At 39.1% G+C, this 114,513-nt stretch carries 123 protein-coding genes, 1 pseudogene, 3 riboswitches and 1 other annotated feature (1 of these 128 only partly in view); of the genes and pseudogenes, 79 read left to right on the top strand and 45 right to left on the bottom strand.

Translation table 11 applies throughout. The features are described 5' to 3' along the window. Positions 1-394, top strand: partial view of a dihydrolipoyl dehydrogenase family protein gene (locus Q4550_RS12260; RefSeq protein ID WP_303533069.1) — the 3' end only. Its footprint begins 1,004 nt before the window's first position; only the last 394 of its 1,398 coding nucleotides appear in the window; its start codon lies beyond the left edge, outside the window; its stop codon occupies positions 392-394. Between the two features lie 298 nt (positions 395-692). Here the strand turns inward: Q4550_RS12260 and Q4550_RS12255 are convergent, their stop codons facing one another. Next, entirely contained in the window at positions 693-1,262 is a 570-nt protein-coding gene (locus tag Q4550_RS12255) for a helix-turn-helix domain-containing protein (protein ID WP_303533068.1), read from the bottom strand. A 113-nt stretch (positions 1,263-1,375) separates the two neighbouring features. Between Q4550_RS12255 and Q4550_RS12250 the strand changes: the two genes are divergently transcribed. The 8 genes from Q4550_RS12250 (at position 1,376) to Q4550_RS12215 (ending at position 6,629) form a co-directional block, all read left to right on the top strand. Beyond that, complete coding sequence (locus Q4550_RS12250) at positions 1,376-2,080, top strand: AzlC family ABC transporter permease (RefSeq protein ID WP_303533066.1); 705 nt, start codon at positions 1,376-1,378, stop codon at positions 2,078-2,080. Beyond that, positions 2,073-2,378 (top strand): AzlD domain-containing protein, encoded by a 306-nt coding sequence (locus Q4550_RS12245; RefSeq protein ID WP_194220230.1) that lies wholly within the window; start codon positions 2,073-2,075, stop codon positions 2,376-2,378. Before Q4550_RS12250 ends, Q4550_RS12245 begins: the two co-directional genes overlap by 8 nt. Positions 2,379-2,469: 91 nt before the next feature. Then, a complete protein-coding gene (locus Q4550_RS12240; RefSeq protein WP_303533063.1) occupies positions 2,470-2,592 on the top strand; it encodes a hypothetical protein in 123 nt (40 codons plus the stop codon). 204 nt (positions 2,593-2,796) lie between these two features. Further along, positions 2,797-3,669 carry a Cof-type HAD-IIB family hydrolase gene (locus Q4550_RS12235; RefSeq protein WP_303533061.1) on the top strand — a complete coding sequence of 291 codons (873 nt, stop codon included), beginning with the start codon at positions 2,797-2,799 and terminating at the stop codon, positions 3,667-3,669. A 133-nt stretch (positions 3,670-3,802) separates the two neighbouring features. Continuing rightward, positions 3,803-4,054, top strand: coding sequence for a hypothetical protein (locus tag Q4550_RS12230; RefSeq protein WP_303533058.1), 252 nt, complete (start codon positions 3,803-3,805; stop codon positions 4,052-4,054). A gap of 212 nt (positions 4,055-4,266) precedes the next feature. Continuing rightward, positions 4,267-5,535, top strand: coding sequence for a M48 family metallopeptidase (locus Q4550_RS12225; protein ID WP_303533055.1), 1,269 nt, complete (start codon positions 4,267-4,269; stop codon positions 5,533-5,535). A gap of 131 nt (positions 5,536-5,666) precedes the next feature. Continuing rightward, positions 5,667-6,089: a YueI family protein gene (locus Q4550_RS12220; protein ID WP_303533053.1), complete on the top strand. Its 423-nt coding sequence runs from the start codon at positions 5,667-5,669 to the stop codon at positions 6,087-6,089. Positions 6,090-6,092: 3 nt separating this feature from the next. Continuing rightward, positions 6,093-6,629: a redoxin domain-containing protein gene (locus Q4550_RS12215; RefSeq protein WP_303533050.1), complete on the top strand. Its 537-nt coding sequence runs from the start codon at positions 6,093-6,095 to the stop codon at positions 6,627-6,629. 56 nt (positions 6,630-6,685) lie between these two features. Here the strand turns inward: Q4550_RS12215 and Q4550_RS12210 are convergent, their stop codons facing one another. Further along, on the bottom strand, positions 6,686-8,023 hold the full coding sequence (locus Q4550_RS12210) for a DUF2254 domain-containing protein (protein WP_303533048.1): 1,338 nt from the start codon (positions 8,021-8,023) through the stop codon (positions 6,686-6,688). A gap of 158 nt (positions 8,024-8,181) precedes the next feature. On the opposite strand from Q4550_RS12210, the gene Q4550_RS12205 reads away from it, so the two are divergent. Further along, on the top strand, positions 8,182-8,355 hold the full coding sequence (locus Q4550_RS12205) for a hypothetical protein (RefSeq protein WP_303533045.1): 174 nt from the start codon (positions 8,182-8,184) through the stop codon (positions 8,353-8,355). A gap of 98 nt (positions 8,356-8,453) precedes the next feature. On the opposite strand, the gene Q4550_RS12200 is transcribed toward Q4550_RS12205, so the two are convergent. Both Q4550_RS12200 and Q4550_RS12195 read right to left on the bottom strand, forming a co-directional pair. Then, positions 8,454-8,675, bottom strand: coding sequence for a hypothetical protein (locus Q4550_RS12200; RefSeq protein ID WP_303533044.1), 222 nt, complete (start codon positions 8,673-8,675; stop codon positions 8,454-8,456). Continuing rightward, positions 8,675-9,235 (bottom strand): histidine phosphatase family protein, encoded by a 561-nt coding sequence (locus Q4550_RS12195; RefSeq protein WP_303533042.1) that lies wholly within the window; start codon positions 9,233-9,235, stop codon positions 8,675-8,677. Before Q4550_RS12195 ends, Q4550_RS12200 begins: the two co-directional genes overlap by 1 nt. A gap of 245 nt (positions 9,236-9,480) precedes the next feature. On the opposite strand from Q4550_RS12195, the gene Q4550_RS12190 reads away from it, so the two are divergent. Then, the gene (locus Q4550_RS12190; protein ID WP_303533040.1) at positions 9,481-10,041 is read left to right on the top strand and encodes a GNAT family N-acetyltransferase; all 561 of its coding nucleotides are present in this window, start codon (positions 9,481-9,483) and stop codon (positions 10,039-10,041) included. Positions 10,042-10,088: 47 nt separating this feature from the next. Here Q4550_RS12190 and cls read toward each other — a convergent pair whose 3' ends face one another. Both cls and Q4550_RS12180 read right to left on the bottom strand, forming a co-directional pair. Then, positions 10,089-11,588: a cardiolipin synthase gene (gene cls, locus Q4550_RS12185; RefSeq protein ID WP_303533038.1), complete on the bottom strand. Its 1,500-nt coding sequence runs from the start codon at positions 11,586-11,588 to the stop codon at positions 10,089-10,091. 51 nt (positions 11,589-11,639) lie between these two features. Next, entirely contained in the window at positions 11,640-12,047 is a 408-nt protein-coding gene (locus Q4550_RS12180; RefSeq protein ID WP_303533036.1) for a DUF948 domain-containing protein, read from the bottom strand. 217 nt (positions 12,048-12,264) lie between these two features. Between Q4550_RS12180 and Q4550_RS12175 the strand changes: the two genes are divergently transcribed. The 4 genes from Q4550_RS12175 to Q4550_RS12160 all read left to right on the top strand — a co-directional run bounded on the left by Q4550_RS12175 (position 12,265) and on the right by Q4550_RS12160 (position 14,821). After that, complete coding sequence (locus tag Q4550_RS12175; protein WP_283152995.1) at positions 12,265-12,963, top strand: AIM24 family protein; 699 nt, start codon at positions 12,265-12,267, stop codon at positions 12,961-12,963. Positions 12,964-12,966: 3 nt separating this feature from the next. After that, on the top strand, positions 12,967-13,737 hold the full coding sequence (locus tag Q4550_RS12170) for a GNAT family N-acetyltransferase (RefSeq protein WP_303533032.1): 771 nt from the start codon (positions 12,967-12,969) through the stop codon (positions 13,735-13,737). A gap of 91 nt (positions 13,738-13,828) precedes the next feature. Beyond that, on the top strand, positions 13,829-14,269 hold the full coding sequence (locus Q4550_RS12165; protein ID WP_194220215.1) for a macro domain-containing protein: 441 nt from the start codon (positions 13,829-13,831) through the stop codon (positions 14,267-14,269). A gap of 171 nt (positions 14,270-14,440) precedes the next feature. Continuing rightward, positions 14,441-14,821: a KGG domain-containing protein gene (locus tag Q4550_RS12160; protein ID WP_194220214.1), complete on the top strand. Its 381-nt coding sequence runs from the start codon at positions 14,441-14,443 to the stop codon at positions 14,819-14,821. Positions 14,822-14,928: 107 nt separating this feature from the next. On the opposite strand, the gene Q4550_RS12155 is transcribed toward Q4550_RS12160, so the two are convergent. Further along, positions 14,929-15,126: a DUF2188 domain-containing protein gene (locus Q4550_RS12155; protein WP_194220213.1), complete on the bottom strand. Its 198-nt coding sequence runs from the start codon at positions 15,124-15,126 to the stop codon at positions 14,929-14,931. Positions 15,127-15,435: 309 nt separating this feature from the next. Then, a complete protein-coding gene (locus tag Q4550_RS12150; RefSeq protein WP_303533028.1) occupies positions 15,436-15,798 on the bottom strand; it encodes a DUF4870 domain-containing protein in 363 nt (120 codons plus the stop codon). Positions 15,799-16,112: 314 nt separating this feature from the next. Here Q4550_RS12150 and mnmH point away from each other — a divergent pair, with 314 nt between their 5' ends. Beyond that, positions 16,113-17,174 (top strand): tRNA 2-selenouridine(34) synthase MnmH, encoded by a 1,062-nt coding sequence (gene mnmH, locus Q4550_RS12145; protein WP_303533025.1) that lies wholly within the window; start codon positions 16,113-16,115, stop codon positions 17,172-17,174. Here mnmH and Q4550_RS12140 read toward each other — a convergent pair. Next, positions 17,137-17,601 (bottom strand): hypothetical protein, encoded by a 465-nt coding sequence (locus Q4550_RS12140; protein WP_303533022.1) that lies wholly within the window; start codon positions 17,599-17,601, stop codon positions 17,137-17,139. The genes mnmH and Q4550_RS12140 overlap by 38 nt on opposite strands. A 355-nt stretch (positions 17,602-17,956) precedes the next feature. On the opposite strand from Q4550_RS12140, the gene Q4550_RS12135 reads away from it, so the two are divergent. The 5 genes from Q4550_RS12135 to Q4550_RS12115 all read left to right on the top strand — a co-directional run bounded on the left by Q4550_RS12135 (position 17,957) and on the right by Q4550_RS12115 (position 25,172). After that, positions 17,957-20,089, top strand: coding sequence for an ATP-dependent Clp protease ATP-binding subunit (locus Q4550_RS12135; RefSeq protein WP_303533020.1), 2,133 nt, complete (start codon positions 17,957-17,959; stop codon positions 20,087-20,089). Between the two features lie 359 nt (positions 20,090-20,448). Then, positions 20,449-21,717 carry an ATP-grasp domain-containing protein gene (locus Q4550_RS12130; protein ID WP_303533018.1) on the top strand — a complete coding sequence of 423 codons (1,269 nt, stop codon included), beginning with the start codon at positions 20,449-20,451 and terminating at the stop codon, positions 21,715-21,717. A 32-nt stretch (positions 21,718-21,749) separates the two neighbouring features. Further along, positions 21,750-23,720, top strand: coding sequence for a hypothetical protein (locus tag Q4550_RS12125; protein ID WP_303533016.1), 1,971 nt, complete (start codon positions 21,750-21,752; stop codon positions 23,718-23,720). A gap of 137 nt (positions 23,721-23,857) precedes the next feature. After that, a complete protein-coding gene (locus tag Q4550_RS12120) occupies positions 23,858-24,154 on the top strand; it encodes a Dabb family protein (protein ID WP_303533015.1) in 297 nt (98 codons plus the stop codon). Positions 24,155-24,176: 22 nt separating this feature from the next. Further along, on the top strand, positions 24,177-25,172 hold the full coding sequence (locus tag Q4550_RS12115) for a zinc-binding dehydrogenase (protein WP_303533012.1): 996 nt from the start codon (positions 24,177-24,179) through the stop codon (positions 25,170-25,172). Positions 25,173-25,225: 53 nt separating this feature from the next. Here Q4550_RS12115 and Q4550_RS12110 read toward each other — a convergent pair whose 3' ends face one another. Beyond that, positions 25,226-25,690: a hypothetical protein gene (locus Q4550_RS12110; protein WP_303533010.1), complete on the bottom strand. Its 465-nt coding sequence runs from the start codon at positions 25,688-25,690 to the stop codon at positions 25,226-25,228. A 167-nt stretch (positions 25,691-25,857) separates the two neighbouring features. Between Q4550_RS12110 and Q4550_RS12105 the strand changes: the two genes are divergently transcribed. After that, positions 25,858-26,526, top strand: coding sequence for a DUF1836 domain-containing protein (locus tag Q4550_RS12105; protein WP_194220203.1), 669 nt, complete (start codon positions 25,858-25,860; stop codon positions 26,524-26,526). Between the two features lie 64 nt (positions 26,527-26,590). Here Q4550_RS12105 and Q4550_RS12100 read toward each other — a convergent pair whose 3' ends face one another. Then, positions 26,591-26,992: a BsuPI-related putative proteinase inhibitor gene (locus tag Q4550_RS12100; RefSeq protein WP_303533008.1), complete on the bottom strand. Its 402-nt coding sequence runs from the start codon at positions 26,990-26,992 to the stop codon at positions 26,591-26,593. Positions 26,993-27,229: 237 nt separating this feature from the next. Here Q4550_RS12100 and Q4550_RS12095 point away from each other — a divergent pair, with 237 nt between their 5' ends. The 3 genes from Q4550_RS12095 to Q4550_RS12085 all read left to right on the top strand — a co-directional run bounded on the left by Q4550_RS12095 (position 27,230) and on the right by Q4550_RS12085 (position 28,768). Next, positions 27,230-27,856, top strand: coding sequence for an NUDIX hydrolase (locus Q4550_RS12095; RefSeq protein WP_303533006.1), 627 nt, complete (start codon positions 27,230-27,232; stop codon positions 27,854-27,856). Positions 27,857-28,092: 236 nt separating this feature from the next. Then, entirely contained in the window at positions 28,093-28,296 is a 204-nt protein-coding gene (locus Q4550_RS12090) for a hypothetical protein (protein ID WP_194220200.1), read from the top strand. Continuing rightward, a complete protein-coding gene (locus Q4550_RS12085) occupies positions 28,289-28,768 on the top strand; it encodes an endolytic transglycosylase MltG (RefSeq protein ID WP_303533002.1) in 480 nt (159 codons plus the stop codon). Before Q4550_RS12090 ends, Q4550_RS12085 begins: the two co-directional genes overlap by 8 nt. 44 nt (positions 28,769-28,812) lie before the next feature. On the opposite strand, the gene Q4550_RS12080 is transcribed toward Q4550_RS12085, so the two are convergent. Together Q4550_RS12080 and Q4550_RS12075 are read right to left on the bottom strand one after the other, a co-directional pair. Then, entirely contained in the window at positions 28,813-30,033 is a 1,221-nt protein-coding gene (locus Q4550_RS12080; protein WP_303533000.1) for a GerMN domain-containing protein, read from the bottom strand. After that, positions 30,033-30,566 carry an RNA polymerase sigma factor SigX gene (locus Q4550_RS12075; RefSeq protein WP_303532998.1) on the bottom strand — a complete coding sequence of 178 codons (534 nt, stop codon included), beginning with the start codon at positions 30,564-30,566 and terminating at the stop codon, positions 30,033-30,035. Before Q4550_RS12075 ends, Q4550_RS12080 begins: the two co-directional genes overlap by 1 nt. A 206-nt stretch (positions 30,567-30,772) precedes the next feature. On the opposite strand from Q4550_RS12075, the gene Q4550_RS12070 reads away from it, so the two are divergent. Further along, positions 30,773-32,053 carry an MFS transporter gene (locus Q4550_RS12070; protein ID WP_303532996.1) on the top strand — a complete coding sequence of 427 codons (1,281 nt, stop codon included), beginning with the start codon at positions 30,773-30,775 and terminating at the stop codon, positions 32,051-32,053. Positions 32,054-32,142: 89 nt separating this feature from the next. Here Q4550_RS12070 and Q4550_RS12065 read toward each other — a convergent pair whose 3' ends face one another. The 3 genes from Q4550_RS12065 to Q4550_RS12055 all read right to left on the bottom strand — a co-directional run bounded on the left by Q4550_RS12065 (position 32,143) and on the right by Q4550_RS12055 (position 34,567). Next, positions 32,143-32,679, bottom strand: a complete 537-nt coding sequence (locus Q4550_RS12065) for a GNAT family N-acetyltransferase (RefSeq protein ID WP_303532994.1) — start codon at positions 32,677-32,679, stop codon at positions 32,143-32,145. 84 nt (positions 32,680-32,763) lie between these two features. Beyond that, a complete protein-coding gene (locus tag Q4550_RS12060; protein ID WP_303532993.1) occupies positions 32,764-33,645 on the bottom strand; it encodes a protein-glutamine gamma-glutamyltransferase in 882 nt (293 codons plus the stop codon). Then, the gene (locus Q4550_RS12055) at positions 33,626-34,567 is read right to left on the bottom strand and encodes a hypothetical protein (RefSeq protein ID WP_303532991.1); all 942 of its coding nucleotides are present in this window, start codon (positions 34,565-34,567) and stop codon (positions 33,626-33,628) included. The genes Q4550_RS12060 and Q4550_RS12055 overlap by 20 nt, the downstream gene beginning before the upstream one ends. Positions 34,568-34,772: 205 nt before the next feature. On the opposite strand from Q4550_RS12055, the gene Q4550_RS12050 reads away from it, so the two are divergent. Both Q4550_RS12050 and Q4550_RS12045 read left to right on the top strand, forming a co-directional pair. Beyond that, positions 34,773-35,630: an ABC transporter permease subunit gene (locus tag Q4550_RS12050; RefSeq protein WP_303532990.1), complete on the top strand. Its 858-nt coding sequence runs from the start codon at positions 34,773-34,775 to the stop codon at positions 35,628-35,630. 24 nt (positions 35,631-35,654) lie between these two features. Beyond that, positions 35,655-36,698 (top strand): ABC transporter permease, encoded by a 1,044-nt coding sequence (locus Q4550_RS12045; RefSeq protein WP_303532989.1) that lies wholly within the window; start codon positions 35,655-35,657, stop codon positions 36,696-36,698. 96 nt (positions 36,699-36,794) lie between these two features. Here Q4550_RS12045 and Q4550_RS12040 read toward each other — a convergent pair whose 3' ends face one another. Continuing rightward, positions 36,795-37,421, bottom strand: coding sequence for a hypothetical protein (locus Q4550_RS12040; RefSeq protein ID WP_303532987.1), 627 nt, complete (start codon positions 37,419-37,421; stop codon positions 36,795-36,797). 7 nt (positions 37,422-37,428) lie between these two features. Beyond that, positions 37,429-37,992, bottom strand: coding sequence for a sigma-70 family RNA polymerase sigma factor (locus Q4550_RS12035; protein ID WP_303532986.1), 564 nt, complete (start codon positions 37,990-37,992; stop codon positions 37,429-37,431). A gap of 219 nt (positions 37,993-38,211) precedes the next feature. Between Q4550_RS12035 and Q4550_RS12030 the strand changes: the two genes are divergently transcribed. Beyond that, a complete protein-coding gene (locus tag Q4550_RS12030) occupies positions 38,212-38,862 on the top strand; it encodes an N-acetylmuramoyl-L-alanine amidase (RefSeq protein ID WP_303532985.1) in 651 nt (216 codons plus the stop codon). A gap of 60 nt (positions 38,863-38,922) precedes the next feature. On the opposite strand, the gene Q4550_RS12025 is transcribed toward Q4550_RS12030, so the two are convergent. Continuing rightward, positions 38,923-39,090 carry a YfhE family protein gene (locus Q4550_RS12025; RefSeq protein ID WP_084006653.1) on the bottom strand — a complete coding sequence of 56 codons (168 nt, stop codon included), beginning with the start codon at positions 39,088-39,090 and terminating at the stop codon, positions 38,923-38,925. Positions 39,091-39,227: 137 nt separating this feature from the next. Between Q4550_RS12025 and Q4550_RS12020 the strand changes: the two genes are divergently transcribed. Then, positions 39,228-39,542, top strand: coding sequence for a hypothetical protein (locus Q4550_RS12020; RefSeq protein WP_303532981.1), 315 nt, complete (start codon positions 39,228-39,230; stop codon positions 39,540-39,542). Between the two features lie 21 nt (positions 39,543-39,563). On the opposite strand, the gene Q4550_RS12015 is transcribed toward Q4550_RS12020, so the two are convergent. Genes Q4550_RS12015 through Q4550_RS12005 form a run of 3 tightly spaced genes read right to left on the bottom strand, consistent with a single transcriptional unit; the run spans position 39,564 to position 43,292 of the window. Beyond that, positions 39,564-40,697, bottom strand: a complete 1,134-nt coding sequence (locus Q4550_RS12015) for a Ger(x)C family spore germination protein (protein ID WP_303532979.1) — start codon at positions 40,695-40,697, stop codon at positions 39,564-39,566. Next, a complete protein-coding gene (locus tag Q4550_RS12010; protein WP_303532977.1) occupies positions 40,694-41,782 on the bottom strand; it encodes a GerAB/ArcD/ProY family transporter in 1,089 nt (362 codons plus the stop codon). Before Q4550_RS12010 ends, Q4550_RS12015 begins: the two co-directional genes overlap by 4 nt. Continuing rightward, positions 41,769-43,292: a spore germination protein gene (locus Q4550_RS12005; protein WP_303532975.1), complete on the bottom strand. Its 1,524-nt coding sequence runs from the start codon at positions 43,290-43,292 to the stop codon at positions 41,769-41,771. The genes Q4550_RS12010 and Q4550_RS12005 overlap by 14 nt, the downstream gene beginning before the upstream one ends. A 278-nt stretch (positions 43,293-43,570) precedes the next feature. On the opposite strand from Q4550_RS12005, the gene Q4550_RS12000 reads away from it, so the two are divergent. Then, positions 43,571-43,765 carry a hypothetical protein gene (locus Q4550_RS12000; RefSeq protein ID WP_303532973.1) on the top strand — a complete coding sequence of 65 codons (195 nt, stop codon included), beginning with the start codon at positions 43,571-43,573 and terminating at the stop codon, positions 43,763-43,765. Positions 43,766-43,809: 44 nt separating this feature from the next. Beyond that, positions 43,810-44,023 (top strand) — a binding site (T-box leader). Between the two features lie 54 nt (positions 44,024-44,077). Beyond that, positions 44,078-45,763: an arginine--tRNA ligase gene (argS, locus tag Q4550_RS11995; protein ID WP_303532971.1), complete on the top strand. Its 1,686-nt coding sequence runs from the start codon at positions 44,078-44,080 to the stop codon at positions 45,761-45,763. A gap of 30 nt (positions 45,764-45,793) precedes the next feature. On the opposite strand, the gene Q4550_RS11990 is transcribed toward argS, so the two are convergent. Next, complete coding sequence (locus tag Q4550_RS11990) at positions 45,794-46,525, bottom strand: TraR/DksA C4-type zinc finger protein (RefSeq protein ID WP_303532969.1); 732 nt, start codon at positions 46,523-46,525, stop codon at positions 45,794-45,796. Positions 46,526-46,675: 150 nt separating this feature from the next. On the opposite strand from Q4550_RS11990, the gene Q4550_RS11985 reads away from it, so the two are divergent. Next, positions 46,676-47,152: a hypothetical protein gene (locus tag Q4550_RS11985; RefSeq protein WP_303532967.1), complete on the top strand. Its 477-nt coding sequence runs from the start codon at positions 46,676-46,678 to the stop codon at positions 47,150-47,152. A gap of 659 nt (positions 47,153-47,811) precedes the next feature. Here the strand turns inward: Q4550_RS11985 and ctaG are convergent. After that, positions 47,812-48,717 (bottom strand): cytochrome c oxidase assembly factor CtaG, encoded by a 906-nt coding sequence (gene ctaG, locus Q4550_RS11980; protein ID WP_303532965.1) that lies wholly within the window; start codon positions 48,715-48,717, stop codon positions 47,812-47,814. Positions 48,718-49,006: 289 nt separating this feature from the next. On the opposite strand from ctaG, the gene Q4550_RS11975 reads away from it, so the two are divergent. From Q4550_RS11975 to Q4550_RS11930, 10 genes are all read left to right on the top strand, one after another. After that, positions 49,007-49,333: an ArsR/SmtB family transcription factor gene (locus Q4550_RS11975; RefSeq protein ID WP_303532963.1), complete on the top strand. Its 327-nt coding sequence runs from the start codon at positions 49,007-49,009 to the stop codon at positions 49,331-49,333. Positions 49,334-49,447: 114 nt separating this feature from the next. Beyond that, complete coding sequence (locus Q4550_RS11970) at positions 49,448-49,570, top strand: hypothetical protein (protein WP_255622948.1); 123 nt, start codon at positions 49,448-49,450, stop codon at positions 49,568-49,570. A 26-nt stretch (positions 49,571-49,596) separates the two neighbouring features. Further along, entirely contained in the window at positions 49,597-49,737 is a 141-nt protein-coding gene (locus Q4550_RS11965) for a hypothetical protein (protein ID WP_226616023.1), read from the top strand. A gap of 144 nt (positions 49,738-49,881) precedes the next feature. Further along, positions 49,882-50,331, top strand: a complete 450-nt coding sequence (locus tag Q4550_RS11960) for an NUDIX hydrolase (protein ID WP_303532954.1) — start codon at positions 49,882-49,884, stop codon at positions 50,329-50,331. 92 nt (positions 50,332-50,423) lie between these two features. Continuing rightward, the gene (locus tag Q4550_RS11955) at positions 50,424-50,741 is read left to right on the top strand and encodes an ArsR/SmtB family transcription factor (RefSeq protein ID WP_303532952.1); all 318 of its coding nucleotides are present in this window, start codon (positions 50,424-50,426) and stop codon (positions 50,739-50,741) included. A gap of 197 nt (positions 50,742-50,938) precedes the next feature. Continuing rightward, positions 50,939-51,511: an SCO family protein gene (locus Q4550_RS11950; protein WP_303532950.1), complete on the top strand. Its 573-nt coding sequence runs from the start codon at positions 50,939-50,941 to the stop codon at positions 51,509-51,511. Between the two features lie 267 nt (positions 51,512-51,778). After that, positions 51,779-53,221: an NADP-dependent isocitrate dehydrogenase gene (locus tag Q4550_RS11945; RefSeq protein WP_303532947.1), complete on the top strand. Its 1,443-nt coding sequence runs from the start codon at positions 51,779-51,781 to the stop codon at positions 53,219-53,221. Positions 53,222-53,351: 130 nt separating this feature from the next. Continuing rightward, entirely contained in the window at positions 53,352-54,842 is a 1,491-nt protein-coding gene (locus tag Q4550_RS11940) for a spore germination protein (protein ID WP_303532944.1), read from the top strand. 23 nt (positions 54,843-54,865) lie between these two features. Beyond that, complete coding sequence (locus tag Q4550_RS11935; protein WP_303532941.1) at positions 54,866-55,960, top strand: GerAB/ArcD/ProY family transporter; 1,095 nt, start codon at positions 54,866-54,868, stop codon at positions 55,958-55,960. Then, entirely contained in the window at positions 55,957-57,039 is a 1,083-nt protein-coding gene (locus Q4550_RS11930; protein WP_303532939.1) for a Ger(x)C family spore germination protein, read from the top strand. The genes Q4550_RS11935 and Q4550_RS11930 overlap by 4 nt, the downstream gene beginning before the upstream one ends. A 40-nt stretch (positions 57,040-57,079) precedes the next feature. On the opposite strand, the gene Q4550_RS11925 is transcribed toward Q4550_RS11930, so the two are convergent. From Q4550_RS11925 to Q4550_RS11915, 3 genes are all read right to left on the bottom strand, one after another. Next, positions 57,080-57,628, bottom strand: coding sequence for an NADPH-dependent FMN reductase (locus Q4550_RS11925; RefSeq protein WP_194220170.1), 549 nt, complete (start codon positions 57,626-57,628; stop codon positions 57,080-57,082). Positions 57,629-57,751: 123 nt separating this feature from the next. Continuing rightward, on the bottom strand, positions 57,752-58,411 hold the full coding sequence (locus tag Q4550_RS11920) for a response regulator (RefSeq protein WP_303532937.1): 660 nt from the start codon (positions 58,409-58,411) through the stop codon (positions 57,752-57,754). Between the two features lie 12 nt (positions 58,412-58,423). Further along, positions 58,424-60,016, bottom strand: coding sequence for a GAF domain-containing sensor histidine kinase (locus tag Q4550_RS11915; protein ID WP_303532935.1), 1,593 nt, complete (start codon positions 60,014-60,016; stop codon positions 58,424-58,426). A gap of 138 nt (positions 60,017-60,154) precedes the next feature. Between Q4550_RS11915 and Q4550_RS11910 the strand changes: the two genes are divergently transcribed. The 4 genes from Q4550_RS11910 (at position 60,155) to Q4550_RS11895 (ending at position 62,907) form a co-directional block, all read left to right on the top strand. Continuing rightward, on the top strand, positions 60,155-61,504 hold the full coding sequence (locus tag Q4550_RS11910; RefSeq protein ID WP_303532933.1) for a TrkH family potassium uptake protein: 1,350 nt from the start codon (positions 60,155-60,157) through the stop codon (positions 61,502-61,504). Between the two features lie 111 nt (positions 61,505-61,615). Then, positions 61,616-62,107: a universal stress protein gene (locus tag Q4550_RS11905; protein ID WP_303532932.1), complete on the top strand. Its 492-nt coding sequence runs from the start codon at positions 61,616-61,618 to the stop codon at positions 62,105-62,107. 126 nt (positions 62,108-62,233) lie between these two features. Then, positions 62,234-62,443 carry a helix-turn-helix transcriptional regulator gene (locus Q4550_RS11900; RefSeq protein ID WP_303532931.1) on the top strand — a complete coding sequence of 70 codons (210 nt, stop codon included), beginning with the start codon at positions 62,234-62,236 and terminating at the stop codon, positions 62,441-62,443. Continuing rightward, entirely contained in the window at positions 62,440-62,907 is a 468-nt protein-coding gene (locus Q4550_RS11895) for a hypothetical protein (RefSeq protein WP_303532929.1), read from the top strand. The genes Q4550_RS11900 and Q4550_RS11895 overlap by 4 nt, the downstream gene beginning before the upstream one ends. A gap of 3 nt (positions 62,908-62,910) precedes the next feature. Here the strand turns inward: Q4550_RS11895 and Q4550_RS11890 are convergent, their stop codons facing one another. Then, positions 62,911-63,273 carry a YuzC family spore coat inner layer protein gene (locus Q4550_RS11890; protein WP_303532927.1) on the bottom strand — a complete coding sequence of 121 codons (363 nt, stop codon included), beginning with the start codon at positions 63,271-63,273 and terminating at the stop codon, positions 62,911-62,913. Between the two features lie 136 nt (positions 63,274-63,409). Here Q4550_RS11890 and Q4550_RS11885 point away from each other — a divergent pair, with 136 nt between their 5' ends. The 11 genes and pseudogenes from Q4550_RS11885 to Q4550_RS11835 all read left to right on the top strand — a co-directional run bounded on the left by Q4550_RS11885 (position 63,410) and on the right by Q4550_RS11835 (position 72,977). Continuing rightward, positions 63,410-63,649, top strand: coding sequence for a hypothetical protein (locus tag Q4550_RS11885; RefSeq protein ID WP_194219929.1), 240 nt, complete (start codon positions 63,410-63,412; stop codon positions 63,647-63,649). 105 nt (positions 63,650-63,754) lie between these two features. Continuing rightward, positions 63,755-64,202 (top strand): annotated as a pseudogene (locus Q4550_RS11880) (GNAT family N-acetyltransferase). 307 nt (positions 64,203-64,509) lie between these two features. Further along, a complete protein-coding gene (locus Q4550_RS11875; RefSeq protein ID WP_371018793.1) occupies positions 64,510-65,874 on the top strand; it encodes a sigma-54 interaction domain-containing protein in 1,365 nt (454 codons plus the stop codon). Positions 65,875-66,111: 237 nt separating this feature from the next. After that, positions 66,112-66,813, top strand: a complete 702-nt coding sequence (locus Q4550_RS11870) for a CoA transferase subunit A (RefSeq protein ID WP_303532925.1) — start codon at positions 66,112-66,114, stop codon at positions 66,811-66,813. 2 nt (positions 66,814-66,815) lie between these two features. Further along, positions 66,816-67,484, top strand: a complete 669-nt coding sequence (locus Q4550_RS11865) for a CoA transferase subunit B (RefSeq protein WP_303532922.1) — start codon at positions 66,816-66,818, stop codon at positions 67,482-67,484. Positions 67,485-67,499: 15 nt separating this feature from the next. Beyond that, a complete protein-coding gene (locus Q4550_RS11860) occupies positions 67,500-68,819 on the top strand; it encodes a GntP family permease (protein WP_303532920.1) in 1,320 nt (439 codons plus the stop codon). 21 nt (positions 68,820-68,840) lie between these two features. After that, positions 68,841-69,620: a 3-hydroxybutyrate dehydrogenase gene (locus Q4550_RS11855; RefSeq protein WP_303532918.1), complete on the top strand. Its 780-nt coding sequence runs from the start codon at positions 68,841-68,843 to the stop codon at positions 69,618-69,620. A 100-nt stretch (positions 69,621-69,720) separates the two neighbouring features. Further along, positions 69,721-70,899 (top strand): acetyl-CoA C-acetyltransferase, encoded by a 1,179-nt coding sequence (locus tag Q4550_RS11850; protein ID WP_303532917.1) that lies wholly within the window; start codon positions 69,721-69,723, stop codon positions 70,897-70,899. Positions 70,900-71,265: 366 nt separating this feature from the next. Then, positions 71,266-72,264, top strand: coding sequence for a ribosome small subunit-dependent GTPase A (gene rsgA / locus Q4550_RS11845; protein WP_303533237.1), 999 nt, complete (start codon positions 71,266-71,268; stop codon positions 72,262-72,264). A 29-nt stretch (positions 72,265-72,293) separates the two neighbouring features. After that, on the top strand, positions 72,294-72,791 hold the full coding sequence (locus Q4550_RS11840) for a DinB family protein (protein WP_303532915.1): 498 nt from the start codon (positions 72,294-72,296) through the stop codon (positions 72,789-72,791). A gap of 63 nt (positions 72,792-72,854) precedes the next feature. After that, positions 72,855-72,977 (top strand): YuzL family protein, encoded by a 123-nt coding sequence (locus tag Q4550_RS11835; protein ID WP_194219936.1) that lies wholly within the window; start codon positions 72,855-72,857, stop codon positions 72,975-72,977. A 119-nt stretch (positions 72,978-73,096) separates the two neighbouring features. On the opposite strand, the gene Q4550_RS11830 is transcribed toward Q4550_RS11835, so the two are convergent. Continuing rightward, the gene (locus Q4550_RS11830; RefSeq protein WP_303532909.1) at positions 73,097-74,515 is read right to left on the bottom strand and encodes an aminotransferase-like domain-containing protein; all 1,419 of its coding nucleotides are present in this window, start codon (positions 74,513-74,515) and stop codon (positions 73,097-73,099) included. A gap of 394 nt (positions 74,516-74,909) precedes the next feature. Here Q4550_RS11830 and Q4550_RS11825 point away from each other — a divergent pair, with 394 nt between their 5' ends. Beyond that, positions 74,910-76,610, top strand: a complete 1,701-nt coding sequence (locus tag Q4550_RS11825) for a peptide ABC transporter substrate-binding protein (RefSeq protein ID WP_303532908.1) — start codon at positions 74,910-74,912, stop codon at positions 76,608-76,610. 86 nt (positions 76,611-76,696) lie between these two features. Here the strand turns inward: Q4550_RS11825 and Q4550_RS11820 are convergent, their stop codons facing one another. From Q4550_RS11820 to Q4550_RS11810, 3 genes are all read right to left on the bottom strand, one after another. Continuing rightward, a complete protein-coding gene (locus Q4550_RS11820) occupies positions 76,697-78,172 on the bottom strand; it encodes an amidase family protein (RefSeq protein ID WP_303532906.1) in 1,476 nt (491 codons plus the stop codon). Positions 78,173-78,314: 142 nt separating this feature from the next. Then, positions 78,315-78,896, bottom strand: a complete 582-nt coding sequence (locus Q4550_RS11815; protein WP_242057313.1) for an ECF transporter S component — start codon at positions 78,894-78,896, stop codon at positions 78,315-78,317. 144 nt (positions 78,897-79,040) lie between these two features. Then, a riboswitch (FMN riboswitch) is annotated at positions 79,041-79,178 on the bottom strand. A 171-nt stretch (positions 79,179-79,349) separates the two neighbouring features. Beyond that, complete coding sequence (locus tag Q4550_RS11810) at positions 79,350-79,676, bottom strand: c-type cytochrome (RefSeq protein ID WP_194219975.1); 327 nt, start codon at positions 79,674-79,676, stop codon at positions 79,350-79,352. A gap of 232 nt (positions 79,677-79,908) precedes the next feature. Here Q4550_RS11810 and spoIIP point away from each other — a divergent pair, with 232 nt between their 5' ends. Continuing rightward, the gene (gene spoIIP, locus Q4550_RS11805; protein ID WP_303532903.1) at positions 79,909-81,081 is read left to right on the top strand and encodes a stage II sporulation protein P; all 1,173 of its coding nucleotides are present in this window, start codon (positions 79,909-79,911) and stop codon (positions 81,079-81,081) included. 28 nt (positions 81,082-81,109) lie between these two features. Here the strand turns inward: spoIIP and Q4550_RS11800 are convergent, their stop codons facing one another. Beyond that, positions 81,110-81,682 carry a YitT family protein gene (locus Q4550_RS11800; RefSeq protein ID WP_303532901.1) on the bottom strand — a complete coding sequence of 191 codons (573 nt, stop codon included), beginning with the start codon at positions 81,680-81,682 and terminating at the stop codon, positions 81,110-81,112. Positions 81,683-81,843: 161 nt separating this feature from the next. On the opposite strand from Q4550_RS11800, the gene Q4550_RS11795 reads away from it, so the two are divergent. From Q4550_RS11795 to Q4550_RS11770, 6 genes are all read left to right on the top strand, one after another. After that, positions 81,844-84,255, top strand: a complete 2,412-nt coding sequence (locus Q4550_RS11795; protein WP_303532897.1) for an EAL domain-containing protein — start codon at positions 81,844-81,846, stop codon at positions 84,253-84,255. Positions 84,256-84,662: 407 nt separating this feature from the next. Further along, positions 84,663-86,297, top strand: a complete 1,635-nt coding sequence (locus tag Q4550_RS11790) for a M4 family metallopeptidase (RefSeq protein ID WP_303532894.1) — start codon at positions 84,663-84,665, stop codon at positions 86,295-86,297. Positions 86,298-86,556: 259 nt separating this feature from the next. Next, positions 86,557-88,161 carry a cation:proton antiporter gene (locus Q4550_RS11785; RefSeq protein ID WP_303532891.1) on the top strand — a complete coding sequence of 535 codons (1,605 nt, stop codon included), beginning with the start codon at positions 86,557-86,559 and terminating at the stop codon, positions 88,159-88,161. 202 nt (positions 88,162-88,363) lie between these two features. Next, a complete protein-coding gene (locus Q4550_RS11780) occupies positions 88,364-88,873 on the top strand; it encodes a GNAT family N-acetyltransferase (RefSeq protein WP_303532890.1) in 510 nt (169 codons plus the stop codon). A 181-nt stretch (positions 88,874-89,054) separates the two neighbouring features. Next, positions 89,055-90,362: an ATP-binding protein gene (locus tag Q4550_RS11775; RefSeq protein ID WP_303532889.1), complete on the top strand. Its 1,308-nt coding sequence runs from the start codon at positions 89,055-89,057 to the stop codon at positions 90,360-90,362. A 124-nt stretch (positions 90,363-90,486) separates the two neighbouring features. Then, positions 90,487-91,701, top strand: coding sequence for a S1C family serine protease (locus tag Q4550_RS11770; protein ID WP_303532888.1), 1,215 nt, complete (start codon positions 90,487-90,489; stop codon positions 91,699-91,701). A gap of 20 nt (positions 91,702-91,721) precedes the next feature. Here the strand turns inward: Q4550_RS11770 and Q4550_RS11765 are convergent, their stop codons facing one another. Both Q4550_RS11765 and queF read right to left on the bottom strand, forming a co-directional pair. Beyond that, positions 91,722-92,375: a queuosine precursor transporter gene (locus tag Q4550_RS11765; RefSeq protein WP_303532886.1), complete on the bottom strand. Its 654-nt coding sequence runs from the start codon at positions 92,373-92,375 to the stop codon at positions 91,722-91,724. 1 nt (position 92,376) lies between these two features. Next, on the bottom strand, positions 92,377-92,793 hold the full coding sequence (queF, locus tag Q4550_RS11760) for a preQ(1) synthase (RefSeq protein WP_226615987.1): 417 nt from the start codon (positions 92,791-92,793) through the stop codon (positions 92,377-92,379). A gap of 192 nt (positions 92,794-92,985) precedes the next feature. On the opposite strand from queF, the gene Q4550_RS11755 reads away from it, so the two are divergent. Then, positions 92,986-93,495, top strand: coding sequence for a YtxH domain-containing protein (locus tag Q4550_RS11755; protein WP_303532882.1), 510 nt, complete (start codon positions 92,986-92,988; stop codon positions 93,493-93,495). A 90-nt stretch (positions 93,496-93,585) separates the two neighbouring features. Here Q4550_RS11755 and Q4550_RS11750 read toward each other — a convergent pair whose 3' ends face one another. Beyond that, entirely contained in the window at positions 93,586-93,669 is an 84-nt protein-coding gene (locus Q4550_RS11750) for a YjcZ family sporulation protein (RefSeq protein WP_136948306.1), read from the bottom strand. A 96-nt stretch (positions 93,670-93,765) separates the two neighbouring features. Next, the gene (locus tag Q4550_RS11745; protein WP_303532879.1) at positions 93,766-94,491 is read right to left on the bottom strand and encodes a glycerophosphodiester phosphodiesterase; all 726 of its coding nucleotides are present in this window, start codon (positions 94,489-94,491) and stop codon (positions 93,766-93,768) included. Between the two features lie 190 nt (positions 94,492-94,681). Here Q4550_RS11745 and Q4550_RS11740 point away from each other — a divergent pair, with 190 nt between their 5' ends. Then, entirely contained in the window at positions 94,682-95,017 is a 336-nt protein-coding gene (locus tag Q4550_RS11740) for a YmaF family protein (RefSeq protein WP_303532878.1), read from the top strand. A gap of 96 nt (positions 95,018-95,113) precedes the next feature. Here the strand turns inward: Q4550_RS11740 and Q4550_RS11735 are convergent, their stop codons facing one another. The 6 genes from Q4550_RS11735 to Q4550_RS11710 form a co-directional block, all read right to left on the bottom strand. Then, a complete protein-coding gene (locus Q4550_RS11735) occupies positions 95,114-96,088 on the bottom strand; it encodes an ABC transporter permease (protein WP_303533234.1) in 975 nt (324 codons plus the stop codon). A gap of 55 nt (positions 96,089-96,143) precedes the next feature. Continuing rightward, positions 96,144-97,652, bottom strand: coding sequence for a sugar ABC transporter ATP-binding protein (locus Q4550_RS11730; RefSeq protein ID WP_303532877.1), 1,509 nt, complete (start codon positions 97,650-97,652; stop codon positions 96,144-96,146). Then, positions 97,649-98,782 (bottom strand): sugar ABC transporter substrate-binding protein, encoded by a 1,134-nt coding sequence (locus tag Q4550_RS11725; RefSeq protein WP_303532875.1) that lies wholly within the window; start codon positions 98,780-98,782, stop codon positions 97,649-97,651. Before Q4550_RS11725 ends, Q4550_RS11730 begins: the two co-directional genes overlap by 4 nt. Then, positions 98,779-99,843, bottom strand: a complete 1,065-nt coding sequence (gene mtnA, locus Q4550_RS11720) for an S-methyl-5-thioribose-1-phosphate isomerase (RefSeq protein ID WP_303532873.1) — start codon at positions 99,841-99,843, stop codon at positions 98,779-98,781. Before mtnA ends, Q4550_RS11725 begins: the two co-directional genes overlap by 4 nt. Next, positions 99,844-101,055 carry an S-methyl-5-thioribose kinase gene (gene mtnK / locus Q4550_RS11715; protein WP_303532872.1) on the bottom strand — a complete coding sequence of 404 codons (1,212 nt, stop codon included), beginning with the start codon at positions 101,053-101,055 and terminating at the stop codon, positions 99,844-99,846. Positions 101,056-101,169: 114 nt separating this feature from the next. After that, positions 101,170-101,304: riboswitch (SAM riboswitch) on the bottom strand. Between the two features lie 86 nt (positions 101,305-101,390). Then, the gene (locus tag Q4550_RS11710) at positions 101,391-102,173 is read right to left on the bottom strand and encodes a carbon-nitrogen family hydrolase (protein ID WP_303532871.1); all 783 of its coding nucleotides are present in this window, start codon (positions 102,171-102,173) and stop codon (positions 101,391-101,393) included. A 108-nt stretch (positions 102,174-102,281) separates the two neighbouring features. Between Q4550_RS11710 and Q4550_RS11705 the strand changes: the two genes are divergently transcribed. The 5 genes from Q4550_RS11705 (at position 102,282) to Q4550_RS11685 (ending at position 106,807) form a co-directional block, all read left to right on the top strand. Next, positions 102,282-103,454, top strand: coding sequence for a pyridoxal phosphate-dependent aminotransferase (locus Q4550_RS11705; RefSeq protein WP_303532870.1), 1,173 nt, complete (start codon positions 102,282-102,284; stop codon positions 103,452-103,454). 83 nt (positions 103,455-103,537) lie between these two features. Next, a riboswitch (SAM riboswitch) is annotated at positions 103,538-103,647 on the top strand. 94 nt (positions 103,648-103,741) lie between these two features. Next, entirely contained in the window at positions 103,742-104,941 is a 1,200-nt protein-coding gene (locus Q4550_RS11700; RefSeq protein ID WP_303532869.1) for a 2,3-diketo-5-methylthiopentyl-1-phosphate enolase, read from the top strand. Then, positions 104,938-105,636, top strand: a complete 699-nt coding sequence (locus Q4550_RS11695; RefSeq protein WP_303532867.1) for a 2-hydroxy-3-keto-5-methylthiopentenyl-1-phosphate phosphatase — start codon at positions 104,938-104,940, stop codon at positions 105,634-105,636. The genes Q4550_RS11700 and Q4550_RS11695 overlap by 4 nt, the downstream gene beginning before the upstream one ends. Continuing rightward, complete coding sequence (locus tag Q4550_RS11690; RefSeq protein WP_303532866.1) at positions 105,599-106,222, top strand: methylthioribulose 1-phosphate dehydratase; 624 nt, start codon at positions 105,599-105,601, stop codon at positions 106,220-106,222. Before Q4550_RS11695 ends, Q4550_RS11690 begins: the two co-directional genes overlap by 38 nt. Positions 106,223-106,273: 51 nt before the next feature. Beyond that, entirely contained in the window at positions 106,274-106,807 is a 534-nt protein-coding gene (locus Q4550_RS11685; protein WP_303532864.1) for an acireductone dioxygenase, read from the top strand. Between the two features lie 51 nt (positions 106,808-106,858). On the opposite strand, the gene Q4550_RS11680 is transcribed toward Q4550_RS11685, so the two are convergent. Further along, entirely contained in the window at positions 106,859-107,377 is a 519-nt protein-coding gene (locus Q4550_RS11680) for a GNAT family N-acetyltransferase (RefSeq protein ID WP_303532863.1), read from the bottom strand. Between the two features lie 111 nt (positions 107,378-107,488). Between Q4550_RS11680 and Q4550_RS11675 the strand changes: the two genes are divergently transcribed. Further along, a complete protein-coding gene (locus tag Q4550_RS11675; RefSeq protein ID WP_303532861.1) occupies positions 107,489-108,370 on the top strand; it encodes an alpha/beta fold hydrolase in 882 nt (293 codons plus the stop codon). Between the two features lie 8 nt (positions 108,371-108,378). On the opposite strand, the gene Q4550_RS11670 is transcribed toward Q4550_RS11675, so the two are convergent. Beyond that, the gene (locus Q4550_RS11670; protein WP_303532860.1) at positions 108,379-109,452 is read right to left on the bottom strand and encodes an ATP-binding protein; all 1,074 of its coding nucleotides are present in this window, start codon (positions 109,450-109,452) and stop codon (positions 108,379-108,381) included. A 261-nt stretch (positions 109,453-109,713) separates the two neighbouring features. On the opposite strand from Q4550_RS11670, the gene Q4550_RS11665 reads away from it, so the two are divergent. The 5 genes from Q4550_RS11665 to Q4550_RS11645 all read left to right on the top strand — a co-directional run bounded on the left by Q4550_RS11665 (position 109,714) and on the right by Q4550_RS11645 (position 114,137). Next, positions 109,714-110,886, top strand: coding sequence for an MFS transporter (locus Q4550_RS11665; RefSeq protein ID WP_303532858.1), 1,173 nt, complete (start codon positions 109,714-109,716; stop codon positions 110,884-110,886). Between the two features lie 161 nt (positions 110,887-111,047). Beyond that, entirely contained in the window at positions 111,048-111,551 is a 504-nt protein-coding gene (locus Q4550_RS11660) for a DoxX family protein (RefSeq protein ID WP_303532856.1), read from the top strand. A gap of 274 nt (positions 111,552-111,825) precedes the next feature. Further along, positions 111,826-112,131, top strand: a complete 306-nt coding sequence (locus tag Q4550_RS11655) for a hypothetical protein (RefSeq protein WP_303532854.1) — start codon at positions 111,826-111,828, stop codon at positions 112,129-112,131. A 74-nt stretch (positions 112,132-112,205) separates the two neighbouring features. Further along, positions 112,206-112,547 carry a CHY zinc finger protein gene (locus Q4550_RS11650; RefSeq protein WP_303532852.1) on the top strand — a complete coding sequence of 114 codons (342 nt, stop codon included), beginning with the start codon at positions 112,206-112,208 and terminating at the stop codon, positions 112,545-112,547. Positions 112,548-112,817: 270 nt separating this feature from the next. Continuing rightward, positions 112,818-114,137 carry a TrkH family potassium uptake protein gene (locus Q4550_RS11645; RefSeq protein ID WP_303532851.1) on the top strand — a complete coding sequence of 440 codons (1,320 nt, stop codon included), beginning with the start codon at positions 112,818-112,820 and terminating at the stop codon, positions 114,135-114,137. The last annotated feature ends 376 nt before the right edge of the window (positions 114,138-114,513 follow it).

Genomic DNA, 114,513 nt, shown 5'->3' with positions numbered 1-114,513 from the left:
AGCCGCTTTTACACTCGATTGTCTTCCGCAAGTCATCCAAACTCAAATTCCGGTAGCATCTGTAGGTTTAACGGAGAAAGAAGCGAAAGAAGCAGGGTATGAGTTTATGACGGCAAGTTCTTCTATGCAAGCAAATGGTTATGCAACAGTCATGGGCCATACAGAAGGTCGGATCAAAGTCATTCGAGATCGACAGAGTCATGTGCTTCTAGGATTTCATGCTGTGGGTGCTGGTGCTGTTGAACTGATCGAAAAAGCAACGCTAGCTCTTGAGATGGGGGCAAGGGACGAAGATTTTGTCTATCCTTATTCCCCGCATCCAGGATATGGTGAAGCCTGGACAGAAGCGGTTGAAATGACTGTTGAATCTGAAGTGAAAACAAAAGTTAGATGATAAAAGACCAGGCGAGCGAATATTTTCGCTCGCCTGGTCTTTTATATGGGGGAATTCAATGTTTTTTAATCCTAGCAGTTCGTATTCTTGTGAAAATAGCTAGTAAAAGTATAGCAATTAATCCGGTCATGTTAATGATTGTTTGTAGGGAACTGTTTTCGATAAAAAGGTTGATGGAAAAAGACGCTATTACAATCAGTAGAGTCACTATAAATAAAGCTTTCCTCATCACAAAGACCTCCTACAGAACTTCTTGAAATAAATGGGGAGAACTATATCTTCCGTATAACTCTCTGTCTTAACGTATAGAACTCGGATAGTGAATGATCATCATAGCTTTACATGATTCACTGTAAGGATTTCGATAATAATGTGGATAATTTGCAGTGAATCTTAAACTTTCTCCACTAGAAATGATGTATGACTGCGTATCGACCTCAAGGGTCATACTGCCTTCTTCAATAAATAAATATTCTTCAACACCATCAGGATGTGGATTAGAATGATAGTCACATCCTGGTTCAAGTTCAATATAAAACGTTTCAAACGATTTTCCTGGTTCCATCGGAAAGAGCGGGACGACCTTCATTTTTCCGCTTTCTTCAATTAATGGTTCGATTTCAGATCGATTGACTTTCTTGATAACCGGCTGTTCTGCATCGATGAATGCCGTGAAAGACACGCCAAGTCCATTTGCAATTTTCCATAGTGTATTAACGGTTGGGTTTGACACACCTCGTTCAATTTGAGCAAGCATTGGCTTGCTTACTGAGCATCGAGCGGATAGTTGATCGAGACTTAACTTATTTTCAAGACGAAGCTTTTTTAGTTTTTCGCCAATTTGTTTTGTTAGGGATTGGTTTTCCATGGAATACTCCTCTTTTAGCTGATACATATTTTTTCTTTATATTGAAAAAATGTTTAATATAACATACAATAAGTTTAATATAATAGACAGTTTAGAGCAATAGGAGGGATAAAATGGAGGCTATCGTAACAAAGAGTGATTCTGATTTTGTAGATGGATTAAAAGCAGGTGTAAGCATAGCTGTCGGATATATGCCGGTTGCTCTCACATTTGGCTTACTTGCAAGAACAACAGGACTAACGCTTTATGAAGCGGTCCTTATGAGTATTCTCGTCTTTGCAGGTGCTGCTCAATACATTACGCTTAGTTTAATTGCCATTGGGACAGGTGCCTTTGAGATTATTTTTACAATCTTTATTGTTAATATTCGCCACCTATTGATGAGTGCCTCTATAAATGAAAAAATAGAAGCAGATATTCCATGGAAAAAAGCTGTTTACGCCTTTGGAATTACTGATGAAACGTTTACCGTTTCCGCAACAAAAAAAGGTACTTTGACAACAGGTTATATGTTTGGATTATGTCTGATTTCCTACTCAAGTTGGGTCATCTTTACAGGGGGAGGATACATTGCTGGGGCAACTCTACCTGAAGTGATTCAGCAGGGTATGAGTGTTGCGCTTTATGCCATGTTTGTAGGGTTACTTATTCCTTCTGCTAAAAAAAGTCAGAAAGTGCTTTTTCTTGCAGCGTTAGCTGCAATATTTAATAGCATTCTTACGTTGGCTCAGTTTCCAACAGGTTGGGCTATCGTGATTGCCACTCTGCTTTCTTCCATAATTGTTGAATGGTTTGTAGGGAGGGGAACGAATGAGTAATTCTATGATTTGGCTTATTGTAGGACTTGCAGTTGTCACTTATATTCCAAGAATGATTCCACTCGTATTCTTTAATTCTGATAAAATACCGCCTGTTATTCAAAATGTACTAAAGAACGTTCCCTTCGCGATTTTGGGTGCGCTCATCTTTCCGGGTATTTTAACAATCAATGATGATATGATGTTTGGTGTTATTGGGGCAGTGGCAGCAATCGTTGCAGCATACCTTGGGGCGAATTTAATTGTTGTTGTTATGTTTGCTGTTGCAGTGCTCAGTACGTATGCCTATTTTATTTAGTAAATGTGAAATTAATTGATTTGAATTTTTTGATTTTTGTGATATAACTAGATCAAACAAAATATTGAGAGTTAAAGAGGAGGAATGAAACATGCATTTGTTTCGTATTTTGATGGTTGGGTTTTTCTCAATGACCGCCGTGTCACTCGTCTGGTTCCAATCTGTCGAAGTAATATCCTCATTCATTGACTTGTTCTTTCAAAATAAAAAGTAACGTGTTAGTTAAGAGCTTTCTTGAAAGCTCTTTTTTGTTTGTTTAGAGCTAGGTTCGATTTTTGGTTCATTCGATCGTTCGTCACAGGGGTTAAATGAGCCAAATATCAACAACGTTTATTTTTTTATACAAGCATTACTTTTGCTATACTATTTAAGAAGTTTGAAAGAAGGATTGGACCAAATAGAAAAGGATGTTGCCCTAATGAGATGTATCTCAATTGATATGGATGGAACACTTTTAACGAATGAACAAACAGTCAGCTTTGAGAATGTTAATGCGATTAGAGAGGCACAGAGTCAGGGGATAACGGTTGTACTTAACACTGGACGCGCCTATGATGGTGCGATGAAGCCACTTGAAGGAAGTGGATTGGAAGTTCCTGTTATTTGCTATAACGGCGCAGAGATTCGCTCTGTTGAAGGAGAGATCTTGCACGCCATTTACCTTGATCGTCAGCAAGTCCAATTGATTAAACAAATACTTGATAGTGAAGAGATTTATTATCAGCTATTTACAAATAAAGGTGTTTTCACTCACGATTATGATGGAACGATTGATTTAATTATGGATATGATGAAAAGTTCGAATCCGGCCCTAACTTCAGAGGAATTGAAGGTTGGAGCAAAGCGTCAGTTCGAAAGCTTATCACTTAAAGCCATTAATGATTTTGATGAACTACTAGAAGATGAAAGCCTTCATGTGTATAAATTCCTTAGTTTCTGTTTTGATGAAAATCGATTAGGGCGAGCGGCATCTGCAGCTGAAAATGTACAAAATACGGTGGTTACATCTTCAGGTAAAGAAAACTTGGAAATTAATCATGAAGATGCTCAGAAGGGACTTGCGCTTGAAACATTTGTAGCGCAAATGGGGCTGGATATGAAGCAAACCGCCGCAATTGGCGATAATTATAATGACGTTTCGATGTTCAATAAAGCCTCCTATCCTATTGCAATGGGAAATGCGGACGAACAAATAAAAAAACAGGCTTCATTTGTTACAAAAACCAATGAGCATGATGGCGTTGCTCATGCCATATATAAATTAATGGACGAAGATTTACTGTCTAATTAACATTGTGAAAGATGTTTGATTTTTTTCACAACGGGAACCCTCATTACAGGAAGGGATTCCCAGTTTTTTTGGAGGTTTTCCGGGCCCTTGTTTCTGCAGTCTTTGAATTACTCTGCTAAAGGAGCTGGAAAAAATGACATTAAAGCCAACCGAAATTGAAGAAAAAGCAACGTGTCGAATGTGTGAGACTGAGTATACGTGGTTTATTCCAATTGCCAAGGAACATGTATCTATGGAAGAACGGGTTGAGGCAACTGGAATTACGACGAAAAGTAGCCAGGCACCCATTGTTGAACTGCAAGTTCTTGCAGAGTGTCCCATTTGTGGAATTCTCAATCGATTTGATCACAGTTATGATCGAACGAACGCTTACGCGGAAAGTTAATAAAAGATTTTGGAAGCCGACAGATCGCTCTGTCGGCTTTCTATATGGAAAGAGCGAGGGAAAGATTTGGTTAGGCTTGAAAGAGAATGGCATGTTTTGTAGAAAACTACATAGAAGAGTAGTTAGTATTCGCAATCGTTAAGGGGAAAGGTTCTAAAAAGTTGTTTTGCTCGTACTATTGATAATGAGATCGTATCGGGAGGAGAATGAAGATGAAGAAACGCATAACCTGGCTCATTCTGGGATTCTCCATTTACGCCCTGATCCTGGGACTCTATTTATTTAATTGGGCGGACTTCGGGGTACCTGAAGCATACAAGGGGACAGCGGCAGATCCAGCAACATTTATGACAGACAGGCAGTTAGAATTATCGGAGGAATATTCACGCTATAGAAGCTTTCTCTCGTTTATTGCGATTCCATATGAGTGGCTCATCTATCTTGGCGTTCTCTGGTTTGGATTATCAAAGCTCTTTAAACAATTCGGTGAAGGTATTTCAAAAAAACGGATAGTCGTTGTTCCGTTGTATATCATTTTATTAACGGCTTTTACATGGTTACTAACATTTCCACTGCACTATTGGGCGAGGTCTTTATCCGTTAAATATGGGATTAACACGCAATCCTTTTCTGGTTGGATGAAAGATGAAATGATCTCATTCTGGATAGATATTTTACTTACTTCCCTTATTATCGGTGTTCTTTATGCGCTAATGAATCGTTTTAAGAAAAAGTGGTGGCTCATTGCGTGGGGATTAATGGTTCCGTACCTTGCTTTTATGATGTATATTCAGCCGGTCGTAATTGATCCTTTATACAACGACTTTACATCTTTAACAGACAAAGAATTAGAAGAAGAAATACTCAGTATGGCTGATACGGCTCATATTCCTGCAGACCGTGTTTTTGAAGTGAATATGTCAGAAAAAACGAATGCAATGAATGCTTATGTATCTGGTATTGGCGACAATTTACGAATTGTTCTTTGGGACACGACCTTAAATAAGCTTGAGGATGACGAAGTGCTTTTTATTATGGCTCACGAAATGGGTCATTATGTTATGAATCATCTATATGGAAATTTGGTTGGCGCTCTAGCAACAAGTTTTATAGGGTTATACCTGGCATATCGGCTTCTTGGGAAGATGACTCGAAAGTGGGGCGACTCATGGGGAGTTCACTCAGAATCAGATCTTGCATCTTTACCAGCATTATTGCTTCTTTTCTCGATCATGTCTTTTATTGCGAGTCCGGTAGAACTTGCGATTTCTCGGCATGCGGAGATGGAGGCAGATGAATATGCCATTGAAATGACCAGTGATGTGGATGCAGCGATTGGTTCCTTTCAAACACTGACGGTTAATAGTTTAAATGAAGTAAATCCACCTTTCATTGTGAAATATTTTAAATATGGTCATCCAACGATGATGGAACGGTTGATTATGTTGAATGACTATGAAGAAGATGCCCCCACGGAGTGATGGGGCATCTTTTTTCAGTGAATCATCTTTAGTTTGAGAGGGAATCCTGTTTCAAGATACATGCCTTCACTTTTAACAGAACCTTCACTTTAAGAATGAGCGGAGATAGTATAGGATGAAGGTAGAAGTCAATGAAGCAAAGCAATTTACATGATGAGGTGGCAAACGTGAACGAAGATATTAAGAGAGTACTTGATGCTGGGATCTATGGTGCGCCAGAATTAAAACCAGCAGAAAAAGCGTTGTTCTTATCAACTTTTCGAGAGCGTGTCTATGTGGCTCTTACAAAAAGACAGGTTGCACAAAACAACGTATATCAAGAAGTAGTTAATGAAATGAAACGTATTCGGAATGGCATTCTTTATTTAAATGGGGATTTATCTTACTCCATGCTTTCAAAATATATTAAAGAAGCGAGCAAAGCTTCTCTGTCATTTACGATTGTGAATGATAAAGAAACAGATACTCCACTTGGGCTTGTCTTAGCCTCAAAGCAGGATGCGATTGAACGAGAAGAGATCTTTGTTCATGATGATCGCTTTTCGTTGGACTAGAACATGAATAAAAAAGATCGTATGAAATTGATTAAGAAGTTTGTACTAATCGTTCTTGCTGTTGCTCTTCTATGGGGGATTTATAATACAGTTATCGCCGATCGAAGTGTAGGAACGGAAGTTGGCGATAAGGCAGCAGATTTTAACTTAGAAACCCTTGATGGGAAAGAAGTGAGTCTTTCAGATTATGAAGGGGAGCCCGTTTTTCTCAATTTCTGGGCGACATGGTGTCCACCCTGTGAAGAAGAAATGCCGGATATTCAAAAATTTGCTGATGTGCATGGTGAAGAAGTAACGGTTCTCTCCGTTAATTTCACTAAATACGAGCCAAAGAAAGAAGCGATTCCAAAATTTGTTGAATCACATGAGCTTCGTTTTCCAGTTCTTATGGATCGAGAAGGTAACGTCGGTGAGAATCTCTACCAGGTTATTTCTATGCCAACGTCGTTTATGATTGATGAAGAAGGAATTATTCGTGAGAAACGAGTGGGACCTCTTACGCTGAAAGATATGGAAACATGGCTTGACCAAGTAAAATAATATCAAAAAACGGTCTCTCTAGTGAGATCGTTTTTCTTATGGAGATTTATAACGCGCTATTCATGTGAGATCGGATGAAAAGCATCTTGAAAACCAGTTGCGTTCGCGAGTCGCTCAAGCTTTTCATTTATATAGCGATGATCGAACTTATCGAGCACTTTTGGATCAAATCCTCTAATTACAAATTGCCCGAATTCCCATATAGTTTCGTGCGTATCATGTTTATTACCGTCTGCTGCTAATTCTAAAGAATGAAGAATCGAGCCAAGAACGGATACATCTTCTTTGGCATAATGCCTAATTTGATAAAAGCTTTTATAGAGGTACGTATCATACGTAATAGGTTTTGTGATCACGCGTAAGTTTTTCTTTTCATCATGATACAGGGGGTGTGGGATGTGTTTTTGGCCAAGTCGTGATAAGACTCTCCCAAGTCGGTTGATGCAATTAATGGCTGTATTGGGATCATTAATTCCAGGTGAGATCGCTCTTAATGCAATTTCAACTAGTTTTTGGATGCCATATTCTATGTCTTGATCAGTTGTTCGTTCTGTTCCAAGAGATAACGTATTAAGAAGGATATGAGAGTCAGGAGAAGAATCCATTGATGCCCAATAAGAAAAAATAACCGTACCTTCATCAATATATTCTCCGATATCTCTCTCGAGGCGAATAATAAAATCTTTGTTAGTGGCAACCGAAATCAAATCAGGTAAATCAATATTTTGTAGGTACCCTGATTTAGTGGATCGAATGGCAATAGGTTTTTTCATTTTTATTTCATCCAATTCCCAAGAATCCCAAGAAGCGATATTACCATGATTGGCTTCTTCAAAATCTAAAAAGGTACGGTCGATTGTTGTTAAGGTATTAGTAGTGATATGTTGTATCAAATTTCCAACGAGAATCCAATTCGATACGTGATGGATAAAGAAAACGAAATAGGCGACACAGACAATGGCATAGATCACAGCGAAAAAAGGTGCAAGATAGACAACATCTTCTTGACTACTTTGTTCAATTAGGAGAAGAAGAATAATAAAGTAAATAATTCCTCCAACAAAAATTCCAAGCACTCTTTTCGTAATACGATCGGTAATAAAATTCTGCAATGTTCGTGGTGAGAAGTTCGATAAATACGTTGTTAAGACAACCATAATCGTCGAAAAAGTAATGGTAGTCATTGTTAACATGGAAGATACGAGCGTACTTAAAATAGTGACGCTTGTTTCATAGGAAGCAAAGAAAAAATAGGGAAGAACCATCGCGCTACCTTGGATGATCGTTCGGTCTATAATGAGTGTGATAATAGCTGCGAGAAAAGCGCCAACACCATAAAAAGTTGGAATAAACCAGAAGCTTGATCGGATTCGCTTGAATTTATTGTGCTCCATACCCCTTTTCCTCCAAAAAAGAATGATTTTGGATAGTATGTGAAGAAAGGGTAGTGTTTCATGCATCATCATCCTAAACGTGATAAAGGCAAAATAGGTAATTAGACATCATTAAATTAGGGTATAGACATAGAAAGGATAATAAGGAGGAAGAGCAGATGAAGATTGATCGGACGGGCATCGTTGAAAATTTCTCCGAAAAGAGATATGAATACTGGGTAGTTGAGAATGAAGAAGTTAAGATTATGGCTTCATGGATTAGCTGGGACCTTCCTCAAGAAAAAATAAATAAATGGATGGAAGAGATGCAGCTATCAGGTACATCTTTTTGAACGAATGATTCACATTGATGAGAATAGTGACTCGTTAGTTAAGGTAGTCTAGAAACCTCCTTTTTAGGGAGGCATTTTTTCTGCTTTTCTTAAGAACTTCACTCAGTTTTCTTAGAAGAAGGATCATCCACCTTCTCTAGTGCTTTCTCTTTCTCCATTTTTTTCTTAACAATTTCTTTCGGCTCCCAACAGTTAAACTGGTAGGTAGGCTTCGTTTCAAAGCCGAGTCTTGCGCATCGATAGCTTGTTTTTTCTGCTTTCACCACTTCAAAATGAATGCAAGTAGCGCAACAGTGGAAACGAGAATAGAGTTGAGACATTACAATGCTTCCCCCGATAACGTAACGTTTTCAATGGATTCGATCGTATTATTATGAAAAGTAAGGCAGAAGACGTCTGGATTCCGAAGTTTCTTCCATGTGTTGAACTGATAATCTGTATTATAATGATGCAGTATTAAGGTTAATAAATTCCCGTGTGTCATGATAAGACAATATTCTTTCGTATAGAGAAGGGCGTCATTTAAAACCGCAATACCCCTTGAAATGGCTTGCTGGCTTGATTCTCCGCCTTCAATGGTGTAAGACAGATCTACAAATGTTTGCTCTAGTTCTTCTAACCAGTTTTCAATAGGAACAGCAGATAACTTTCTCTCTTCTAGCCGATCATCAATAGTAATTGGCTTATCTAATTGAAGAGCGAGTGGCTCGATCGATTGAAGGGCACGTCTAAAAGGTGAACTATATAATTTATCAAATGGAATATTTCCAAGAGATTTTGCTAATTGAGTCGCTTGAGTGCGTCCTTCTGCCGTTAAGGAAGCAGTAAATTCTTGTCCTGAGGCGCGACAATGTCTGACCAAATATATTTTTTTATTCAATGTAATCACTCCTAGAATCGTTTGAGCGTGCTTATGATCTATTTTACCATTCAGATAGAGTGAAGAAAATTATTCATAGAATATTGAAACTTTTAATAGCGCTTATTCGTTATAAGATAGACCCCTTTTTTAAAAGATGTTTTACCCCCTGTATGCTTAAAGAATGCCAGCCATTCTTTAAGCATTTTTTTATACGAAGTGTTATGAAGTGCAAATAATTCAAACGAGAAATAGGAGTGGATGGAATGGAGATGGAGAGTTTTCCAGAACTAACTACAAATCGCTTAAGATTAAGAGAATTAAGAGAAGATGATGCTCCTGTGTTATTGTCGATATTTTCGAATCCTCACACGATGAAATATTACGGAAGTGAGCAAATGGGCGGTCTTGAAGAAGTAGAAGGAATGTTGATGAGCTTTAAGAAAGGATTTGAGCAAAGGCAGGCGATGCGATTTGGAATAGAGGTGAGAGAGAGGGGAGAATTGATTGGTACTTGTGGCTTTTATAATTGGGCTAAGCGAGTCAATCGCATTGAAATGGGTTATGAATTAAAACAAACTGAAGAAGGAAAGGGGTATATGACGGAAGCTTTATCAGCCATCATTCCCTTTGCCTTTCAGCAGTTAGATATGAATCGTATTGGTGCATTGATTCATCCAAATAATGCATCATCGAGGAAACTTATAACCAAACTGGGATTCCAACAAGAAGGACTATTGCGTGATTATGTTCTCGTTGGTGGAGAGTATATGAATCTGATCATGTATTCTTTATTAAAAAGGGAATGGGAATCTTCTCGTGCGTAATATCTGAATAAAATCATGCAGCTACATAGTAATCAAATATCTTCTCGTTATAATACTGGTGAAAACAGTCGGGCGAAAGATTCTTTTGTGCGGTGCTTAAGTCCACGCTTACTATAAGATTCTTTTGTCACGCTGACTGAATCATTCAAATCATTTTGATAAGCTGCTACAAGGTCATGAACCGTTTTTGATTGAAATAGAAACATATTCACTTCGAAATTTAAATTCAATGAACGCATATCCATATTTGCTGTGCCGATTGTGGCCAGATCATCATCAACAATCATAATTTTTTGATGGAGAAATCCTTTTCGATACATATAGATTTCTACCCCATAATCAAGAAGCTCTGAGAAGTAGGATCTTGTTCCGTATTGGGTAAGAAAGCCGTCACTTACTTCAGGAACAATAAGTCTCACTTCAATACCTCTCATAGAAGCCATGGCTAGAGCAGTACGGATGGCTTTGTTTGGAACAAAGTAAGGAGTAGCAATCCAAACTCTATTTTTTGCAGAAGTTATCAGACTGAAATATAGATCTGACATAGCGCCTCGTTTTGTATCTGGCCCACTAGCCACAAGCTGAGAACCACCATCACCTTCGACATCATATGTTTCGAGGTACTTGTCATTTAGGAGTTCCTCACCACACATATAGGACCAATCCATTAAGAAAACGCCATGGAGGGCAGAAAGCACTTCTCCTTTAACAAGTAGGTGAGAATCACGCCAGAACCCCATTTGATTCATATCTCCAGCATACTCGTCACCGATATTTAAGCCACCTACAAAACCGACTTTACCATCAATGACAATGATCTTTCGATGATTTCGAAAATTTATGGTTTGATTGACGAATCCATATTTAATTGGGAGAAATTGCTGTACACTTGCACCAGCTTCCCTTAGGGCTGTTTTAGAAGCTCTTGAAAGGTTATGGCTTCCGATTGAATCATAAAGAACCCTTACCTCCACGCCTTCTTTGGCTTTATTAACGAGTAGGTCGATGATCGAGAGTCCGAGTTCATCAGAACGAAATGTATAATATTCCATATGTATGTACGTTTCAGCTTTTTGAATTTCATGTTTAATCGCCGTAAACGTCTCTCTACCATTTAGCAAGAGGTCCGTTGTGGATCGCATACTAATAGGACTTGCAACCATCGTGGCAATAAGGTTTGAGAAATTTTGGTTTCGCTCACTTAGGTCATGCCATTTTTCAGAAGCTGGAAAGTTTACGTACTTCTTGAAAAATTCAAGGCCGTTCGTACGTTTTTCTTTAAATAAATGTCCTTTTACTTCCAGTTGACCAGAAAATAAGAAGAAAACATAACCTACAATGGGAAAGAAGATTAATACGTATATCCATAAAAGCGATTTGTATGGAGATCTACCTTCTAGTAAAAGTACGAATAAAATAGAAACTAGAATGGCTACATAAAGAATACCTGCAGCCCATTTCCATGTTGGTGATAGCGATGTGAACAAGATGATCGAAAGTGAAGTTGTCATTAGAAGAAAGAAAATGATTTGTCTTGCTTGTTTCATAATATAGCCCACCTCATTTGAATTTGACCAAAAAAAGTAAGGGCATAGCCCTTACTCCGCATGTTTTGATTTCCGTTTAAGACGATATCTTCCCCATAAGTCTACAAGTTGATCACCAATTTCAGTTAACTGTGAATCTCTTGCTTCACGCTGCGGATTTGGCGTGTTTTTAATTGATGAAACAAGGTCTTTAAAGGGTTCAGGTGTGCCTTTGGCAACTTGAATAACGCCTTGAACGGTTTCTTTTTTCGATTGGATGCCTTCAGAAATGGTTGTAGTGGTCGCTGTTAATTGATTTGTTTCCTCAGTGATTTTATCTACTTTTTCTTGAAACCTTGCTGCAGTCTCGGATAAATCATTTAAAGATTTTTTGGTTTCTTTGAAATTTTGAAGGGCTATGTATCCCAGGTAAATAAGTGAAAGAACTACGATTGCAATACTAATGTAAACGATAACCATATGATAACCTCCTACTCGCGATTATAGTTAATGTTACCTTACCCTTAACATGATATGTGCAAACAATTTGATGAAAAAGAGCTGAGTATAAGCAGAATTTATTTATTAAATACAAAAAAATGAGTTGTATGAGTTCGTATATAACTGAAAATTAAGTAGAAAGTTGAAACGTTTTGCAGTAGCTATTCGTAATAGTTAATTAGAAGGAGAGATGAAAATGAATCGATACTCAATAGAAGAATTTATTCAATCAACAGAACAAAAAGATAAAGGGGAAGGATTTTTCGAGTTAGAAACGCCAAGAATGTTAGAAGTTAATCTCGCTGGGCGTGTGTGGGCGAAATCTGGTGCTATGATTACTTACAACGGTCAGATTAAATTCGAGAGAGAGGGAATTCTTGAACACGGCCTCGGGAAGATGTTTAAAAAAGCCCTTACAGGTGAGGGAGCTTCATTAATGAAAGCTGAGGGAAATGGCAAGTTATATCTGGCGGATTCTGGGAAGAAGATTTCCATCCTACATTTACAACATGGTGAATCAATTAGCGTAAATGGAAACGATCTACTCGCATTTGAAGATGGTATCCAGTGGGATATCAAAATGATGAAACGAATTACTGGAATGATGGCAGGTGGATTATTTAATGTCACTTGTCAGGGTCCGGGAATGGTTGCGATTACAAGCCATTATGAACCACTTACAATCCGAGTAACTCCGGGAAAACCAGTCATTACAGATCCTAATGCAACGGTTGCCTGGTCAGGTCAATTGCAGCCGAATTTTCAAACGGATGTGTCGCTGAAATCCTTCTTTGGAAGAGGAAGTGGTGAATCGGTTCAAATGAGATTTGAAGGAGAAGGGTTTGTTGTCGTTCAACCATTTGAAGAAGTATATATGCAAAACAATCAGGGGTAACGTATGGTTTTCTCATTGAATGAACATGAAGAACAGTTAGGTGTCAAATTACTTGATGGAAGACCTTACTATCTTTCAATCGAAGGTGTAGAAAAACTCAAGCGTAGTCCTGAGTTTGATTTGTTACTTGATCGATTAAATGTTGCTCTAGATTCAAAAGAGGTTCATCACTGTACGGTAACGGTAGAAGCATCTTCCGAATTAAAAATACAGGTGCTAGAAAATAATTTTTTTGCTTTAAAGTCTGAGTCCATCGAGTACTATAAAAGTTTTCAAATGGAAAAAATGCATTTTAATCACAATAGTAGTATTACTTACAAGCTAGTTGATGAGAGGGATATCAAACTCTTTCTTGAAATGTGGCAAGCATGTTCAGAGGGATCACTTAATGCTCCTTCCGCTCACCCTATCGAAATGCAGTATGAAGCGATGAAGCAAGAAATTGGTGAGCAGTACAAATCTAGCTGCTATTCTGTGTATTGGAATAAAAACCTCTTAGGCGTAGTTATTCCAATTATTGAACCGGGCACGGAAGAAGAAGGTAGACTATTTTACATGGGTGTATTGCCCCAGCAGCGTGGGAAAGGATTCGGAAAGCAATTACATCAACTAGGTTTGTTTCTTTTGCAAGAAAAAGGCGCGACTTATTATATAGGTAGTACAGGTGTAGAAAACAAACCAATGCAGCAAATATTTCAATATAATGACTGTCATCCAATTTTTCATGCAGTTACGTATACAAAAGCGAGTTCAGAAGTGCGAAACTTATCATAATATGCTGAAGGAAGTAAAATATTCCTATTGAAATTAATAGAATTTTCATTATAATCATACAAAAGGGTTCTTTACGAAGGAGAGTGCATATATGATTCGTTTTGAAAAAGGCAACCTTCTTAAAAGTGACTGTACTGTAATTGCACATCAATGCGACTGTTTTAATGCAATGGATGTTGGCATTGCAAAATCGGTAAAAGAAACGTACCCTGAAGCCGCTAAAGCAGATGAAGACTTTCCGTTTTCTCCGAAGAAGAAGTTAGGTAAATGCTCATTTGCTTTAAGTCGAGATAATAAGCGTATTATTGCTAATCTGTATGGACAGTATAAGCCAGCTGGACTTCAAACCAATTATCCCGCCTGGTTGAAATCATTTGAACACATGATAAAAGAACTGAAACCATTTGAGGAAAAGGGATTTAAAATCAAAATCGGTTGTGGCATTGACAAAGACGATTTAATCAATGTCAAAAAGTCTCTTGAGAAACTTTCGAAGAAATATGAGAAACCGATCCATGTTTACTATTCTTAATTTAAACGCTCCCAATTTTGGGAGCGTTTTTTTGTTGGTTAAGAGCTAGTAATAGTAAGATAGAATCAAAAATGTAAAAAGAAACCATTTTCCCGTTTATCTATTAAGGGAGGTGGAATACAACAAGTGTAGCGCAAGATGTAAAAAAATTACTAGAGGAGGATTTTTTAAATGGCTAACAATAGTAATGACAAAATGAGCAGAGAAGAAGCGGGACGTAAAGGTGGCAAAAAAACATCAAGAGAACATAACAAAGAGTTTTATCAGGATATTGGAGAAAAAGGTGGAGAAAAAACAGCAAAAGAGCATGATCAAGAGTTCTATCAAGAGATAGGAGAAAAGGGCGGTAATAAAACGGCTCAAGAGCATGATAAGGAATTCTTCGAGGAAATTGGAGAAAAGGGTGGTAAGAAAACCGCTCGAGAACACGATAAAGAGTTTTATCAAGAAATTGGAGAAAAAGGTGGAAACCAAACATCCAAAAATCAAGATAAAGAATTCTATGAGGAAATTGGGAAAAAGGGTGGAAAAAAGAGCGGCGGAAACAAATAGAAACAGTAAAGAGCGAAGGGATTTCCCTTCGTTCTTTTTAATGAAATCCTATTTGAAATCTACATAAAGAAGCCCTCCGTAAGCTACGAAGGGCTTCTTTATGTAGATTAAAATGAGCGTTCTTCTTCAACTTCATGCTGTTCATTTAAAATCAATAAGCGACTTGGAGAATCTCCTTTAGCCATTTCCTCTGCTTTTTCAATAGCTGTTGAGCGCATATCGTAGAGGTCTGTTGGAGCGACGTCCTCAATTTTAACGTACCAACCTGTTACATCTTTATTTGGTGCTACTGTAAATTCCTTCATGAATAAATCCTCCTTTAAGCTGTGTATAAGGAACAATTCCCATCATATGTAGTGATAAAACCTGCTTTTAAGAGAATTAAAAAAAACCAGCGCATTGACGCTGGTTTTACTGTGGACGTGAAATTATGTAGAAACCAATAACAAAAGCAATTGGAACGATCCAAACCATAAAGGCAAGTGCCCATACAGTGAAACGGTTCCATTCTTTTTCCTTAACAGCCAAGAGCAGACCCTCCACATCATAAGTTTAGTTTCATTATAACATGGACATACCTAAATTATGTGTAAACGCTTGAAATTCTTGAAAAATCAAGATACAAATCGAATGGTTAAGGGGTAGCGATATAAAGTGCCCTGATTCGACTTGACCGATGCAATCACAATAAAGATAAGGTGCATGACAAGTAAAATAGGGAGAAGGATAAGCCCTATAAGGACTAGACTTAAGATCCCAGCAATGACTAGATAGAGTGTCATACTTATTTGGAAGTTAATGGACTCTTTTCCTTGATCATCGATAAACGGTTCATCTTCTCTTTTAATTGACCAGAGGATGATTGGAGCAATAATATGTCCCAGAGGGATTAAATAACCACTCAATGCAGAGAGATGAACATACATAGCCCATTGTCTTATTGTTTGATCAGGAACCGTTACGTCTTTATTGTCCATCTCAATACCTCCCTATATAGCTCATCTATGATCAGCATATTACTCATTATTTTGAGATATGCCTTTAATAGTGTAGGTAACAAAAAAAGGAACCACCTTTGGTTCCTTTAATTGGAATTGTAGTTGATGTGATAAGATGTCCGCTTACCCATTCAGTAAGCGTATTACGAACTTCTGTGAGCATAGTTGACGCATTGATTGGATCACTTTACTATCAAATTCCCCCATTTATATATTGGATAAACAGTACAAATGAACTTGGCAAAGAGATGATGATATACTTGTGCTATGTAAATATATAAAGGATGAGTGTCATGAAAACAATAACAATCGATGAAGTTTTGGAAAGAAAGATGCTCTTATTAGATGTTCGTACACCGGCAGAATATGAAAAGTTTCATATCCCAGGTGCTGTGAACCTACCTATTTTCTCTAATGAAGAAAGAGAAATTGTCGGAACAACATATAAGCAAAAAGGAACTGAAGCAGCGAAGGAATTAGGGATTTCTCTTGTTTCGCCTTTACTTCCTGAGTTTTATAAACGAGCGAAGGAAATAACAAAAGGTAAAGAATTTGCTATTTACTGCTGGCGAGGCGGAATGAGAAGTAAAAGTTTGACAGTTATTTTTGACATGATGGGACTGCCGTGCCGACAGCTAGAAGGAGGTATTCGTTCCTACAGACAAAAAGTGACGGCTGGTTTAGAATACTTTGCGAATCAGACGACACCCTATCTTGTTTTGGAAGGACTAACCGGTACATCTAAAACTGAAATACTTAATGATTTAGAAGAGAAGGGCTATCCTGTTCTTGATCTTGAGGGACTTGCAGCTCATCGAGGTTCTGTATTTGGAAGAGTTGATTTGCCTGAAAGAAGTCAAAAAGAATTTGAAGCCATGCTGTACCATAGATTAGGAGAAATTGGAGAAACGTCTTATTACATCATTGAATCTGAAAGTAAGCGACTTGGAAATATTATCATTCCAGAGTTTATTTTAGAAGGCAAACAAAAAGGGACGCGTATACAAGTCCACGCCCCGCTTTCTTATCGAATTCGTACGATCTTAAATACGTATCATCCTGAACATCATCACGAAGAAATCACAGGAGCTATTAACAAAATTGAGAAGCGATTTTCGAATGAAGACAAAGAAGTGATTGCCGATGCTCTTGCTGAGAATGACTATGCCTTGATTGTTGAACGGCTCCTGATTTATTATTATGATCCTCGTTATGAATACAAAGCATATGAGAACGAAGGTAACATTATTAACCTAACGTATGATTCACTTGAGGAAGGAACTAAACTTGTCCAGAATGAAGTAGATCGCTTCGAGATTAAGCTTCGATCAGAAGGCGAGAAAGTTTCGCTTTAATGGATTTTCTTTCTTCAGGAAGCTGTTCATTGTTATACCGTTCAATAAGGTCATCAATGCGTTTAAAATACAAGTGACTTACCCACGCGACATAGCTTCTGTAAACGGGCGACTTTAGAAAATGAATCAACATATTGTCGTCGGGGCCAAAGTAGTATGTTTTATCATCAAAGAAGGTGGAAAAGCGTCTGAAGGATAATTTGGTGAATGAGTTGTCCAATTCAAATCGAAATTTATTAAGGGCATCTGGAATCAAACGGATTGTGAACACATCATCACTATCAAACATTTCCTTAGGCGTGGGTAAGATTAAATAGGGATAGTCTCGATCATCAAGGGCAATGAAGAAATCCTCAGGCGTCTCGTGGCAGCTAGGCACTCGTTTGACGGTTGTTTCAACAATCAATTGATAGACTGAATCATTCATAAGATATCCTCCCTTTGTAATCTATCATCATTGTTACCGTACTAGTAAACTTGTATACCCCTTTGTCGAAAAGTAGTTATTACAATCTATTATCCAACCTCTAAAAAAATTCCTCTATTTCAAATATTACAAATATTTTTAAGAACCTTATATGAAGGATAATTTCCTGAGTCTTTAATCAGTTAGAAAAAAATAAAATTTGGATGAGCAAAAGACTTGAAAGTCAAAGATAGTCAAATTATAATATAGTTACAAGGTCAAAGATAGTCAAAGTCAAAGCGAGTATCTTTTACCTTTTACCTTTTATCTTAATTTCATAAAATGTACGTTATATATATTATAAGGAGGCCATCATATGCTTTGTGATCATTGTCAACAAAATCAAGCATCGGTTCAACTTAATGTCCAGATGAATCAGAATAAGAAACAAGTACACCTTTGTAGTACGTGTTACGCAAAAGTGATGAATGGTCAAACTGCATCATCACCAAAGGGTCAAATGGATGAGTTCTTTCAATCCTTTATGAACCAATCAGGTCAACATGGATTTAACGCACAGCAGGAGGGTCCGCAAACCGAGTTTGGAAATGGAAAAGGTGGTTTACTTGATGACTTGGGACGAAATCTTTCTGACGCCGCAAAAGCTGGATTAATTGATCCGGTTATCGGGAGAGAGAATGAAGTATCGAGAGTGATTGAGACGTTAAATCGCCGAAATAAAAACAACCCAGTCTTGATTGGGGAAGCTGGTGTCGGGAAGACAGCCATAGCGGAAGGCCTTGCTCTTCGGATAACAGAGGGCAATGTCCCTTCTAAGCTAAAAAACAAAGAAATTTATTTACTTGATGTAGCTTCACTCGTTTCAAACACAGGTGTGCGTGGTCAATTTGAAGAGCGGATGAAACAGTTAATTTCTGAGCTTCAAAGTAGAAAGAATGTTATTTTGTTCGTGGATGAACTACATCAAATCGTTGGAGCTGGATCTGCTGAAGGCTCAATGGATGCAGGTAACATTTTGAAACCAGCGTTAGCTAGAGGTGAACTTCAGTTAATTGGGGCAACCACTCTTAAAGAGTATCGCCAAATTGAGAAAGACGCAGCGCTTGAGCGTCGCTTCCAACCAGTTATGGTTAATGAGCCAACTGTAGATGAAGCCATTGAAATTCTGAAAGGTTTGCAGTCTAAGTATGAAGACTATCATGAAGTCAAGTACACAGATGAAGCCATTAAAGCATGTGTAACATTGTCTAATCGTTTCATTCAAGACCGCTTCTTACCAGATAAAGCAATCGACTTAATGGATGAAGCAGGAGCAAAATTGAACCTAACGTTTGCAGAGTCTAGCCACGATGAAATTCAGCAACGTCTAACAGAAATAGCTGCTGAAAAAAATAAAGCAGCCGAAGCAGAAGATTATGAGCGTGCTGCCAAGTTAAGAACTGAAGAATTACAGCTTGAGGAGCAGCTCGAGCAATCGCTGAAAAATAAATCAAGTGTGAATCATTTAGTGTCTCTTGAAGAGATTCAACACATTATAGAAGGAAAAACAGGTATTCCAGTACGGAAACTTCGCGAAGATGAACAAACGAAAATGAAAAATCTTGCGGATCGACTTAATGCGAAAGTAATTGGTCAGGAAGATGCCGTAAATAGAGTCGCTAAAGCAATTCGCAGAAGTCGTGCCGGATTGAAACGTCAAAATCGCCCAATAGGTTCCTTCTTATTCGTTGGCCCAACAGGAGTCGGTAAAACAGAGCTATCCCGATCACTTGCAGAAGAAATGTTTGGTGATCGTGAAGCCATGATCCGTCTTGATATGAGTGAGTATATGGAGAAACACTCTGTATCTAAGTTAATCGGCTCGCCTCCTGGTTATGTTGGTCATGAAGAGGCTGGGCAATTAACCGAGCGAGTAAGACGTAAGCCATATAGCATCATATTAATTGATGAAGTTGAAAAAGCTCATCCTGATGTCCAAAATATGTTCCTACAAATTCTTGATGATGGGCGTTTAACTGATAGTCAAGGTAGAACTGTTAGCTTTAAAGATACGGTTATTATTATGACAAGTAATGCTGGAACATCAGAGCGCAGAATTACAGTTGGTTTTGAATCAGCTGAAAGCTACACGGATGTGATGGAGAGTCTTGGTGGTTACTTTAGACCTGAGTTCTTGAATCGATTTGATGGAATTATTCCATTTAAATCACTCGAACAATCCAGTCTCGTTACAATCGTTGATTTAATGATTGAAGATTTGGATGAGAGTCTCGAGGAACAGAATATTTCTCTGACAATTAGCGATGAAGCGAAAGAGAAGTTAGCCTCACTTGGCTATAATCCGCAGTTTGGTGCGCGACCACTTCGCAGAGTGATCGAAGAACATGTTGAAGATGGTATTGCCGATATACTAGTGGATGAAGGAGAGCTTCAGTTAGTTACAGTTGAAGTTGTAGAAGATAAACTCGTCGTATCTAAAGAAAAATAAGTCGCATTCTTGAAAGTCGTTCCAATGGAGCGGCTTTCTTTTTTATTAGCTATAATAGCTTATATTGCTGAAATCTCGATTTTTGGTTCATTCGCGAGTGAATTCAAAAAAAGAGAAGAAAAAACTTTGTTTCTATGGATCTTTTTGTTACTTTTTTACAAAAAGAGGGAAGGTATAATTATGGTATCCTGACTGTACTTTTTCTATAGCGTTGTCGAATGGTAAAATATTGTGACTTGTTTTGTATTTATAGGTCGAAAAGTCAGAATATTAGTTAAAATTAGTCTTCAAATCTGCTACGTTAGATAAGGAAGGTCAGGAAAGACTTCTCTACTATTTCATAAAGGAGCGAGAACAAAATGGAACTGGATCAACTAGAAATGAACCAGACGTTACAAGAAAGTCAGCCAGAAGGAAAGACAATTCCATATTTAACAGCATTGATTGGATGGAGTCTTCCCGCAATTGAGGCCTGTGACAAGTTGAATCGGCCTTTTGTAGTGGTTGGTCCTCCTGATTTTAAGGATTATGCCGAGAAGCATGACATCACTTTCGTAGGTTGGGAGTTTGATAGATTGAATGAAGGATCAGACAAACTCTATAAGCAACTTAAAGCTTTAGGCGCAGAGGTTGCTGTCCCCCTTTATGAAGAGTGTGTGGAATGGGCAGGAGCTCTGAATTCTCGCTTTAGAGAAGAGCCTAGATTATTTAACCGTTCTCTATTGTTAAGAGATAAAGGAATGATGAAACGAAAGGCACAGATGGCTGGTATTAAAGTAGGTGTTTTCGAAGAAGCAAGAGATAAAGAAGATGTAAAGCGCTTTCTTAAAAGGGTCAACGATGCTCTTTTGAAAGTGGATGGAGATAAATACGAGCCGATTCATTGTAAGCCTTTAGATAAGGCTGGTTCAGTAGGACATCGAGCCATCGATGATCCTGCAGATATTGACGCATTAACAGATACTGATTTTCCTTTATTAATGGAAAGTCATTTGGACGGGCAGGAATTCTCATGTGAGGTTTTTGTACATGGTGGAAAAATTCAATTTCTTAATATAACAGAATACGTAAAACTTGGGTACTCAAATTTTGTTCCACCTTCTCCTTCTCTTGAAGAGAAGCGTCCCGTTATCCGCAAAGCGATTGAACAATTAATCGAAGCGTTCGAAGTGGAGAACGGCGTGATTCATCCTGAGTATTTCATTATGCCTGATGGCACACTTCACTTCGGAGAAGTAGCTGCTAGAGTACCAGGTGGCCATATTTTTGATCTAATTGAACGCGCTTACGGTTTTAGTGCTTATGAAGCTCAAATTCTATGTAGTGATCCAAATACGACTGAAGAAGAGTTAAGGAAATTCTTTCCCGGCGAAGATGAAGCTATGGGGTATGCGGGTTGTTTAATGGTACATCCACATGTGAATTACATTGAAGAGTTAAATATTCCTGAAGAGCTTGAGGAACATCAATTCTTTGAGAAGCATGACATGTTTACTCCTCCACAGGGGAAAGTAGCTGAGCGGGTCGGTTTCGGTAATCATTATGGGACTATTTTCTTCTTCGGAGATGACAGTGCGGAGATAACGCGGTTACTTGTAGACTACGAAAAATATGATTTCTATCTGTAGATAATTATTTTTACCATAAAGGAGAATTTAGCATGCCATCTGAAGTAACAGAAGGAAAGATTGCAAGGTTTTCCAGATCACTCACTCGTCTTGAAGAAGCACCATCCTATGCGAAATCTCGCTATCAGACAGACGTTTTCCAGGAAGCGAATCGGCTTTTGGAAACCGATGAAGGTCTTGAGTATCTATATCAATACGCGCAACGTTTTGATGAAGCGGGCGTATTCCAGGATGGACCGTGGGAAGATCCCTCTAAGCTCCAGCCGCCTCTTGTTGCAGGATCACTTCAAGCAAAGGGTCTTCCTTACGTGATCGAAATGCTTAGCGATCTGCGTATGCTTGCGATTGCGGAAGGGAAGGGAAGTCATCCAAAGGTCTCACAAGAAATGGCGATGGACTTCTTAAACGAAGTTATGGCGTTAAATCTAGATATCCTTTTCCCAAATGCTTCAGAAGCTTCCCGAATAGAGGAGAAGGAGAATACGATTGAAACACAGAGGCTGTTTCAATTTATATCACAGTATCTCTCTTCAAGTGCTCTATCAGAAACACTGATCTATGAGATTGAACGTTTAACAGCTCAACGACCAATTACGGTTAAAAGAACAGTTTCCATGATTAAAATGGCTAAGGAAATGTTGAGGTCAGAAACCAGTGAAGAGCAGCGGTCTACTCTTGAAGGATACGTGGCTTCGATTGAAGGGCCTTCTGAATTAAGTCACACTTATCAGTTGCCGAATGAATACCGTAAACAACTGATGGGACTATCAACAGAGGAGCTTCGAAGAGAAAGTGAGTTACTCGGTCTTTCTATGAGAAAAACCGGTCTTTGTTCTCCACACCATAGTGTGCTTGCTCGCTTCTTAAGTCGAAAATCACCTCACCTTCTACCTGTACTACTTCAATTAACTGGGAAGGGAAAGGCGAATCTTGAAGAACATGGGGAGCTTATTCATCAACTCATTAAAGTTGCGCTATTTCCATCTACTTGCCAATCCGTCTATGGATTAGCATTGTTATTAGAGAGAGGGGTGCTTTCGGCTTCTCCTGTTATGCCTGGATTAAGACGGATGATTGAGCTAGATATACGTCCAGAAGTTCGAAGCGCATTATTCAATACAGTTGGAGAAGGTGAAGGGTTAACGGCTAATAGCATTTTGCTTGCAGGTGTCATTAGCGTCCTTGGACAGCCGCTTGGTGTTGGTCAAGGACTTAATCCAACATGTCAAGCGGCAAGAGGAATAAGCTTATGGGCTCAGCATGCTCCTGGCTATCTACTTGAGATCATTCCAAGAGCTGCAAGAGATGGTGACATTGATATGGTGTTTGAAGGTGTTCAAATTCATTCGAAAGATCTTCACGGTGGTCTCGCTCCTGATCTTCACCCAGAGCTTGACCCGGTGTCGCTTGTGCTCGTTCCACATCTCGATCGAATATACAGTGAGATGATGAGCAGAGTAGCGCTAAGAGGAGAAGATGGACATCGCTGGGTCAACCCTGCTTTTTATGGAAATTGGGTTCAAAAAGGCTTTAGTACCGTTATCGAGCCGATTACTGGCAGCGTAACAGACTATCCTGGTTTCGTCAGATTGTTTTATGCGACGCATCATCCTGAATACAACGATGAATACGAATTAATATATCCGAATCCTGTTGGAATCTTCATTACGAATGTTCATGGAAAAATGCTTGGGTTCCATGCTGTTTCGATCCAAAGAATCGCAAAGAGTCCCGATGGAGAGTATCGCGTTTATTTTTATAATCCTAATAATGATGGTTCCCAGAATTGGGGGCAGGGAATTGAATCCACTGTTATGGGAAAAGGGGAGCTTTCAGGAGAAAGCTCGCTACCATTTGAAGAATTTACATCGCGTTTATATGCATTTCATTATAATCCTTATGAACAAGGAGATGCGTATGCGGTTGAAGCCGAGCACATCTCAATTGTGAAATCACTCGCGATAGATAGCTGGGGACACGAGTATACTTGGCTAAGTAAATAAGAGGTTATAAATAACGGTTTTTGGGGAAAATTATAAGCAGAGGTGCCAGGGATATCATTTGTTTCCTGGCGCTTTTTTTGATTAACTTAACTTGTCATATTGAATTGACAGGCTTGATATAAGAAGGAGGAAATAGAGTGATTGAACACGTTGTTTTATTTAAATTCAGTGAAGAAACGACCATGGATCAGAAAGAAGAGGGCATGAGAAGATTAATTCAAGTGAAGGAGAAAATTCCTGGAATCATTGATATTCAAGCAGGAAATAACTTCACTGATCGTAGTCAAGGCTTCGAAAGTGCTCTAACGGTTCGGTTTGAATCAAAAGAAGCGCTAGAAGCATATGGTCCACACCCGGCGCATCAAGAAGTAGTCGCATACTTGAAAGAGGTTGGAATGAGAGATGTCCTTGCACTAGATTTCGAATGTCTATAAATATGGAAAGGAGCTTTTACATATGAAAGGATTTGTTCACGGCAATGAAGCAGGTCAAAAAGGGCTATCGCTTAAAGATCATATTGTTGAGTCGGAGCCTCGCAAAGGTGAAGTGAAGATTAAACTAAAGGCAGCGGGGTTAAATCATAGAGATTTATTTATACCAGATCGTCACGATCCGAAAGATCCAGACGTTATTCTTGGTTCAGACGGTGCCGGTGTTGTTGTTGCAGTTGGTGAAGGCGTTGATGAGATTTATGAAGGTGATGAAGTGATCATTAACCCGGGTCTTGGTTGGGAAAAGAATTCTCCTGTTCCTCCAGCTGGATTTCAAATTGTAGGTTTTCCAGGTGATGGTACATTTGCTGAAACGATCGTTGTTCCAGCTGAAAATGCTGTGAAAAAGCCAGAAAACCTTACTTTTGAAGAAGCATCTGTCATAGGTTTGGCCGGATTAACGGCGTATCGTTCATTATTTACAAGAGGCCAACTTCGAAGAGGACAAACTGTTTTTATTCCTGGAATTGGTGGAGGCGTAGCAACGTTCTTGCTTAAGTTTGCGAAAGCGGCTGGTGCGAGAGTGATTGTTAGTTCCAGAAGTGAATCTAAGCGAAAGGCCGCTCTTCGACTTGGTGCGGATCGAGCTCTTGCCGATGAAGAGGATTGGACTGAAGCAGCTGAGGATGAAAGCATTGATTTGGTTATTGAAAGTGTTGGTGCCGCTACGTTCAATCGATCTCTCGGAGTACTGAAAAAGGGTGGAACCATTGTTATTTTCGGCTCTTCAACAGGGGATACAATTGAATTTGACTTGCGCTCATTTTTCTACGGCCAATATAACTTGCTTGGCTCAACGATGGGAAGCGCTGAGGAATTCCTAAAGATGGTATCTTTCGTAAATGAACATTCTATCAAGCCAATTATGGATGAAGTCTATTCTTTTGACGATATTCAAAAGGCTTTTGCTCATTTGAGTGATAGTTCCCAATTCGGGAAAATTTCATTAAGTATGAGGTAGTGTTTTTTGAAATATTCATAGAAAAAAGGAAGCCGTTTGGCTTCCTTTTTTTCTTAATAGTAATATGGCGGATAGCCGTAGGGATAATAGGGGCGATAGTAAGGAATGAGACTAAGAGCTGCAATTCCAGCTAAAGGAAAGAAAAAGCGCCCGAATCTGCGATAGCGATAGCGGCCATATTGTCTATCCGTATCTTGACCTTCGCTTTCTTCTACTTCTTGAGGGATCATGATACCCATGTGTTCATCATCTGAGTCCATAATAATTCCTTCATACTCCATTCCATCCTGCATTCTTACTTTAGCATGATAGGTGTTATACCTTTTGCATAACTGTTTCATATCACCCATAAGCTGTTTTTCTTCTCCAAACATTGCCCCTTGAACGGCGTTGTTTTGCATATTTGCATGGTGAGGCATTTGATTACCCTGCATGGCTCCTTGAACTGCCTGATTCGGAGAATGTCCCTGCATCGCACCTTGAACGTTCTGATTCATTTGGTTCCCGTACATGTTCATAAGCGATTCCTCCTTTACACAACACAGGATATTCACCTAGATATGAATCAGTTACTAACACAAGTGCAATTTTGAGCCCAAATATCTCATTTATGTGTACCCTTCTTGAAATTTCCATAAAGAAACTATACGATAAGTTCAAATGACCTTAAATGTAGAGGTGGAAGATGAGAGACTTTTATTTAACTAGAACTGAAATGGGAAATATTCTTCAAACGATTCGCGCAGAGGAAAAGCCAGATGAAATTTTATTGAGAGCGATGAAAAGGTCCGGAAAAGGAAGAACAGAAATACCAGCTATTTTTGATAAGTTATTGAAAGTGACTGAAGGTGCTTTCGGCTTATCTATTAATGAAATTGTGACGCTTGGTAATCAGCTAGAGTATGCAAGTTTCCGATCCACTGCTGTTCAAAATTGGGTGAAAAGAGATATTAAAGAATGGATTGGTCCACCACAATTAGGTAAGAAATACGCAATAGAACAAGCGGCAATTTTATTTATTGTAGAAGACTTAAAGAATACGCACGATTTTGAAAGCATCCGCCTTCTATTGAAATTTGCTTTTAATAACCCGGCGGATCGAAATGATGACTTAATCGATCCATTAATCTTTTATACTGCGTACTCGCAGCTTTTTGAAGTGATTCATACGAAAATAAAACCTTCAAAGGAAGAGTTTAAAAAGAAGTCAATTGAGTTGTCTAATGTTTTCCATGAAGTAACGGAAAATCAAAAAAAAGATATTGAGAAACTACTTATATCTGCCGCACTCTCTGTTCAAGCTGCTTACTATCAAACGTTGTCGAAGCAATATCTTGATGATGTTTGGAAATGAGAACTGATGAATGAGGAAGAAAGAACGAGCTGGAACCTCATAAAAGGCGCCAGCTCGTTTTGTTTTAATCGATTGTAAAATCAATGGATTGTTTGAACTGGCCATCTCCATCTGTTGCTAGCCAAACTTCTAGTGTATAGGATCCTGGTGTAAGTTCATCTACAATAATGGAGTACTCGAGTGATTCAGCTTGTTTTAATGTAGTGTTCTCTTCTTCTTTCAAAAAACTTTTAGTAGCGGAATAGGTTTTAATTACTTCTCCTTGCTCATTCGAAAGTGTATAGTCATACTTTTGACTACTTGGAAAGTGGATAGATTGGACTCTCTCTGTTTGGTTTTGAATACGATATAAGAAAGTTGCCGCTCCGTTTTCCGTTGTTTCAAGCTGAAGGGTAGGTTCAAGAGATCCAGCTACTATACCCGAAGAACCGGATACTTCCTCACTTGTATCGTTATTTGTATTCATAGTTGCGTTCTCCTCTCCACATCCCGTCAAAGTAAGGAGTACCATTGTTCCTATCATTACATATTTAAGCATCCCATCACTCCTTTGTTTATTAGACGAGGTGACATCCTAGAAAGTTACAATTTAATGGAATGAACTTAGAACCTTATTTCAATCTTCAGAGACAAAGTGGAAGATATACCGTTATAAATGCCATATAATAGAGTGAGATAAGTTCTACAGAAGGAGTTCGATAGAATGAAGCCATCTTTAGTAGATATTCAAGCTAGGATAAATGGCAGAAGTGCAGAAGTCCTTGGAAATGAGCGCTTTTATAAATTTGCCGTTCTCTTGCCTTTAATAGAACGGAATGGAGAGCTACATGTATTATTTGAAGTACGAGCACGGTCGTTAAGAAGACAGCCGGGAGAGGTTTGTTTTCCGGGTGGTAAAGTAGATCAGCACGACAAAAACCCGAAAAATGCAGCAGTAAGAGAAACTTGTGAAGAGCTCGGGGTTTTAGAAAGAGAAGTTACTGTAATGGGGGAACTTGATTTCCTAGTTACATCATTCCAATCTATCGTATACCCGTTTGCGGGAATGATCCAATCAGACTCTGAATTATCACCTAATCCAGATGAAGTAGAGGAAGTGTTTACTGTTCCTTTATCTCATTTTATGAATTACCCACCAGAGCGACATGATATACGCGTACATGTACAGCCAGATGAAGGATTTCCGTTTCATCTTATTCCGAACGGTGAAGAATATAATTGGTCATCTTCAAGTATGCCGGAGTTCTTTTACTATTATCGTGACTATGTCATTTGGGGGATGACGGCAAGGATACTATATCATTTCATTCAATTGATGAATGAAAAATAAGTGAAATGGCGTTTTTCCATTAAAGGACTATTGTCAATTGAATCAAACATAGGTAAACTAGAAAAGGTCGATTTATGTCGGTTTTTTCTAGTTTTTTTGTGATTTTCTATTTCGGAATGATGGAACTTAGAATCACATCCGACAAAAACCTACAGATCGACGCGAAAGAATTTAGTTGGATGATAATAAGTGCAATACATAGAGAGAATGCCAAACATTTAATAGGGGGAAAAGCAATGTTAACGATTATTTTTGTTTTACTTGCCGCTTCACTTGGTTTCTTTATTTACTCGTATTTTGTTAAGGACTACGCTAAAGAAGTGAAAGGTCAAGTTGATGATGTTTATATCAACTTAATGAAAGAGTTGAAAACGGTTAAGAAACGTACTGAAATGCTAGAAAGTAAAACTAAGTCTGTAAGTGGTGGTCCTAATGAGTAAGCAAGAAGCAAAAGGAATTGGGGCTGGTCTTTTATTCGCTGCGATTTTGTTAACGGCATATTACTTTTTGTTTTCTCCAGCAAAAGCAGAGGAAGGCAATAAGCTAACTGAATCTGCCGTTGAACAGCATTTAGAAGAAAAGGGCATGGTTATGGTTAAAAAGAAAGAGTATGATTCTTTAAAAGAAAAAGAAGCGACTCAAAATCAACAAGCGAGTGAAAAGCAGGATCCAAAAGAAAAGATCGAGAAGGAAGAAGTCTCTCAACCTGAGAAAATCACCTTCACTATTAAGGAAGGAATGACTAGTCAGGAAGTTGCTCAAAGTCTAGAAGATAAGAAGCTAGTAAAGAAATCGGATGCTTTTATTAAATCGCTTCGAGATATGGACAAGGAAATGGCCGTTCAACCAGGTGAATATGAACTTCAAACGGATATGTCTTCTGCAGATATAGTGGAAGAGATTACTAGATAAATGAAACACCCGGCATAAATTGCCGGGTGTTTTTTCATTTCATCTTATCTCGAAATAGCGTTGGGAGAAGAAGGAATGGTCAGGGGTTGATCAAGTGAATATCCACCGATTTGATCAAATCCAGTATTTTCAAAACGAATCTTCTGATAGTTATATTGAGATGCAGTAAGCATTAAAGCTTCAATTGTTTGCATTGCTTCCTCTTCTGATTGAAATACACTATCTTCCGTAAAGGCAATTGTTGCTTCAGCCCCATCTCCGTCGAATGAATAGATGTCTACGTTAGAAGGGATCGCTGGCATATAATAGGGCACGTTAGAATCCCCATCTTTCATAAGGGAGAGAGCGACATCGAGTTCAGCGCCTTCTTCACCTGAAAGGACTGGTCCTTTTACGAGAAAACGTGATTCAGAACTTGATTCATATAGGTAATATGGAGAAGGTTTTTGATTCACTGTCGTGTCAGCCGAACCAAAATTTCCGAGAGTGTAGTCTTCCTCTCCATTCGTTTGCCAATTGATTTGATCGGCACCAAGACTTTTCGCTAACTGTTGAACACTATCGTTGATCATAATTGATTCCGTCGATGAAAGGCTATCACCAGGCTCTTTAAAGCTAACTGTAAGTGTTTTGGTTCCATCAGTATCAATCAATTCTATCGTTGCATCAGCCATTGGTGAACGCTCAAGGCCAAATTCCGAAGCATCAAAAGTAGATAAAATTTCTTCTAAGTTTTCTTGTATGCTTTTGTTTTCATCTAAAGTAAATGAAAGCGGAACGAGAAGTAAGCTTTCAGGATCTGGGAAAGAAACAACAAGGTTTGCTCCTTCAGACTGCTGAAATGCTGGCATGTAGCTGTCAAAAGCAGTTGGTTCTTTTGTGAGTGTTGGCGTCTCCTCCTTCACAGCATCACTCGTTTGATCAGATTTCTCGTCAGTAGGTGCTAATGTTGCGCTTTCAGATTTTGAATCATTTCCTGCGACTGAAGGATTCGCTGTATCTGAATTGTTAGAGTCTGATTGTGTAATGGCCATATTAGTAGAGTTATCATTTTGATTGAAGAGACCAGGCGTAATTAGAACGGCCAAGAATAGAACGGCAATAGCGGCAATACTGGGAATGACCCATGGCGTTTTCTTCTTTATTCGATGCCTTTGTGATTGTTCATTCTTTTTTTTCTCGATGTTGTGATAAATCGATTCTTTGCTTCTATGATCTTTGACTTCAGGTAGTTGAGAAAGAAGGGATTTTGTTCGATCACTCATCATAATACCCCCTTTAGTTGGTTTTTGGATGGATCATCTACTAGATTGCGTAGCGCTTTAATAGCCCGATGCTGAGTTGTTTTCACTTTACTAACACTCCAATTTAATATTTCGGCTGTTTCATTTATCGACAGCTCTTGAATGTAACGAAGAATTAGCACCTGTTGCTGATCAAGTGTGCATTCGCTTAAACATTTATAAATGGTTTGCACTTCTTCTTTTTGAAGTAGAATTTCTTCCGGAAGTGGAGATTCATCGGTTGGTTGCTGTTTGTTAAAATCGAATTTACTAAGCCATCTTGAGGTTCTTCGATTGTGTGTACGTAAATAATCAATGGCTATATTTCGTGCAATGGCAAACAACCATGTTTTCTCATTGCTCCGTTCTTCATACTTGTGATAAGACCGTAGGACGTTAATATAAACTTCTTGCACTAACTCTTCCGCAATTGCTCTATTTTTTACCATGTAGAATATAAATTGAAATAAGTTCGTGTGGTAGCGATCATATAAACATTCAAATGTCTTATCCATTCTTCAGCCCTCCTTCTTCTATTTATTAAAACGATGTATCTACTTAAAAGGTTACAGCAAGATTACAAAAAGAAATAGAATAATCTATTTAGAGGCGGTAGGAATGAATTAAAATAACGATATATGGATGACAAAGCAAAGTGTTTTAGTATTTAGCTTATCTTCGATAGAATGTTATTTAATGACAGCTTGAGAGGAGTTATTGGATGCAGTTATTTTCGAAGCAGCAAAACTCATCCTTTTTTTATGGATGGTATATTGTAATGGCAGCAGCCATTGGCGTCTTTTTTTCAGGACCAGGTCAAACTTACGCCGTATCTGTGTTCATTGACTATTACATTCAAGATTTTGGCTGGGGACGATCGCTTGTATCAGGCATATATTCTTCTGCTACGCTGGCGGCTGGACTTTTGTTATTTGTTGTAGGGAGATTAGTAGATAAACATGGACAGCGGCGAATGATGCTCATGATGGGGGGATTGCTGGCAGTTGCATGTTTTTGGAATAGCTTTGTTATTGGACCTGTCATGCTTTTTATTGGTTTTTTTATGCTTCGTTTATTCGGACAAGGTTCAATGACGTTAATTCCGAATACACTTGTGCCTCAGTGGTTTGTAGTAAAGCGTGGGCGAGCACTTAGCTTTATGGCTATTGGTGGTTTTTTAAGCTCAGCTTCTTTTCCTCCACTTAATACATGGCTAATTACAACGTTTGGATGGGAAAGTGCCTGGAGAATACTTGGACTCGCACTCATTGTTATTTTTCTACCTGTTGTCTTTTTTATTGTTAAAAATAAACCTGAAGACATCGGACTTCTTCCTGATAATGCCATATCGAAGAAAAGACTCGCACAACGTCGAGAAGAGAAAATGGAGGAAGAGGAGCAAGAAGAGGGCTTCGAAACGAATTGGACTGTGAAAGAAGCGATGAGAACGAGAGCATTTTGGTTTATTCTTTTTTGCGTTAGTATTCCTGCACTTGTCAATACCGGTTTAACTTTTCACTTATTTTCTATTCTAGGTGAGCAAGGTGTACCAGGAAGTACAGCTGCCATCATATTGAGTATTATGGCGATTGTTGGATTTCCTGTCACAATGGCTTCAGGATTTATTCTCGAGCGCGTGAACGTTCATATTGTTCTTGGTTTATCGTTTATTGGCCAAATGGTATTTATCTTATTGTTAACTCAAGTGCATACTTATTTACTTGCTATTGTGTTTGCCGTTCTTTGGGGAATGATTGGAGGGATTGAACGGATTACATTAAACATTATATGGCCGAATTATTTTGGTAGGGAGCATCTAGGGAGTATTAAAGGAATTGCGACAACGACGATGGTCATAGGCTCTGCTTTTGGGCCACTTCCATTTGGTATTGCTTTTGACGTTTTTGGAGGGTATACAGAAATCTTATTGATTATACTTATCTTTCCAATTCTCGGTACAATTGCCGCATTTATGTCTCCACCGCCTAGTAAACAAGTATAAAGAAACGCTTCTTCAGGTTTATCTGAAGAAGCGTTTTTTTTGCACATTTAAGGAGTGTGAGCGGAAGTAAGGAAATTATCTATTAAATCTTATTGGAACAGAGAATAAACGAGCACATGATAATACTGATTTCTTAAATAGACGTGATCTATAAAGCGTCCTTCTTTATGAAAACCAAGCTCATCTAAACGCTTAACAGCGGCACGGTTGTCTTCTATTGTTTGCGCATAAATTTTGTGAAGTTTCATTTGTTCAAAACCGTATTCTATAACGGCTTTTGCTGCTTCGGCTCCATAACCACCGTTCCAGTAATTTCGAGACAGAATGGCACCAATTTCTGCTTTAGCAGAGGTGCGATCCCAGTTTTGAAAACCTGCCGTACCAATTAATTTGTTTGAGGGCTTCAACCGTACACCCCAACGTATTGTATTGGTCAAAGATATCGATGTGGTATCTTTGAAAGCACGTATATAGTGAAGGGCCTGTGTAGAGGTTTTCATAACTTTTCCACCATCATAATAGGTGACAAGTGGATCTGCGAATATGGAAAAAAGTGAACTACGATCTTCTTCTTTAAGTGCTGTTAAAACAAGGCGTTCAGTTTGAATTTCAGGGAATTCTTTCAATGCGTTCACCACCCGTTACTCTACCATATGCATATGTGAAAACGGGGTGGAGGGCTTATGACCCGAGAGGTAGCCTGATTTTATTCAAGAACTATTTCCAATTCGGATCGTTATAAAGTTTTTTAGAAATTCTTCATGATTTTCTTCATATTCATCAATTGACATTGTTGATCGCTGTAAGGTGTCATCGAACAGCATAATAGGCGTTGTTCCTTCCTTTCTATTGGATGAGAATTGATACAAGTACGAAAAACCAGGTCTAGTAGCAGGAAGCATTAAATAAGGCATCCGCGTCGCGCCCGGCCGTCTTCTTAATGCAAGGGCTTCAATCATACCTTCAATGGTTCGAAAGCCTAAACCGTGTCCAAAAAAAGTACCATCCCCTAAATCTACAACATTCTCACCTTGCCATTCTGGCGTAAGAGGATTCACGTCAGGGTTTTTTACATATCGAATGTCCCCAGGAAGGTAGTCAGGAGGGATGTTGTGAACAATTTGCAAATCCTGGTCGTACTTCCATCCCCAAAGCCGTATGTTTGAAAATAGTCGATTAAACTGTGCTGGAGGGAGCATTTTGACTGCTGCGTGATAGAGAATAATAATCATAGCGGTGGCGCATTCAAACGCATATAGTCTCCCATTTCGGTAAATATCGAGTATTGCTTCAGATGCCGGAACGCCCATCTTTAATTGAAAGGCACCATCTGGGAGGAGGTTCCAGAAAACAGGGTTACATCGTGAACGATAAAAGTCTGCAAATTGAACACCGCTATAGTAAAGTTCACGTGAACTGTCAGTGATGGCTACTCTAAATCGAATTTCAAATAATAAGGCATCCATCGAGCGATAGGAATACGTATAGGGACTTGCATACATGACTTGAAGTATCGTTTGTTCAAGAGGTCTTACAATGCCAGCATTGAAAGCTTCCTCTTTACTTATACCATTACCTCCTATAGTAATCATGCTGAACCTCCTCAATGAGCGTCAGTTGGGCATCGAGAGGTCGATTGATCCACTCCTTCCATTTGTTTCGAGATCTTTTTCTCATTTGATAGGAGAAGTTGGCAAGATCTTCTTTTTCATTTTCGGTTAACGTATGAAATCCTTTATCTCGATGGTATTCCGATGAAGTGTTTGAATGATGTTCAAGGTATTTTGTGTAGTGATCGATAATATAAGGTGAAAGTTGAGCTGTTAATTCATAGCTATTTTCATTATGAAGAAGGTATGGGAGGTTCTCTTCATACCAACCCCTAAAATAGGCATACTGATCAGAGCTTTCTTCTAAACCGGAAATGAAATGAAGCAGTTCTCTTGCAAACTCAACTTCTTCTTCACGAGAAGATAATAACTTTTCACCAATAGGGAGGAGACTAGACATGTTTCGTGAAGAAAAATAAGACCATGTTAAGTAATGTGTAGAGTGGCCTTCGCTGTTTCTCTTGAATAATAGGTCTGAAACAAGGGAGAGGTCTTCCGGGTTTTGATAGATGGTTGTCAATAGCCCAGCAGCGCGGTCAATAACAAGTCGATAGCGAGCATTTAGTTTATCCTCTTTCCCAGTTTCGACCATCCATCTGAGTACAGAGTGAATGAACTGTGGAAGATCGCAGACTGAATATGGAAAAGGAGTTGCTGGTGTGCGTTCTGTAGCTAGAATATCTCTTTGGATGGACAAAGCTACTTTATTCCGATCTGATAAGTTCTTTGTGAGATTATGCTCGCGAATAACCTTTGATAAGACATAGAGAGTGGGATAAGTAAGGTCCTCGTCATTGAGGCGTGTAATGGCTAATTTTGTATCATGCTGAATCAACTCTCTTATATACAGATCAAGACGTTTAATGCCTTCTGTTTTCCGGATTATCTCAAGTGAGGTAGACATGTTTAAGGGAGGCCTCCTTTCGAAAGTGCGCTGTTAACAGCGTATTCGGGAGGGGGGAGTTTCATCACATGTAATAAAAAATGATTCTTTATAGTCTATTTGAAACTTTTACTTGTTTGCTCCGTCTTTAAAATAGACTATGTTAAATCAAGGTATCTACACGATCAGCTATTAAAGAAAATTGAATTCATAAGGGGGATAACGTATGGAGAATAAGGCTGTTCGAACTGGCCTTAAGTTTATTACTGCTTTTATTGGTGTGCTGTTACTAGGGGCGTTACCGGGGTTATTCAATGGTATGAAGCTTGATTTTTCTGGATATTTGAAGAGATTAGTTAAGACATTAGATGAGTTGATCCACTATCAAGATATAACGTTTCGCTCTGGGAATGCGAATTATCAATTGTTCCCAGAGGTCTTTGATTATGCGACATATTCCATAGTCATTTTATTCAGTGCCTTATGTCTTTCGTTTGTTGTAGGATTTGTTTTTACATACGTTACCTACAGATTTACGCCCCCTATGCGAAAATGGTTTAAACGATTTGCCGTTCTAACTGAATCTTTTCCAGATGTATTTATTCTCGTAATTGTTCAAATTGGAATCATCTGGTTTTATAAAAAAACCGATATTTTGTTAATGGATATTGCAGCATATGAACGAATTTATACGATGCCTATATTAGTGCTATCTATATTACCAGCTTTCCTATTCTACCGAATTATGATGCAAGTGTTCGAAGAGGAATATGAAAAGCCTTATGTTGAGCTTGCGCAAACGAAAGGTGTGCAATCAACTGCCATTTTTCTTGTCCATGTTTTTCGGAATGCGATCTTATCGATTTATTTCCATTCGCGCTCCATTGTCTGGTTTACGTTATCTAATTTATTTATTATGGAATTCGTCTTCAATTTGAACGGATTAATCCGCTTTATGTATGAACATCCTACGCCAGAAATTTTCACGGTAGGCGCTTTATGTCTTTTTATCCCTATCTTCTTGGCGCTGACACTTTACCAGTTTGTAGCTGAGCGAGTTTCAAAAGAAGAAGCGTTACTATAGTTCGGAAGTGAGGGAAGAAGGATGTTGAAAAATGCGTTGCGAAATCCAATGTTTATGTTCGGAATGATCATTATCGTTCTCTTACTAGGTAGCAGTATGTTTTATTCGCTCGTTTACAATGATGACATTCCTCAAACGTTTATGCTTTATGACGACGATGGGAATTTAATTGATCGATCGCCTCTTTCCCCTGTACAAGTTCTTCCATTTGGTACAGATAAGTTCGGCTATCATTTGTTTGAGCAAATTATCATTGGTGCAAAATATACAATTGGAATTGCCTTTCTTGTTGCTTCAATGAGAATGGCGTTATCATTTGTTGCAGGTGTAATTGGAGGGACTTATTTTCGACGAACGCTTAGAAGCACAGCTGGAGTGGTGGATGCGATGCAGTATATCCCTATTTCGTTATTATGTTACTTTATTCTTCATGGAGTATTAATGGAAAACGGGATGGAAGGAACGTTTTCATTCTCTTTCACTGAACGCATCGTTTTTGAAGTGATCATCTTGACAGCGGTCGCTATTCCTACAACGACGATTCTTATTTCAAATGAGACGAACGCCATTTGGCGTAGAGAATTTATTGAAGGAGCACGAACGTTAGGAGGCTCTAGAAGGCATATTCTGGCAAAGCATGTACTACCGCACTTAGGACCACGAATGATGATTATTTTTCTTCAGCAAATTGTTAACGTTCTGATTCTTTTGCTACATCTTGGATTGTTGAAGTTGTTTTTTGGTGGAACTTTCTTTAATCCAGACCCTATGTTAGGTGATGAATATCGCTCGGTTTCTGGAGAATGGTCAGGGTTAATTGGATCCACCTTTAGATTCCTTTCATATGAAACATGGATTCCGTTGATTCCCATCCTATTTTTTGTTCTTGTCATACTGGCTGTGAATTTTGTTTTAGAAGGCTTCAAGCAAGTGGTAGATAAGCAGTCGTATAGTAGAAGGATGAAGAATGTTGAACTTCCTGATACAAAGACAGAGATCGATTCAAGTTCCTTTTCTTTTGTACATAATCATGGTGAAATGATGGAGAGGAAAACGGCAAGTAGATAAGAAAAAGCACAATCCAAAATTGTGCTTTTTCTTTTATGTTTGTTTTACAACGTTACTATGATCTTCGGGTAGCGGATAAAAATTCATACAGGTTAGTTAATTAGATGGAGAGGACCAACTCATACTTGCTTCCTTTATCCTCTTAGAACCTTTAAGAAAAAAAGTATTATCTTCTTCATCCATAAAGGCTAAAGAAGGGTAATCGCTGTTTGGTTTAATCGTAATTTCTAAATGATAATAATCCCATATTTCCCCCAGCTGATCATTTTTCGATTGATATAAATGAGATAACACCTCCAAATATTGTATTGTTAATTCCTTCATTTTTTTATTTGAAAAACTGTCTGACACCATGATATCCAGATAAATCGTTTTATCCATTGAGAAATAGGTTACATCGAGAATATCTAGGTCACGTTGAGCAATTTCTGATGCCCGCTTCATATAAGCTGCACTTACGTATGGGGCCTCTTGTAACTGGTTAGAAGCTTCTTTTATAGGAGGATCCAAATCACTATCAATGACTGTGAGAGTAACTGTCATAAGTAGTGCCAAACAGACCGCAAATCCAACCATTTCTAGAAAGGTGCTTCGTTTCTTCTTATGGTCAGCGTAATGAGCAATAAGGATATTTTCCATGATTCTTTCTTTTTTTCTTTCCGTTAATTGCTCTTTAATGAATAAAGATTCTTTCACTTTTTCTTTTAATCTATTTTGGTTCATTTTTCATTCACTCACTTTCATTATTCAGTCTTGATTCAAGAAGGCGACGAGCTCGGTGCAATCTGGATTTTATAGTTGCCTCTTTTGTGTCAAGGAGTGAACTAATGTCTCTAATGGATAAATCTTCATAATAGTAGAGAATAAATGTTTCACGATATTTTAATGGGAGTTGTAAAATCGTTTGGCGTAACATATAAGATTCTTCTTTTGTTATCACAATAAGTTCTGGGGAAGGCTGATGATTCTTAATGAAATTTAAGATTATGTTACTTGGAATGATGTTTTTAAAAGACCAGCTTCGTACATAGTCATGACAACGGTTAATCGCAATGCGATAAAGCCAGTTCTTTAGAGAAGCTTCTCCTCGAAAAGTATTTATCTTTAAAAAGCAAGTCAGAAAAACCTCTTGTATGATATCTTCTGCTTTCCCCCAGTCCTTTACATAAGTATAAGCGAGTCTTAGCAGAGCTTCGCCGTATTGATCCATTAATTCTTCGACTAACTCTGTTTTTTGCAGTGTTGAATAGGTAGAGAAATCTGCATGAAGTTTAAGATGGGAATTATCGTTCATATCATCATCCTTCGAAGGTCATTTAGGATTGGCACTGAATAGCAATTGAAACTAAGACCTTTCCTATTAAGACGAGGGATCAAAAGAAAGGTTGCAGAATTTGTAAAAATCATCTGTTAATGCCCCTTTTATCTTTTCAAATTCGATATATAGCATAAGGAGGCAGCGATTGGTATCGAGAATAATCGATACGAAAAAGGAATAGAGGGGGAATGAAAGGTGATTATCATTGATGCAGGGCATGGCGGGAATGATCCAGGAGCGGTGGCAAATGGCGTGAAAGAGAAGGATTGGACTATGGAAGTAGCGCTTCATCAATATGAGTTTTTGAAAAGTCTTGGTATACCTTGTGCTATCACAAGAACAAATGATATTAATCTATCTTCTGAAAAGCGTTCTGCACTTGTTAAAGGGTCAGGTGCTTTGATTTGTTTGAGTAACCATTATAATGCGGGAGGAGGAAGTGGAGCTGAAGTTATTCATTCAATTTACGCAAAGAGTGATTTGGCAGGCAGTATAGCAGAAGCTTTGAAAAAAGCGGGGATGGGAGTGCGAAGAGTTTTCTCTAGAGAAGGAGCGGATAGAAAAGATTACTATTATATGCACCGCTTAACTGGGGATGTAGAGACAGTAATAATTGAATACGGCTTTTTGGATTCTTCATCGGATGTAAATAAATTAAAGGCTCGCTCCTATCGCCTGCAGCTTGCTGAGGAAGCTGTGCTTGCGGCCGTGCGGTATGTAAAAGGTGCGCTTCCACAGTCACTGTATTACGTCCAGGCCGGCGCTTATAAGGAGAAGGCTAGCGCTGATCAATTATGCCAGAAATTGAAAAAGAATGGGTACGACGCATTTGTGAAAAAGGTTTGAAGAAGTATAAATACTTGCATAAATAAGGAGCCATGCAATCAGCATGGCTCCTTAAAGTCATTATTTAAGTAGATCAGGATTTTCGCTCTTTGCCCTTTTCACTTTAGGCTTACGAATTCCACCTGCAATATCTGCTTTCTTAAATTCTTTCGCATAAGCTACTTCTTGAGCATCACTTAGTGAGAAACCACTTTCATGAATTGGTTGGTATTGAGAATTCTTAGCCATTTGTAATTCCTCCTTGTATCGTCTCTTATAATAAATGGTACCCGTGTGAAAAAATCATTAAACATCCTAATCTAACTTTGTTAAAATACTAATGTTTGTGGTAACTTAATACTAAACATGTTCAATACGGAGGCACTATGAATAGAAAGAGAGCATTAAATATATCGATTGCAAGTATCGTCGTACTTGTCAGCCTTTTTTTAATTGGAAAGTATACCTATGTTCATGAAAAGCATATTGAACATGGTGAAGTGATTAAAAAGGAAAGCACAGATCATCATTTCTATGTTTTTGTTCAGCCTGAAGGAGAAGGAGAAGCCATTGAACTTTTGGTTGAAGATGAAATGACCTGGAACCTTGTCGATGAAGGGGAATATTATGAAGTCGCCTATTCCTGGTATGGTGCAAAAGAACCAGCAATTGAAGAAATGAAACAAATAGAAAGAGAATAAGCGCATGCGCTTATTCTCTTTCTATTTAATTATTCCTGTTTCAGCAATCTTTACCTTTACGTTTGCCTGAAGATCAATATTTTGGTAGTCATTGTCCCACTGTTTTCCATCCCATGCTTTGTGATGATAAGCATTTATATCACGACCAATTCCAAGGAAGTCACAGTTTGCTTCTTGAAGCGTGTGAAGAATATCATTCGCTCTTTTTGTTAATCTAGTGGATAATTCATCTGCAATATCGTGTACCTGTTTTTCAGTAAAAAGATTATTTTGTGGGTATTCTTCTATATTTCCTCGTACTTCAAGATTGACAACCGCTTTGATTAATTTTTGATTCTCAAATGAATAGGTAGTATCTGACTTAGAATTACGAATATTAATTGTTACGGTTTCAGTAAGGAAGCCGTCTTCGTGTTTTTCTCCTATATTTTCAACAATATTTGCCTTTTTACTTTTTGAGTTATCCATAAGAAGCAACAAAGTTGCATCGAATGAAGGAATGGAAACACCGGTATAGTTTGAATGGTGAAATAAAGCCAGTCCATCAATTTCTGGTGCGCCTACTTCGTCATTGAAACTAATATAAGGAAGAGCATAATCCTGGCCTTGGTCATGTGAATAGCGAAACGTTTTTTCAATAGTCATTCGAGGTGTTTCTGTTTTATTCTCCGCTCCTTTAATTAAGTTGGAGATAAACTCAGTCACAAGAGTGTCTCCCACGTGATCTAACTTAAACATGTCTTCTGCGCGGCCTTCAACTACACCCACTCGCGCATCAAGTGCACTTTTTGGATCACGGTATAGAATATCAAACATATGATCAATATTTTGAGTCGCCACCTCTTCGCCTAAAAGGAGAAGCTGATTTTTTGAGGAGGTAACTTGTTTAGAAATGATTCGATCCATTTCTATTCGCACTGCCCTAGGGGAGGTCCCTGCAATAGAAATAACTCGATTGGAATAAACACCTCCTTGGCTAACAGGAATGCCAAGATTCCGAACAGCAAAAGTTGATCGAATCTCATTTTCATTCTCATAATCAAATCCTGCTCCGTAGATAAGCTTAGATTCTTTCAATAGTTCTTGGTCCCAACAGGAAGTCATAAGTAAGAGAACACCTATTAAAACCAAGCATTGGTAAAGTATTTTCTTCATTGGGATTCCTCTTTCTTCTTAAATAAAAAGCTAATGAGTAAAAGCAGGAGAGGGAAACCAAGGGCAAAAAAATAGCTTGCTTTTGCGTGATAACTAGAAATCATTTCAACAGTATACCGATCATGTGAAAACATGGAGAAAAACAGTGCAATAAAAGCGGCAGTCAAAATAGGTCCAGTTGTTTTTTTTCTTTTTGTTAAATGTTGAATGCCTCTTCCTGCAATATATAAATACGATACATAAGAAGTCATAACAGAAACGATCCAAATTGAAAGAAAAAGCAGATCGACTCTATCGACAACTACAAAGGAAACGCCTTTTAACATATACACGAGAGGTTCTGGAATCATTTCAAGCTGAGCAGGGCTAAAAAAGACGTACGTCGTAAATGTTAAAAAGCTATATAACAGTGTCACTGCTACATTAGCCAGTGTTAAGCTCTTTAATGCTGCTTTCCCTTTTGATTGAACGTAAGGGTAAATGAATAATACGATCTCAAAACCGAGCATGGATACTATCCCTTGCTGTGTTGCTTTTAGGATTGTTTCTAAGCCATTTTGACCAATTGGTAAGATATAACGAATATCCGCATCCTTTAATGTATAGGCTGCCATAATGATCAGAGGAATAATTAGAACTGAAACAAACTGGTAAAATCTACCCATTACTTTAATTCTTCCAATAGCAAGGTAGGTGCCGCTAACCGTCAGCAACAAAAAGATGACAAACATAGGCGTTCGAAATAAGATCCACGTTTTGATTGTGGTTTCAAACAATTCCAGTACAATAACCGCTGTTGAAATAGCGAATAGCGTGTAAAGAAGTGAAACGACGAAAGCTACATATTTGCCAATGATTTTAGGGGCGTATTCAAACAAAGTTAAGGAGGGGAAACGATTGCTTAACATGTAGAGAATAAAAATAATGAGTTGGATAGCAAAACCAGTTATAAGAAGAGTAATCCAGCCATCAGTTCCGGCTCCTGCATATAAGGAGGAGGGAAGCGAGAGTACTCCTACGCCAACTTGTGTTTGGAAAATGATGAAAAAAAGCTGCGCCGAATTAATTTTGCTACTCGTCTTCATTTTGTTTCCACCTTCTTGAAATCCACTCCTGTGTTCCGTGCTGTGCACGAACATCCGTCGGTCGCCTACCGAGTAACCATCTTGGAAGGCGTATAATAGAATCTTTTAGCTCGTTGAAACGAAATGGTGCAAGCGGTGAGAAATAAGGTGTTCCGAAAGTTTCTAAACCACATAAATGGATTAAAATAATGGACAATCCGAAAACGAGCCCAATAAACCCAAATGTCGCTGAAAGAAGCATGAGTGGAAAACCAAGCAGCCTGATCGACATACTCATTTCATACGATGGAACGGCAAAAGAGGAAATAGCTGTTAGAGCTACGACAATAATCATCATATTCGATACAAGGTTAGCTTCTACAATGGCTGTTCCAATAACTAAACCTCCAACAATACCGATCGTTTGGGCTATAGGACCCGGTAGTCGTATAGCGGCTTCTCTCAATAGTTCAAGAACAATTTGCATAATTAAAGCTTCTAATAATGGTGGGAATGGAACGTTTTCAAGCGAGCTTTTAATATTTAAGATTAACTCCGCAGGTAGTACCTCTGGGTGAAAAGATACAGTGGCGATGTATAAGGAAGGCAACCCTAATGCAAAGATAAAACTGGCTACTCTTATGAGTCTTAAGATAGATCCGATATACCACCTGCTGTTGTAGTCTTCAGGCGATTGATAGAATGCAAAAAATGTAACTGGCATAATTAATGTTGATGGGCTACCTTCCATTAAAAGCCCAATTCGTCCTTCAATTATATGGGCGGTCATCCTGTCTGGACGCTCTGTACTTAGCATTTGTGGAAATGGAGAAAAAGGGGAATCCTCGATAAATTCTTCTACATATCCTGGTGTCTGGATGGAATCTGTTTGGATAGCTGTCACCCTTTTTTCTACTTCCGCAATAAGGTCAGGGTTCACCAAGTTCTGTAAGTAAATAACAGCTATTTTCGTGTCCGTTGTTTTACCAACTTTAAAGAACCTAATCACGAGGTTAGGATTTTCAATTCTTCTACGAAGCATTTGAAGGTTTTGCATAATATTTTCGACAAATCCTTCATGTGAACCACGAACGACTTGCTCATTAATTGGCTCAGATATTGCTCTAGAATTTCCTGAGAAAGCTTCTAGTAAATAAAAATGTACTTGTCCATTTATTAGTAGAACAACAAATCCTTTTGTTAATCCTGTAATAGCTTCATTTAAATTTTTTGATCGTCGGTATTCTTTAGATGTGACTGTATCCTCGATGTTTAATTGATTTGTTTCAAACAATGGTTTCATAATCGTTCTTTGAAGTTTCTCTTCATCAACTAATGGGTCTAAATAAGCAAGTAGGCATTTCACATCCTGAACTGTAATATTTCTGAATTTGATATCTTCTGTATTATGGAATTTGGATTTTATATATTCCTTGTTTTCTTCAAGAGAATAGTATGCATCATGTGATTCAGTAGCAGTTGGAATTTGATAAGACTCATTTCGAATTGATTTGCGTTTGCTTCGTCTCACAATGCACCCTCCTCAATAAAATTAGATAGGTATAGGTTGTTATAAAAATTGAGAAGTTATGTATACGAATTGAAATGAATCATACATGATAGGTTTCAAAGTGTTATACATTTCTTGTGATAGGTCTATAGTCTTTATTATCTCGTGATTGTTTTCGTCGTTTACTGGTCTTTTGTATGGTTTTAACCTAGTTTAGATCGAGTCTTGTCGAATGAGTGCAAATTCATTGTTAAGGTGTTGTATAATACGGGTAACTTATCCGGAAGGTGGTTCTAACGATGACGATTAAAAATGTTCAAAAGGAGAAATTGGCAGTGGATCGGTGTATGAAGCATTTAGAGGTCGTGAACGTTGAACCAAAAGTAAGACAGCTGATCTCTATGTACTTGACATCGATTTATCGAGAAGGTTATCAGGAAGGTTTTGAAGATGGTAGTAAATATCCTGAATCAGCAAACAGACTTATGAAATAATCGGTTGAATTTATACGGAAATCGTCTATAATAAGAATAATATTGTATCGTCAATGCGAAAGAGAGTAGTGTTTGTATACGGATAAAGCGATCCGGGGATGGTGAGAGCTCGGAACCTTAGCAGGCATGAACCGGACTTTCAAGACACTGTTTTGAATAAAGTAGAAGCAGTCGGGCTCCCCGTTATAGAGTGAAGTTGGCTCAAATCATTTATTGAGCAATCAGAGTGGTACCGCGGAATATATCTCCGTCTCTTTTATAGAGACGGAGATTTTTTTATAGACAAATGAATATGAAAATAGGAGGAAATGTATGAATTACAAAGAATTATTTGCACAACAACTTTATGAAGCATGTGAAAAAGAAGTGAGCTTTCTTAATATAATGCAGCGAATTGAACTGCCTAAGCATGACTCTTTAGGTGACTATGCCTTCCCATGCTTCGATCTTGCCAAAGTGAAACGAATGCCTCCTCATCAAATTGCGAAGGAACTTGTTTCTGAAATTCATGAGAAAGTCTTTGAAAAAGTAGAAGCAGTCGGACCTTATATTAATGTGTTTCTTAATAAGAAAATGGTCAGTACTGAAGTAATAAGTCGCATTCTCCGTGAAGGAAGTGAGTACGGGGCTTCTAAGGTAGGAAAGGGTGGTGCAGTGACGATTGATCTTTCCTCTCCTAATATAGCGAAGCCCTTCTCAATGGGCCATTTACGCTCAACCGTTATTGGAAATTCACTAGCGCTAATTGTTGAAAAAGTCGGCTATCGCCCCATTCGCATTAATCATCTTGGGGACTGGGGAACTCAGTTCGGAAAATTGATAACGGCCTACCGAAAGTGGGGGGAGGAGCAAAAGGTTCGTGAGCAAACGATTAAAGAACTTCTTAAGCTCTATATTACATTCCATGAAAAAGCGGAATCAGATAATGGTCTTGAAGATGAGGGGCGTAAGGCATTTAAAGAATTAGAAGAAGGTAACCCAGAAGCCGTTTCATTATGGAAATGGTTCCGTGAAGAATCACTTAAAGAGTTTGATCGAATTTATGAGCTTATGGGGATTACCTTTGATTCAACAAACGGAGAAGCGTTCTATAATGATAAAATGCAAAACGTTATTGATCAACTTGAAGAAAAAAATCTCTTAGTTGAATCTCGTGGAGCCATGGTAGTAGAACTTGGAGAGAGCTTACCACCATGTCTAATTAAGAAGAAAGATGGCGCCACACTTTATGCAACCCGTGATCTCGCTGCAGCCATTTATCGCTATGAAACATATGGATTTAGTAAGGCTCTTTATGTCGTAGGAAATGAACAGAGTCTACATTTCAAACAATTATTTGAGGTATTAAAGAAAATGGGATTCGATTGGGCGGATCAAATGCACCATATTAACTTCGGGATGATGTTGAAAGATGGAAAGAAAATGTCAACAAGAAAAGGGAAAGTGGTATTACTAGAAGAAGTGTTGACGGAAGCAATCGAGCTCGCAAAAGTAAACATTGAAACCAAAAATCCTAGTTTAGAAAATAAAAACGCGATTGCTGAACAAATTGGGGTAGGGGCCGTTTTGTTTCATGACTTAAAGAATGATCGTCGAAATGATATAGAGTTCTCACTTGAAGACATGCTACGTGTTGAAGGGGAAACTGGTCCATACGTGCAATATACTCATGCGCGTGCCTGTTCCATTCTACGCAAAGGGGATTTTCATTCTAATGATCATATAAAAGGCCTCGAAGATGAAGAAGCCTGGTCAGTTGTCACAAAACTACTTAGTTTTCCAAATGTAATCGAAAGATCAGCAGCTGAATACGACCCTTCTCAAATCGCAAAGTTTGTAATTGAACTTTCACGTTCTTTTAATAAATACTATGGACAGATTCGTATCTTAGATGATCCTTCATACAAACAAGCGAGACTGCAACTAGTGTCAGCCGTATCCATTGTTTTACAAGAAGGCTTGCGATTGTTAGGACTACAGGCACCAGAAGAAATGTAATAAGACAGCCCGTTTTTCGGGCTGTCTTATTTAGATGAGGTCACTATCTTCGATTGTACCCTGACTTGCCTTCTGGTCATGATCATCTAGTAAGTCTTCATAACGTTCATGACGTTGATTTGGAATAACTCCAGATGGTTTGCCATCTAGATCGGCTGATAAAAATGATTCGATTTCCTCGACATACCCGACAGGCTCATTGGAATCAATATACATTTTGTCATAGTTCATTTCCTGAGCGTTAAAGTCTGAAGGTGTTTCAGATGTTCCATACTTCGCAGCTCGTTGCCACGAATCTTCAGCGTCAAAAAAGGTAGCATCGTTAGAGTCGTTTACATGTTCCACGTAGGAATTGCCAAGTACACCTTCTTCTGCTGGTCTTTTGTCTGATGTCTTTTGTGATGGACTATGTTCTACACATGTTGAAGCTGTTGGAAGGACAGCGAGTCTTTCTGTTGAAATATCATTTCCACAAACTTCACATATGGCGTATTTTCCATTTCCAATTCGTTCAAGGGCCTTTGTCAGTTCTGCTAATTCTGTTTTTGCATGTTCATTTAGTGATAGATCTTTCTCGCGTTCATATAATTCTGTCGCCGTATCGCCAGGGTGATTATCGTAATTGGATAGTTCACCTGTAGAATGTTGAGCAAAAGATTGAGAAACACCAAATTCATCGTTTTCATCTAATTCATCACTAAGAGTCAGGATGCGTTCTTGAATCATTTTCTTATATGAACGAAGTTGGTTCGTTGTTAACATAGTCAATTCTCCCTTCTTTTTCTTATATCCGTAGTATGGATCAAAAAGAAGGGTGCTACTTCTGAAAATAATTCCATGAGAGTTGGATGAAATACCAGTAATATGGAAAAGGTAAAAATGTAGCTGAGACAATAAGAAGCTGGTGATGGGATGAACAGAAAAGTAAATCCAATTGAAGTTCTCTTGTGGAGTATTGCCTTTCCCGGGTTTGGACAAATCATTAATAAGAATTACATAAGAGGTGCTTTTTTTATTGGGCTTGAGTTTTTGATCAATGTGAATGCAAATCTTAATATGAATATTCTCTATAGTTTTCAAGGTAAGTCCGTCCAGGCAATTTCAGTTACAAATTATGAATGGGCTATGTTTTATCCTTGTGTTTACATGTTTGCGATTTATGAAAGCTATCTAGGCGCTATCGAAAAAGCAGGGAAACTACCAGGTGATTACCTGTCTTTACCCTTTGTATGTGGCGCGTATTTTTCTACGGTGGCTGTGATTGTATCGAATTTAAGAACAGAGCCTTTTGTTATTCCACCGACCTTTGTTGCTATTATAGGTATTGTTATTGGGGTAGTAATTGGGGGCGGATTACGTCAATTGTTAAGACGGAAGAGTATGCAATAACAAAAGCCATGAAGCAAAGTGCTTCATGGCTTTTTTGAACGGGTCGTTCTGGTTTTCGGTGTCTAGCTGCAGTGGGCAGACACTCGGTCACTTCACCTTTTCATCCGAACACAAAGACCGTGTTCAAATGAAAAGGCTCCAGTGCCTGCCGTGTCTAACCGCCCACTTCCGCTTTTCGGTGTCTAGCTGCAGCGCCCAGCCTCTCGATCGCTTCACCCTGTAAAATGAACACAAAGACCGTGTTCTTTTTACAGGGCTCCAGCGCTTGTCGAGGCTAAACGGGCGCTTCCGCTTTTCATGTCTAGCTGCAGTGGGCAGACACTCGGTCACTTCACCTTTTCATCCGAACACAAAAACCGTGTTCAAATGAAAAGGCTCCAGTGCCTGCCGTGTCTAACCGCCCACTTCCGCTTTTCGGTGTCTAGCTGCGCGGGCCAAATCCTCCGGCTGTTTCGCCCAATCGAATGAGACAAAGAGCGTCTCAATCTCATGGGCTCCAACATCCTGCGGATTTAGGCGGGCCCGCTCCGCTTTTCGGTGTCTAGCTGCAGTGGGCAGGGTCTCGATCGCTTCATCCCATAAAATGAACACAGAGACCGTGTTCTTTTTATGGGCTTCCAGCGCTTGTCGACCCTAACCGCCCACTTCCGCTTTTCGTATTAAATCTCACTGATTCGGAATTCTGGTGATTGTAGTTCTTCGGCGTCTTTTTCTCGTTCTCTTCTTGCCCATTGGAAGAAGATGTAGCCTAGTGCGGTGCCGTATGAGAGTTCTTGAATGATTTTCATGATGATGCCGCCTAGCTGTTGGTCTTCCATTATGCCAAGTGGCTTGAATTGGTCAAATAGTTCAGGTGAAACGGTCGTGCCGGTTGGTACGCAATATCCCATTGCGTTAGCCCATACCGTTGGATCGGTATAGGTAGCGTATAGTGGAGTCGTTGCGAAAATAATGAGAGCACATGCTGGGGTAAGCAGCACACCATCAGCAAAAATGTACCCAAGTTTCTTAACACCTGATAACGTATCGTATTCTGGTATTGGACAAACAAGTGGCCACCACATAGCAAAGGCTGTCAGGATTAGAGCGGCTTTATAGAAATTTTGAGCCGTATAGTGCACCATTAAGTAATCAAAGATTTCTGGGATATGATAGAAAGAAAATAACCCGTTAAATAAAAGCAATGAAATAATAGGGAATGTGAAAAATTTAAAAATTTTACGAATCACTTTGATATTTAGAAGTGGACGTAGTAACCATGCTGGGGTACCTACTATCATGAGTGGTGGAGCGACTAAATAAACGAGCGCCATCTCAGTCATATGGATGCTGAGTAATAAATGCCCCATAAGTGATAGTGGACCGCCAAGTCCGAGATAAAATAAGAAAACCCCGATTAAGAAAAAGATCTTTTTGTAAAGAGGAATCGGTGCTGAGTCTTTAAAGCTATTTTTCCAAGGTCCTGTTAGAAGTAAGTAGAATCCAGCAATAACGATTGCAGCTACCATAATTCCAGGACTCCATAAAGCACTAAACGAAAATGTGCTCGATAATTGTTCCCACATTAGGAACACCTCCATCTATGATCATAATGCCTGACAGTAAATGTTGACCGTTTTCATCATACCATATCATCTACTTGCATCCTATCTAACAATAAGAAAGCCTTTACTTTTTCTTCTTACTCTATTGTAAAAAGGATTTACCATTAACTCAAGGCGGGTTCTACATTTTGTGTGAAGGAATCGTGACAGGCACTCTAATTTAAGTTGACAATAGTGAAAGGTCTTTCATACAATGACAACAGAATCATATATGAATGTTTGTTCATGTAATGAGGGAGAGGGGATTGTTTTGGATAATCAAGGGCAGGATGTGGCAAAAGAACAATTGGATCTAGATGAAGAAACACTTTTTATTGTTTCGCAAACTTTTAAAGCTCTGGGAGATCCAACGAGGATTCGGATATTAAACTTGTTGGCAGATCGGGAATGTGCTGTAAGTGAAATAGCGGATGCTCTGCATCTTTCTCAATCGACTGTTTCTCATCAGCTTCGTTTTTTGAAGAACTTACGCTTAGTAAAGTTTAGAAGAGCCGGCACGAGTATTTTTTATTCTCCTGATGATCAGCATGTGATGGCACTGCTTCACCAGGCGATCCATCACGCCTGCCACGATTAATCGCTCTGTATGGTAGAATTGTACGGAAACGTTCAAGAAAAATGGACGGAAATGAAGTGAAGTTTCGTTATACTATTATTTGAGTGATTGATAAAGTGAAAGGAGAATGGCTTCTTGTTATCTAAAATTAAACAGCATAAAACAGAATCCGCTGTTATTTTCCTGGCCTTTGTTCTGCCTTTTGTAACAATGATGGTCATTGGAGTATTATCCATCTATTTATCATACAGCGGGTAGTACGGAATTAGAAAGGTGGACAAAATATGGATATAGGTTCGATTCTAGTTTATATGTCAACAGGGCTATTTTTTGTAGTGTTTGGTTTATTTGGGTTTTTCTTGTATATGTTAAAGAGAAAAGAAAAAACGGTTGAACATGAGGAGATGGACAACCATGAGAAATAAAAATATTCGCCTTCTTATTATTTTATTAGTTCTTTGTGCTATCTGGGGTGTAGCCTTCTGGGTTTGGGCGTTTGCCACCGCATAAAAAGCCTTTTCGAGAGATCGAGAGGCTTTTTGTTTGATTTCAATTCTTTAGGAGGTACTATGGACTATATTCAACAAATAAGAGCATTAGTTGGGAGTCGGCCATTAATTCTCCCTGGTGTTGCGATATTATTATTTGATCATACGAAAAGCAGACTACTGCTACAGAAGAGAACAGATAATAAGTTATGGGGATTAACAGGTGGATTTATGGAGCCGGGAGAATCTTTTGAAGAGACGGCTGTACGTGAAACATTTGAGGAATTAGGAGTAGGTATTAAAGAGTTAACGTTTGTTTCCCTCTTTTCTGGTGAAGAGTTATATTACCGATATCCAAATGGAGATGAGGTGTATAGTGTTATTGCTGTTTATAAGGGACAATGTGAGAGTGAAGCTTTTAAATTAGATAGAAATGAAGTATCAGAAGTGAAATATTTTCCACTAAACGAGTTACCAAAAGAATTGAACCCAAATCATAAGGTAGTCTTGGAAAAGTTAGGTTATTCATAACAATAACCGTTTATTGACAGGATAGAAGGGTTCCTATATGCTGAAATCAGGTTATATGTTTAAACTCTTAAACGAATAGGAGGCTTTCTGCTATGAATCAGAAAAATGACCATCAGGAAGCGATCCAACTTTTTCGCAAAAGCACACCGATCTTCCAGGCGCTAGGTGATCCCTATAGACAGGATATCATTATGCTACTTAGTGAACACGATCCATTAAGTGTGAATGAAATTACGGAGCGATCGACTTTATCACGTCCTGCTATTTCTCATCATCTGAAAATTTTGCGTGAAGTTGGACTTGTTTCTGTTGAGCAGAAAGGCACAACGAGATTCTACTCTCTACAATTAGAGGATGGTGTTACGACGTTGAAAACGCTGCTAGCAAAAGTAGAAGAGACCTGCTATTAGTCCTTCTACTCTTTTTAAATACTTATAGTTCAAAAGTTTAAACCTTTAGACTATAGAAAGAAAGATGTTTTTTTGAGAGAAACAGCTTTTTGTTCATGAAATTCTCAAAACCGATATTTACGTCGTATAGCATCTTTCCTTATTTTGAGATAAGGTAAAGAGAGCGCTTAATTTTATTTTTATTGGAGGTAACCATTATGAAGAATCGACTGTTATTAGTAACAGTAATAACTCTTCTTGTCGTACTAGCTGCATGTGGGAAAGACATTCCTGACGATCTCGATTGGGAAGTACAAGATTTTACATATACAGACCATACAAAAAGTGAGTATGGATTAAATGATTTAGAAGGAAAAGTGTGGATAGCTGATTTTATTTTTACAAATTGTGAGACAGTATGTCCCCCAATGACAGCGAATATGTCACAGCTACAGGATAAGCTAAGTGAAGCAGATGTAGAGGTAGAGCTCGTTTCATTTTCAGTAGATCCTGAACGGGATACTCCTGAACAGCTTGTGACGTTCTCTGAAAAATTTGATGCTGATCTATCTAACTGGCACTTCTTAACTGGATACACTGAAGAAGAAATAAAAGGTTTTGCGGAAAGTAGTTTTAAAACGGCGGTAGATGCTGACCCAAGTTCAGATCAATTCATTCATGGTACTAATTTCTACCTTATTAATAAAGAAGGTATTGCCGTTAAGAAGTATTCTGGCTATTCTAACGTTCCATTTGAAGAGATCGTGGACGACGTCAAAGCGCTTCAATAATGATCAACCAGTCCTCTTCCTTTAGGGGCTGGTTTTTTTAAAGCCGCGATGACAGAAACTCTGTAAAATTGACAAAAAAGCACATGATTTCTATAATAACCTTGGAAAGCGATAACAAAATGTTGGTTTATTCCATGATTCAAGTCCTGAATTGGACGATCTTGAGAAATGGATATTTCACTGTATCTGAAAGATCCGGTGTTCTCTTATTGAGCCTACCGGGTTTTTCAATGTGTATTGATAGACCAGAGAGAAGGAGAGAAAATCATGGCAGAAAAGCGCCCAATTACGGTAGCAACAGGAGACGGCATTGGTCCAGAAATTATGGAAGCAACCTTGCATATCTTAGAACAAGCTGGGGCTGAAATTGAGCCTGAATTTATTGACGTTGGAGAGAAAGTATACCTTTCTGGAAATTCAACGGGAATCCCTCAGGAAGCATGGGATTCGTTGCGTAGAACTAAGGTACTTCTCAAAGCCCCTATTACAACACCACAGGGTGGAGGATACAAGAGCTTAAATGTAACCATTCGTACCGCTATGGGTCTATATGCAAACGTTCGCCCTTGCGTTTCTTATAACCCTGTTGTAGAAAATAAGCATCCTGACATGGATCTTGTCATTGTTCGAGAAAATGAAGAAGACCTCTATTCAGGAATTGAGCATCAGCAAACACCGGACGTTGTACAAAGCTTGAAGCTTATTTCACGACCGGGCTCTGAGCGTATCATTCGTCATGCATTTGAATATGCTCGTAAAAACAATCGCAAGAAAGTAACATGTCTCGTGAAAGATAACATCATGAAATTAAGTGATGGTCTTTTCCATCAGGTTTTCAAAGAGATTGCGGCTGAATATCCTGAAATTGAATCTAATAGTTATATTGTTGACATTGGTATGGCACGCTTAGCTGATTCGCCTGAAGAATTTGATGTAATCGTTACATTGAATTTATATGGTGATATCGCTTCTGATATTGCCGCTCAAATTGCTGGAAGTGTAGGTTTGGCGGGATCAGCTAATATCGGTGATCAAATTGCGATGTTTGAAGCTATTCACGGAAGCGCTCCTGATATTGCAGGTAAAGGTATTGCGAACCCATCAGGTCTTCTGCACGGTGCGATTATGATGCTTGTTCATATTGGACAGCCTGAAGCTGCAGAGAAAATTCACAATGCATGGTTGAAAACAATCGAGGATGGTGTGCTAACAGGCGATATTGCAAAAGGGAAAAATGCTGTTGGAACGAAAGAATTCGCTCATGCTGTAGTTGAACGTCTTGGTCAATCTCCTTCAGTTCTTGAACCGGTGGTATATCGTAAAGAAGTATTGGAAGAGAAAGAAGATTCGACTCGTCCCAATTATGTTCCTGAACGCGAGCTTGATGGAACGGATGTATTCTTGTTCAACAATACGTTAACGATTGATGAAATTGCAGAAAAGCTTACGCGTGCAGCGGCGGAAAGCAATCACGAATTTGTGATGATGACCAACCGTGGCGTGAAAGTATATCCAAATGGATTCTCTGAAACATTCTTATCTGATCACTGGCGCTGTAGGTTCCAACCAGTTGAAGGTAAAAAAGAAACTCAAGGAGCCATCCGTGAGCTACTAACTCAAATTGAATTAGAAGAATTAGATTGGATTAAGATCGAGAACTTATATTCCTTTGACGGTAAGATTGCATACTCACTTGCACAAGGGCAATAAAGGAAAAAGCGTGTCATAATGACACGCTTTTTTTATTTGGTTTGATTTCATTGATGAAGTCTGGAGGTGGATAAATTGATGTGACTTGTAGAAACTACAAGGAGAACATGAGAATGTGTGGTGACTGAAAGTGCTTCGATGGTTTAAAAAAAGTCGATCTCCCGATAACCTGAAAAACTTGCCTGAGCTAATTAAAAGCTTAAAAGACTCCGATGATTTTTTGCATTTTGAAAATAAACAGGATAACAGCTCTTTCTTCTTATATTATTTTAAAACGCTTATTCATGAGAATGAATTCAACGACCACATTTTACCCTATCTCGTGAGAGAACCATTGAAGTCACTTGATGAGGTGAAGAAAAGGGTACCCGTTCCAGGCGTCATCATTACAGAAGATCTTAAGATAATTTGTGAAAAAGTAATGATGGGTTTTATTATTATTCGCTTGAATGAATCTGCCACAAAATGCGCGATGATACCTTGTCAGGTAAAAAAAGCCAGAGCGATCACACAACCTGAAGTCGAATTTACAGTTGTGGGCTCAAAGGAAGCATTTGTAGAATCTTTAGATACCAATTTACATCTGATCCGTAAGAGGTTGCCGGTTCATGAATTAAAAGCATATGAGCTGACGATTGGCAAGCTGACAAATACGAAAGTAGTCATTCTCTATCTGGACGGAATTGCGAACGAAGAAAATGTAAACACTGTTAAACAACGTCTCAAAGATCTTAAAGTGGATCAGGTTGTCGATAGTTCCGTTCTTATGCAACTGATATCTGATAGTAAAAACTCTCCGTTTCCGCAACTTATTGATACAGAAAGACCTGATCGTGCGACATCTGTGTTATGCGAAGGGAAAGTAGTCATTCTATCAGATGGATCACCCCAGGCTTTAATAGGACCAACAACCCTTGTTGAATTCTTTTCCGCATTTGAAGACTATTTTGTGAATTGGATCGTCGCCTCAAGTGCCCGCATGATCCGCATTTTTGCGATTTTATTTTCAATACTTGTGACACCGGTTTATGTAGCAACATTAACCTATCATTACGAACTGATACCGAAAGATCTACTCGGCACCCTCGTTAGCTCCAGACAACGAATACCGCTACCCCCTATTCTAGAAGCTATATTTTTGGAGTTAGCCATTGAGTTGCTAAGAGAAGCAGGCGCAAGATTGCCGACAAAAGTTGGTCAAACGATTGGTATTGTAGGCGGTATTGTTATTGGGACTGCTTCAGTTGAAGCAGGATTAACAAGCAACGTCCTATTAATTATCGTGGCACTTTCTGCCCTTGCCTCCTTTACAACTCCTGTCTATCGAATGAGCAACACTATTCGTTTAACAAGGTTTCCTTTCCTATTTTTCGCTCATCTGTGGGGGCTCCTTGGTGTAACAATTTGCTTTAGTTTTTTAATAGCTCACCTTCTCAAATTAAAATCGTTAGGTAGACCATTCCTTGAGCCAATCTACCCATTACGTGTTCAGGATTTAAAGGATGCTCTTATTAGGCTTCCGTTGAAATTTCAAAATAAGCGACCTATTCAATTACAAACAGAAGATACAGTACGTTTTAATCCAGTAACGAAGAAAGAAAAAAATGATTTCCATGAGTAAACGCAGAAAGGAGATGCTTTTATATGGCTGGACCAGAAGTGAAAGATGAGTATAAAGTATCTCCATTTCTAGTGTTTTACCTTGTTCACTCCGTTCAAGTTGGGGTAGGAGTTATGGGGTTTCAAAGAATCAGCGCAAAGTATGCAGGAAATGATGCTTGGATTTCGGTACTAGTTGCTGGCCTTAGTCTAAATGTGATTATTTTTTTGATATATAAAATCATGCTAAAGGAAAAAGGGGATCTCATTTCGTTACATCAAAATCTTTTTGGGAAATGGTTAGGAGGATTATTAAGCTGGATTGCTATTGTTTATTTCATTGCAATGAGTGTGACTATTCTACGTACATATATCGAAGTAGTTCAAGTATGGATGTTTCCAGACTTAAATAAATGGATCTTCGGTTCTGTATTTCTCCTTTTAGTCTATTATTGTTTATCGGGTGGGTTTAGGGTAGTTGCCGGTATAGCTTTCTTTGGAGTCGTATTGCCATTTTATCTTATTCTAACGATGATTTTTCCGATGTTTTATGGACACTTCCGAGACCTTTTACCGGTATTTAATCACTCTTTGTTTGAACTGTATGAGGGAGTTAAGGGTGCTTCTCTATCTTATTTAGGATTCTCAACGCTTTTTATGTACCTACCGTTTATTAAAGATCCTGAGAAATCACATCGATGGGCGCAGGGGGGACATTTATTTACGGTCTTTATATACACTACAGTTATGATTACAACGATTGCTTTCTTTAGTACAGAACAGCTTCAGAAAACCATTTGGGCGACGCTAACAACATGGAAAATTGCTGAAATGCCTTTTGTTCAGCGTTTTGAGTACATTGGTATTGCTTCGTGGGCATTAGTCATCCTTCCAAACCTTTGCATTACGATATGGGCTGGGGGAAGAGCAATTAGGAGATTATCAAACATCAGTCAACGAAACGTAACGATCCCGCTCCTTTTTATTATTTTACTGGCTAGTAGCGCTTTCGCAAGACGAGAAAGCATTGACTTACTAAATCAGTATACGAGTCAAGTGGGATTTTATTTTGTTTATCTTTATGTACCATTCTTATTTGTAGCTCAGTATATCAAAAGTAAGGTGGGAAGGTCAGAATGAGGCTGATCCTAGTATTCTTATTATGTAGTGCTGTACTGACAGGGTGTGTTGAAAGCAGTATTCTTGATGATATTCAAATGGTAACGATTATTGGTTATGACCTTCCAGATGAAGAAAATGAAGAAAAGTTAATTAAAGGGATTGCAGTAGCTCCACAATATCAAGCTAATGGGAGAGTGGATAATAGTATCTTTATTCAAACAGCTGAACTGAGTAAAGAAATTCGCAGTCAATATAATTCAGAGTCATCAAAATCATTTGTAAGTGGAAAGTTGGAGGTTGCTCTCTTTAGTAGGGAAATGGCAGAATCGGAAGGCATAATTGAATTAGTTGATACGCTCCAAAGAGACCCTTCCATTGGTTCAAGAGTATTCTTAGGCATTTCAAACAGCGACTTGGAAACATTATTAACTACCAATTATGGAAACGTGGATACAGGCACATTCATACACGACACTCTAAGTCATAATAGTAAGCACGGTATGCTTCCCGAAACGAGTTTGCACAATTTTTTGTACCATTATTACTCAGAAGGGAATGACCCGATCTTACCGCTGGTTGAACAAGACGGCGATAAGGTGAAGATTATTGGTATTGCTTTATTTAATGGAGATAAGATGGTTACTACCCTTGACTCACAAAGTTTGTTTACATTCAAAATTCTGTATGAGAAGTTTTCTAGTAATGATTCATTTACTGTCAAACTCAATGAGGAAGATCATGCAGCTATTTATAATATTGCTTCGAAAAGGAACCTAAACTTAAAGAAGGTTGGAAGGAATGAGATTAAAATACACGGTAAGGTTTTGGGTGTAATCAAGGAGTATTCTGGAAAACAGTTAACCCCTTCGGCGCTCAAAGAAATTGAGAAAACGATGGAGACTGAAATTGAAACCAGAGGAAATGAGATGATACAAGAATTCCAACGGCTAAATATTGATCCCCTTGGTCTTGGCAATGCGATTCGTAGTGTGACTCGGGGAGATTTCAATCATGATGATTGGATGGACCGCTATCCTGATATGGATATCGAATTTCATATGGATGTAAAAGTAACAGAGTCGGGAGTCATAGAATAGACCAAAAAAGCCCGATAGCTTTTCGCTACCGGGCTCCTTTTTACTGTACTTCTATTTTGTTTTCTATGGTTTGGGATAGGGAAACAAGTTCATCTATAACGATTGTGAGACGTTCTTTCGCTTTTGTTTCCACCATGTAACCTTTCTCATCAAAGCATGTGGGATCTGCGCAGAATTGATCTGGGAGGACGAGAGCATATAACCCTCTCATAACTGTTCTCATATTGTTCAATGCGTTAATACCGCCTTTTCCACCACCGCCAACAGAAGCAAGAACAGTTGGCTTATGTTTGAAATGAGAACCCCCTAAAAAATCGAGTGCGTTTTTTAAGGCTCCGCTCATGCCATTGTGGTATTCAGGTGAGCAAATAACAAATGCATCAGCTTTTGTTGCGTGGTTTATGAGGCGCTGCACCTCTGGATGATCAAGATCTTCTTTTCTACCTTTAAACAAAGGGAGGTCATGGAATCCTGCGTCGAATGTGAGCACTTCAATTCCCTTTTCGTCTAATTGATCGGTAACTGTATTTGTTAAGTTCCTCGTCATAGATTTGTCTCTTGGACTACCGTTCATCACCATTACTTTCATAGGAAAGCTCCTTTCTCATACCTCTATATTCTTTTATTACCTCAATTGTGAGTATTTCAATCTAAGTGTATTTTAAATTCTTGTATCGGACATCGGAGGGAAGAAGGAATTCAGTCTCAGCCTTTAGTTGTAGATTTCATTTTCAAACCAGTTCTGCTTTGTCGCGAAGAGAGCAGCCTGAGTACGATCGTGAAAATTTAATTTGGAAAGAATACTACTTACATGAGTTTTTACTGTTTTCTCAGTAATATATAAAGAGGCAGCAACCTCTTTATTGCTCTTCCCAAGAGTTATTTCTCTTAATACCTCTTTCTCCCTTGGTGTAAGGGTTGTGATTCTGCGTTCATCCTCGACTTGATCTTTCTTAGTCATATGAGACATCAGCTGATTTGTAGCGAGTGGATGAAGGTGGCGTTTACCGCTAAATGCTGCGCGTATTGTGTAAACTAACTCATCAGGGTCAATATCTTTTAATTGATACCCTTCAGCACCAGCGCTAATGGCTGGAAGAACATGATCCTGATCTGAAAAACTTGTTAAGATAATAATTTTGATGTGTGGTGCGTTCTTTTTCAATTGCTTAGTTGCTTCAATTCCATCCATTTCAGGCATAACTAGATCCATTAAAATAACGTCAGGACTGAGCTCATAAGCAAGCTTCACGGCTTCAACTCCATTTCCTGCTTCCCCAACAATTTCAATATCCTCCTGTGTTTGTAAGAATAAGCGAAGTCCTTTTCGAACCATAAGATGGTCATCAGCAAGAAGTAATTTAATTTTCATCATATCCTCCTCTCATATCGGCAGTATAACTTGTACTGTTGTTCCAAAGTTTCTTGTACTTGTGATGAATAAATGGCCACCTAGTATGGCCGCACGTTCTTTCATTCCTCTAAGACCAAGGGTGCAATCCCCAACAGTCGTTTGATCAAAGCCAACACCGTGATCCACAATTGTTAAGCTAGCATCGGTTTCAGAAAATGCCAGCTGAAGTGATACTTCATTTACAGCAGCATGCTTATGTATATTGTTGAGCGCTTCTTGACCAATCCGGAAGAGCGCCTCTTCTATTGGTCTAGGGAGGAGTTTAAGACCTGAAACGTCACAAACGGCTTGAAGACCTAGTCCTAGTGCATAATTTTTAAGGGACGTCATCACGCCGGCTTCAATTCCCACAGGTCGAAGCTGCCAGATTAATGTTTTCATTTCTTGCATTGCTTTCTGTGATAGCTGTTGAATATCGACTAATGCCTCATTAAGAACTAGAGGATTGTCTTGGATACTCTGTGCACCACGTGCTGTCATTGATAATGAGAACAGTTTTTGGCTAACGGAATCATGCAAGTCTCTTGCAAGTCTGTTTCGTTCTTCAGAGAGGATGAGCTCCTGTCTCTTTTCATTTACCCGTGATTGCTCAATCGCAAGAGCCGTGTGATCAGCAACAGCTTGTAAAATTTCTTCATCTATTTTTGAGAGCCTTACATCGTTGTGACTAAGAGCAAATAGAATACCTATTTGATCATTTCGAATCGTGACCGCGCGGGCATGAATTTCAGTGATTTCCGCATCAATTGGAAGATGAAACGTTTGAGGTGTAACGGGACTTTCTTTAGCCACTGCTTCTATAACTTCTTTTAGTGTATCATCAGAATAAGGCATGTTTATTACGTTTAATTTGTTTTGATCGTACAAAGAGTGGAGAAGATGCTGGTGACCGGTATTATGGAAATAACCGACGATAGGCCAGTTAAAAGATTGAGCGGTTTGCCGTACAATCCCGTTAATGATCTCTTCAGTATGTTCGCACTTCCATAATTCTCTTGTAAGTGATTCAAGTTTCGAATAGTTTTCTGCACGTTTTTGCTCATCTTGATATAATCGTACTCGTTTAATAGCTGTTCCAATTTGAAAAGCAACCGATTCAAGTAGAGTAAGTTCTTCTTCAGTAAACTTTTCTTTACCAGGAGAGCCAACATTTAAAATACCAAATGATTCCCCGGCGGCAGTTAATGGAACGGTCGCATGATGAGTTAATCCTTCTGTATCACCGGTTTTGTGATGAATGGCATCTTCAATTCGTTTACATTCAATGATGTTAACTGCTTCGTTCAGTCGTCCATCCCAAAATTTATTTAAGCACCAGCAAGTTCCTTTACACATTGGTTCCTTTTCTTTCAATGCAAGAGCTTCAGGAAGTCTTGCATCGGCTGTACAAGTAAACTGCTTCTTATAGTTTGATAAGAAAATCCATCCTGTTTTGAGTCCGGTGACGTTCAAAAGCTCTTCAAGAACAGATTGAAGCATCGTCTTCAGGTCGGTTGAACGATTTAATGTTTCGGCAATGGTTTTCAAGGTGAGTAATTCACGCTCGTATCGTTGATCATCCACAGTAGTTCCCCCAATATTTAAACAATTGACATTTTTTATTATACTATTAACAGGGTTATTATCTAAACAGTGAGATTTACAAGAATACGATGTTCGTAATAATCCAGTCATAGATCAGAGAGGCTGAGGAGGAATAAGATGAAAATCAAAGAAAAAGCAACAGAACTTTCTTCCGTCCAGCTGATTGTTCTTTTCTATTTTGCGGCTGTAGTATTATCGACGGTTCTGTTAAGTCTTCCGATTGCCCATCAAGCTAATGTTGAATGGAACTTTATAGATGCTTTATTTACAGCTGTAAGTGCAATTAGTGTTACAGGACTAACTGTCGTTTCTACTGCAGATACGTTCAGTACAACCGGCACGTACATCCTAGCTTTTGTCCTTCAATTCGGTGGAATTGGGATTATGACTCTTGGCACTTTTATTTGGTTATTAATGGGGAAGAAAATAGGAATGAAAGAACGTCAACTTATTAGTACAGATCAAAATCGTGGTACATTAGCTGGCCTTGTAAGTTTAATGAGGCAAATCCTCGGGCTTATTCTCTTATTTGAAGCGATAGGGACAATTATTCTTGGGATCTATCTGCTAAAGTATTATGATTCCTGGCAAGACGCCTTTTCGCAGGGATTCTTTGCTTCAGTAAGTGCTACGACAAATGCAGGGTTTGATATTACTGGGAGTTCACTTATTCCATATGCAAATGATTATTTTGTGCAATCCATTAACATGATTCTGCTTATATTAGGCGCAATAGGGTTCCCTGTTCTTATCGAACTGAAGGATTACTTATTTCAAAAGAAAGAAACGGTAGCGTACCGCTTTACGTTGTTTACAAAGGTTACGACGGTTACATTCTTTGCTCTAATTTTAATCGGTACCGCCCTTATATGGATTTTAGAAGCAGGAAATTTCTTGGCTGATAAGTCATGGGATCAATCGCTATTCTATTCATTGTTTCAGTCCGTTACGACGAGAAATGGTGGTCTCGCGACTATGGACGTGAGTGAATTCACTCTGTCTACGCAGTTAGTGTTAAGTTTACTTATGTTTATTGGCGCATCTCCAAGCAGTGTCGGCGGAGGGATTCGAACGACTACTTTTGCTGTTGCTGTATTAACAGTTGTTCATTTTGCAAGAGGTCGAAAAAGTGTCAAAGTTTTTGGGAGAGAACTTTTACATGATGATATTATCAAATCGTTTATCGTCATTTTTACAGCAACTGGTCTTTGTGGTTTGGCAGTCGTTATTCTTTCAGCAACAGAACCATTCTCATTAACTGCCATTGTATTTGAAGTGACTTCAGCCTTTGGTACAACGGGTTTATCCCTTGGCATCACTCCTGAACTAAGTACTGCGGGTAAATGGGTTATTATGTTTCTCATGTTTGTTGGCAGAATTGGAATTATATCGTTTCTACTGATGATGCGAGGAAATGCTCCTCTCGAACGTTACCATTATCCAAAAGAACCTATTATTACCGGATAATGAGGCTAATGTAACAAATATATCTATATGAATACGTTTTCGGTAATGGCGTTATTTTCCTCTCAGTAGGGGTATATCCATACTACTTCAAATACTGAGGAGGAAAGTATCATGTATACCAAAATTGTAGTAGCTTATGATCGTTCTGAGGATAGTGAAAAAGCGCTCCACCAGGCAGTTAAATTAGCAGAACTAAGCAAAGCTTCTATTCATTTAGTGCATGTTGCGAAAGAATCACATAAACTTTCAGCTCAACCAGCGACGAGAATTCCATATGGCACTGGAAGTATTGGTAATGAAGGACATGCTGGTGTCCCCACACCGATACCTGAAGAGCAAAGTGGCGTAACAGTCGAACGAAGTGATGGAGAAGCAATGCTTCGAGAAGTGAAAGAAACACTGCATCATATGGGTGTGAATGTTCATTCTGAGGTAAGAAGTGGCGATCCTGCGAAAGAAATCGTGGATCTAGCTGTTATGACAGAAGCAGATTTAATTGTTATCGGTAGTCGAGGATTGAGTGGAATTAAAAAATGGATGCTTGGAAGCGTAAGTGAGAAGGTTGCTCAACAATCGCCATGTCCCGTCCTAATTGTAAAATAGATAGCCTGGGAAACCAGGCTTTTTTCTTTGGTCAAAAAGTTAATTATCATTAACTTAAAGTTAGGTTTACTTAACATTTTGTTTGGTGTAGAATACAGATAAAGGAAATGTGAGAGAGGGGTTCAGGTGACATTACAAAATCGAATTAGAGAACTAAGAGCTCGTTTTCAGTTAACGCAGCAGCAGCTCGCTTCAAAAGTAGGAGTAACGAGACAAACGATTGCAGCTGTTGAAAAGGGAGATTATGTTCCCTCATTATTATTAGCTATGAATATTTGTAGAGAATTTAACATGTCGGTGGAGGAAGTATTTCAACTACAGGGGGAATCAGAGTGAAATTATCTTTCGTTTATTTAATGAACTTGGTTATACTTGGTCTTTTTGGTTGGGCTATGGTTACTTATTTCAATGCAGCTTCGCAATTTAAAACTATAATAAGTGGAGACGGAAATGAAGTTACGATTAACCTACTCCCTATTCTTTTGGCTATTTTGATCACGGGTATTATTGGCTTTATATTCACTCGTAGTAAGAGAAGAAAGAATAAGGGATGGAAAGAAGCACTTTTGCTTCCTTCCGAACTGTGTGAGGATGATGAACGTGAAAAAGCCTTAACCGCCCATGCATGTCGCAATGCGTATATTGCGATGATGTTTGTCACGCCTTTTCTAATTGCTGGAATGACTTTCCAACCCGTTATATCTCATTATTTCTCAGCCTATCCGATTCTTATATTGCTACTACTGCCGTTCGTTCAGGTTAGTGTTTTTTATTTTTCTCTTCGGAGGAAATTAAAGTAACGTTTACCAGCAGAGCTTTAGCGTTAATTCACTGCAATTATCTTGATTACCTGCTGTGAGATCGACGCGAATGGCGTCTGGCGTATAAGCTATGTGAAAGGGAGAAGTCACGCCAGCACGTTGAATCAGCATATGAACATGGGAATGATCATTTTTCTGAGCGGCGTCTTTTAATTCATGAGCAAATTGAGCGTCGTTTTCCACTTTATTAAGCAGTTTCTCTCCATCTTTCATTAGCTTCGAACACGTCTCAGCTGATTGTTGGAAACGAGTCACTTCAATTGGAGGGAAAGGGCGATAATAAGAGGGATAACAAGGTGAATACAGATTGGGCCATTCGTTGTATCGGTAATGTTTAAACGACATCATTGGCCTCCTGAATATGTGATGCTATTACCCTATGGGTTTATAAAAAAAGGTGTGCATCTTTCTTTAATTTGTGAAATTTGATTCCAACAGGTTACAATAATTCAGAAGACGTTTGGAGAAGGAGCATGGTGTTTTGAAGAAATACGTTATTTTTACGATCAGTCTTATTAGTTTCTATTTCATTTTGAATTTAATTATTGGTTCAATTGTTAATGCTATATTTCAACCAGATTGGCTGATGGCCTGGGCTAAGGGGCAACAGGTGACAGGCACCGTTACGTTTGGCCTTCTATATAATCCTATTGATCTTATAAGTTTGATTTTGTCGCTAGTGATCAGTGTTATCATTACATCTAAAGTCAAACCATCTTAAATCGTGCTGAGGCACGATTTTTTATTTTTATGATATTTGAAGGCATTGTTCATAAAAGGATAGAATGGTTAACTTGTGAAAAAGAACTAGTAAGGAGATTTTGTGATGAAGATAATGCAAATAAACAAGGGTTTTCCTTATGATCTTCTACTTGAAGCTGATCCATCTCTCGATCATATTGAACGTTATTTAAAAGTTGGAAGCTGTTATATTGCAGTCGAAGAGCAAGAAGTGATGGGAGTCTATGTGTTAGTAGAAAAAGAAGAGGAAATAATGGAGATCATGAATATAGCAGTAAGAGAGGATAGAAGGGGAAAGGGAATAGGAAAAAAGCTTATTCACGATGCTATCCAAAGATCAGAGGCGCTTGGAGCGACCAAGATTGAGATTGGCACGGGTAATTCAAGTCTCGATCAATTAGCTCTCTATCAAAAATGTCACTTTCGTATAATAGACATTATTGAGGGTTTTTTTTGATAGCTATCCTGAGACGATTATAGAAAACGGTATTCCTTGTCGGGATATGATTCGGTTAAGCTATAGCAAAATATAAATCGATCTGTTCCATTTTCTAATGTGAGGAAATGGAACCTTTTTTGTAAAATTAGTAGTTATTGGGGAAAGGGAATTGCATTCAGGGGGGCGGGCAGGGAAGGCGAATTTTACATCTGTGTGAGAACGCTGAAGTGAAAGTGCTTCAATCAATTAAGCCAAGATTCAAGAATTAATAGTAAATACACAGCTTTTTATTTAACAAAACAGAGTTGTATGTTACGAGAATACCACTAATTACTTTATAAAAAATGCAGTTTTAGTTGAATGGTACAATGGTTAATAGAAAAGATAAAGGAGTGGCTAGAGTGAAACCCGGTGAGCTTACTAAGAAGTGCAGTATGTTAGAAACTATTATTGATAACGCTTACGAATGGCTTGTCGTTGTAAACAAAGAAGGTATGATTGATTTCATGAACAAAACGTATTGTGAATTTCTAGAAGTAGATAGCTCAGAAGTTATTGGGATGCACGTAACGGATGTCATTGAGAACACACGGATGCATATCGTTGCTAGAAGCGGAAAGGTAGAAATTGCAGATTTGCAGTACATACGCGGAAACTACATGATTGCCAATCGCGTCCCTATTTATCACAACAAGGAATTAATCGGAGCTGTAGGCACAGTTATCTTTCGTGACACTGAACAATGGAAGCAAATGAATACGCATATTAAAGAGCTTTTATCTGAATTGGAATATTATCGAAGCGGATCTGCAAGGGAAAATGGTGCGAATTATTCCTTATATGACATCGTTGGTGTATCAGATTCGATTCAGAGTTTAAAAGAGAAGGTGAAGCAAGTAGCAAGCGGAAATGTTTCGGTTCTTATTCGTGGTGAAAGTGGCACAGGTAAAGAACTTTTTGCACATAGCATTCATCAACTGAGTGAGCGTAGCAATAGACCTTTTATTAAAGTGAATTGTGGTGCCATACCTGATCAACTACTTGAATCGGAACTTTTTGGATACGAGGAAGGGGCTTTTACAGGAGCGAAAAAAGGAGGGAAGCCAGGAAAATTTGAGCTGGCTAATACAGGTACAATTTTTCTTGATGAAATAGGAGACATGCCCCCTAACATGCAGGTGAAATTATTACGTGTCCTACAAGATAGAGAAGTAGAACGAGTTGGCGGAGTCTCATCGAAAAAAGTTGACGTAAGGGTAATCGCAGCTACAAACCGACCTTTAGAAGCGATGGTAGAGGAACGTCGCTTTCGTGAAGACTTATTCTATCGAATCAATGTAATGCAATTACAAATTCCCCCATTAAGAGAAAGAATTCAGGATGTAAAACCTCTTGCAGAATCTTTTGTAAAGAAAATTTCCATGAAAGCAGGAAAGCGCGTCATAGGAATTAACGAGCAAGCCTTTCAATTATTAAGGAAGCACAACTGGCCTGGTAACGCTCGTGAGCTTGAGAATGCGCTAGAAGCTGCTGTTCATTTAACACGTAGTGAAACAATAGAAGTCACCTCACTCCCCGATTACTTAAAAGATAAAGATGGGATCATAGCGGGAAACAGAAAGTTAAGAGAAATTTTAGAAGAAGCTGAATCAGAAGCGATTCGTAAAACGCTTGCTCAATGTGAGAATGATAAATTTGCAGCATCCGAAATACTTGGTATAGGGAAAACGAGCTTATATGACAAAATTAAAAAGTATAATCTTTGATGAAATTCCAGAAAACCGGAATCTATTCCGGTTTTCTGGAATTTCTTTAGATTATATCTCTAGAAACGTGTTTTTAGAGGTTGACGAATGAAAATTGATTATTTTTTCCGGAAAAACGGAACTTAAATAAAAAGAATAATCCGCCAAATGTTGAATGCGCTTACAATATTGTGAACTATTCTATTATGGCATGTTTCTTGCATTACAAAGATTGAGAAGAAAAAAGGAGTTGGAATGATGAAGGAACAGTATAGGGATGGTTATGATGCAGTAAGCGAAATTGTTGATGGATCAACGTTAATGGTCGGTGGATTTGGTCTAGTCGGTATTCCAGAACAAATGATACTCGGATTAGTGGAGTCGGGAGTCAAGAACCTTACAGTGATTTCAAATAACTGTGGTGTAGACGATTGGGGACTTGGTCTGCTACTTAAAAACCATCAAATTAAGAAGATGATCGGTTCGTATGTTGGTGAAAACAAAGAATTTGAACGACAGGTACTGTCGGGTGAGCTTGAAGTAGAGTTAATTCCGCAGGGAACACTTGCTGAAAGAATTCGTGCTGGTGGTGCTGGGATTCCAGCTTTTTATACCCCTGCAGGCGTTGGAACTAATGTAGCTGAAGGAAAGGAAACGCGAATGTTTGATGGGAAAGAATATGTTTTAGAGCATGCGTTATGCGCTGACTATAGTCTAATTAGAGCCTGCTATGGGGATGATTCAGGCAATCTTATTTATAACAAAACGGCTCGCAATTTTAATCCAATGATGGCAGTTTCTGGAAAAGTTACGATGGCTGAAGTGGAAAAAATCGTAGCTACAGGTGATTTAAATGCAGATCAGATTCATACGCCTGGAATTTATGTTCAGGGACTCCTAGAAGCTAAGCAGGAAAAACGAATCGAACGAAAAACTGTTCGAAATGGATCGGGGGAATAAGGATGAAGGCTACAAAAAGTAATGTACGGGAACGAATAGCGAGAAGAGCGGAACAAGAAATTATGAGCGGATATTATGTGAACCTTGGCATTGGGATCCCGACGCTTGTTGCCAATTACATATCAGAGGATAAAGTGATTGTCCTCCAATCTGAAAATGGCTTGCTTGGTATCGGAGAATATCCACAAGAGAATGAGTTGGATCCGGACCTCATTAATGCTGGAAAAGAGACCGTAACAGCAATTGAAGGAGCTTCTTATTTTGATAGTGCGGAATCATTCGGAATGATTCGAGGCGGTCACATTGATCTTGCGATACTCGGTGGAATGGAAGTATCTGAAGGCGGAGATCTTGCAAATTGGATGATCCCTGGAAAGATGATTAAAGGAATGGGTGGTGCGATGGATCTCGTTCATGGAGCAAAGAAAATCACGGTAATTATGGATCATGTTAACAAAGATGGGGCACCTAAAATTGTGAAGGAATGTTCGCTCCCACTTACTGGGAAAGGTGTAGTCAATCGAATTATTACCGATCGAGCGGTGTTAGACATTACCGATGAAGGATTAGTCGTGCAAGAAATAGCTTCAGGATACACGTTAGAAGAGATTAGGAATGCTACAGAACCTGAAATCAATGTGTCACTGACACTTCAGTATGATGCTTACTAAAAAGGGGGAACAGCCATGTTAAGTATGATTGGATTAATTGGTGGGTTACTATTGCTTATTTATCTCACAATGAAAGGGATGAATTTGCTCGTCGCAGGTCCACTCTGCGCTATTGTAGTAGCTGTTCTAAGTGGACTGCCACTTTTCCCACAACTCGTTGAAGAAGGTGCTCCGAACTTCATTGGTAACTATATGGGAGGATTCTCAGGATTTGTTGCCTCGTGGTTTCCTATGTTTTTACTTGGAGCGATTTTTGGGAAGGTCATGGAAGACAGCGGTGCGGCAGATAGCGTCTCCAAATGGGTTGTAGCAAAACTTGGATTGAAACAGGCGGTGCTTGCTATTGTTCTAGCCTGTGCGATCTTAACGTACGGAGGTGTTAGTCTTTTCGTTGTCGCATTCTCTGTCTATCCAATGGCTGTAAGTTTATTTAAACAAGCGGATTTACCACGTCGTTTTATACCAGCTACGCTTGCGTTTGGCTCGGTTACCTTTACAATGACGTCTGCAGGATCGCCAGAAATTCAAAACTGGATTCCGATCGAATATTTAAATACGAGTCCTTATGCCGGTTGGGAAGTAAGTTTAGTAGTGGCGTTGTTCATGGCGCTGTTTGGCTACTGGTGGTTGAAACGGATGATTTCAAAAGCTGTGGCCAAGGGAGAACGGTTTAAAGCGCGTAAGGAGGATCCTGAAGTGGAAAATCGTCCGCTTCCAAATCCATTACTCGGCCTTGTCCCACTTGTCATTGTATTAATTATCTCATTCATTTTCCATGATAGCTTGAAACAATCAGCGCTTATTATTGCTTTACTTGGAGGAATTGTAGCTACATATTTGTTAAATCGCAAATACTTTGAGAACTTTGGACGTGCGGTTTCTGATGGAACGCTTGGATCATTGATTGCCATCGGAAATACAGCAGCTGTAGTTGGTTTTGGTGGTGTAGCCAAGGTTGTGCCGGCATTTGAAACAGCCGTGGATTTCATGACTGGTATTCCTGGAAGTCCTCTTATTGGGGGAGCCATTGCAGTCAGTGTGATCGCTGGGTTAACAGGATCAGCATCTGGTGGTCAGGTTATCGCCTTGCCTCTTCTTGCACCTCACTATATTGATGCTGGTGTGAATCCAGAAGCACTCCACCGTACGGTTGCAATCTCTTCAGGAGCACTTGATTCACTTCCTCACAATGGTTACGTCGTAACAACGATTCGTGCTATTTGTGGTGAATCACACCAGGATGCCTACGGAGCTGTAGGGGCACTAACAGTCATCGTACCTCTTATTGGACTTGCCCTAGCAATTCTATTATTCAGTTTAGGATTCGGAATTTAGCTCGACGAAGGAGGGGTTTTTTTGTTAGTGGATAAGAAAGTAGTCGTTATTACAGGGGCAGCGAGCGGGATTGGGAAAGAGTTGGCACGAGTGTTTGCTGAAAATGGGGCAAAGGTTATTCTTAGTGATTTGGATGAGGATAAAGTAAAAAAGGCGGCGGCTGAATTAAAAGAAAGCGGTATGAATACGATTGGAATCCGCTGTGATGTAACGAAAGAAATGGAAGTTGAGTCGTTATTTAATCAAACGATTAACACCTTTGGTCGATTGGATGTACTGATTAACAATGCAGGACTTCAACACGTTTCAGCCATTGAAGCTTTTCAAACGGAGAAGTTTGAGCTGTTAACGAAAGTAATGCTTGTTGCACCGTTTATTGCAACTAAGCTCGCCTTTCCAATCATGAAGAAACAAAAGTATGGACGAATTATTAACATGTCTTCTATTAATGGACTTGTGGGCTTCTCTGGAAAAGCCGCTTATAATAGTGCAAAGCATGGAGTGATTGGACTTACGAAGGTAGCGGCACTTGAAGGAGCGGAAGATGGTATCACGGTTAATGCGGTTTGCCCAGGATATGTTGATACCCCGCTAGTAAGAGGTCAGCTTGAAGATTTAGCTAAAAGTAGAGAAGTGGCTTTAGAGAGAGTACTTGAAGAAGTGATCTATCCCCTCGTTCCACAAAAGCGTTTGTTAACAGTGCAGGAAATTGCGGATTACACGATGTTTCTAGCAAGCGACAAGGCAAAAGGAATTACAGGTCAGGCAGTGGTCATTGATGGAGGATACACAGCACAATAATGGATTCAATCAGTGAAAGAGAGTTAAATCTTTTCTCTCTAAAAAAACTTGTAAACGCTTTCCTTTTATTTGTAAAATAGAGAAGAATGGAGGGGAGAACATGAAAGATGTTTTTATTTTGGAGGGTGCCAGAACGCCATTTGGAACGTTTGGAGGTTCACTTAAAGATATTAGTCCAACTGACTTAGGAATTACGGCAAGCAAGGAAGCGCTAGTAAAAAGCGGGATAGAGGCAAGTGAAATTGATCTTTCTGTTATTGGGAATGTGATTCATTCAACATCAAATGCTTCTTATCTCGCACGTCATATTGCTCTTGGAACAGGAATACCGATCGAGAGCCCTGCACTAACAGTGAATCGTTTATGCGGTTCTGGAATGCAGGCCGTCATATCAGCTGCTCAATCTATTATGATGGGAGAGGGTCAAACGGCCCTTGCCGGCGGAGCGGAGAATATGAGTTTATCGCCTTATACGTTAAGAGGAAATCGTTTTGGAGCTAAAATGGGTGCTCCTAAAATGGATGATATGCTGTTGGCTACGTTAACAGATGAATACACTGGAACTGGAATGGGTATAACGGGAGAGAATCTTGCAGTAAAGTATGGGATTTCTAGAGAAGATCAAGATGAGTATGCAACCCAAAGCCAGCAAAAAGCAGCCGAAGCAAGAGAGAAAGGTATTTTTGCGGAGGAAATCGCCCCTGTTGAGATAAAAAGGAAGAAAGGGATGGAAAGCTTTGCGATTGATGAGCATATTCGAGAAGGTACTACAGAAGATAAGCTAGCTAGTTTAAAACCAGCTTTCAAAAAAGATGGAACTGTCACTGGTGGAAATGCAAGTGGAATTAATGATGGGGCAGCTTCGGTCGTATTAGCAGGAACAGATTACGTTACGTCAAAAAATCTCAAGCCTCTTGCTCGAATCGTTTCTTGGGGAATAGCGGGAGTAGATCCTTCAATCATGGGGATTGGTCCTGTTCCTGCCATTCGACAGGCACTAGATAAAGCAGGTATGACATTGCAAGATATGGACTTGATTGAAGTAAATGAAGCTTTCGCAGCTCAGTATCTGGCTGTTGAAAAGGAGCTAGAGCTTGATCGCTCACGAGTGAATGTTAACGGGGGCGCCATCGCGTTAGGACACCCAGTAGGAGCAAGTGGGACACGTGTTCTTTATACTCTCACAAAAGAATTAAAGCGCAGAAATGGGAAATATGGTGTTGCCTCCCTGTGTATTGGTGGAGGACAAGGTATTGCCGTAGTGATTGAAATCGATTGATTTGTCAGAAAAGATTGCTAATTCATGCGATGGTGCGTATAATAAAAGTACTAACTAACGGAAAGGGGTTGTGCATTATGGTAAATAACAAAAAGAATTCATTGTTAATTGCATATTGTGCACAGTCCAATTGGTAGGGTAGGAGCTTTTTCTTACTTCTGATTAATAAGATCAAAAACCATGGGCTGTGCGATTGTGTCTATGGTTTTTTATACTTTATCAGCTAATTACTTACGCTGATTGTATGATAAAAGCCGACATCATTGTACGGCTTTTTGTCATATTTACACTTATTAATCAGGAGGCTTTCAATTGAAACGAATAAAATTAGGATGGAATTCATACTTTGAAGAAAATTATCAAGCTATGGCAGAAGATGGACTTATCCCAGCTCGAATTAAAATGGAACATCGTGGAGGTTACAGCGTTTCAACAGGAGAAAATTCTTATGCAGCAGAACTTTCAGGTAAGTTCCGATTTGAAGTAACACAGCGTGATGCTTTGCCAGCGGTTGGTGACTGGGTACTGATTACTCCAAAATCAGAGAATAAGGCGATCATTCATCGATTGCTCCCAAGAAAAAGTAAGTTCTCTCGAAAAATTGCTGGCACGACGACAGAAGAGCAAATTATCGTAGCCAATGTCGATACGGTTTTTCTTGTAAACGCATTAAATCAGGATTTTAATCCAAGTCGAATTGAGCGATACCTTTTGATGGCGTGGGAAAGCGGGGCAAACCCCGTTATTGTTTTAAGCAAAGCAGATCTTTGCGATAACGTCATGGAGAAAGTGAATGCATTAACTGGTGTCGCAGTTGGAGTACCAATTCACGTGGTTAGTTCAGCCACTGAGATAGGGATTGATGACTTAACGCCTTATTTAATTGAGGGAACGACAACCGCTCTTCTTGGTTCGTCTGGAGCTGGAAAGTCCACGCTTATAAATAAGTTATACGGACAAGATATTCAAGTTGTCCAAGACATTCGTGAAGAAGACGGTAAGGGTAAACATACGACGACAAGTCGAGAACTGATTTCTCTTCCTACTGGAGGTGTACTGATTGATACGCCAGGTATGAGAGAACTTCAATTGTGGGAAACGAATAACCTGTCTCAGAGTTTTCCTGATATAGAAAGCCTTGCGGAACAATGTTATTTCAGGGATTGCAAGCACGAAGGTGAACCAAAATGTGCTGTAAGAAATGCTATTTCTGATGGACTGCTAGAAGAAAGAAGGTTTGAGAATTATAGAAAGTTCAATCGAGAGCTTGCTTTTCTTGAACGACAAACGAATAAGAAGGCTCAGCTTGAGGAGAGGAAAAAGTGGAAAAAAATCGCTGGAGATCGAACTAGAAAGCATCGCTAGGCTCTTTAATTTAGGAAGGAGTAGATGAGATGACAGATGAGCGTTCAATTCTAAATGAATATGCTTCATTAACGAACTGGTTAGAAACGACGGCGATGGAGATGAGCGAGGAAGTGTTTTTTAAGCCTATTAAATCAGGTAAATGGTCTCCAGCTGAAATTCTCTCTCACATCATGAAATGGGACGATTATCTATTAGAAGAGCGAATTCCACACATGAAGAGTGAAGCGATTTTGCCAAAGCTTGAAAATGTAGAAGCAGTGAACAACCGTGCAGCCCAATTTGCTAGATCTGGGATTACCCAAAAGGAACTAATTAAAGAAACGATAAAATCAAGGGAACGAGTAGTCAAGCGACTTCTAGAGTGGCGCCCAATCGAGTGGAAAAACACGTTTTATATCGATAAGTATCCTCTCTGTCTAACAAGTTATATTAAAGGATTAATTGAACACGACGAGCATCACAAACTTCAAATAGAAGTTTTTATGAATGAACAGGGAATACCTCACTCTCTTTTCTTAACATAGTTGTGAAAGGTATCGGATAATAAAAAGAGGCACGGGAGAGTCTAAAAGGTGGAGGTGAGAAAAATGGCAAAACATAAAGCAAACCCCACTACAAATGGACTTGCTTCATCTCAGCCAGAAGGACAAGGAACTGGTATTGAAGTTGGAACAGCCCGTGATTCTCAAAGAAAAAAGAAAAAGAAGTAACAAAAAACGCTGTCTCGCACGAGATAGCGTTTTTTTGTGATTATTTGTCTTTATCTGTCCAACGAAGTATTGTTGCCCGGGATGATCGTTGTTTGAATGGAAATCATTATCGCCATCTATTAGTAAATTACTGCGAATTGTCTCACGTGTAATGTATTTAAGACACTGATTAGGCGACTTGTCCCTTCTAAAAGCTGCTCTTTTGTTACATAAGAAAGCGGTAGTCTAATTCTTACAGCATGCTCTTGTTTATGTGGCACAAGTAGGACGTTTGAATCTAGTAGCGTATCAAATAATTCCTGGCGATTAAGTGATGGCTTGAAATCAAACCAAATTGAGGTAGGGTCTTCTATTTGAAGTATCGTTATGTGATCTTTAAGAGTATTAAGCTTATGCAGGACTTTCTGCTTTCTTACATACAATTGTTCTTGGATCGTATCAATATGATCATGAAGTTCATCAGAATTTAAGATGTTATCAACGATTTCGAGCAATACAGGAGGAGGAGTCATGCAAAGTTGCATTTGTACCTCTTGTATTCGGTTTACCACATGCTCAGGCCCAAGAACCCATCCTAAACTTAGTCCTGGGGCTATGCCTGTGAAGTGGCCAATCTGAACAACTAATTCACGATTCGATCCTAGTTCAAAAAAAGAAGGGAGATCGTTTCCTACAGAATTAGTAAGTAATGATGTTTCAACAATTTCGAGAATAGGAATGCCTACTTTCTCACATTGAGAAAGTATTTTTTTTCTTTGTTGTAAAATGGCTGAATGACTTAAGGAATGATCGTAAATGTTGTTTGAATTAGCAATTACAAGTTTGATGCTTTCTTTTTGAAACATGGTTTGTGTTAATGGCTTGTCTGTTGAATACTTAATAACTCGGATGCCTGAGACAATTAGGATATTTAAGTGTGAGTAATTCACAGGTTCTTCCATAGCTATCGCATCCCCGGGGTTTAGAAAACATTTAACTGATAAGAGCATCGCTTGTTCAAGGCTTGATGTTAGGACCATATGTTCACTTAGACATGATTGTTTCATAAACCGACAGATTGAGTGAGTGACGCGCTCTTTCGTTGGTGGAGCATTATCAAGCTTAGTTGTAAAAGGTGTTAATTCATGAGCAGATTTTGCTAGGCATAAATCTTCCGCAATTGATCCTGATATTAGATTTATTAGTGAAGGGTCTTTTAAATAATCGTAATGTTTTCCATACAAAGAAGAGTCATCAGCTAAATGCTGATTTCGTAGTTTGTTCCATGTCATTGAATGATCAGGAATTAAATCTGCAGCCTCAGGACTTACGCGTGTGCCACTCCCTTGTCTGGATGTTATATAGCCATTTGCACGTAATTCGGCGTATGCTGTCGTAACGGTGCTCCGATTCACACCTAGTTGGACAGCCAGGTCACGCTCAGCTGGAAGGGCATTACCTGTTTGAAGAGATCCATTTATAATCGAATTTTCATAGTAATCAACGATTTGTTTGTACAACGGTTTGCTGCTCTCTGGATTGAGTATAAATCTCGCCATTGTCCACCACCTCACTCCTATTATAGAGAATTTTAGATAAAATTGTATAAAATTTTCAAAAAAATTAACATTTTAATATTCTCTATAAACACAGGTTTTAAGCCATTTGACGGATATTTTTGTAGGAAAAGACAAATTGGATGGTATACTTTTGGCTAAATTGGATGGTTACAGAAAGTTTTTTGAAATTTAAAATAAATTTAATCATTCAGTTAATTGTTAATATTCAAACGAATAGTCGGCATTGGTTTACATAGGTTGAGTGATATGACCTCCCTGTTATAGATCTCACAACGTTTTCCGTCGAATGTATTCGTTTGAATAATTAACTGTGAAGAGTCTACATTGTGCTAGATCTTCAACTGAATGGTACAAACAAATAGGGGGTAACACAATGAAGAAAAAGTTTTCGCTTCTGCTTTCGGTCATCTTGTTGTTAAGCCTTTTCCTTGCAGCGTGTTCTGGTAACTCAAACACGTCTAGTAACTCGAACAGTGAGGGAGAAGCAACCAGCGGAGATAGCGATAGCTCTGAGGGATCAGCTGAACAGGTGCTAAATTTAACGGATACACAGGATATACCGACTATGGATTCAACACAGGCTACAGATACAGTAGCATTTAACGCAATGAACCAGGTATTTGAAGGGCTGTATCGTCTAGATAAAGACAACAAGCCAGTTCTAGGTATGGCAGCTGAAGAGCCACAAGTTGAAGAAAAAGACGGAGAAACTGTTTATACTTTCAAGATTCGTGATGATGCGAATTGGTCTGATGGTACTCCAGTTAAAGCAGATGATTTCGTATATGCTTGGCACAAAATTATTCACCCAGATACTATGGGCGGATATGCATCAATGATGGGTGCTGCAGGAATTAAGAATGGTAACGAAATTATCACTGAAGGCGATCCTTTATACGGTAAGGTAGAAGAGCTTGGTGTTAAAGCAGTAGATGAGAAAACACTTGAAGTAGTAGTGACTCAAGAGGTTCCTTACTTCTTCGACCTTTTAACATTTGCATCTTTCTATCCACAGCCAAAAGACTTTGCTGAAGAGCAAGGCGAAAACTATTCTCTTGAATCTGATACAATGCTTTACAACGGTCCATTTACACTAGCTGAATGGAATCATGGCGACGGTTGGAAGCTTGCTAAAAATGATGGGTACTGGGATGCAGATACAGTACAACTTAAAGAAGCGAATTACAAAATCGTAAAAGATGAAGCAACTCGAGTTAACCTTTATGAAACTGGAAAAATTGATCGTGCTGGTCTTAGTGCAGATTTCGTTGATCAGTTCAAAGATCGCGAAGATTTCACAACAATTCTTGATACAACTATTTACTTCCTTCGTATGAACCAGAAGAACGAAGCTCTTGCGAACAATGACATTCGTAAAGCGCTATACCTTTCTTATGATCGCGACGGTCTAGTAAATGTTTTGCTTAACAATGGTTCAGTAGCAGCTCGCTATCTTGTACCAAAAGAATTCTTATTCTTTAACGATGAAGATTTCCGTGCACCAGCTACAGACGGCTATCTTGCAGATCAAACAGCAGACGATGCTGCTGAGTACTGGAAGAAGGGTCTAGAAGCTCTTGATACAGATAAAGTTGAACTTGAATTCCTTACAACTGATAGTGACCTTGCATCCAAAATTGCAGAGTATGCGAAAGATCAGTTTGAGTCTAAGCTAGACGGTCTTACAATTACAATTAACAAACAGCCTTGGAAGCAATTCCTTGATCTTGAAGATGCAGGAGACTTTGATATCTCAACTGGTGGTTGGGGACCAGACTATCCAGATCCAATGACTTACATCTACATGTTTGAAACAGACGGCGCTTATAACCGCATGGATTATTCTAACGAAGAGTATGACAAGCTAGTTTCAGGTGCAAAAACTGAAACGGACGAGCAGAAGCGCTGGGAAATGATGCAAGAAGCTGAGCGTATTCTAATCGAAGAAGATACAGCGATCTTACCAACTTATCAAGGTGGTTCCGCTATTATCATGAAAGACTACGTGAAAAACTACCACATCCACAAGTTTGGTGCCGATTCTTCTCTTAAATGGGTAACAATCGAGAAGTAATCTTAAAAAGCGCGAGCCGAGAGGCCCGCGCTTTTTATTTGGTGTGAAAAGGAAAAGTTTGATCATGGTTCTTTAATAAATGATAGTCATCTTGTCTCATGTGTCGTCTGGTTATTGATAAACAAATACGGCAATCTTCGATGATGTGTATGTTGTTCGAAGACGTAAGCAAGTTTAATAAGCTGTGGTTCACTAAATGCTTTACCAGTCAGAGTAATGCCAAAAGGTTTGTTATTAGAAGTGAAACCAGCTGGTACGGTTATAGAAGGGTAGCCTGCTTTTGCGGGAAGTGTTGAACCGTAAGAGCCTGCGAATAGTAATAAATCTAGCTCTTCTCTTTCCATAAGTTGATCAATACCTTCATCCTTTGCGTATTTCAAATCTTGAAGTCGACTTTTGAGATAGGATGGATCAGATAATGTTCCTTGCGTATGATTTGATTCGATAAGAAGCGATTGACCAAATGGCAGAGAAGTCGCCTGATTTTGGTTATAGTAATCAATAATTGTTGATAGATCTAGTGGAACAGAAGAGGTTGTTTCCTTAGCAAGGTAGCTGTTCACTCCTGATTTGAATTCGTGGAGAAGGACCTGGTAGTCACTCTCTAACGCTTCCTGATATAGACTTATCTCTTTCACTTCTACAATAGAGCAACCTATCGTTTTAAGATCTTCCATGGCTTTAGTCAATTGTTCTTGTTCTTCCTGATGCATCGCATCATAATAGCCTTTTTGTACGACACCTATTCTTAAATTCTCAAGTAATGTAGGGAAGAGATATGGAGTGTAATCATGGTACTCAGGTACAAAATGCGTCGCTTGATCTTGTGACTCCTTTCCTGATAACACACCGAGAAGGATAGCAGCATCAGTGACATTGCGTGTCATTGGGCCAGCCGTATCCTGTGAATAAGAAATAGGAATAATTCCAGTTCGGCTAATAGATCCCACGGTTGGTTTTAGACCAACACCAGCATTGGAGCTTGATGGGCTAAGAATAGAGCCATTTGTTTCTGTTCCTATAGCAGCCGTAGCGAAATGACAGGCAACAGCTACAGCAGAACCAGAGCTCGATCCTCCGACGTCAAGTGTTCCAGGCCCATAGGGGTTAAAGACTTGACCGCCTCTTGAACTAAATCCATTAGGCATTGTTTCACTCATGAAATTAGCCCATTCGGTCATATTGGTTTTCCCGAGAATCACAGCACCAGCCTGACGAAGATTTTTTACTAGAAAAGCGTCATTTTTACCATAAGAAGAAGCTAATGCCATAGAACCTGCACTTGTATGCATGTGGTCATCGGTGTTGATGTTATCTTTGAGCAGGATTGGGATTCCGTGTAATGAACTTCTAGGTCCATTTTGTATGCGTTCACGATCAAGGGAGTCTGCAATGAAAAGGGCGTCAGGATTGATTTCTAGTATAGCGTTTACTCGTGGATTATAATTTGCGATTTGTTCAAGATAGAACTGTACGAGCTGCAGAGAAGTAAGCTTGTCTTCTAACATTGCATGCTGAAGATCAAGGATTGTTGATTTTTCTAACCATTCTAATGACAGCATATAGTATCCCCCCATAAAAAACCTTTTTGTAACTGTTTCAACAAAAATTGGTAAAATCCTTTTACAATAGTCAGTTCTTAAGCGTTCGTTTTCTATTCATATAAAAAAACCGAATCTTATTGTAAGATTCGGGTTTTGATATTTAAGCAACTCTCGTTTGACGAGCAAACCAAGGTTTTAATTTTATAAAAAAGGCAACGAATATACTTGCTATAATAGCGCCTTTTACAAGGTTGAATGGTGTAATTCCTGTTAATACGAGAGCCTGACGAGCTGATGAAGACATTTCTTCAAAGCCCATAAACCACGTATATGCTGGAAGAATAATTAAATAGTTCAACAGTCCCATCACTGCCGACATTAAAATCGTTCCGAGCGTCAATCCCAGTGCTAATCCCTTCTGAGTTTGATTAAATTTACGGAAGATTAAAGAAGTTGGTACGATCAAGAAAACTCCTGCAATGAAGTTTGATATTTGACCAATTGGTACTCCGGTGAAGCTTCCTTGAATTCCAAAATGAATGAAATTCTTAATCGCTTCTACAAGTATCCCTGCAACTGGACCATACAGAATGGCAACAAATAGTGCTGGAATTTCACTGAAGTCTATTTGTAGAAAAACAGGAAATCCAGGCAGTGGAAAATCTAAAAGCATTAACAAGTAAGAAATACTGCTGAACATCGCAACGACAATCATACGTTGCGTTTTTGAAACACTTTTCATTTTGACATTGCTCCCTTTTTTTCGAACCACCGAAAAAGGAGATGTGGCCCCAGTGCACACAAAAAACCATGAGTATGGGGCTCATGGTTACGGCATGGGGAAATAAGCAAGCTTCTGTTATAATTCAAAGAAAGCTTACTACTCCACCATCTTCTCCCATCCAGACTATACTGTCGGCTCTGGAATCACACCAGATCCTGCCCAAATTACAGGCTCGCGGGCTTGAGGAATTACTTATCCTTCACCGCCGGTCGGGAATTACACCCTGCCCCGAAGATAGTTCGTTATAATATTTACAAGTTCATTATACAGGGAAAGTAGCGATAGCTCAATGAAAACATCTTGAACATATGCTATTTCATGATAACGCTTTCTTTTTTGAGGGGAACTAGCACAGTCAAAAACTTAAAAGCTCTCCTTCTTTGAAGAGGGAGAGCTTAAAATAAAGCGCTATTATTTTTTCTCAGAGAGCCACGTTGCTACTTTTTCAGCGTCTTCACCTTGAATGACACCAGCGGGCATACCGCCGCCTTTACCATTCTTGATTATTTCTAGAATTTCATCTTTTGAATACTTGCCACCTACTGCTTCAAGAGCAGGACCAGCACCGCCTCCAAGGTTTTCCCCATGACATGACGCACAGTTTTGAGAGAAGATTTTCTCGGCTTCTCCTCCAGCTGAATCTCCACCGCCTTCTTCAGACTGTTCACTATGGCCGGCTTCATTTCCACCAGCATGTTCTTCGGTTGTGGAAAGCCAGTATGTAAAGCCTACAACCATAACTAGGAACAAAATTATTGCAGTAATATATGCGGATGATTTTCCCATTCTGTTCACCTCCTGTATCCTCATCTTTATCATACTTTTCAAACATTCAATTATCAAATATATTTTGCTTATTTCTTCCTGAATTATGTATGCGTTTCTATGATCACTAGTGAAAAAATCTTCTATTTTGGGGTGCGAATTCATAGACATAGAGTATGACGTTTAAGGAGTGGGAGGGAAAAAAATGAAAAGTAGCTCACAAAGTCTTTTTAGTAGTACAAGCAATAATAAAATTAGGTTGGTTTCATTTTTTACTATTGTTGGTCTTATTTTATTATTTATTGTGGCAGGTATGATTTCCTCATCAGAAACGAAGTATCAACTCTCCTCTTCTGTGTTACATGATTGGATTACAAGTTTCTCGACTGAAGCTCTCGTTTATGGAATGGGGACGGAAAACCATTACTTGACACAAGTACTACCAGAGGAAAGTGAGCCGCCAGCGCTGTCCTTAGTTGCCTTTCAGTTTATTACGAGTGTGAAACCCGGGGATATACGTAGTCTTTTGGGTGGGGAGCTACCAGGGTTTGCTTTATATGATGCTAAAATCCACGTAGCTGGTGAAGGGACGAATTTCACCAATCTCCCTATTGAATCAACTCCTGCATTAGATGAATTGTTAAAAGAACGTGAAGTTCCAACTGAAAAATTACAGATAAATGATTCCAAGGATCAAGTAACACCTCCTCTTCAAACAACAAATGGTCGAAAAGTAGCTTTTATTTATCACTCTCATAGTTATGAATCATACCTGCCGTTACTAGGACTTGAAGGCAACAAAAATGCTAATCTTGCAAATGATGGAAAAACGAACATTACGTTAGTTGGTAAGCTGCTTGGAGAAGAGCTGGCTGAGAGAGGGATTGGAGCAAAAGTAGATGACTCAAATATAGGCGTGCTTTTAAATGAAAAAGGTTGGGAACACGGTAAAGCATATGATGTGTCTAGAACAATCGTACAATCGGCTGTGGCAGGAAATGATGATTTTAATTTGTTTATTGATATTCATCGAGACTCTTTAAGAGAAAAAGATACGACAGTGACAATTAACAATGAGGAATATGCTCGTACGGTCTTTGTTATTGGAGAAGAGAATCCAAATTACGAGAAAAACTTAGCACTTGCAAAAGAGTTACATGAAAAATTGAAGACCAAGTATCCTGGGCTCAGCAGGGGAGTTATTGGGAAAAAAGGTCAAGGGGTAGACGGTATCTACAACCAGGACATATCTCCTAATGCTATGTTAATTGAAATAGGAGGCGTAGATAATAACCTCGAACAGCTGAGTCGAACAGTTAAAGCGATTGCGGATGTCATTAGTGAACACTACTGGAATACCCAAAAAGTAAATAACTAACAAAGCGCTGTGCATATGCACAGCGCTTTTAAGCAGTTTCTTTATTTAATGTTAGTAAGCTAGTCGCAATTCCAACTGCAAAAATAGTTATGGCAGAGTATAATGTAGCATTCAATCCAATCGTCTTTGAACCGATAATAATAACAACCCCATCGATGAGAAAGATAATGATACCAATATTCAATGACAGGACACGGGAGATGAACTGAGCAAGCAGATCTGTTCCGCCGGTGCTTGTATCATATCTCAACATAATACCAATGCCTGATCCAACAAAAAAGCCGCCAAGGACAGCGCTAGTAAGGGTCGGAAATGAAAATATATATCGAAGGGGAGAGAGAATATCAATAAAAAATGAAGAAAGTAATAAACCATGAAGGCTATTGTAGAAGTAAGGCCGAAAATATAAAAACGCAATAATATAAAGAGGTACACTTAAGCAAATAATGGTAAATCCTGTTTGGTAGCCCCAAATGTATTTGATAATGAGGCCAATTCCGATCATTCCCCCATCGATGAGATGGTTCGGTACAAGAAAAGCGTTAATGCCAGCACCAACTAAGATGCTTCCAGATATTACTGCGGCGATTTTTTGATACATATCATACTCACCTGCTTGGATGTGGTTGTACCATATTTATGTATGAATGAATGACTTCATAACGGATTTCTCTAATATCTGTTCAATAGCAATGGATTATCCCAAAATACTATGTAAACGTCTGTCTTCGGAGAGACATAGAATAAAGTCGGAGGATATTAATGAAGTCAATTATCTCGTTATATCAATTAGAATATATATTTGTTATTTTGGGTTTTTTTGTCTCTTTTCTTACCTTCTATGGCGGGCTCTCATTCATCCGTCATTTCTTAAAGAAAAAGCGTGAACAACCAAAATGGAAGATTGGTATAGTTTCATTCGTATTAGGAGTTTTCTTTTATTCTATTAATATAATGGTGAATCTATCTGTATTGGAAATAAAAGATAGAGAAGTATTGGTGTTTCATGGACTGATTATGGTTTTATTAAGCAGTGTGATTAGTTATATTGTTATAAGAATTATTTTGAATAAGAATTGGAGAGGGCGATTTTTACTCAGGGGTGGATTCCTAGTAGCGGGAGGTATCTTTTTAACTTTTTTTATAGGGAACCTTGTGTATTTCAATAAAGTTATCGCATTCAATTTCGTTCAATTGATATTAGCTTTGTTGCTTATTATAGGGTTTTCTCTATGTATTGTTAGGTTTCTTCATCTTATGAATAGTGATGAAAACTTATTAATTAGTTTGGGCTGGAATGTGTTAGGTAGCCTTGCTTCAGGAACGGTCTTTTTATTTTTACCGTACCTTGTGTTTTATGGAATGATCGAGGAAAAGTTGATTATTAATCTCGATCAGCAAGGTGATCCCTATCTTATTGCACTTGCATTCAATCTGTTGTGCATCGGTCTACTTATTTATATTCCTGATCGGTATGGAGTTTTGAAACAAATGGAGCAGTCCGAACAGTTAGTCAAGCACGAGCAACAGTTTCAAACCTTGTTTCATCATAACCCCGATGCTGTATTTTCAGTTGATCCGAATGGAAAGTTTATAAGTGTAAATTTCATTGCTTCGGAATATACCGGCTACTCCATTTCAGATCTTAAGAGAATGACATTTGAAGACGTGGTTGCTCCGGAGAATGCAAATCTTGCTAAAGGCATGTTTAAGCGTTCTTTACAAGGAGAGGTTCATCAATTTGAGGTTCTAATAAAGACTAAAATAGGAGACTATAAAGAGCTATATATTTCCACAGTACCAATTATGATCAGTGGGCGTATTGTTGGCGTTTATGGGATTGCAAAGGATGTTACTGAGAACAACCGAGCAGAGAAAATGATTCATTATTTAGCTTATCATGATGAGTTGACGGGCATGGCAAATCGAAGATATTTTAATGAAGAGCTAGAACGCTTATTAATGCATGAAAATCCGGTTTCATTTGCGATTATGTTGCTCGATTTTGATCGATTTAAACGAATTAACGATTTATTCGGTCATGAATTTGGAGATCGAGTCATTCAAGCAATCGGAAAGCGTCTTTCTGAAGTATTAGATGATCGTTTTGTTGTGGCACGACTTGGCGGAGATGAATTCACCATTATAGTGACAGGTAATTTGGGAGAAAAAGGTGTGTCACTACTTGCACAGCATGTGCTTGAATCATTTCAATATCCACTCTTAATCGATCATCAGGAATGTTTGTTGACGGCAAGTATTGGTATTTCGCTTTATCCTCAGCACGGGGAGGATGCAGCTGAGCTGATAAAGTATGCGGATATGGCGATGTATGATGTGAAAGACAAGAGCACCAATAACTACGCTTTCTATAAAGATGAGATGAGTAATCAAACCTTACATAAGATCGTATTAGAAAACGATTTGCGTCGTGCCATTGATGAAGACGAGCTGATCCTACACTACCAACCTAAGATCAATACGAGGTCGAACAATGTGATTGGATTTGAAGCGCTTGTTAGGTGGCAACACCCGTCTATCGGATTGATTTCTCCGGATGAATTTATCTCCGCTGCTGAAGAAACAGGATTAATCATACCGATTGAGAAGTGGGTAATGAGTCAGGCTTGTCAGCAATTGAAAAAGTGGCAGGATTATTTTGGAAGGAACCTAACGATGGCGGTTAATCTATCACAGCGCCATTTTTATCAAGAGGATATCGTTTGTACTATCTCATCTATACTGCAAAATGTGGGGCTTGCGTCTTCTTCACTTGAATTGGAAATTACAGAAAGCATGGCTATGTTTAATGAAAAGGAAACGATCGAGAAATTGAACAGGCTAAGAGAGTTAGGACTAGAAATAAGTATGGATGACTTCGGAACGGGATATAGCTCGTTAAGTTATATGAACAAGCTTCCGATTAATCGCTTGAAAATCGATCGGTTATTTATTCGTGATATTACGAGTAACTCAGGAGACCTAGCCATCGTGACAACAATTATTTCAATGGCTCATCACCTTGGACTTGAGATTATTGCAGAAGGGGTAGAAACGGAAGAGCAGCTACGGATTTTGCATGAGTTAGGTTGTTATGAAGTTCAGGGATATTTTTATAGTAAACCTCTCTCGGTTGAAGGAGTAGAAGAGTATATGCATAGTTATATGAAGTGAATTTTTAATTTTGGACATTCAGAAAGGTGGAAACATATTCGAATCATGTACTAGTTAAGAGATTACGATCAAAAAAGTAGGGTAGAAATGCTAACATGCGAGAATTGTTACTTTTATCAAATATAGTACCATTGGTAGATAAATAATAAATCATCACTTTCTAGACAGGCCATTGGTCTGTCTTATTTTCATTTAACCACCTATTTATGTAATAAATTTACATTTTATGATAAGCACAAGAAAATTATAACACGTAGATTACAAAGTTGTTATTGGGAAATTCAAAGTGAAATAACGACTTATAAACTCATGTTTTCCTCTATATTTCCCAATACAAACATTAAGAATTCTGTGATAATCTACAAATGTACCAAAAATTCTCACTATTCTGAAACGGAGGAAATGAAATGAAAAAAGGAATTGCCGTTGTACTTGCAACAGGTCTTGCGTTTGGTTCAGCTCTCCCGTCTGCTTCTGCTGCTTCTTCTAACAACTTAAATGCGGAGCAGAAACAAGCCCTGGAAAAAATGGAAATTGTAAAGCAGGATTGGGAAAGTGAACGTAAGGTCCCTTCGTTCCTTTCTGGTAAACTATCAGAAAAGAATGTGAAAACAGAGAAAGCCGTGAAATCATATCTTAAGTCAAACGAATCTCTCTTTAAAGTGAAAACGAAAGATTTGAAACTAGTAAATGAAACGACAGATGAGCTCGGAATGACACACTATGAATATGTTCAAACAGTAAAGGGTGTTCAGATCGACGGAGCAAAATTCATCGTACATACGGATGAAAAAGGCGAAGTTACAGCTGTAAATGGAGACCTTCATCCAGAGGCATCTAAGAATTATAAAGGAAGTTCAGATGTAAAGCTTTCTGATAAAGAGGCACTTGAGAAAGCATGGGATCACATTGATGTAAAACCACAGAACGTTGTGAGTGATGAACCAAGCTTTGTAAGAAAATCTGATGCTTTTGATATGGTAGAAAAAAGTGAGAAAGTTGTTTATGAGAAAGATAACAAGTACTACTTAACTTATAAAGTACAGCTTCAATTCATCGACCCTTATCCAGCAAACTGGCAAGTTTATGTGGATGCTCGCGATGGATCGATCGTAGACGCATATAATGCAGTGGCTGATGGAGCAGAAACAGGATACGGGTATGGCATCCTTGGCAACTATAAGTCCCTCAACACGTATTATTCAAATGGCACATACTACCTTTATGACACGACGAAGGCAATGAGCGGTGTGATTGAAACAAGAACAGCTAATAACGGAACATCCCTTCCAGGAAGCTATGCGGTAGATAGCAACAATGCGTTTACGTCTAGTTCTCAAGGTGCAGAAGTGGATGCTCATTACAATGCTGGTGTTGTGTATGACTATTACAAGAATACACATAATCGCAATAGCTTTAATAACAATGGAGCCACGATTCGTTCAACTGTACATTATGGATCGAATTACAACAATGCGTTCTGGAATGGCTCACAAATGGTTTACGGTGATGGAGATGGATCAGTATTCGCTCCGCTATCAGGTGCACTTGATGTAGTGGCTCATGAAATTACTCACGCCGTTACGGAAAGAACAGCTGGACTTCAATATCAGAACCAATCAGGGGCTCTTAATGAATCGATGTCGGACGTATTTGGCTACTTTGTTGAGCCAGAAGACTTCCTAATGGGCGAAGATGTCTATACACCTAACAAGTCAGGAGATGCATTAAGAAGTCTATCTAACCCTGAAGCGTATGGACAACCATCTCATATGGATGATTATTATTATACGTCATCTGATAATGGCGGAGTTCATACGAACAGTGGAATTCCTAACAAAGCTGCATACTTAACAATTCAAAGCATTGGCAAAGCCAAGGCAGAGAAGGTTTACTATCGCGCACTAAGTGTCTATTTAACACCTACAAGCAACTTTAGTTCAGCCCGTTCAGCACTACTTCAAGCGACATCAGATCTATATGGTACAGGTACAACGTACAATGCTGTTGCAAGCGCCTGGAGTCAAGTTGGAGTAAATTAAAGTTAGAGAAGGAAGAGTTCAAACATTGAACTCTTCCTTTTTTTGTTTCGTTCAAGCCAACGATCATGAACACTTTAGGCAACAGTGAATTTTCGAGCATGATTCATAAAGTGCAGGAGATAGTAAAGAAGGTAAGAGATCAGGTATGCTTTTGCATTGTTTTGATCACCGCATGTTTATGAAACAGAAGTGAAAGGAATTTTCCAATACTGTGGAATATTGGTTATAATGAGAAGATACTTACGATCGGAGGCTCTATATGGAACATTTAGATATGCATCATATTTTTGAACTTGGACTTATCCTTACTATGATTGCAGCGGGTATTACAGCGATAGCTAAGAAACTGAAGCAGCCTTATCCGATTGCCCTTGTGATTATTGGCACTTTAATCGGATTGTTTAACATTCCCGTACTTGAACCGCTTAAAATGTTCATTACGGAGGGTGACGTTTTTAATTTTGTTATTTTAACGATTTTCCTTCCTGCACTTCTAGGGGAAGCTGCGCTAAAATTGCCTTTCTCCCATTTAAATCAAAACAAAAAGCCGATCATTGCGCTGGCTTTTGGTGGGACCTTCCTTTCCTTTCTAGTGATCGGATTCTCAACACACTTTCTTCTTGGATTATCAATTCCAGTTTCGTTCGTCTTTGCTGCATTGATGAGTGCAACAGATCCCGTTAGTGTATTATCGATTTTTAAAAGTATGGGAGTAAATCACAAACTTTCTACAGTCATTGAGGGAGAGAGCTTATTTAATGATGGGCTTGCAGTTGTTTTATTTAAAATATCAGCTTTCTCTCTTTTAGCTTATCTTGATATGGGCTGGGGAGGCTTAACGAGCGGTGCTTTTGAATTCATAAAAGTTGTTGCTGGTGGATTGCTTGTCGGTGGAGGATTAGGATATGCAATTTCAATCCTTACAAAGTACTTTGATGATTATCCACTTGAAATTATTTTTAGTATTCTCCTTTTCTATGGTTCCTATTTAACTGCAGAAAGTATCCATGTTTCCGGGGTTATTGCAGTAGTTGTAGCAGCTTTAACGTTTGGTAATTTTGGTTCGAAAGTTGGAATGAGTCCAACAACAAGATTAAATATTAACAACTTTTGGGATGTTGCCGCTTTATTAGCAAATTCTATTGTTTTCTTAATGGTTGGTCTTGAAATTACTCGAATTAATTTCGCTGATCAGTGGGGCACGATAGGATTAGCTCTCTTAATTGTTTTAATAGGAAGAAGTATTGCAGTCTACGGAAGTACGTTATTTGTTAAAGGGCTTCCGTGGTCATGGAGGCATGTCCTTAATTGGGGCGGTTTAAAAGGGTCGTTATCCATAGCGCTAGTCCTTAGTCTTCCGGGAGATTTCGCAGGACGAGACACCGTTTTAATTCTTACATTTAGTATTGTTTTATTTTCATTAGTCGTTCAAGGTCTAACGATTAAACCACTAATTAGCTACTTCGGTTTAAGAGCGAAGCATAGCGGATCGAAAGAGTATGAAGACATTGTTGCGAACCTGCATCGTCATGAAGCTGGAGTTGCAGAAATTAAAAAACTGAAGACACAGCTATTCGTTCCCGAACCAGTTTTTTCTGAATTGTTGACAAGTTACCAGAATGAAATTGACAGCAGTCATCGTGAACTTGATGCTTTATTAGATCAATATCCTGATCTTAAAAAAAGTCAGTTAATTACGTTACGAAAGCACTCACTTTATGCCCAGTACGATAAAATTAACGAGCTAGAACAAGAAGAAATCATTTCAGGTGAAATAGCTGGAAAGTATAAAGAACTATTAAATAATGGCCTGGCGGATTTTGAAGAAGAAGAAGTTGTGAAAGATTCGAAAAGAAAACATTAAGTTGCTACATTTGTAGCAGCTTTTTCCTTTGGCTTGCATATCCTAGTAAAGAAAGGGACAAAGCACGTGCATTGATGGGAATATTCCGTTTATTATTAAATGATCGGGGTATTGTTTACAGTAAGTAAAGCAATAAGGTATAGTGTAAAAAGTCATTTTCAACCACAAGAAAATAACTCACAAGGAGGACTTTTGAGAGAAAATGCCTTATCTTCAGACCGATCGTCTGACCATTATTCCTTTCTCATTTGATTTAATTAAAGCTATGACTGATAAAAAAGAATTAGAGAAGCTGTTACATGTTGAAGTACCTGAAGAGTTTAAAAATGTGCAGTTCGAAGAATTTCTACCTTTTCATCTAAATGACTCTGCTATTTCAAGAGTGAGTCACAAGTGGGAAGGCATATTGATTCATACTTCTGATGAAAAAGTAATCGGCACGATGGGATATAAAAATATGGAAGCGTCAAGTAATCTTGAAGTTGGGTATCACCTGATACCTGAGTATCGTAACAAGGGTTACGCCATTGAAATGGCCAGCGCCCTCGTTAACTGGGCATTTCCAGACGAAAAAGTGAACAGTAAAGTGTCTTCAGAAGAAGTAAACAACGTCATGGAACGAATTGGATTATCAAAACTAACGGTTGAACCACCTGTTGTTAAAAACAAAATAGATGAAGAAAAATTCATGAAGGAAAATGAATATATGTAAAACCCTACAAAAAAACTGTAGGGTTTTTTTATGAGAATTTCGCGTGACAATCATTAGAATCCATACCTTCAGTGTTGCTTACAAAAATAGAGGAATTTGGAGATTTTTGTCGAATATTTTATGGTATAATCATCATTGCTTTGAAAAATATGTAACTGCATGAGCGGGGTAAGGAGCTAATATGCGTTCACCTATACGTAATGAAATCAAGATTGAGGAAGAAAGACGGGCAAATAAGTTATTTATCTTTCTGTTTTTTGTATCCGTTATTTTATATGATGTGTATCGGTTTATTATTAGTCCTTTAATCGATCCCGATACGACTATGATCTTGCTAAATGAATCGAAAGCACTCATTCCCTTAATGATCATATATGCCATCGAGTTTTCATTAATCCCTATTTCCAGGTGGTATTCAAAGAGGCAGCAGCCCTTTGCTACAAAATATCTCTTTTTTGTCGTATTTATGACGACAGCTCTCGTCACAGAGATTTTTCGCTACATTGGAACAGACGAGATGTATGCTAGCGGAAGCCCAGTTGAATTATTCTTTGTTTTGTTCTCTCCTTTGTTCGTGAACAAACGGTTTTATATCACTGTTGTGGCTGGAATAACTGGAAAGTATGCCATAATGGGCTTTCTTACGATGTCGCCAATCGTTGTATTTCCGATTCTTATACTTCTTTTATTTTCGGGAATTACGTTTATTATTTTAAATCGCTTCCAATCCTATTTAAACACAATTGTGAAATCGTATGAGCAAGCTGCACATAATGAGAAGTTAGCTTTTATTGGAAGGATTGCGACTGGAGTCACTCACGAAATTAAGAACCCTTTAACTTCTCTTAAAGGGTTTGTACAGCTGCAAGAATTGGAGCAAACCTACAACCCGAAATATTCTAAAATCATGCTACAGGAGTTAGAACGATTAACGATAATCGTTAATGATTTAATGGTGATTGGCAAGCCACAATCAATTAATTTGAAGCCGATTAGCTTAACGAATTGCCTCGAATACGTTGTCAGTTTATTGCAGCAGGAAGCAGAAAATAAGCAAATCACGATTTATACTAACTTTCCTGAAGAGCAAGTTCAAATCATGGGGGAAGACGTTAGGTTGAAACAAGTTTTCCTCAATTTGGTGAAAAATGCGATGGAAGCGATGCCTGATGGAGGAGAAATTCGCTTGAAGCTTGTTAATGATGGTGATTGGACAACTATTCATATTATGGATAGAGGAGTTGGAATTGCCGAAGAAGGCATTCCGCATTTAGATCAAGCTTTTTATACAACCAAAGAAAATGGGACTGGGCTTGGTTTAATGGTCAGCTATAAAATTGTAGAGGATCACCATGGTAAAATTGACGTACATAGTGAAGTGAATCACGGGACAACTTTTTCAATTAGCTTTCCCATACTGTCACATTCCTTAGACAACACAGTAGTTAATTTGGCGTCATACCAGGGAAATAAAGAACATACCCTGTAGAAAAAAATGAAATGACGTTAAATATCAAACAATATCAAAAATATCACATATTTAGGAAACGACCGTCATCTCTCGTTACAATAGAACTATAAACAAATCAAAAGGGAGAAAGGGTGACCGGGGAATGGGTTACTATGACGATAATCAATCAAGAGCGAAACAGACAAAAAGAGGTATAAGTTGGTTTTTACCTAGTACGTTCGGCGCAATTGTCGGAGCATCCGTTATGCTTGTTGCGGCGCCGCTCGTCTCGAATGTAGAACAGTCTTCAACAAATCAAGCGGCGGTAACCACTACTGCAAGTGGGGATGTTGAAACTTCCAATGTAGCATACAATGTCTCATCTGATATAACAACGGCTGTTCAAAAAGCACAGGATGCTGTCGTAAGTATTACAAGCTATCAAAACCAGGGTAGTGGATTTTCTTTAGAAGATCCATCTGGCCAATCGGGACAGGCTGCAGCATCAGGGTCTGGTGTTATCTACAAGAATGAGGGCGGAAAAGCATATGTTGTGACTAATAATCACGTAGTTGAAGGGGCATCTTCAGTAGATGTAACGTTAAGCAATGAGAAAAAAGCAGAGGCGAAGGTACTAGGCACGGATGCGTTAATGGACTTAGCTGTGTTAGAAATTGATGCGAAGAATGTCGAAGCAGTTGCGGAACTTGGTTCTTCTTCTAGCCTACAAACAGGGGAACCTGCTATTGCGGTTGGGAACCCATTAGGTTTCCTACAAGGATCTGTAACGCAGGGAATTATTAGTAACCCAAGTCGTACGATTCCTGTCGATCTTGACCAGAACGGACAACCTGATTATGAGGCGGATGTTATTCAAACAGATGCATCGATTAATCCAGGGAACAGTGGTGGTGCATTAATTAATATTAAAGGTCAATTAATTGGGATTAATTCATCTAAAATTGCAGAAGAAACAGTTGAAGGCATTGGATTTGCGATTCCGATTGACGATGCGCAACCGATCATTGAGCAGCTTGAAATGACAGGTGAAGTGAAGCGTCCAGTAATGGGGGTTACACCTGCCTCGTTAGCTGAAGTACCAACACAGTATTGGACTGGTACGCTTAATCTACCTGAAGGTGTAGAGAGTGGAGTTGTTCTTATGGGCATTGCTCCTAATTCACCAGCTTCAGACGCCGGATTGCAAGAAAGGGACGTCGTCGTTAAGCTTGATGATACGGAAGTAAAGGATTCAGCCGCCCTTCGTAAGTACTTGTATTCCAATAAAAAAGTTGGAGATAAAATGGATGTCACGTTCTATCGTGACGGAAAACAACAGACTGTTACAATGACTCTAGCTAATCAGAATGGACTGTAAATATCAAAAAAACCTCTGGATCATGCATCCAGAGGTTTTTCGTTATGAATGGGCTTTTTAGCACCATTGATTTTTGTGAAAAAATAGAAGATGGGCGTATCTAAAAGAGCAAGCGCCATTTTAATCACAAATTGTGAAAGAATCATGATCCATATGTTTGGGACAGTTCCGATAAACGCAATTGTGATAAAAATGGTTGTATCAAGTAGCTGAGAAGTCAATGTACTCACGTTATTCCGAAGCCATTTATGACGATCAGCTGTACGCTTCTTAATCGCAGAGAAAATATAAACGTCTACGTGTTGCGAAACGAGATAGGCTGCAAGGCTGGCAAGAACAAATCGATAATTCTGACCTAGTAGAATTTCATAGGCTGCCTGCGTATCAGTTGCAAAAGGTGCTACAGGTAGAAGCATACCAAGATAAATCATAATACTAGCAAAAATTTGCGCAATAAATCCATACTGAACGGTTCGTTTTGCTTCTTCTTTTCCGTAGTTCTCGTGAATGATATCTGTGAATAGAAACGAAAAGGCGTACATCACAACGGCCGCGGGAATCACGAAACTTCCGATCATCACCACTTTTCCTGCTAGTACGTTTGCGATCACAATGGAAGTCGCAAATAACACGTTAAACAGGACAAGTTGACGGTCGATGTATTGGTTCGTCATATTATGATGCTGCTTTCTCACGAACAGCTGTTGTTTTTAACTCGATACCGCCTCGTGCTGATTGATAAACAGTAATTGTAACTTTCAAAGGGTCGATTGCGTAGACAACATCATCTGCGATGCGGGCAGCTAGTGTCTCGCAGAAGCTTCCTTCGTCACGGTAAGACCAGAGGTAAAATTTCAGTGATTTTGACTCAATGCATTTTTCATCGGGTACATATGAAATTTCAACTCGTCCAAAATCAGGCTGTCCTGTTTTGGGACAAACTGCTGTGAATTCGAGTGCATTAAACGTGATTTCCTGAACGTTTGGTGCATCAAATGCTTCGTTTTTTATTACTTCTCGTGCTTGTTCTACGCTTTCCGGACGAGGCATTGGTCCGGAAGAAGGTAGCCATGCTTTATCCATGCTATTCATTCTAATTCCTCCTTTAGTTTTGATGAAGCAGGAAGGTTACGAACTGCTGTCATACAACGTTGTCTATTATAACAGAGCAGCATTCTGATGCGAAGAAGGAAGTTCATGTCAAATTTTTTAGTTTAGCTTTTAATAGAAAGGGAAAGAAAAAACTAGCTAAGTAAACTAAGAAAGACAATAGGAGGAATCGTCATGCAAACGACAACGACAGTAAACGAAGAAAAGAACGGAAAGCTTGTTAAAGGTATTTTGGTAGGCGCGATCGTAGGTGGCGCTGTAGCTATGCTTGATTCTACAACTCGAAATAAAGTACGCTCAACAGCAGGAAACGTAAAGGATTCTTCTAGAGGTTTCTATACACGTGTGAAAGAAAATCCAGGTGAAGTAAAGGACGACTGGATGGATCGTATTCAATCAGCATCTTCCGTATTAAAGGAAGCTATGAACGATGCACAATCACTTTATGAAAAAGTAAATGATGAAGTGGTTGATCAGGTGAATCAGGTAAAAGAAGATTCAACAGAAGTGATTTCAACAGCGAAAGAAGCTGGAGAAGACTTGCATGAAATTGGAAGTAAAGTAAAAGAAGCAGGTCAGGAAGTATCTGATTCTAGTGAAAATCAATCTGAGCCAACAAATATTCCAGGAAGCGAAACGCGTACACCTGGAAATACATCTACCAATCCGAATACGAGCTTGTAATTGACCGAACATCACCATATAAAAGATTAATGAAGGATTAACAAAGAAGGCTTCCGCTTATAAAGAGCGGAAGCCTTCTTTTTAATTTAGTTACGAAATGTAAGATGCACCAATGATTATTAAAAGAATAAACAAAACAACGATTAACGCAAAACCTTGACCGTAACCACTCATGATTGTTCCTCCCGTCAATATGTGTCGCTTCTTTACTAACGTATGTTGGGAGGTGGAAATGTGGACGTAGGCATTAGCCCTTTTTGGGTGGGCAGGCTATATCGTTTGGATTGCAGAAGCAGGGTAGTCCGTAAATATCGCTGAACAACCGAGTTTCTGGAGGTTGGATACTTGTAGAGGATCATTTACTGTGAAAGCTCGCACGGGAATTCCGCGCTTCTGGGTGTTTTTCATTAAATGTTCATCCACTGCCTGCCATTCTATGTGAAGACTTTGAGCTCCAACGCGTTGAAGGTAGTCCCATGGATCAATGATTTTTTCCATTAAAAGAACTGCTGTTTCAATTTTATCGTTTTTTTGTGCGAGTTTCTGAATACTATAATGATTGAAGGATGACAGAATGGTTCGGTCGCAAAGCTTATAGTAAGTAAGAAGATCCAGGACGCGATCTTCTAGACTATTATACGGAAAGACGCCATTCTTTAGTTCAATGTTTAGGAGTAAAGAAGTGGAAGAAACCCATTCCAACACGTCTTTTAATGAAGGAATCGACGAGCCCTGAAAGCGGTTGGAGAATGTTAGGCCAGCGTCTAATCGGATAAGATCTTCGTAAAGAAAGTCTTTTACAAAACCTATGCCATTCGTCGTTCGCTCAACTCGTTCATCATGAATAACAACAGGAACAAGATCTTTAGTTAATTGAACGTCGAGTTCGATTCCGTGAGCACCAGCTCTATGAGCAGCCTGGAAGGAAAGAAGTGTATTCTCAGGATGCGTACCTGATGAACCGCGGTGTCCATAAATTTGAAATGAAGAAGCCATAGGTCACCTCTCTCTGGTTGGATTTAAAAATCCGTCTTTGTAATGTATTCGATCATGGATTCATTTTTCCTTTGATTTCATGCATCAACTTCAAGCTAAATAAGGGTTTTAATCGATTTGAATTAATGAAGGAAGAAATCTGGGCTACAGATACGCGGAGTCATGTATGTAGAAGGGGAGGAGGGAGTATGTGTCTAAAGGAGTTGCTTTACCTGAAGCTCACTCTCATTATTTTCGTGGGAGCATCGAAAAGAGATACAATCATCACCATTTAAGTATGGTAGGTTTTAGTTTGCCCGTAAATGGGACTTCGTTTGATCAACATGTTCACCGTATTGAAGGGATTACGGTAATTGATCAGGGTCACCAGCATCGTTATAGCGTTCAATCTAGTCCGCCGATTACATTGCCTGGTGGTGGTCATTATCATACGTTTAGCGGTGAAACGATATCAAAAGAAAAACATGAGCATTATTTCTCTGGTCAAACGAGTCCTCCTATAGGAAATCCTCCGTTGAATTGGTAGGCTAGTTAAATGGTGCGTCTACCTCCAATGAGTCGAAATCTAAGCCTCATGAGCGGCGGTTAGTGAAAAAAGGCGATGCGCATGGCATCGCCTTTTTTACATTTTAATTTCTCGCTTGTTTTGATAAAACGTGAATGCAAGGGCTCCAATCAGAATCGTACCTTTAATAATATCTTGAGCATAATAAGGAACATTCAACATTGTTAGACCATTTAAGAGAATTCCGATTAAGACAGCTCCAATGAACGTACCGAATGCATTTGGTTTTCCAGAACCGAGTACAGAATAACCAATCAACGCTGCGGCAACGCCGTCCATAAGTAAAGGTGCACCAGCAGAAACCTGACCAGTTCCAATTCTTGAGGCAAGAACAATTCCAGCAATTCCGGCAAACAGTCCGCTAAGTACATAGGCGAGCGTACGATATCGTTGAACCGCCACACCTGACAACCTTGCTGCTTCACGATTACTGCCTGTCATATAAAGTAATCGTCCCGCTCGTGTATAAGTGAGAAAAAGGTGAACGAGAATGACGCAAACAATCATAAAAATCGCTGGAAAAGGAACACCCGCGATTTCACCCTGGCCAATAAAAAGAAAAGATGGAATGAATTTGCCTGGGGCTGTTGTCCCGTCACTCATAGGCATATTGTTGTAAATGGAAAAACCTTTCGTATAAGTTAGTTGAATCCCATTCACGATATACATAACGGCTAGCGTTGCAAGAAGATCAGGGATTCTGATTTTAATTGTTATGAAGGCATTTATTAAGCCAATCAATACCCCGATCAGAATAGGAATGAGTAGAGCGACGAGAAGTTCTTGCCTATACCAGACTAAGGCAGATGCGCTCGCAACAGTAGCGAGACTAACGGTTGAGCCAACAGATAAGTCAAAACCTCCAACAATTAATGTAAAGGTAACACCGAGTGCAACGAGTGTCACAATTGAAATGGAGCGAAGGATATCTGCAAAGTTACTGTAAGTAAGAAAGCGATCGTTAAGAATAGTGAAGATGAGAATAAGTCCAACGATGACGAGTAACGTACCATATTTGACGAAAAAGCTGATCACTTTATCCTTGAATGGTGAGGCGAGCCCTCTTTGATTTTGTGTTTCTACGAGTTCAGCTGCTGATTTCAATCTTCCTACCTCCTGTAGCTGCTTGCATAATGGCTTCCTCTGTCATCTCTTCACCTGTGAGCGTGGCGGTAATCTCGCCATCGTACATAACAAGGATTCTATCTGATAGATCAAGAAGCTCTTCGATTTCGCTGGAAAAATATAAAACCCCTTTTCCTTGGTCGGCAAGCTCTTTTATTAGAGCTAACACTTCGGCTTTGGCGTTCACATCAATGCCTTTTGTTGGCTCATCAAAGAGAAATACTTTCTGATCATCGTATAACCATTTTCCGATAGCCGCTTTCTGTTGATTTCCGCCACTTAGATGATGGATCGGTTCTTTAGGTGAAGCTGCTTTAATGCCGAGCTGAGTTATTTGCCTGGATGAATAATCTTCCTCTTTTTTTCGATTAAGGAATCCTCTAAGCGAATGACGCCGTAGAGAAGGGAGCGTTAGGTTTTCTGATAAAGAGAAATCGAGTAGAATACCAGATTTCCTTCGTTCTTCTGGTACAAGACAAATGCCGGCTTTAATCGCATCAGCTGGAGAGCGAAAGCGGTATGTTTGGTTGTTAATGTGAACACATCCTCTTGTATGCTTTGTTGCTCCAAAGAGGGTTAATGCTGTTTCCGATTTTCCTGCACCTACAAGTCCTGCGACACCAATGATTTCACCATGATTCAATAAGAAATTCACTGTTTTTCCAGTTTCGGGTATAAAGAGATTCTCAGCCCGCATTAAAGCATGACTCGTGCTCTTTGTTTGACGGGGTTCTTTTTTTCTAAGACTTGACCCAACCATACTGGTAATGATCTCATCAGCTGAAACGGTTTTTGTTTCAGCTGAAAGATGAACTTTGCCGTCTCGTAAAATCGTAAAACGATCGCTTATTTCTTCTATTTCTGGCATGCGGTGAGAAATGTAAATCATCCCCACGCCTTTCTTCTTCAGTTTGTTAATAAGATGAAATAATAGCTTTGTCTCTTCTACACTAAGTGGAGCAGTTGGTTCATCCAGTATCAAATATTGCGTCTCCTGTGCCATTGCTCGAGCAATTAAGATCATTTGTTTTTCTGACAGCGAACATTCGGAAGCCAGTTTATCAGGGGTTAAGGTTATACCAAGAGAGTTAAGTAAATCTCTTGTTCTTTGCCGTTCTTTGCTAGAAGAATAACACTTAAAAGGTGATTTATTCATTGAGTCAGCCCAAATGTTTTCAGAAACGGATAGGGTAGGAAACAAAGCCGAATCAACTTCTTGCACCACCATTCCGATGCCTGCTTTTTTTGCATCGGAAGGTGTATGAATCGCTAGAGGTTCTCCGTTAAGTAAAATAGAGCCGCTGTCTCGTTCATAGTCTCCACAAACCATTTTCATAAGCGTGCTTTTACCAGCTCCATTCGTACCGAGCAGAGCGTGCACTTCGCCTGAACGAATCGTCAGGGAGACGTTTTTTAATACAGGGATATTTCCGAATGATTTAGAAATATTTTGGATGGATAACTCACTCATTTGCTATCATCCTGTTGCGTTAATTTTTCCATCCACGGAGAAATAGCTGCGTCAGAAGAGCCCCAGTCATCGACGTAATTGCCTAATTCACTCATTGAAATGGTTTTGTCTGGTAAATCAGATTGTTTTACAAGATGAGGATCAAGTGAGAAAATCTCAGGCGTTTCTTCTCCAGCAATTTTTTGATAAGCAAAACGTACTTGAACACGTCCTACTTCCGCCGGATCAGTAGCAGCAGATGAGAGCCATGGGCTATTATCTTTTTGCATCATTTGGAGATCTTCGTCACTCATATCGATGCCGTAAACTTTGATTTCTTCTCGACCAGCTTGTTCAATGGCACGAGTAGCGCCTTTCGCAAATTCATCCCATGGAGCAAATACAGCATCAATATCACCTTTGTTTGGATATTGCTTTAGAATAGTTTCCATTTGGGTTTGGGTATCAAGAGCTGTATTAGCACTCGCGGTCCCGAACTTAGCGATTTCATTGATTTCTGGATAGCGTTCCTGAAACGCCTCATAAATCGCATTTCGTCGCTCCATAGGTGCGAATCCTCCCACCCATACATAGACAATATTTCCTTCACCATTTAAATCCTGAGCAAGCGTTTTTAATGTATTCCATGCAAGACTATAATCATCTTGATCAATAACTGTTACACCTGGCACGTTAATATCGCTATCAAACACAACGACAGGTATGCCTTTATCAACGGCTTTTTTCACTCCAGCTTCGAGTGCATCTGCTCGGCCATGATCAATTAAGATCGCATCGACTTTTTGGTTGATGGCTGTATCAAGGTGTGTAGCCATTTTGGAAAGGTCATTATCAGCATTATAAACTTGAACGCTTCCGCCAAATTTTTCTACCTGATCTTCAACTCCTTTTACGTACTGGGAAGAAAATGTACCGAGGGATGCTTGCATAATCGCTGCTATTTTGATAGGTTTTTGAACTTCTTTTGGAATGTCTGAAGAAGTTTTAGACGCTTCTTCACCTGTGTTTGAAGTTGTCTCACTAGATTCCGTTGTGCTTGCTTCTGGTGTACTTACGGCATCTTGCTCATTAGTACAAGCAGCAAGTACGATGAGAAGAAGAATGGATAAAATAAGTCCTAAGCGTTTCATGAATGTACCTCCGTGTTTTTAGCGTGTGGCAAAGCAAGATGAGCAAGGTTTTCAGCGTACGGTGTTCGAACGATACCGTGCTCCGTAATGATTCCGCTGAGTAATTCATTTGGCGTCACATCAAAAGCAGGATTAAATACATCAATGTTCTCAGCTGCAACACGTTCACCTTTATAATGCGTAATTTCTTTCGGATCTCGCTCCTCAATCGGAATCGCTTCTCCGTTAGGGATCGAGTAGTCAATTGTTGAGATGGGTGCAGCAACATAAAAAGGAACGTTATATGCTTTTGCGATATGGGCAAGGCCAAGCGTACCAATCTTGTTAGCTGTATCACCATTTGCAGCAATCCGATCAGCACCGACTATAACTGCAGCGATTTTCTTTGTTTTTAAAACGTGAGCTACCATACTGTCTGTAATCAGCGTAACGTCAATACCAGCACGCTCAAGCTCCCATGCGGTTAATCGAGCACCTTGTAGAACTGGTCTGGTTTCCGTCGCAATTGCGGAGATGGAGAGGCCGTTTTCCTTTGCCAGATGGAGAGGCGCAAGAGCCGTCCCGTATTTTGCTGTTGCGATCCCACCTGCATTGCAATGTGTGAGGATGGTATCCCCATCATTTAATAGCTTCAGACCATGTTCTCCAATCCGCTGACAGACAAGCTCATCCTCTTTATGGATGGTAAGTGCTTCGTGCAGAATCGCTTCTTTCATTTTTTTCACTGTCGGTAAGGAAAAGCTAGCTCGGATGATGCGATCAATCGCCCAAGAGAGATTTACTGCAGTGGGACGAGAGGAGGCAAGATATTTCCCTTGGTTGACTAGCGCTGTCTTAAACGCTGTTGCTTCGTTTGTTTGGACATGCTGACTCCAAAGAACTAGTCCATACGAGGCGGCGATTCCAATGGCTGGTGCTCCGCGGACAACAAGGGCAGAAATGCTATTCCAGACATCCTCGATTGCCGTTTGCTTGAGGTAGATCTCTTGATGTGGAAGCTGCCGTTGATCGAGCAGTAAGAGATGATCACCTTTCCATTGGAGTGATGAGATGACAGTCATTTAAATGACCTCCTTGATGGCTTTAATGTATTGTTCAATCGAAGTGATGTTTTTTCGGTCTAAAATAAGTTTTTTTCCAAGGGTAAGCGCCTTTTTTTCCACAGCGAGTTTTACTTTTGGATCAGTGATCGTCTCGATCTCTTCTACATGAGCAAGTCCAATCGTTCTTCGGATGATCTTACAGCCGGAAAATCCAATGCTATCGACAAAAATAGATTGTAGAAGAGCGTCTAGGTATCCTCTTGAATAACGATTATCTTCTGAGAGATGGTCGGCCCATAATGATCGGAAAGTAGATTCGAATACGTTCCAAACCTCAGTAGTGACGCCAAATAAATAAGCGAGGTACCCTTCTTTCTCTTCTTCTGACCTATGTGCCTCCTGCGACAGGATACTAAGCGCAATATTGGCGATAAAAGCACCGATATCAAAACCAGCTGGGCCATAGAAAGCAAATTCTGGGTCGATTATTTTAGTTGAACTTTCCGTAACAAACAGGCTACCTGTATGTAAGTCCCCGTGTATCAAAGCTTCTCCTTTTGTTAAAAAAGAGTGTTTGAGGGAGGCAACTTCAGTGAGGAAATCGTCATCTTCCCACAGCGATTCAACATCTGCTCGAAGCTCTTCTGTAAAGGCATTGCTTTCGGCATTGTAGAAAGGATCTGAAAATACGAGGCTTTCTGTTATGCCACATAAGTCTGGATTACTAAACCGTTTGGCAAGCTCTTTCTTATTTGCTGAACCAAGACCGTAGTCAGAAGTGAAAAAGAGTGTATGAGCGAGATAGGTACCGACGTTTCTTGCAAGCTCAGGATATATACGACCTTCAATAAGTCCTTTTCGTAAAATAGTGTAAGTTGATAAATCTTCCATAACCGTTGCGGCTTTTTCCGAGTCATGCAAATAAACGATCGGAGAAAAGTCAGGAACGAGCGCGTGAGCTTGCTTGAGTGCCTCGCTTTCAATTCTGGATCGATCCAGTGTAAGCGGCCAGGATTCGCCAACGACTTTGGCATAAGGCAAGGCTTGTTTGACGATCCAGGATTGTCCTGTTTTCTTGTGTTGAACATGAAAGACATAATTTAAATTGCCATCGCCAATTTCCTTTACATGAACGGGAGCGGTGCGATCCAAAAGCTTGTGATACTCTAAAAATTGCACTACGGTTTCTGTTGTAAACGGTGTGTACCCTGAAGTGATCTGAATACCCATGTAAAATTCCCCTTTCAACTATTTATGGTTGATGTATTGCATGAACATCGGAATTTCGGCATAAAAAAAGCCTCTTTCCGAAGAAAGAGGCTTGAAGATAGAGATACTTCACACCTCTTATCTTCCAGAATGAATATCATCCTGTTGGAAGTAGCACCGTGCCATTTAAGTCATCTTAATCTGGACTTAAAAATAGGTCGGTTGCTGGGCGTCATAGGGCCAAATCCCTCAGCCTGCTCTTGATAAGAGAAAGTTTATGAAATTATTTTACAATTTTTTCGCTTGAAATGTATGTTACAGAGAAAGGAACGTGTTTGTCAATAATATTTTGAATATTATTTATAAATATCTGGACGTCGATCTTCAAAGATAGGAATGCGATTCCGGATCGATGACATTTCCTCTTCGTCAATAGAACCTGTTAAAATAACTTCTTCTTCTCTTGCTTCTGCGATAATTGTTCCCCACGGATCAATGATCAATGAGTGTCCTCCAAACGCATTATCAGGATCTGCCCCGACACGATTACAGGCAATCACGTAGCACTGATTTTCAATCGCGCGACTGATAAGTAATGCTCGCCAATGATCGGTGCGTTGCTTTGGCCATTCTGCTGGTACGAACAAAACTTGGGCACCTTCAACTGCATGAAGGCGAAGCCACTCAGGAAAGCGAATATCATAACAAATGAACCCAGCGCATGGGAGTTCTTCAAGTGTAAAATGACTTTTTTCATTTCCAGAAACGAGGAACTTCTCTTCATTCATCAAACGAAACAGGTGCGCTTTGCTATACTCATGAACGAGCTGCCCATCTCGATTGAACACAAGCATGGTGTTCGTTACTTCGCCGTTATGATGCTTAGCGATGGAGCCCCCGACAATATTTACGTCGTTCTTTTTGGCGAGGCGAGATAGAAAAGCAATCGACTTTTCTGCATCAGTATCTCCAATTTCATCAAGGCGAGATAAATCATAACCTGTGGACCACAATTCTGGTAAAACGATGATATCTGGTTTGTCACTCACCGCCTTAGAAACAAGCTCTTCAACTTTAGAGAAATTCTTTTCTGGATTGCCGAAAGCAATATCAAATTGCAACAGGGCAAGGTTTTTCATTGAGTTGTCCTCCTTACATGTTTAGAAGTTGACCTTTACATGGTTGTGTATCCAAGATAACATAACTTATTAGAATTTCTCGAAAATTTTAACAGGATGTGATTCCATTTGAAACAATTTCAAACTTCAGATGCACTTAAACGTTTACCAGAACAATTCTTTGCGAAGCTTGCTGGAAAAGTGAACCGTTATGTAGAGGCGGGATATGACATTATTAACCTTGGACAAGGAAACCCTGATCAGCCGACGCCTGCTCATATTATCGAGTCTTTGCAGCAGGCAGCTGAAAACCCTGCATACCACAAGTATCCGCCATTTAGGGGACAGCCCTTTCTGAAACAAGCCGCGGCTGATTTCTATAAGCGAGAGTTTGGTGTTGAGCTTGATCCAGAGAAGGAGGTGGCCGTCCTATTTGGTGGAAAAGCGGGCCTTGTAGAAGTGAGTCAATGTTTGTTAAATAAAAGTGATGTGGCACTTGTTCCGGATCCCGGATACCCTGATTACTGGTCTGGAGTAGCAATGGCTGAAGCGGATATGCAAATGATGCCGTTACTTGAAGAAAATGATTTTCTGCCAGATTATAGCGCGATTCCTGAGGGTGCTCTTGCAAAAGCGAAGCTCATGTTCTTAAATTATCCAAACAATCCTACCGCTGCTGTAGCAACGAAAAGTTTTTTTGATGAAACGGTTAGGTTTGCGGATGTCAATGACATCTGTGTCGTTCATGATTTTGCTTATGGAGCAATCGGATTCGATGGAGAGCGTCCTCAAAGCTTTTTAGAAACAGAAGGTGCTAAAGATGTGGGGATTGAGATTTATACTCTTTCCAAAACGTATAATATGGCAGGATGGCGTGTTGGGTTCGCTGTCGGAAACCCATCTGTAGTGGAAAGCATCAACCTGCTTCAGGATCATTTCTACGTTAGTTTGTTTAGTGCAGTGCAAGAAGCAGCTGCAGAAGCTTTACTAGGTTCACAGAAATGTGTTGAGGATCTTCGCCAAACGTATGAATCTAGACGGAATGTTTTGATACAGGGACTTCATGATATTGGCTGGGATGTAACCTCTCCCGCGGGATCATTTTTTGCCTGGTTAAAAGTACCTGAATCATTTACTTCAGAGGGGTTTGCGGACTACTTGCTTGAAAATGTTCAAATTGTTGTTGCACCTGGGAACGGCTTTGGAGAGTATGGGGAAGGCTATGTGAGAGTAGGCTTATTAACTTCCGAAGAAAAACTCAGGGAGGCAGTTGAACGGATTAAATCCCTTCATCTCTTTTGATTCAGAAAAGTAAAAAAATAGATTGACAGGATTTACTACGTCTGGCATAATTCGAATCAATTACTTAAACGAATAGTTGCATACTCTTATCCAGAGAGGTGGAGGGACGAGCCCTTTGAAGCCCGGCAACCGATTTTCAAGGTTACTTGAAGACACGGTGCTAATTCTCGCAGCAAAAGCTGGAAGATAAGAGGAAGAGCATGGTGATAAAGACCTCTTCCTCGTGAAGGGGTCTTTTTTGTATGATCAAAGATTGAGAACTAGCGCGATGGAAAGGAATGAGCATGATGAGTCGTCTTGTGGCAACTTACCTTGTTAAGAATGATCAACAATTATCTAAGCGTGCTGAAGCGATTGCCCTTGGATTAACGATTGGGACTTGGACCAATCTACCGTTATTAGAAAAAGAGCAGTTAAAGAAGCATAAGGGTGAAGTCGTTCACGTAGAGGAAAAAGGGGAACTGGGCATCATCGCGATTGCTTACCCGACCATCAATTTCAGTGCGGATCTACCTGCGATTTTAACAACAGTCATTGGTAAGCTTTCACTTGATGGTGAAATTAAGCTGATTGATTTAGAGTTCTCTGAAGGATTACTAAATCAGTTCCCAGGTCCAGCATATGGAATAGACGGCATTCGGAATCTTACAGAAGTATACGATCGACCGCTCGTTATGAGTATTTTCAAAGGAGTTATTGGAAAACCGTTAGGCGAATTGCAAGAACAAATGAAACAGCAGGCGCTTGGTCGAGTCGATTTTGTGAAGGATGATGAAATTCTTTTTGAAAATGAGTTAACCCCTCTTGAAAAGCGAGTACCCGCCTTACGAGAAGTTCTTGATGAAACGGCTGAATTGACAGGAAAACGAACGCGTTACGCTGTGAATTTAACAGGAAGAACGGCAAACCTCAGTGATCGAGCAAAGCTTGCTGTGGAATTAGGAGCAGATGCGCTTCTGTTTAATGTTTTTACATATGGACTAGATGCATTGCAATCACTTGCAGAGGACCCGGATATTCCGGTTCCAATCATGGCACATCCCGCTTTCGCAGGTGCAATGGCAGCCTCAAGCACAAATGGGGTAAGTTACTCCCTATTACTTGGAAAGTTGCTTCGAACTGCTGGGGCAGATTTTTCCCTTTTCCCTTCGCCTTACGGGAGTGTAGCGCTTGATCGAGGAGAGGCGCTCGCAACAGCAGAATCCTTAACGAGAAAAAGTCAGCTTAATAGGACTTTTCCAGTTCCTTCAGCGGGCATTCACCCTGGACTAGTATCGTACCTTATAAAAGATTTCGGTATAGACAGTGTGATTAATGCGGGAGGCGGGGTGCACGGGCATCCCGGTGGAGCAGCTGCAGGCGGAAAAGCTTTCCGAGATGCCATTCAAGCTGTTTTAACAGAGCAACCTCTTGAACAGGCCTCTCAAAATAGTGAGGAACTTCATCAGGCTCTTACAAAGTGGGGAAGCGGGGAGGTAGTGCGATGAAGCAGCCGATTATTTTTTGCGATTTTGATGGCACCATTACGAAAAGTGATAATATCGTTTCTCTGATGAAACGATTTGCTCCAAAAGAGTGGGAGCAAATAAAAGATGATGTTCTCGCCCAAAATATTTCCATTCGTGAAGGAGTCGGAAGGATGTTTCACTTGATTCCTTCCAAATTGAAAAGGGAATTACTCGATTATTTAGTAGCTACAACTGAAATCAGACATGGTTTTAGCGAATTCGTAGACTATACGAGGCGAGAAGGGATCGAGCTTTATATCGTCAGTGGAGGGATCGATTTCTTTGTTTACCCCCTTCTTATCCCATTTGGTATTCCAGAAGAAAACATCTTCTGTAATGGTAGTGATTTTACTACTGATACCATCTCAATAACTTGGCCGTATGCCTGTGAAGACGATTGTACGAAAGATTGCGGTTGTTGCAAGCCAGGTATATTAAATCGTTTTGATAAAAAGACTAACCGAAAAATTGTGATTGGAGATTCTATTACCGATTTAGAAGCTTCAAAGCAAGCAGATTTTGTGTTTGCTAGAGACTATTTAGCAGAGAAGTGTCAGGAACTTGGCATTCCAGCCACTTTGTTTGAAACGTTTGATGATATCGTCGAAAAGTTAGCTGAAGAAAGGGGGGAGAATCATGTGCCAAGTAGAGAATCGATGGAACGAACTTGCTGATATTAAAGATGAATTAGCAGCAAGAGATTGGTTCCGTGGAACAAGTGGAAATCTTTCAATTAAAGTAAGTGATTCGCCGCTTCAATTTTTAGTAACGGCTAGTGGAAAGGATAAAAGGAAACGAACAAAAGAAGATTTCATTCTAGTCGATAGACAAGGGCAGCCAATTGAAGAGACTCTATTGAAACCATCTGCAGAGACCATTATTCATCAGGCGATCTATTCCAAGACAGATGCAGGCTGTTGCTTGCACGTGCATACGGTTGAAAACAATGTTATATCTGAACTTTTTGCCGGAGAAGGAGAAGTAACGTTTCAAGGACTGGAGTTAGTTAAAGCTTTTGGTTTATGGGGACAGAATGACAAAGTGAGAGTACCAATTATCGAGAATTCAGCTGATCTTTCTCTACTAGCTCAAGATGTGGTGCACGTGCTTAAGAGTGATACGAAAGCCATTTTGATGCGAAACCATGGGATTACGGTATGGGGACGTAATGGTTTTGAAGCAAAGAAGTACCTGGAAGCATTTGAATTCCTTTTTGAATATCATCTTAAGTTACGAAGTTTTCAAGCAATTGTAAGTTGATCAGTATTCAACAAAATTTCATTAGCTTAACAAAAAGAGGAGGAAGCATTAATGGCAGTAATTAAAATACGAAATACAAATGAAGTTATTGATGGTCAAGATCGAGTAGGGGCATTCCTTCAGAATGAAGGAGTGTTATATGAACACTGGGATGTTGAGAAGTTACCGACGTCTCTTAAGGGAAATTGTCATGTTACAGAGGGACAGAAAAATGAAATTCTGAGTGTATTTGATGATGACATTCGTTCTCTAGCTCAGCGAAATGGATATGGAAGCTGGGATGTGGTGGCACTATCTGAACAAACGCCTGATCTCGATAAGATTCTGAAAAAATTTGAACAGGTTCATGTGCATACTGAGGACGAAGTAAGAGCGATAACGGCGGGACATGGGATTTTTATCATTAAAGGTAGCGTGGGGTATTTTGACGTTGAGCTCGATCCGGGTGACGTGATTTCTGTACCGGTTGATACACCACACTTCTTTACATTAATGGATGATCGGCAAGTTGTAGCCGTACGCCTTTTCATCGATCCATCAGGCTGGGTAGCCCATCCATATGAAGAAAAAGAAAGTGTGAAGTGAAAAAGGGCCGTGAGCAATCACGGACCTCATTTTGATGTTTCTTCAATACCTTTAGCTACAATATCCAATTAATTCATTCAGGTCTTTCCAACCATAGCCGGTTTCTTTAAATGTTTTACCTGCAATTTCTGTTTCTTCCACGGCAATTTGAAGTGGATGAAAACTTTCGTAGAATTGAGAAGCGGGATTTCCATTCAGTACCCAGACAAGCATAGACTGATAAGATTCGCTTCTAAGATGTTTAGCTACCGAGCACAGGAGTTGTTTGCCAACTCCCTTTCCCTGTGCTTCTTCAAGAAGGTATATCGCATAAAGCTCTCCGTCGAATTTGTAAGCAGACGATCTATTTTTTCCGCCATTCGCAAATCCTATTATTTCCCCTTCTTCGACTGCTACAAAGATAATATTTCCATCTTCAATTCCTTTCCGCCAACGAGCCTCCCGTATTTGAACGTCTAATGAATTCAAATAGTCTTCTGAGATAAGCGTACGGTAAGTCGTTCTCCAGCTGTTTACATGAACACTTGCTATCGCTAAAGCATCATCTACGACCGCTTTTCTGATCTCCATTGATTACCTCCAGGTCAATTTGATTTTCCTATGAGACTCATTTCGAGAGAGAGGGAATGAATCCTGCTAGTCGAATATATGAAGTAAGTCATAGTTTAAAGGAAAAGTGAAATGAAAAAAATCATAATAGAAATAGATGGCAGTCATGTTCATGGTTTTGAATGGGGAGATAGGAGTCAGCCAACTGTCATTCTTCTTCACGGTTTAACGAACAATGCACTTGGTTTTAGTGAAATGGCAGAAGGTCTTAAGGATTCCTTTCATCTAATTTCGATTGATTTACCGGGGCATGGTGAGACGCCTCCATTTAATGAAGATAAAAGTTATTCTTTTGAATTTCTAACAGAGTGGCTTCATAAGGTTTGTACATCATTAAGTGAAGTACCAGTCTGGCTCATTGGGCATTCGTGGGGAGCAGCTCTGGCACTTTATTATAGTAGTCATTTCTCTAAAATGGTAAAAGGTATCGTGATGATTGACGGTGGTTATCTTCATTCTTCTGATGATCCGTCACTAACGCTTGAAGAACTTCTTGAACAAATGTCTCAATGGGTGGCAGAAAATCATTACAGAAAATTGGAAGAATATGAACAAAAGAAGAAAAGGGAAATCGGAAGGTGGAGCAAGAATTTAGAGGAAATGGTACATAGGGATATGGAGGAAAGGAAAAATGGCGTCGCCTTAAGGGCTAGTGGTAGTACAGTAAGAGCGATTATGAAGTCACTCTATCAAGAGCCTTGCAAAGAAATTTTTCATATGGTAAATGTTCCTATCTATCTCCTAAGGGCAACACTTCCTGTAGCAGATGAAACTAATAGAATGCATGCAGCAAACGTGATGCGGAATGAAGTGAAAGGAGAATGTAGGATTGATTCTATTCCAAAGACAGGTCATGCTCTACATTGGCAAAAATCTGAAGAAGCTTTATATATGGTAGAGAGATGGTTAAAGGAGCATACAAACCAAAAGGGCCATATGCAAGGCCCTGAATAACAGGGGGGTTATTGGGCAACCCCCTTTGGAAAAGTGAGCGTAATGATCGTACCTTTCCCCTTATTACTTTCGATAGTTAAGTTCCCTTTATGTTTTTTTACTATACGTTTGCATATCGTAAGGCCAAGTCCTGTCCCGTGCTTTTTGGTAGTGAAAAACGGAGAGCCGAGTTTTTCAAGCTCTTCTTCTGTGATTCCGCTACCATTATCAATGATTCTAATTTGTAATTTATCATTTAATTCTTGGGCTGAGATCATAATTTCTCCCTGTTCACCGATAGCGTCCATCGCATTTTTTATCAAATTAATAAAAACTTGTTTTAATTGATTACTTTCACAATAAATCTCTGGGAGAGAAGAGTGGTACTCTTTTGTTAGGATGATCGCTTTCATATTAGCTTGGCCATTGAGTAATTCAATGACTTCATCTAATATGAGATCAATTCGATTATAGTTAAAATTTATTTTTGTTGGTTTAGCAAGAATAAGAAATTCATCGATGATCTGTTCGATCCTATCAAATTCTGAATCCATTACCTGGGCATAGCGATCAATATCTTTGTCAGTGTTTTTGAATTGGATTAATTTCAAAAAACCTTTTAAGGAAGTGAGCGGGTTTCGAAGCTCGTGGGCGACCCCAGCTGCTAGTTGTCCCACAATCGATAGCTTTTCGGATTGAGCAAGGTGCTCTTCATTCATTCTTTTCTCGGTAATATCTTTCGCAATGCCAATGATCCTCGAAACAGTACCCTCTTCTACAAGTGGCACTAATGTAATATCAAATAGCTTGTAGCCCTGTTTTGGGAAAGAATAACCTTCTTCAAATTGAATGGTTTTCTTACGAATAATGGCTTCTTGGAATCTTTTAATCGCTTGTATTCCTTGATCAACCCCTAGAAAGTCTTCGATTCTCCGCCCAGCAATGGCTTCTTTGGAAGTCTCATAACTTGCTAGATAAGCTTCATTTACAGCTTCGATTTCATAATGGTGAACATCAATCACACGAATTTGGAAAATAAGATCTGAAATATAGTGAAAAATAATATCTAAATTCGCATCTTTTAGCTCGCTTCCATTTTTCATAGAAATCCCCCATAATCAGCATTTTAACTTATCACTAATTGGATATTTCTACAAGATATGCGTATCCCCTTCAAATTATGATCGATAATCGTAATTGTTTGGCATTTTTTGGCGGAAGAAGTGGTTGATAAGGTAGCAAATACAGTAATAATAATGGAACCAATCCCAATGAAAGCGCATTGCAATTCAATTGTACTTACTATAGAGTTAGAAGAAGTATTTTGAGCGCAGTACATTTAGCAAGGGAGGACGGCTTAAAAGATGACCAAAAGAGACTCTGTCTTTTTCCTTAGTCTGTTCTTGTTCTTTTTCCACGGAGCAAATACAATCATCATTAGCTATATGCCAGTATATTTCCAACAAAGTGGTATGTCAGAGAGTAAAATTGGCTCTATCCTAGCGATCGGACCACTGGCAGCCATAATGGCTCAACCGTTTTGGGGTTACATAAGCGATAAATTCGGAACAATTAAAAAGGTTCTACTCGTAACGTTGGTTGGTGTTGCGGTTATTAGCGTTTTTCTTCTAACGAATCATACCTATGTGTTTATTCTCATCTCTGCTGCGGCGTTCTATGTTTTCATGTCCCCAACAGGGGCTCTTGGTGATAGTCTAGCTGTTAAAACAGCAGCTAGCGTGAATAAAAGCTTTGGAAGTATTCGAACCTGGGGCTCAATTGGTTTTGCGGTTTCAACTTTAGTGGTTGGTCAGTTTTTTGCTTTTTTTGGTATATCTTTTATTTTGCTACCTTTTATGCTCATGATTTTGCTTGCTTTTTTTACAGCTATGAGAGTATCAGATGTCAAAACACATAATAAACCTGTGACTGTATGGGAGGCCGTACGGATTGGAAAGAATCCTCGCTTCCTACTCTTTTTGATTACAATCATGTTTTTAACCATTCCGCATCGAGCAAATGACAGTTTTATAGGGATTTATATCACGGATCTTGGTGGAAATGAATCTCAAATAGGACTTGCCTGGTTCGTTGCGGTTGCTAGTGAAGCTCTAATATTTGCGACAAGTCATCTCTGGTTTAAGCGTTTTAATGAAGTGGTCTTTATCTTAATAGCAGGTTTGATCTACTCTATTAGATGGTTAGGATTAGCTTACGTTGGAGGACCTCAAGCAGCGATCATTCTTCAAGTTTTCCACGGCGTGACGTTTGGGGTATTTTACGTTGCGGCTTTTCAATACGTAACAAAATTAGTACCAGAGCATTTACAGGCGACAGGTCATTTGTTATTTATTTCTGTGTTTTTTGGTTTGTCTGGCATATTAGGTTCATTGCTTGGAGGAATGGTTTTTGAAGAAACTTCTGGAGCTACTTTGTACAGTGTGATGGGGTACGTGACCTTAATTGGCTGTCTTGCATTGCTTTTCTACCGCGCAGTCGATAAGAGAAAATCAAAAAGAGACGAAAGTTATGCATAGGACAGAAGAGATTCTGTCCTATTTGAATTATCCAGTTATTTCATACCCGAATCGTAACGATATAAAACAGTTAGATTAATAGTGATGCAATTCACATAATGTTTTTAGAAGCTCCCTTACAATAAAGGTGTGTTAAGAATAAATAGTGGGGAGTGAGAGAGATGTTTGTTCATTTTCTAAGAGAAAATAAAGCAGCAGCTGGTATACTCTTTTTTATTCGAATATATCTTGGTTATCAATGGGTGACATCTGGTTGGACAAAAATCACTAATGGTTTTGATGCAAATGGCTTCTTACAGGGGGCGGTAGCCAACGCTAGTGGTGAGCATCCTGCAGTGCAAGGGTGGTGGGCTACATTCTTAGAAGCGACAGCAATTCCAAATGTGGATTTCTTTAATGTTTTAATTCCTTGGGGCGAATTCTTTGTTGGCCTAGGATTACTACTTGGAACATTTACAACACTTGCCGCTCTTATGGGAGTGATCATGAATTTTGCCTTCCTGTTTAGTGGCACAACAAGTACAAATCCAATGATGGTTATTCTTGGAACGTTATTACTCATTGCTGGTTACAATGCAGCTAAAATCGGGCTTGATCGTTGGATTGTTCCTTATTTAAAGAAGAATATTAAAACACACCAGAGTAAGCCTATTTTCCATCACTAAAGCGAAAGGTTCCGCATAAGAGCGGAGCCTTTTAAATTTCTATTAGTACGAATCAAACTATTATACGAATGTTAGATGAAAAACTGATACTCACCTCACTCTTTGTATGTCGAATATTACATTCTTTATTTATAATCCGATTAGTAAAAAGCCTCCTTCGGAAAATAAATTACATTTAGTTAAAAAAAGACTGACATCTGTAATAAATTGTAAAGAGGGGGAGCGAGTGTAACGACGAAAATGGTCTAGTGATAAATAAGTGGGAGGCTAGACTATGATCGGTATTTTCAAAGAAAATGAAGAACGTTATTTAAACTGGTATCGTGCTAATCCAGAAGGATATGTATTTAATCATTTTAAAGGGAGCGATCCTGATTACAATAAAATCCATATCGCTACATGTCGAACGTTATGGCGACAAAAAGACGCGGGTGTGCGAACGAAAGTCGAAAAGATTTGTTCAAGTAATCTCGATGAACTTATACAGATGACAGCGAATGTCAGAGACAAAAAAGGTTTTTCTTTTTGCAAAATTTGTATGACCGACCATGTGAATAAAAATGATCTATCAGTTAATTAATCATTTTTCTAGACAATGGAAGATAATGATAGAATGATACTTAATAGAAAGATGGAACTAGAGAGGGATATAAAATGGGATCTGAGGAAATTGTTATAAAAGGTAAAGTTGTAGATGATGAAACTAGATGCCAACATTATTATAGTAAACGGGACATTATTGCGATTAAATTCAAATGTTGTGGTACATATTATCCATGTATCTATTGTCATGAAGAAACAACGGATCATGCTGTTATAAAGTGGCCCAAACACGAATTTGATGAAAAAGCTGTGCTTTGTGGGAATTGCAAGTCAGAACTAACGATACAAGAGTACATTTCTTCAAAATCAATATGTCCATACTGCCAGTCTCTCTTTAATGACGGATGTAAGCTTCACCAACATCTTTACTTTGAGCAGATCGAGGCTAAATGATTTTCTTTACTTGTGGGTAGTCTGGATGTATTATTATTTCAATCATATTGAGAAATCCTTTATTGTGTCGATAGCATAGGGATAAAAATAACATCTGGATGTGGTATAAAAAGAACTTTAATGACCTATATCTTCGTTTCAAACACAGATGTCCTGTGTTTTTTCTTTTTGTTTACTTCTATATAAATGAAGCGTTTTAACGCTTTTGATGTAAAAAGTATATTTCAACGGTTTGCGGAGCTGTTCTTAAAGAAGAAAGAGGGGTATGTCTTGAAATACAAAAAGGTTTTACTTCATCCACCTAGAGCTTTGTTGCTTCTATTTCTATTTGTTAGTACGATCGGAACGTTTCTTCTAAAGCTACCACAGGCAACGACAACGTCAGTTAGCTGGCTAGATGCCTGGTTTACGGCTATATCTGCTATCACTGTAACTGGTCTAGTAGTAGTGGATACGGGTAGTGTTTTTACTATTTTTGGTCAGCTTGTTATCATGTTACTCATTCAAATTGGCGGGCTTGGCATTATGTCATTTGCGGTTGTGATCTTTCTATTTATAGGGAAAAAAATAGGGGTTTCTCAAAGACTCTTAATTACTCAGGCATTAAATCAAAAAGGAATGGGAGGCATTGTTAAGCTCGTTCGAAGTCTACTTTTATTTTCGATCATAATAGAAATGATAGGAGCCATTATTCTTTCGGCGAGGTGGATACCTGAATACGGAGTAGGAAGCGGAATTTACGCCGCAATTTTCCACTCTATTTCAGCTTATAATAATGCTGGCTTCTCGATTTGGTCAGACAGTCTTTCTTCATATGTTGGAGATCCCGTTATCAATATTGTTATTACTCTCTTGTTTATCTTAGGTGGAATTGGCTTCACGGTTTTAATCGATCTGAAGAATAAGAAACATTTTCGTGAATGGACCCTTCATACGAAGTTGATGGTAATCGGGAGTATCATCATAAATGCACTTGCTTTTATCGTAATTATCACGCTCGAGTGGAATAACACTTCTACAATTGGGCAACTAAATGGTCCAGGAAAAGGGTGGGGTGCATTATTTCAGGCTGTGACTCCTCGAACAGCAGGTTTTAATACGGTAGATATCGGTAGTATGGAAGAAGCTTCTCTCTTCTTTATTATATGTCTTATGTTCATAGGGGCTGGAAGTGCTTCTACTGGAGGTGGAATTAAGCTTACTACCTTCATCGCTATGCTCCTTTCAGTTAATACCTTTTTAAAAGGCAAATACGAAGTAACGATTTTTCATAAAACGCTCGCTTTTTCTATCATTATTAAAGCCCTAGCAATAACTGTGATTTCAACAGGGGTTGTTTTACTCGGAGTTTTTATTCTTGAACTAACGCAGAAATCTCCTTTTTTAGTTAATTTATTTGAAGTTGTATCCGCATTTGGAACAGTAGGCCTTTCAATGGGATTAACAGGCAGCCTAGATGGAATAGGGAAAGTAACAATTATTGTAATCATGATGGTTGGTAAACTTGGTCCCCTGACGCTTGCCTTCATCTTTGCTTCTAAGAAAACTTCTAAAATAAGATACCCTGAAGAAGAAGTACTTACAGGATAATACTGCCCCCTTCCATCGATGAGGAAGGGGGTGAAAATTAATTCCCATAAGTGGTTGACGCCATTGTTATCACATGGTAAGATGTTTCTTGTCACTTCGAAAAACAAACAACATCTTACATACAAATTACATACAAAAATGTTTTTAAAAAAGACATTGACTTATATGAACGTTGCTGGTAAGATAGAAGTTGTCACTCGGGAGAAAAACACCGAGATTAGTAGAATTAAATCGATCTTTGAAAACTGAACGAAACGCCATGTAAGTAGTTGTTTCTACGGAAACAAAATATTGTTTTAAAAGCTAGATTAAGCTTTCTATCGGAGAGTTTGATCCTGGCTCAGGACGAACGCTGGCGGCGTGCCTAATACATGCA

The organism is Anaerobacillus sp. 1_MG-2023 (assembly GCF_030547345.1).
GTDB classification, from domain to species: Bacteria; Bacillota; Bacilli; order Bacillales; family Guptibacillaceae; genus Guptibacillus; species Guptibacillus hwajinpoensis_B.
This window is presented reverse-complemented; position numbering and strand designations above follow the sequence as displayed.

Bases quoted from the DNA above. Each gene is read 5' to 3' on its own strand.
- Q4550_RS11960 (WP_303532954.1), top strand. From the start codon at position 49,882: ATGGACTATATTCAACAAATAAGAGCATTAGTTGGGAGTCGGCCATTA.
- Q4550_RS12160 (WP_194220214.1), top strand. From the start codon at position 14,441: ATGGCTAACAATAGTAATGACAAAATGAGCAGAGAAGAAGCGGGACGT.
- Q4550_RS11930 (WP_303532939.1), top strand. From the start codon at position 55,957: ATGAGGCTGATCCTAGTATTCTTATTATGTAGTGCTGTACTGACAGGG.
- Q4550_RS11835 (WP_194219936.1), top strand. From the start codon at position 72,855: ATGGCAAAACATAAAGCAAACCCCACTACAAATGGACTTGCTTCATCT.
- Q4550_RS11780 (WP_303532890.1), top strand. From the start codon at position 88,364: ATGCCTTATCTTCAGACCGATCGTCTGACCATTATTCCTTTCTCATTT.
- Q4550_RS12055 (WP_303532991.1), bottom strand. From the start codon at position 34,567: ATGTCTACCTCACTTGAGATAATCCGGAAAACAGAAGGCATTAAACGT.
- Q4550_RS12150 (WP_303533028.1), bottom strand. From the start codon at position 15,798: ATGGACAATAAAGACGTAACGGTTCCTGATCAAACAATAAGACAATGG.
- Q4550_RS12070 (WP_303532996.1), top strand. From the start codon at position 30,773: ATGCAGTTATTTTCGAAGCAGCAAAACTCATCCTTTTTTTATGGATGG.
- Q4550_RS11750 (WP_136948306.1), bottom strand. From the start codon at position 93,669: ATGAGTGGTTACGGTCAAGGTTTTGCGTTAATCGTTGTTTTGTTTATT.
- Q4550_RS12135 (WP_303533020.1), top strand. From the start codon at position 17,957: ATGCTTTGTGATCATTGTCAACAAAATCAAGCATCGGTTCAACTTAAT.
- Q4550_RS12060 (WP_303532993.1), bottom strand. From the start codon at position 33,645: ATGATTACTATAGGAGGTAATGGTATAAGTAAAGAGGAAGCTTTCAAT.
- Q4550_RS11710 (WP_303532871.1), bottom strand. From the start codon at position 102,173: ATGAAAAACCTTGCCCTGTTGCAATTTGATATTGCTTTCGGCAATCCA.
- Q4550_RS11990 (WP_303532969.1), bottom strand. From the start codon at position 46,525: ATGTTAACAACGAACCAACTTCGTTCATATAAGAAAATGATTCAAGAA.
- Q4550_RS11870 (WP_303532925.1), top strand. From the start codon at position 66,112: ATGAAGGAACAGTATAGGGATGGTTATGATGCAGTAAGCGAAATTGTT.
- Q4550_RS11950 (WP_303532950.1), top strand. From the start codon at position 50,939: ATGAAGAATCGACTGTTATTAGTAACAGTAATAACTCTTCTTGTCGTA.
- Q4550_RS11755 (WP_303532882.1), top strand. From the start codon at position 92,986: ATGCAAACGACAACGACAGTAAACGAAGAAAAGAACGGAAAGCTTGTT.
- Q4550_RS12125 (WP_303533016.1), top strand. From the start codon at position 21,750: ATGCCATCTGAAGTAACAGAAGGAAAGATTGCAAGGTTTTCCAGATCA.
- Q4550_RS12230 (WP_303533058.1), top strand. From the start codon at position 3,803: ATGACATTAAAGCCAACCGAAATTGAAGAAAAAGCAACGTGTCGAATG.
- Q4550_RS11745 (WP_303532879.1), bottom strand. From the start codon at position 94,491: ATGGCTTCTTCATTTCAAATTTATGGACACCGCGGTTCATCAGGTACG.
- Q4550_RS12040 (WP_303532987.1), bottom strand. From the start codon at position 37,421: ATGAACCAAAATAGATTAAAAGAAAAAGTGAAAGAATCTTTATTCATT.
- Q4550_RS11850 (WP_303532917.1), top strand. From the start codon at position 69,721: ATGAAAGATGTTTTTATTTTGGAGGGTGCCAGAACGCCATTTGGAACG.
- Q4550_RS12245 (WP_194220230.1), top strand. From the start codon at position 2,073: ATGAGTAATTCTATGATTTGGCTTATTGTAGGACTTGCAGTTGTCACT.
- Q4550_RS11665 (WP_303532858.1), top strand. From the start codon at position 109,714: ATGACCAAAAGAGACTCTGTCTTTTTCCTTAGTCTGTTCTTGTTCTTT.
- Q4550_RS12240 (WP_303533063.1), top strand. From the start codon at position 2,470: ATGCATTTGTTTCGTATTTTGATGGTTGGGTTTTTCTCAATGACCGCC.
- mtnA (WP_303532873.1), bottom strand. From the start codon at position 99,843: ATGACTGTCATCTCATCACTCCAATGGAAAGGTGATCATCTCTTACTG.
- Q4550_RS11935 (WP_303532941.1), top strand. From the start codon at position 54,866: ATGGCTGGACCAGAAGTGAAAGATGAGTATAAAGTATCTCCATTTCTA.
- Q4550_RS11670 (WP_303532860.1), bottom strand. From the start codon at position 109,452: ATGAAAAATGGAAGCGAGCTAAAAGATGCGAATTTAGATATTATTTTT.
- Q4550_RS11660 (WP_303532856.1), top strand. From the start codon at position 111,048: ATGTTTGTTCATTTTCTAAGAGAAAATAAAGCAGCAGCTGGTATACTC.
- spoIIP (WP_303532903.1), top strand. From the start codon at position 79,909: ATGAAAAGTAGCTCACAAAGTCTTTTTAGTAGTACAAGCAATAATAAA.
- Q4550_RS12190 (WP_303533040.1), top strand. From the start codon at position 9,481: ATGGAGATGGAGAGTTTTCCAGAACTAACTACAAATCGCTTAAGATTA.
- Q4550_RS12050 (WP_303532990.1), top strand. From the start codon at position 34,773: ATGGAGAATAAGGCTGTTCGAACTGGCCTTAAGTTTATTACTGCTTTT.
- Q4550_RS11770 (WP_303532888.1), top strand. From the start codon at position 90,487: ATGGGTTACTATGACGATAATCAATCAAGAGCGAAACAGACAAAAAGA.
- Q4550_RS11830 (WP_303532909.1), bottom strand. From the start codon at position 74,515: ATGGCGAGATTTATACTCAATCCAGAGAGCAGCAAACCGTTGTACAAA.
- Q4550_RS12210 (WP_303533048.1), bottom strand. From the start codon at position 8,023: ATGGAGCACAATAAATTCAAGCGAATCCGATCAAGCTTCTGGTTTATT.
- Q4550_RS12180 (WP_303533036.1), bottom strand. From the start codon at position 12,047: ATGGTTATCGTTTACATTAGTATTGCAATCGTAGTTCTTTCACTTATT.
- Q4550_RS12220 (WP_303533053.1), top strand. From the start codon at position 5,667: ATGAAGCAAAGCAATTTACATGATGAGGTGGCAAACGTGAACGAAGAT.
- Q4550_RS11700 (WP_303532869.1), top strand. From the start codon at position 103,742: ATGAGTCGTCTTGTGGCAACTTACCTTGTTAAGAATGATCAACAATTA.
- Q4550_RS12165 (WP_194220215.1), top strand. From the start codon at position 13,829: ATGATTCGTTTTGAAAAAGGCAACCTTCTTAAAAGTGACTGTACTGTA.
- Q4550_RS11825 (WP_303532908.1), top strand. From the start codon at position 74,910: ATGAAGAAAAAGTTTTCGCTTCTGCTTTCGGTCATCTTGTTGTTAAGC.
- Q4550_RS12085 (WP_303533002.1), top strand. From the start codon at position 28,289: ATGAGTAAGCAAGAAGCAAAAGGAATTGGGGCTGGTCTTTTATTCGCT.
- Q4550_RS11725 (WP_303532875.1), bottom strand. From the start codon at position 98,782: ATGAAACGCTTAGGACTTATTTTATCCATTCTTCTTCTCATCGTACTT.
- Q4550_RS12000 (WP_303532973.1), top strand. From the start codon at position 43,571: ATGACGATTAAAAATGTTCAAAAGGAGAAATTGGCAGTGGATCGGTGT.
- Q4550_RS11785 (WP_303532891.1), top strand. From the start codon at position 86,557: ATGGAACATTTAGATATGCATCATATTTTTGAACTTGGACTTATCCTT.
- Q4550_RS11800 (WP_303532901.1), bottom strand. From the start codon at position 81,682: ATGTATCAAAAAATCGCCGCAGTAATATCTGGAAGCATCTTAGTTGGT.
- mnmH (WP_303533025.1), top strand. From the start codon at position 16,113: ATGAAAACAATAACAATCGATGAAGTTTTGGAAAGAAAGATGCTCTTA.
- Q4550_RS11890 (WP_303532927.1), bottom strand. From the start codon at position 63,273: ATGTCGTTTAAACATTACCGATACAACGAATGGCCCAATCTGTATTCA.
- Q4550_RS12075 (WP_303532998.1), bottom strand. From the start codon at position 30,566: ATGGATAAGACATTTGAATGTTTATATGATCGCTACCACACGAACTTA.
- Q4550_RS12020 (WP_303532981.1), top strand. From the start codon at position 39,228: ATGAATAGAAAGAGAGCATTAAATATATCGATTGCAAGTATCGTCGTA.
- rsgA (WP_303533237.1), top strand. From the start codon at position 71,266: ATGGCAGAAGATGGACTTATCCCAGCTCGAATTAAAATGGAACATCGT.
- Q4550_RS12105 (WP_194220203.1), top strand. From the start codon at position 25,858: ATGAGAGACTTTTATTTAACTAGAACTGAAATGGGAAATATTCTTCAA.
- Q4550_RS12235 (WP_303533061.1), top strand. From the start codon at position 2,797: ATGAGATGTATCTCAATTGATATGGATGGAACACTTTTAACGAATGAA.
- Q4550_RS12100 (WP_303533008.1), bottom strand. From the start codon at position 26,992: ATGAATACAAATAACGATACAAGTGAGGAAGTATCCGGTTCTTCGGGT.
- Q4550_RS11775 (WP_303532889.1), top strand. From the start codon at position 89,055: ATGCGTTCACCTATACGTAATGAAATCAAGATTGAGGAAGAAAGACGG.
- Q4550_RS12140 (WP_303533022.1), bottom strand. From the start codon at position 17,601: ATGAATGATTCAGTCTATCAATTGATTGTTGAAACAACCGTCAAACGA.
- Q4550_RS12130 (WP_303533018.1), top strand. From the start codon at position 20,449: ATGGAACTGGATCAACTAGAAATGAACCAGACGTTACAAGAAAGTCAG.
- ctaG (WP_303532965.1), bottom strand. From the start codon at position 48,717: ATGTGGGAACAATTATCGAGCACATTTTCGTTTAGTGCTTTATGGAGT.
- Q4550_RS11905 (WP_303532932.1), top strand. From the start codon at position 61,616: ATGTATACCAAAATTGTAGTAGCTTATGATCGTTCTGAGGATAGTGAA.
- queF (WP_226615987.1), bottom strand. From the start codon at position 92,793: ATGAATAGCATGGATAAAGCATGGCTACCTTCTTCCGGACCAATGCCT.
- Q4550_RS12010 (WP_303532977.1), bottom strand. From the start codon at position 41,782: ATGAAGACGAGTAGCAAAATTAATTCGGCGCAGCTTTTTTTCATCATT.
- Q4550_RS11650 (WP_303532852.1), top strand. From the start codon at position 112,206: ATGGGATCTGAGGAAATTGTTATAAAAGGTAAAGTTGTAGATGATGAA.
- Q4550_RS12090 (WP_194220200.1), top strand. From the start codon at position 28,093: ATGTTAACGATTATTTTTGTTTTACTTGCCGCTTCACTTGGTTTCTTT.
- Q4550_RS11655 (WP_303532854.1), top strand. From the start codon at position 111,826: ATGATCGGTATTTTCAAAGAAAATGAAGAACGTTATTTAAACTGGTAT.
- Q4550_RS12200 (WP_303533044.1), bottom strand. From the start codon at position 8,675: ATGTCTCAACTCTATTCTCGTTTCCACTGTTGCGCTACTTGCATTCAT.
- Q4550_RS12155 (WP_194220213.1), bottom strand. From the start codon at position 15,126: ATGAAGGAATTTACAGTAGCACCAAATAAAGATGTAACAGGTTGGTAC.
- Q4550_RS11690 (WP_303532866.1), top strand. From the start codon at position 105,599: ATGTGCCAAGTAGAGAATCGATGGAACGAACTTGCTGATATTAAAGAT.
- Q4550_RS12255 (WP_303533068.1), bottom strand. From the start codon at position 1,262: ATGGAAAACCAATCCCTAACAAAACAAATTGGCGAAAAACTAAAAAAG.
- Q4550_RS11920 (WP_303532937.1), bottom strand. From the start codon at position 58,411: ATGAAAATTAAATTACTTCTTGCTGATGACCATCTTATGGTTCGAAAA.
- Q4550_RS12025 (WP_084006653.1), bottom strand. From the start codon at position 39,090: ATGGCTAAGAATTCTCAATACCAACCAATTCATGAAAGTGGTTTCTCA.
- argS (WP_303532971.1), top strand. From the start codon at position 44,078: ATGAATTACAAAGAATTATTTGCACAACAACTTTATGAAGCATGTGAA.
- Q4550_RS12110 (WP_303533010.1), bottom strand. From the start codon at position 25,690: ATGAACATGTACGGGAACCAAATGAATCAGAACGTTCAAGGTGCGATG.
- Q4550_RS11910 (WP_303532933.1), top strand. From the start codon at position 60,155: ATGAAAATCAAAGAAAAAGCAACAGAACTTTCTTCCGTCCAGCTGATT.
- Q4550_RS11955 (WP_303532952.1), top strand. From the start codon at position 50,424: ATGAATCAGAAAAATGACCATCAGGAAGCGATCCAACTTTTTCGCAAA.
- Q4550_RS11765 (WP_303532886.1), bottom strand. From the start codon at position 92,375: ATGACGAACCAATACATCGACCGTCAACTTGTCCTGTTTAACGTGTTA.
- Q4550_RS11965 (WP_226616023.1), top strand. From the start codon at position 49,597: ATGGATATAGGTTCGATTCTAGTTTATATGTCAACAGGGCTATTTTTT.
- Q4550_RS12115 (WP_303533012.1), top strand. From the start codon at position 24,177: ATGAAAGGATTTGTTCACGGCAATGAAGCAGGTCAAAAAGGGCTATCG.
- Q4550_RS12175 (WP_283152995.1), top strand. From the start codon at position 12,265: ATGAATCGATACTCAATAGAAGAATTTATTCAATCAACAGAACAAAAA.
- Q4550_RS11680 (WP_303532863.1), bottom strand. From the start codon at position 107,377: ATGGAGATCAGAAAAGCGGTCGTAGATGATGCTTTAGCGATAGCAAGT.
- Q4550_RS11790 (WP_303532894.1), top strand. From the start codon at position 84,663: ATGAAAAAAGGAATTGCCGTTGTACTTGCAACAGGTCTTGCGTTTGGT.
- Q4550_RS12205 (WP_303533045.1), top strand. From the start codon at position 8,182: ATGAAGATTGATCGGACGGGCATCGTTGAAAATTTCTCCGAAAAGAGA.
- Q4550_RS12080 (WP_303533000.1), bottom strand. From the start codon at position 30,033: ATGAGTGATCGAACAAAATCCCTTCTTTCTCAACTACCTGAAGTCAAA.
- Q4550_RS12215 (WP_303533050.1), top strand. From the start codon at position 6,093: ATGAATAAAAAAGATCGTATGAAATTGATTAAGAAGTTTGTACTAATC.
- Q4550_RS12170 (WP_303533032.1), top strand. From the start codon at position 12,967: ATGGTTTTCTCATTGAATGAACATGAAGAACAGTTAGGTGTCAAATTA.
- Q4550_RS12035 (WP_303532986.1), bottom strand. From the start codon at position 37,992: ATGAACGATAATTCCCATCTTAAACTTCATGCAGATTTCTCTACCTAT.
- Q4550_RS12225 (WP_303533055.1), top strand. From the start codon at position 4,267: ATGAAGAAACGCATAACCTGGCTCATTCTGGGATTCTCCATTTACGCC.
- Q4550_RS11695 (WP_303532867.1), top strand. From the start codon at position 104,938: ATGAAGCAGCCGATTATTTTTTGCGATTTTGATGGCACCATTACGAAA.
- Q4550_RS11820 (WP_303532906.1), bottom strand. From the start codon at position 78,172: ATGCTGTCATTAGAATGGTTAGAAAAATCAACAATCCTTGATCTTCAG.
- Q4550_RS11795 (WP_303532897.1), top strand. From the start codon at position 81,844: ATGAAGTCAATTATCTCGTTATATCAATTAGAATATATATTTGTTATT.
- Q4550_RS11925 (WP_194220170.1), bottom strand. From the start codon at position 57,628: ATGAAAGTAATGGTGATGAACGGTAGTCCAAGAGACAAATCTATGACG.
- cls (WP_303533038.1), bottom strand. From the start codon at position 11,588: ATGAAACAAGCAAGACAAATCATTTTCTTTCTTCTAATGACAACTTCA.
- Q4550_RS11675 (WP_303532861.1), top strand. From the start codon at position 107,489: ATGAAAAAAATCATAATAGAAATAGATGGCAGTCATGTTCATGGTTTT.
- Q4550_RS11815 (WP_242057313.1), bottom strand. From the start codon at position 78,896: ATGAAAAGTGTTTCAAAAACGCAACGTATGATTGTCGTTGCGATGTTC.
- Q4550_RS12095 (WP_303533006.1), top strand. From the start codon at position 27,230: ATGAAGCCATCTTTAGTAGATATTCAAGCTAGGATAAATGGCAGAAGT.
- Q4550_RS11685 (WP_303532864.1), top strand. From the start codon at position 106,274: ATGGCAGTAATTAAAATACGAAATACAAATGAAGTTATTGATGGTCAA.
- Q4550_RS12015 (WP_303532979.1), bottom strand. From the start codon at position 40,697: ATGAAGAAAATACTTTACCAATGCTTGGTTTTAATAGGTGTTCTCTTA.
- mtnK (WP_303532872.1), bottom strand. From the start codon at position 101,055: ATGGGTATTCAGATCACTTCAGGGTACACACCGTTTACAACAGAAACC.
- Q4550_RS12250 (WP_303533066.1), top strand. From the start codon at position 1,376: ATGGAGGCTATCGTAACAAAGAGTGATTCTGATTTTGTAGATGGATTA.
- Q4550_RS11810 (WP_194219975.1), bottom strand. From the start codon at position 79,676: ATGGTTGTAGGCTTTACATACTGGCTTTCCACAACCGAAGAACATGCT.
- Q4550_RS11730 (WP_303532877.1), bottom strand. From the start codon at position 97,652: ATGAGTGAGTTATCCATCCAAAATATTTCTAAATCATTCGGAAATATC.
- Q4550_RS11860 (WP_303532920.1), top strand. From the start codon at position 67,500: ATGTTAAGTATGATTGGATTAATTGGTGGGTTACTATTGCTTATTTAT.
- Q4550_RS11945 (WP_303532947.1), top strand. From the start codon at position 51,779: ATGGCAGAAAAGCGCCCAATTACGGTAGCAACAGGAGACGGCATTGGT.
- Q4550_RS11840 (WP_303532915.1), top strand. From the start codon at position 72,294: ATGACAGATGAGCGTTCAATTCTAAATGAATATGCTTCATTAACGAAC.
- Q4550_RS11865 (WP_303532922.1), top strand. From the start codon at position 66,816: ATGAAGGCTACAAAAAGTAATGTACGGGAACGAATAGCGAGAAGAGCG.
- Q4550_RS11985 (WP_303532967.1), top strand. From the start codon at position 46,676: ATGAACAGAAAAGTAAATCCAATTGAAGTTCTCTTGTGGAGTATTGCC.